The sequence below is a fragment of the Streptococcus sp. ELY_137 genome, assembly GCF_058314515.1.
The window spans coordinates 57672-173014 of the sequence record NZ_JBZFUL010000004.1 but is presented as its reverse complement, the minus strand read 5'-3'; the positions used below and the strand labels follow the sequence as shown (position 1 = coordinate 173014).

Annotated in this window: 103 protein-coding genes, 1 other RNA gene and 3 pseudogenes (2 of these 107 cut by a window edge); 21 read left to right on the top strand and 86 right to left on the bottom strand. The window is 42.2% G+C overall.

Annotated elements, in window-relative coordinates:
• The 15 genes from AC4HAO_RS04870 to AC4HAO_RS04800 all read right to left on the bottom strand — a co-directional run.
• Positions 1 to 54, bottom strand: partial view of a response regulator gene (locus tag AC4HAO_RS04870; RefSeq protein ID WP_491134747.1) — the 5' portion only. The gene continues 618 nt to the left of window position 1, outside the view; the window shows 54 of its 672 coding nt (coding positions 1-54); its start codon is at positions 52 to 54; its stop codon lies off the left edge, out of view.
• Positions 47 to 1366: a sensor histidine kinase gene (locus tag AC4HAO_RS04865; RefSeq protein WP_491092790.1), complete on the bottom strand. Its 1320-nt coding sequence runs from the start codon at positions 1364 to 1366 to the stop codon at positions 47 to 49. Before AC4HAO_RS04865 ends, AC4HAO_RS04870 begins: the two co-directional genes overlap by 8 nt.
• Entirely contained in the window at positions 1366 to 2322 is a 957-nt protein-coding gene (locus tag AC4HAO_RS04860) for a substrate-binding domain-containing protein (protein ID WP_491092789.1), read from the bottom strand. The genes AC4HAO_RS04865 and AC4HAO_RS04860 overlap by 1 nt, the downstream gene beginning before the upstream one ends.
• An 8-nt stretch (positions 2323 to 2330) precedes the next feature.
• On the bottom strand, positions 2331 to 3122 hold the full coding sequence (locus AC4HAO_RS04855) for a Cof-type HAD-IIB family hydrolase (RefSeq protein ID WP_491092788.1): 792 nt from the start codon (positions 3120 to 3122) through the stop codon (positions 2331 to 2333).
• 195 nt (positions 3123 to 3317) lie between these two features.
• Positions 3318 to 3713: a single-stranded DNA-binding protein gene (locus AC4HAO_RS04850; RefSeq protein WP_447452540.1), complete on the bottom strand. Its 396-nt coding sequence runs from the start codon at positions 3711 to 3713 to the stop codon at positions 3318 to 3320.
• An 88-nt stretch (positions 3714 to 3801) separates the two neighbouring features.
• Positions 3802 to 4257, bottom strand: coding sequence for a ribose 5-phosphate isomerase B (gene rpiB / locus AC4HAO_RS04845; RefSeq protein ID WP_491092787.1), 456 nt, complete (start codon positions 4255 to 4257; stop codon positions 3802 to 3804).
• Positions 4254 to 4904: a ribulose-phosphate 3-epimerase gene (locus AC4HAO_RS04840; protein ID WP_491092786.1), complete on the bottom strand. Its 651-nt coding sequence runs from the start codon at positions 4902 to 4904 to the stop codon at positions 4254 to 4256. Before AC4HAO_RS04840 ends, rpiB begins: the two co-directional genes overlap by 4 nt.
• 397 nt (positions 4905 to 5301) lie before the next feature.
• On the bottom strand, positions 5302 to 6042 hold the full coding sequence (locus AC4HAO_RS04835) for a DeoR/GlpR family DNA-binding transcription regulator (protein ID WP_447452471.1): 741 nt from the start codon (positions 6040 to 6042) through the stop codon (positions 5302 to 5304).
• 65 nt (positions 6043 to 6107) lie between these two features.
• Complete coding sequence (locus AC4HAO_RS04830) at positions 6108 to 7478, bottom strand: PTS transporter subunit EIIC (RefSeq protein ID WP_491134746.1); 1371 nt, start codon at positions 7476 to 7478, stop codon at positions 6108 to 6110.
• A 13-nt stretch (positions 7479 to 7491) separates the two neighbouring features.
• Entirely contained in the window at positions 7492 to 8430 is a 939-nt protein-coding gene (locus AC4HAO_RS04825) for a sugar phosphate isomerase/epimerase family protein (RefSeq protein ID WP_491134745.1), read from the bottom strand.
• A gap of 505 nt (positions 8431 to 8935) precedes the next feature.
• Positions 8936 to 10555, bottom strand: a complete 1620-nt coding sequence (locus AC4HAO_RS04820) for a cutinase family protein (RefSeq protein ID WP_491134744.1) — start codon at positions 10553 to 10555, stop codon at positions 8936 to 8938.
• Positions 10552 to 11019, bottom strand: a complete 468-nt coding sequence (locus AC4HAO_RS04815) for a hypothetical protein (RefSeq protein WP_491134743.1) — start codon at positions 11017 to 11019, stop codon at positions 10552 to 10554. Before AC4HAO_RS04815 ends, AC4HAO_RS04820 begins: the two co-directional genes overlap by 4 nt.
• 39 nt (positions 11020 to 11058) lie before the next feature.
• Complete coding sequence (ytpR, locus tag AC4HAO_RS04810; RefSeq protein ID WP_491092783.1) at positions 11059 to 11685, bottom strand: YtpR family tRNA-binding protein; 627 nt, start codon at positions 11683 to 11685, stop codon at positions 11059 to 11061.
• 15 nt (positions 11686 to 11700) lie between these two features.
• Entirely contained in the window at positions 11701 to 12018 is a 318-nt protein-coding gene (locus AC4HAO_RS04805; protein WP_491134742.1) for a thioredoxin family protein, read from the bottom strand.
• Positions 12011 to 12301, bottom strand: a complete 291-nt coding sequence (locus AC4HAO_RS04800) for a DUF4651 domain-containing protein (RefSeq protein WP_491134741.1) — start codon at positions 12299 to 12301, stop codon at positions 12011 to 12013. The genes AC4HAO_RS04805 and AC4HAO_RS04800 overlap by 8 nt, the downstream gene beginning before the upstream one ends.
• A 108-nt stretch (positions 12302 to 12409) precedes the next feature.
• Between AC4HAO_RS04800 and pepA the strand changes: the two genes are divergently transcribed.
• The 3 genes and pseudogenes from pepA to AC4HAO_RS04785 form a co-directional block, all read left to right on the top strand.
• Positions 12410 to 13477 carry a glutamyl aminopeptidase gene (pepA, locus tag AC4HAO_RS04795; protein WP_491134740.1) on the top strand — a complete coding sequence of 356 codons (1068 nt, stop codon included), beginning with the start codon at positions 12410 to 12412 and terminating at the stop codon, positions 13475 to 13477.
• Positions 13478 to 13546: 69 nt separating this feature from the next.
• Positions 13547 to 13792 carry an NAD(P)-binding domain-containing protein gene (locus tag AC4HAO_RS04790; protein WP_491134739.1) on the top strand — a complete coding sequence of 82 codons (246 nt, stop codon included), beginning with the start codon at positions 13547 to 13549 and terminating at the stop codon, positions 13790 to 13792.
• Positions 13777 to 14091, top strand: a pseudogene (locus AC4HAO_RS04785) (pyrroline-5-carboxylate reductase family protein); the annotation flags it as partial. The gene AC4HAO_RS04790 and the pseudogene AC4HAO_RS04785, both read left to right, overlap by 16 nt.
• A gap of 236 nt (positions 14092 to 14327) precedes the next feature.
• On the opposite strand, the pseudogene AC4HAO_RS04780 reads toward AC4HAO_RS04785, so the two are convergent.
• The 7 genes and pseudogenes from AC4HAO_RS04780 to AC4HAO_RS04750 form a co-directional block, all read right to left on the bottom strand.
• Positions 14328 to 14478: pseudogene (locus tag AC4HAO_RS04780) on the bottom strand (CPBP family intramembrane glutamate endopeptidase); the annotation flags it as partial.
• 18 nt (positions 14479 to 14496) lie between these two features.
• On the bottom strand, positions 14497 to 15360 hold the full coding sequence (locus AC4HAO_RS04775; RefSeq protein WP_491092779.1) for a CPBP family intramembrane glutamic endopeptidase: 864 nt from the start codon (positions 15358 to 15360) through the stop codon (positions 14497 to 14499).
• Positions 15361 to 15647: 287 nt separating this feature from the next.
• Positions 15648 to 16508, bottom strand: a complete 861-nt coding sequence (locus AC4HAO_RS04770; protein WP_491092778.1) for a DegV family protein — start codon at positions 16506 to 16508, stop codon at positions 15648 to 15650.
• A gap of 69 nt (positions 16509 to 16577) precedes the next feature.
• Positions 16578 to 17093: an NYN domain-containing protein gene (locus AC4HAO_RS04765; protein ID WP_491134738.1), complete on the bottom strand. Its 516-nt coding sequence runs from the start codon at positions 17091 to 17093 to the stop codon at positions 16578 to 16580.
• 162 nt (positions 17094 to 17255) lie between these two features.
• Positions 17256 to 17993: a 23S rRNA (guanosine(2251)-2'-O)-methyltransferase RlmB gene (gene rlmB / locus AC4HAO_RS04760; RefSeq protein WP_491134737.1), complete on the bottom strand. Its 738-nt coding sequence runs from the start codon at positions 17991 to 17993 to the stop codon at positions 17256 to 17258.
• A complete protein-coding gene (radA, locus tag AC4HAO_RS04755) occupies positions 17994 to 19355 on the bottom strand; it encodes a DNA repair protein RadA (RefSeq protein WP_491134759.1) in 1362 nt (453 codons plus the stop codon).
• 103 nt (positions 19356 to 19458) lie between these two features.
• Positions 19459 to 19905: a dUTP diphosphatase gene (locus AC4HAO_RS04750; protein WP_491092775.1), complete on the bottom strand. Its 447-nt coding sequence runs from the start codon at positions 19903 to 19905 to the stop codon at positions 19459 to 19461.
• Positions 19906 to 20104: 199 nt separating this feature from the next.
• Here AC4HAO_RS04750 and AC4HAO_RS04745 point away from each other — a divergent pair, with 199 nt between their 5' ends.
• From AC4HAO_RS04745 to AC4HAO_RS04735, 3 genes are all read left to right on the top strand, one after another.
• Positions 20105 to 21136 (top strand): NAD(P)H-dependent glycerol-3-phosphate dehydrogenase, encoded by a 1032-nt coding sequence (locus tag AC4HAO_RS04745; RefSeq protein WP_491134736.1) that lies wholly within the window; start codon positions 20105 to 20107, stop codon positions 21134 to 21136.
• A 30-nt stretch (positions 21137 to 21166) separates the two neighbouring features.
• Positions 21167 to 22069 (top strand): UTP--glucose-1-phosphate uridylyltransferase GalU, encoded by a 903-nt coding sequence (galU, locus tag AC4HAO_RS04740; RefSeq protein WP_447452484.1) that lies wholly within the window; start codon positions 21167 to 21169, stop codon positions 22067 to 22069.
• 183 nt (positions 22070 to 22252) lie between these two features.
• Complete coding sequence (locus AC4HAO_RS04735; RefSeq protein ID WP_491092773.1) at positions 22253 to 22672, top strand: hypothetical protein; 420 nt, start codon at positions 22253 to 22255, stop codon at positions 22670 to 22672.
• Positions 22673 to 22875: 203 nt separating this feature from the next.
• On the opposite strand, the gene AC4HAO_RS04730 is transcribed toward AC4HAO_RS04735, so the two are convergent.
• The 17 genes from AC4HAO_RS04730 to AC4HAO_RS04650 all read right to left on the bottom strand — a co-directional run bounded on the left by AC4HAO_RS04730 (position 22876) and on the right by AC4HAO_RS04650 (position 38727).
• The gene (locus AC4HAO_RS04730; RefSeq protein ID WP_491134735.1) at positions 22876 to 23478 is read right to left on the bottom strand and encodes a P-loop nucleotide/nucleoside kinase family protein; all 603 of its coding nucleotides are present in this window, start codon (positions 23476 to 23478) and stop codon (positions 22876 to 22878) included.
• 10 nt (positions 23479 to 23488) lie between these two features.
• On the bottom strand, positions 23489 to 24346 hold the full coding sequence (locus AC4HAO_RS04725; protein WP_491092771.1) for a class II fructose-bisphosphate aldolase: 858 nt from the start codon (positions 24344 to 24346) through the stop codon (positions 23489 to 23491).
• Between the two features lie 2 nt (positions 24347 to 24348).
• Positions 24349 to 24738 (bottom strand): tetratricopeptide repeat protein, encoded by a 390-nt coding sequence (locus tag AC4HAO_RS04720; RefSeq protein ID WP_491134734.1) that lies wholly within the window; start codon positions 24736 to 24738, stop codon positions 24349 to 24351.
• A gap of 48 nt (positions 24739 to 24786) precedes the next feature.
• Positions 24787 to 26070: a PTS sugar transporter subunit IIC gene (locus tag AC4HAO_RS04715; RefSeq protein WP_447452488.1), complete on the bottom strand. Its 1284-nt coding sequence runs from the start codon at positions 26068 to 26070 to the stop codon at positions 24787 to 24789.
• A 27-nt stretch (positions 26071 to 26097) separates the two neighbouring features.
• Positions 26098 to 26406 (bottom strand): PTS sugar transporter subunit IIB, encoded by a 309-nt coding sequence (locus AC4HAO_RS04710; RefSeq protein ID WP_447452489.1) that lies wholly within the window; start codon positions 26404 to 26406, stop codon positions 26098 to 26100.
• 1 nt (position 26407) lies between these two features.
• Positions 26408 to 28489: a BglG family transcription antiterminator gene (locus AC4HAO_RS04705; RefSeq protein ID WP_491134733.1), complete on the bottom strand. Its 2082-nt coding sequence runs from the start codon at positions 28487 to 28489 to the stop codon at positions 26408 to 26410.
• 187 nt (positions 28490 to 28676) lie between these two features.
• The gene (locus tag AC4HAO_RS04700; RefSeq protein WP_491092768.1) at positions 28677 to 29042 is read right to left on the bottom strand and encodes a PTS glucitol/sorbitol transporter subunit IIA; all 366 of its coding nucleotides are present in this window, start codon (positions 29040 to 29042) and stop codon (positions 28677 to 28679) included.
• 77 nt (positions 29043 to 29119) lie between these two features.
• Positions 29120 to 30112: a PTS glucitol/sorbitol transporter subunit IIB gene (srlE, locus tag AC4HAO_RS04695; protein ID WP_491092767.1), complete on the bottom strand. Its 993-nt coding sequence runs from the start codon at positions 30110 to 30112 to the stop codon at positions 29120 to 29122.
• Between the two features lie 16 nt (positions 30113 to 30128).
• On the bottom strand, positions 30129 to 30683 hold the full coding sequence (srlA, locus tag AC4HAO_RS04690; RefSeq protein ID WP_491092766.1) for a PTS glucitol/sorbitol transporter subunit IIC: 555 nt from the start codon (positions 30681 to 30683) through the stop codon (positions 30129 to 30131).
• 14 nt (positions 30684 to 30697) lie between these two features.
• Positions 30698 to 31177, bottom strand: coding sequence for a transcriptional regulator GutM (locus tag AC4HAO_RS04685; protein WP_491092765.1), 480 nt, complete (start codon positions 31175 to 31177; stop codon positions 30698 to 30700).
• Positions 31177 to 33042 carry a BglG family transcription antiterminator gene (locus tag AC4HAO_RS04680; RefSeq protein WP_491134732.1) on the bottom strand — a complete coding sequence of 622 codons (1866 nt, stop codon included), beginning with the start codon at positions 33040 to 33042 and terminating at the stop codon, positions 31177 to 31179. The genes AC4HAO_RS04685 and AC4HAO_RS04680 overlap by 1 nt, the downstream gene beginning before the upstream one ends.
• A 22-nt stretch (positions 33043 to 33064) precedes the next feature.
• Complete coding sequence (locus tag AC4HAO_RS04675) at positions 33065 to 33865, bottom strand: SDR family oxidoreductase (protein ID WP_491134731.1); 801 nt, start codon at positions 33863 to 33865, stop codon at positions 33065 to 33067.
• Positions 33866 to 34337: 472 nt separating this feature from the next.
• Complete coding sequence (locus AC4HAO_RS04670) at positions 34338 to 35687, bottom strand: glucose-6-phosphate isomerase (RefSeq protein ID WP_491134730.1); 1350 nt, start codon at positions 35685 to 35687, stop codon at positions 34338 to 34340.
• Positions 35688 to 35879: 192 nt separating this feature from the next.
• An RNA gene (gene ffs / locus AC4HAO_RS04665) (signal recognition particle sRNA small type) lies at positions 35880 to 35978 on the bottom strand.
• Positions 35979 to 36033: 55 nt separating this feature from the next.
• Complete coding sequence (tadA, locus tag AC4HAO_RS04660; protein ID WP_491134729.1) at positions 36034 to 36546, bottom strand: tRNA adenosine(34) deaminase TadA; 513 nt, start codon at positions 36544 to 36546, stop codon at positions 36034 to 36036.
• Positions 36543 to 37322 (bottom strand): MBL fold metallo-hydrolase, encoded by a 780-nt coding sequence (locus AC4HAO_RS04655; protein WP_491092761.1) that lies wholly within the window; start codon positions 37320 to 37322, stop codon positions 36543 to 36545. Before AC4HAO_RS04655 ends, tadA begins: the two co-directional genes overlap by 4 nt.
• A gap of 379 nt (positions 37323 to 37701) precedes the next feature.
• Positions 37702 to 38727 carry a LacI family DNA-binding transcriptional regulator gene (locus AC4HAO_RS04650; protein ID WP_491092760.1) on the bottom strand — a complete coding sequence of 342 codons (1026 nt, stop codon included), beginning with the start codon at positions 38725 to 38727 and terminating at the stop codon, positions 37702 to 37704.
• 184 nt (positions 38728 to 38911) lie between these two features.
• Here AC4HAO_RS04650 and AC4HAO_RS04645 point away from each other — a divergent pair, with 184 nt between their 5' ends.
• The 5 genes from AC4HAO_RS04645 to AC4HAO_RS04625 all read left to right on the top strand — a co-directional run bounded on the left by AC4HAO_RS04645 (position 38912) and on the right by AC4HAO_RS04625 (position 44680).
• Complete coding sequence (locus AC4HAO_RS04645) at positions 38912 to 39748, top strand: transketolase (RefSeq protein ID WP_491092759.1); 837 nt, start codon at positions 38912 to 38914, stop codon at positions 39746 to 39748.
• Positions 39738 to 40673, top strand: coding sequence for a transketolase family protein (locus AC4HAO_RS04640; RefSeq protein ID WP_491134728.1), 936 nt, complete (start codon positions 39738 to 39740; stop codon positions 40671 to 40673). Before AC4HAO_RS04645 ends, AC4HAO_RS04640 begins: the two co-directional genes overlap by 11 nt.
• 81 nt (positions 40674 to 40754) lie before the next feature.
• Positions 40755 to 42191 carry an L-fucose/L-arabinose isomerase family protein gene (locus tag AC4HAO_RS04635; RefSeq protein WP_491134727.1) on the top strand — a complete coding sequence of 479 codons (1437 nt, stop codon included), beginning with the start codon at positions 40755 to 40757 and terminating at the stop codon, positions 42189 to 42191.
• A 4-nt stretch (positions 42192 to 42195) separates the two neighbouring features.
• Positions 42196 to 43644, top strand: a complete 1449-nt coding sequence (locus AC4HAO_RS04630; protein WP_491134726.1) for an FGGY-family carbohydrate kinase — start codon at positions 42196 to 42198, stop codon at positions 43642 to 43644.
• A 127-nt stretch (positions 43645 to 43771) separates the two neighbouring features.
• The gene (locus AC4HAO_RS04625) at positions 43772 to 44680 is read left to right on the top strand and encodes an alpha/beta hydrolase (RefSeq protein ID WP_491134725.1); all 909 of its coding nucleotides are present in this window, start codon (positions 43772 to 43774) and stop codon (positions 44678 to 44680) included.
• A 19-nt stretch (positions 44681 to 44699) separates the two neighbouring features.
• Here AC4HAO_RS04625 and AC4HAO_RS04620 read toward each other — a convergent pair whose 3' ends face one another.
• Positions 44700 to 45695, bottom strand: a complete 996-nt coding sequence (locus tag AC4HAO_RS04620) for an AraC family transcriptional regulator (RefSeq protein WP_491092753.1) — start codon at positions 45693 to 45695, stop codon at positions 44700 to 44702.
• Positions 45696 to 45835: 140 nt separating this feature from the next.
• Between AC4HAO_RS04620 and AC4HAO_RS04615 the strand changes: the two genes are divergently transcribed.
• The 3 genes from AC4HAO_RS04615 to AC4HAO_RS04605 all read left to right on the top strand — a co-directional run bounded on the left by AC4HAO_RS04615 (position 45836) and on the right by AC4HAO_RS04605 (position 51086).
• Positions 45836 to 47122, top strand: a complete 1287-nt coding sequence (locus AC4HAO_RS04615; RefSeq protein ID WP_491134724.1) for a glycoside hydrolase family 140 protein — start codon at positions 45836 to 45838, stop codon at positions 47120 to 47122.
• A gap of 16 nt (positions 47123 to 47138) precedes the next feature.
• Positions 47139 to 48500, top strand: coding sequence for a PTS transporter subunit EIIC (locus tag AC4HAO_RS04610; RefSeq protein ID WP_491134723.1), 1362 nt, complete (start codon positions 47139 to 47141; stop codon positions 48498 to 48500).
• A 66-nt stretch (positions 48501 to 48566) separates the two neighbouring features.
• A complete protein-coding gene (locus tag AC4HAO_RS04605) occupies positions 48567 to 51086 on the top strand; it encodes a glycosylhydrolase-like jelly roll fold domain-containing protein (RefSeq protein ID WP_491134722.1) in 2520 nt (839 codons plus the stop codon).
• A 323-nt stretch (positions 51087 to 51409) separates the two neighbouring features.
• Here AC4HAO_RS04605 and AC4HAO_RS04600 read toward each other — a convergent pair whose 3' ends face one another.
• The 5 genes from AC4HAO_RS04600 to yajC all read right to left on the bottom strand — a co-directional run bounded on the left by AC4HAO_RS04600 (position 51410) and on the right by yajC (position 56909).
• Positions 51410 to 53272 (bottom strand): proline--tRNA ligase, encoded by a 1863-nt coding sequence (locus AC4HAO_RS04600; RefSeq protein WP_491092746.1) that lies wholly within the window; start codon positions 53270 to 53272, stop codon positions 51410 to 51412.
• 84 nt (positions 53273 to 53356) lie between these two features.
• A complete protein-coding gene (gene rseP / locus AC4HAO_RS04595; RefSeq protein ID WP_491134721.1) occupies positions 53357 to 54622 on the bottom strand; it encodes an RIP metalloprotease RseP in 1266 nt (421 codons plus the stop codon).
• A 243-nt stretch (positions 54623 to 54865) separates the two neighbouring features.
• Positions 54866 to 55660 (bottom strand): phosphatidate cytidylyltransferase, encoded by a 795-nt coding sequence (locus AC4HAO_RS04590; protein ID WP_491134720.1) that lies wholly within the window; start codon positions 55658 to 55660, stop codon positions 54866 to 54868.
• Between the two features lie 11 nt (positions 55661 to 55671).
• Positions 55672 to 56427 (bottom strand): undecaprenyl pyrophosphate synthase, encoded by a 756-nt coding sequence (gene uppS / locus AC4HAO_RS04585; protein WP_491134719.1) that lies wholly within the window; start codon positions 56425 to 56427, stop codon positions 55672 to 55674.
• Positions 56428 to 56546: 119 nt separating this feature from the next.
• On the bottom strand, positions 56547 to 56909 hold the full coding sequence (gene yajC, locus AC4HAO_RS04580; RefSeq protein WP_491092741.1) for a preprotein translocase subunit YajC: 363 nt from the start codon (positions 56907 to 56909) through the stop codon (positions 56547 to 56549).
• Between the two features lie 149 nt (positions 56910 to 57058).
• On the opposite strand from yajC, the gene hslO reads away from it, so the two are divergent.
• From hslO to AC4HAO_RS04565, 3 genes are read left to right on the top strand one after another with little or no spacing between them, the layout of a single operon-like run.
• Positions 57059 to 57931 (top strand): Hsp33 family molecular chaperone HslO, encoded by an 873-nt coding sequence (hslO, locus tag AC4HAO_RS04575; protein WP_491134718.1) that lies wholly within the window; start codon positions 57059 to 57061, stop codon positions 57929 to 57931.
• Positions 57918 to 58898 carry a tRNA dihydrouridine synthase DusB gene (dusB, locus tag AC4HAO_RS04570; protein WP_491092737.1) on the top strand — a complete coding sequence of 327 codons (981 nt, stop codon included), beginning with the start codon at positions 57918 to 57920 and terminating at the stop codon, positions 58896 to 58898. The genes hslO and dusB overlap by 14 nt, the downstream gene beginning before the upstream one ends.
• Positions 58899 to 58935: 37 nt before the next feature.
• A complete protein-coding gene (locus AC4HAO_RS04565) occupies positions 58936 to 59838 on the top strand; it encodes an SLAC1 family transporter (RefSeq protein ID WP_447452507.1) in 903 nt (300 codons plus the stop codon).
• A gap of 57 nt (positions 59839 to 59895) precedes the next feature.
• Here AC4HAO_RS04565 and AC4HAO_RS04560 read toward each other — a convergent pair whose 3' ends face one another.
• The 11 genes from AC4HAO_RS04560 to comGA all read right to left on the bottom strand — a co-directional run bounded on the left by AC4HAO_RS04560 (position 59896) and on the right by comGA (position 69183).
• Entirely contained in the window at positions 59896 to 62340 is a 2445-nt protein-coding gene (locus AC4HAO_RS04560) for an ATP-dependent Clp protease ATP-binding subunit (protein WP_491134717.1), read from the bottom strand.
• Positions 62333 to 62800 carry a CtsR family transcriptional regulator gene (locus AC4HAO_RS04555; protein ID WP_491134716.1) on the bottom strand — a complete coding sequence of 156 codons (468 nt, stop codon included), beginning with the start codon at positions 62798 to 62800 and terminating at the stop codon, positions 62333 to 62335. Before AC4HAO_RS04555 ends, AC4HAO_RS04560 begins: the two co-directional genes overlap by 8 nt.
• 216 nt (positions 62801 to 63016) lie before the next feature.
• Positions 63017 to 64213: an acetate kinase gene (locus tag AC4HAO_RS04550; protein ID WP_491092733.1), complete on the bottom strand. Its 1197-nt coding sequence runs from the start codon at positions 64211 to 64213 to the stop codon at positions 63017 to 63019.
• A gap of 62 nt (positions 64214 to 64275) precedes the next feature.
• A complete protein-coding gene (locus AC4HAO_RS04545) occupies positions 64276 to 65238 on the bottom strand; it encodes a class I SAM-dependent methyltransferase (protein WP_491134715.1) in 963 nt (320 codons plus the stop codon).
• A 227-nt stretch (positions 65239 to 65465) separates the two neighbouring features.
• Positions 65466 to 65900: a competence type IV pilus minor pilin ComGG gene (comGG, locus tag AC4HAO_RS04540; protein WP_447452512.1), complete on the bottom strand. Its 435-nt coding sequence runs from the start codon at positions 65898 to 65900 to the stop codon at positions 65466 to 65468.
• Entirely contained in the window at positions 65878 to 66315 is a 438-nt protein-coding gene (comGF, locus tag AC4HAO_RS04535) for a competence type IV pilus minor pilin ComGF (RefSeq protein ID WP_491092731.1), read from the bottom strand. The genes comGG and comGF overlap by 23 nt, the downstream gene beginning before the upstream one ends.
• Positions 66299 to 66592, bottom strand: a complete 294-nt coding sequence (gene comGE, locus AC4HAO_RS04530; protein WP_491092730.1) for a competence type IV pilus minor pilin ComGE — start codon at positions 66590 to 66592, stop codon at positions 66299 to 66301. Before comGE ends, comGF begins: the two co-directional genes overlap by 17 nt.
• Positions 66564 to 66998 carry a competence type IV pilus minor pilin ComGD gene (gene comGD, locus AC4HAO_RS04525; protein ID WP_491092729.1) on the bottom strand — a complete coding sequence of 145 codons (435 nt, stop codon included), beginning with the start codon at positions 66996 to 66998 and terminating at the stop codon, positions 66564 to 66566. The genes comGE and comGD overlap by 29 nt, the downstream gene beginning before the upstream one ends.
• Positions 66952 to 67278: a competence type IV pilus major pilin ComGC gene (gene comGC / locus AC4HAO_RS04520; protein ID WP_491092728.1), complete on the bottom strand. Its 327-nt coding sequence runs from the start codon at positions 67276 to 67278 to the stop codon at positions 66952 to 66954. The genes comGD and comGC overlap by 47 nt, the downstream gene beginning before the upstream one ends.
• Positions 67275 to 68360, bottom strand: coding sequence for a competence type IV pilus assembly protein ComGB (gene comGB, locus AC4HAO_RS04515; RefSeq protein WP_491092727.1), 1086 nt, complete (start codon positions 68358 to 68360; stop codon positions 67275 to 67277). Before comGB ends, comGC begins: the two co-directional genes overlap by 4 nt.
• Positions 68242 to 69183: a competence type IV pilus ATPase ComGA gene (comGA, locus tag AC4HAO_RS04510; protein WP_491092725.1), complete on the bottom strand. Its 942-nt coding sequence runs from the start codon at positions 69181 to 69183 to the stop codon at positions 68242 to 68244. Before comGA ends, comGB begins: the two co-directional genes overlap by 119 nt.
• A gap of 529 nt (positions 69184 to 69712) precedes the next feature.
• Between comGA and AC4HAO_RS04505 the strand changes: the two genes are divergently transcribed.
• The 3 genes from AC4HAO_RS04505 to AC4HAO_RS04495 all read left to right on the top strand — a co-directional run bounded on the left by AC4HAO_RS04505 (position 69713) and on the right by AC4HAO_RS04495 (position 73131).
• Complete coding sequence (locus tag AC4HAO_RS04505; RefSeq protein WP_491134714.1) at positions 69713 to 70969, top strand: MFS transporter; 1257 nt, start codon at positions 69713 to 69715, stop codon at positions 70967 to 70969.
• Between the two features lie 89 nt (positions 70970 to 71058).
• On the top strand, positions 71059 to 71991 hold the full coding sequence (locus tag AC4HAO_RS04500; protein ID WP_491092722.1) for an alpha/beta fold hydrolase: 933 nt from the start codon (positions 71059 to 71061) through the stop codon (positions 71989 to 71991).
• 93 nt (positions 71992 to 72084) lie between these two features.
• Complete coding sequence (locus AC4HAO_RS04495) at positions 72085 to 73131, top strand: ArsR/SmtB family transcription factor (protein WP_491134713.1); 1047 nt, start codon at positions 72085 to 72087, stop codon at positions 73129 to 73131.
• 154 nt (positions 73132 to 73285) lie between these two features.
• On the opposite strand, the pseudogene tnpA reads toward AC4HAO_RS04495, so the two are convergent.
• The 10 genes and pseudogenes from tnpA to pbp1b all read right to left on the bottom strand — a co-directional run bounded on the left by tnpA (position 73286) and on the right by pbp1b (position 91348).
• Positions 73286 to 73735: pseudogene (gene tnpA / locus AC4HAO_RS04490) on the bottom strand (IS200/IS605 family transposase).
• A 365-nt stretch (positions 73736 to 74100) separates the two neighbouring features.
• Positions 74101 to 74469, bottom strand: coding sequence for a DUF1033 family protein (locus AC4HAO_RS04485; protein ID WP_491092720.1), 369 nt, complete (start codon positions 74467 to 74469; stop codon positions 74101 to 74103).
• A gap of 222 nt (positions 74470 to 74691) precedes the next feature.
• Complete coding sequence (locus tag AC4HAO_RS04480; RefSeq protein ID WP_491134712.1) at positions 74692 to 75603, bottom strand: ABC transporter ATP-binding protein; 912 nt, start codon at positions 75601 to 75603, stop codon at positions 74692 to 74694.
• Entirely contained in the window at positions 75600 to 76649 is a 1050-nt protein-coding gene (locus tag AC4HAO_RS04475) for an ABC transporter ATP-binding protein (protein WP_491134711.1), read from the bottom strand. Before AC4HAO_RS04475 ends, AC4HAO_RS04480 begins: the two co-directional genes overlap by 4 nt.
• 10 nt (positions 76650 to 76659) lie before the next feature.
• The gene (locus AC4HAO_RS04470) at positions 76660 to 77691 is read right to left on the bottom strand and encodes an ABC transporter permease (protein WP_491092716.1); all 1032 of its coding nucleotides are present in this window, start codon (positions 77689 to 77691) and stop codon (positions 76660 to 76662) included.
• Between the two features lie 12 nt (positions 77692 to 77703).
• Positions 77704 to 78618: an ABC transporter permease gene (locus tag AC4HAO_RS04465; protein ID WP_491134710.1), complete on the bottom strand. Its 915-nt coding sequence runs from the start codon at positions 78616 to 78618 to the stop codon at positions 77704 to 77706.
• A 245-nt stretch (positions 78619 to 78863) separates the two neighbouring features.
• A complete protein-coding gene (locus AC4HAO_RS04460; protein ID WP_491134709.1) occupies positions 78864 to 80531 on the bottom strand; it encodes a peptide ABC transporter substrate-binding protein in 1668 nt (555 codons plus the stop codon).
• Between the two features lie 710 nt (positions 80532 to 81241).
• Positions 81242 to 84880, bottom strand: coding sequence for a DNA-directed RNA polymerase subunit beta' (gene rpoC / locus AC4HAO_RS04455; RefSeq protein ID WP_491092711.1), 3639 nt, complete (start codon positions 84878 to 84880; stop codon positions 81242 to 81244).
• A 155-nt stretch (positions 84881 to 85035) separates the two neighbouring features.
• On the bottom strand, positions 85036 to 88629 hold the full coding sequence (gene rpoB / locus AC4HAO_RS04450; RefSeq protein ID WP_491092710.1) for a DNA-directed RNA polymerase subunit beta: 3594 nt from the start codon (positions 88627 to 88629) through the stop codon (positions 85036 to 85038).
• Positions 88630 to 88948: 319 nt separating this feature from the next.
• Entirely contained in the window at positions 88949 to 91348 is a 2400-nt protein-coding gene (pbp1b, locus tag AC4HAO_RS04445) for a penicillin-binding protein PBP1B (RefSeq protein WP_491134708.1), read from the bottom strand.
• 103 nt (positions 91349 to 91451) lie between these two features.
• On the opposite strand from pbp1b, the gene tyrS reads away from it, so the two are divergent.
• On the top strand, positions 91452 to 92708 hold the full coding sequence (gene tyrS, locus AC4HAO_RS04440; RefSeq protein ID WP_491134707.1) for a tyrosine--tRNA ligase: 1257 nt from the start codon (positions 91452 to 91454) through the stop codon (positions 92706 to 92708).
• Positions 92709 to 93202: 494 nt separating this feature from the next.
• Here the strand turns inward: tyrS and AC4HAO_RS04435 are convergent, their stop codons facing one another.
• The 20 genes from AC4HAO_RS04435 to AC4HAO_RS04340 form a co-directional block, all read right to left on the bottom strand.
• Entirely contained in the window at positions 93203 to 94864 is a 1662-nt protein-coding gene (locus AC4HAO_RS04435; RefSeq protein WP_491134706.1) for a CHAP domain-containing protein, read from the bottom strand.
• A 387-nt stretch (positions 94865 to 95251) separates the two neighbouring features.
• Positions 95252 to 95458, bottom strand: a complete 207-nt coding sequence (locus AC4HAO_RS04430; RefSeq protein ID WP_491134705.1) for a ClpB D2-like domain containing protein — start codon at positions 95456 to 95458, stop codon at positions 95252 to 95254.
• Positions 95403 to 95534: a ClpB D2-like domain containing protein gene (locus AC4HAO_RS04425; protein ID WP_491134704.1), complete on the bottom strand. Its 132-nt coding sequence runs from the start codon at positions 95532 to 95534 to the stop codon at positions 95403 to 95405. Before AC4HAO_RS04425 ends, AC4HAO_RS04430 begins: the two co-directional genes overlap by 56 nt.
• Positions 95535 to 95669: 135 nt before the next feature.
• Positions 95670 to 95843: a hypothetical protein gene (locus AC4HAO_RS04420; protein WP_491134703.1), complete on the bottom strand. Its 174-nt coding sequence runs from the start codon at positions 95841 to 95843 to the stop codon at positions 95670 to 95672.
• 11 nt (positions 95844 to 95854) lie between these two features.
• Positions 95855 to 96505, bottom strand: coding sequence for a hypothetical protein (locus AC4HAO_RS04415; protein WP_491134702.1), 651 nt, complete (start codon positions 96503 to 96505; stop codon positions 95855 to 95857).
• A gap of 12 nt (positions 96506 to 96517) precedes the next feature.
• Complete coding sequence (locus AC4HAO_RS04410) at positions 96518 to 96664, bottom strand: hypothetical protein (RefSeq protein ID WP_491134701.1); 147 nt, start codon at positions 96662 to 96664, stop codon at positions 96518 to 96520.
• Positions 96661 to 97497 (bottom strand): hypothetical protein, encoded by an 837-nt coding sequence (locus AC4HAO_RS04405; protein WP_491134700.1) that lies wholly within the window; start codon positions 97495 to 97497, stop codon positions 96661 to 96663. Before AC4HAO_RS04405 ends, AC4HAO_RS04410 begins: the two co-directional genes overlap by 4 nt.
• A gap of 12 nt (positions 97498 to 97509) precedes the next feature.
• On the bottom strand, positions 97510 to 98799 hold the full coding sequence (locus AC4HAO_RS04400) for a hypothetical protein (protein WP_491134699.1): 1290 nt from the start codon (positions 98797 to 98799) through the stop codon (positions 97510 to 97512).
• Positions 98800 to 98834: 35 nt separating this feature from the next.
• A complete protein-coding gene (locus tag AC4HAO_RS04395) occupies positions 98835 to 99137 on the bottom strand; it encodes a peptidase (protein WP_491134698.1) in 303 nt (100 codons plus the stop codon).
• Between the two features lie 14 nt (positions 99138 to 99151).
• Positions 99152 to 99430: a hypothetical protein gene (locus tag AC4HAO_RS04390; RefSeq protein WP_491134697.1), complete on the bottom strand. Its 279-nt coding sequence runs from the start codon at positions 99428 to 99430 to the stop codon at positions 99152 to 99154.
• Between the two features lie 9 nt (positions 99431 to 99439).
• A complete protein-coding gene (locus AC4HAO_RS04385; protein ID WP_491134696.1) occupies positions 99440 to 99826 on the bottom strand; it encodes a hypothetical protein in 387 nt (128 codons plus the stop codon).
• A gap of 10 nt (positions 99827 to 99836) precedes the next feature.
• Entirely contained in the window at positions 99837 to 100139 is a 303-nt protein-coding gene (locus tag AC4HAO_RS04380; RefSeq protein ID WP_491134695.1) for a DUF4176 domain-containing protein, read from the bottom strand.
• A gap of 21 nt (positions 100140 to 100160) precedes the next feature.
• The gene (gene essC, locus AC4HAO_RS04375; RefSeq protein ID WP_491134694.1) at positions 100161 to 104528 is read right to left on the bottom strand and encodes a type VII secretion protein EssC; all 4368 of its coding nucleotides are present in this window, start codon (positions 104526 to 104528) and stop codon (positions 100161 to 100163) included.
• An 88-nt stretch (positions 104529 to 104616) separates the two neighbouring features.
• On the bottom strand, positions 104617 to 105837 hold the full coding sequence (gene essB / locus AC4HAO_RS04370) for a type VII secretion protein EssB (RefSeq protein WP_491134693.1): 1221 nt from the start codon (positions 105835 to 105837) through the stop codon (positions 104617 to 104619).
• 3 nt (positions 105838 to 105840) lie between these two features.
• Complete coding sequence (locus AC4HAO_RS04365; RefSeq protein ID WP_491134692.1) at positions 105841 to 106077, bottom strand: EsaB/YukD family protein; 237 nt, start codon at positions 106075 to 106077, stop codon at positions 105841 to 105843.
• Positions 106064 to 106603 carry a type VII secretion protein EssA gene (locus AC4HAO_RS04360; protein WP_491134691.1) on the bottom strand — a complete coding sequence of 180 codons (540 nt, stop codon included), beginning with the start codon at positions 106601 to 106603 and terminating at the stop codon, positions 106064 to 106066. Before AC4HAO_RS04360 ends, AC4HAO_RS04365 begins: the two co-directional genes overlap by 14 nt.
• 44 nt (positions 106604 to 106647) lie before the next feature.
• The gene (gene esaA, locus AC4HAO_RS04355) at positions 106648 to 109809 is read right to left on the bottom strand and encodes a type VII secretion protein EsaA (RefSeq protein ID WP_491134690.1); all 3162 of its coding nucleotides are present in this window, start codon (positions 109807 to 109809) and stop codon (positions 106648 to 106650) included.
• A gap of 118 nt (positions 109810 to 109927) precedes the next feature.
• Positions 109928 to 110221, bottom strand: a complete 294-nt coding sequence (locus AC4HAO_RS04350) for a WXG100 family type VII secretion target (RefSeq protein ID WP_491134689.1) — start codon at positions 110219 to 110221, stop codon at positions 109928 to 109930.
• 347 nt (positions 110222 to 110568) lie between these two features.
• A complete protein-coding gene (locus AC4HAO_RS04345; RefSeq protein ID WP_491134688.1) occupies positions 110569 to 114138 on the bottom strand; it encodes a right-handed parallel beta-helix repeat-containing protein in 3570 nt (1189 codons plus the stop codon).
• Positions 114139 to 114301: 163 nt separating this feature from the next.
• On the bottom strand, positions 114302 to 115343 hold the end of the coding sequence (locus AC4HAO_RS04340) for a glycoside hydrolase family 66 protein (protein ID WP_491134758.1). The gene runs 2576 nt beyond the window's last position; the window shows 1042 of its 3618 coding nt (coding positions 2577-3618); its start codon lies beyond the right edge, outside the window; the stop codon is at positions 114302 to 114304.

The window sequence follows — 115343 nt, the reverse complement described above, 5'->3', positions numbered from 1 at the left end:
TTGAAGGGAGTCGCGGATCAGCTCCTGATCATCTGCAATCATCACCTTAATCATGAATTTGTCCTTTCATTCTCGGTATAGTAATATGAGTTAAAAAGCCTTGGCTGCCATCATAAGAGATACGGCCGCCAACCATGCTGAGCCGTTCCCGCATCTGCATAAGACCATAGCCCATATTGATATGCTCGCATCCTTGGCCATCATCGTGAATGACGATACGGTAAGAGGTATCATCCTGATAACATCGAATAGTGACTATGCTGGCATGACCGTGGCGCAAAGAATTGGTGACCGACTCCTGAATAGCTCGAAAGATAATGTCCTCGGTTGTGACATCTAAGTCAACATCTCCCCAGTCGTAGACAAAATCAATCTGCAAGGAGGATAAACTTTGGTACTCCAGCAACATATTTTTGAGTGCTTCTTTCAGTGTATGACCTTCCAAAGCCCCCGGTCGAAGTTTATTAAGAGAGCGACGGACATCCTGAATACTATTGCGCACGACTAGAGACATCTTATCGACTTGTTCCTTAGCCTTATCAGGGTTCAAATCAATCAGCACCGAGACAGCGTCCATTCCCGACGAAATTCCTGTCAAAGCATGACCTAAGGTATCATGGATTTCGCGTGAAATCCGCTTGCGTTCACGATCTTCGGTAATTTTTTCCGTTAGATCTGCGTAGGCATTCAGATCCTCATTAATTTTAGCAATTTCCTGCAGTTTTTCCTGCATTTCCTGACGTTCCTTGGCACTAATAACAATGTAAAAAATAAAAGAACCGAAAAAAGCAACAAGATTAAAGGAATAGAGAAGGTTTTTGACTAGCTTAAAACCAAATTGTGTCTGTTCCGAATAAAATTCTAAGTAGGTGTCCAAAGAAGGAATCTTGATAATACTGGATAAGACATCTGGATCAGAGATGAGAAGCATAAGCGAACTCATAAACAGCACTGCTGCCCAGCTGCGCTTGCGCTGCAAAACAGTATAGTCTAAGCTAAAAAAGATATCTAAAAACACTAGCAGAAAAATACCATTATAAGAATATTGGAGAGTCTTGAAAACTGCTAGCATCACTAAAAACTCTAGCAGAATCAATCCAGCTGCTAAATTGAAATTAGCCTGCCCTTGGCGCTCTCTGAAATAGATAACCCCCACTAAGCACAGGTAGAGACCTAGAGAAAGAAAGAAGACGATACTAGGAGGTTGAGGCACTATTTCTAAGTTTTCTAACAAGGATTGGCTCAAATTGTGGGCTACAATGTATTTACTCGTCAAAAGGTAGGTCATACCAATGTTCCAAATTGCAAAAAAATTGAGTACAACAAGACTGTAGCGCGCTAATGTTATGACACGTTGACTCGTCATTATTCCCACCCCGTCAAATTATAATCAGCTATGTTGTCTTTATCCACCAGCTTTACAGGAATGGTAATCCTTTTTTTGACCTCATGTCCCTCTAAAAGCTGATAAACAGCGTCAATACTCTTATCAGCCATCTGGGTTGGAAATTGGGCTACACTGACTAAATGGCTGTCTCCTCTAGCAATCAGAGATTTAACATCGGGAGAGCCATCAACACTGTAGATCATTTTGGACTGAGAAAGTTTGAGGTTCTCCTGAGCAGCCAGTGCACCGATAGCACTGCGATCGTTGATCGCCATGATCGTGTCAATTTGAGGATTCTCCGTTAAGGCCTTGGCAGTCAGAGGCATAGCTAGCTCCGTCTGACCTTGAGCATTGGCATCTCCGACAATATGGTAATCCTTGCGGCCTGATATAGTGTCCTTAAAGCCCTGAAGCCTTTCATCTGCTGAATAGGTCCCCTCATGAGCCAGGAGGTAAATATTAGCCGATGACTGACTGACCATTAAGCGTTTGCCTAGTATGACACCGGCTTGATAGTTATCTGATACCACTGTGGTATCAGCCAAATCATCAGCTAGCTGACTGTCGACTACCACTACTTTAATACCCGAGCGTTTGGCTTGTTTTACAGCCGATAACAGTTGCTTATCATTACCATTAACAGGATTGATGATAAGCGCATCGACATCTTGTTGGACAAATTTTCTCACCTGTTCAGCCTGCTTATCGCTGCTTAATACAGGATTTCTAAGGAGCAGGACATCACCCTTTTCATCGGTTACTTTTTTTATCTGCGAATTGAGATAGCTGTAAAAACTGTTGTTCATGGTCATAAAGGTGACCCCAATCCTTTTTTGCCCCTGAACAGCTGGCTGGTACTGATAGTAGGCATAGGAAATAGCTATAATAATACAGGCTAACAGAAAGTTTCCCATAACAAACTTGCGTTTTTTCAAACCATCACCTACAGTATTTCTTCTCTTAAAACTTTAGCAATACCATCATGGTTATGATCCAATGTCACTCTGCCTATACGTTTTTGCAAAGGCTCAGGAGCATTCCCCATAACAACTCCTTGACCCACTGTCTCTAGCATTTCCAAATCATTATAATTGTCACCAAAGGCCATCGTTTCAGCTTTAGGGACTTGATAGTAGGCACAAAGAGCCGTGATTGCCTGCCCCTTATCAATACCAGCTGCCATAACTTCAATCAAATGGGGCAGAGATTTGGCAATCGATAAGCTGGGATAGGAGTTTTTAAGTTCTTGTAACACAGCATCGGTTTTTTCTGGCGGGCACATGACCAAGACCTTATGAGCTTCCTGAATATGGGTAAGTTCAGAAAGCTGGCTTGCTTGCGATTTAAGCCCGACCACAACTTCTTCGTTTTCGACTAAATCGTGTGCTTGATAAGAGGAGAACCAATCCTGATAAGAATAAATATTCCAAGCTAAGTCCTTAGCTATATTTTCAATCGTTTGAGCAATAGCAATCGCCTCTGCCATAGGAAGAGATTTGGACGCAATAGTCCTACCATCTTCAGTCTGAAGTAAAGCTCCATTGTAAGCGATCAAGGGGCTATTAACCCCAATTGCTGCCATAATAGGGCGAATAGCTTCTGGCATACGGGCCGATACTGGTACAAAATAAAGCCCCTTAGCAACACAAGCTCTGATAGCTTCCTGTGTAGCCGGCGTTACAGCATGATATTGGTTAAGTAACGTTCCATCAATATCACTGAAGATAATTTTCATGAGCTGACCTCCCATTTTGTTTTTTATCCGTTTGCATTCTTAATATCATTCCTATTATAACATTTTCTTGTTTGAGATTCTTCCTTACCAAGGCAAAAAAGGCCTGAAGCAGGAGTTTTACTTCAGACCCTGGAGTTATATGGATGTGAAAGTTGCTTGATACTCTTTGAGTATTAGGATAAGGATACGTCAGACCTAAAAGGGAAGCTCTTCTTCCTCAAGGACAAGATCCGCTAAGTCACTAGCCGTATTATTTTCACGTACGGCACGCTGAGCCCGACTTTCTAGGAGCTGGAAAGACTGGGCTAGAACCTCAGTTACATAGCGAGTTTGACCATCTTTATCGTAACGGCGTGTGCGTATCTCACCATCAAGAGACAGCAAACTGCCCTTGTTGGCGTAGGAAACCAGCGTTTCAGCTAGTTTTCCCCATAAGACGATATTGATAAAATCCGCCTGACGCTCACCGTCTTGCGACTTGAAACGTCGGTTAACAGCCAAAGTCACATGGGTAACTGATTTATCCGAGGATGTTTTAATCATCTCGGGGGCAGCAACTAAGCGGCCGATAAGAATGACTTTATTATACATCATTTCACCTCCTCACCTTATTTATTCGTAAAAGAGATGAAAAAATAATAAAAACCGAAAAAAATTTAAATACTTTTGTAGATTACTCTTAATCTATATTTCCCTGATTTTCAATATCAGAAATCATATCCAACCTCACTTGATGACGTCCTCCTTCATACTCTGCCGTGAGCCATTCATCCACAATCATCTTTGCTACTTCTAATCCGACTACGCGGGAGCCAAAAGCCAAGACGTTTGTATCATTATGCTGGCGGGACAATTTAGCTGAATAAGGCTCGCTGCAAATGACACAGCGAATGCCTTTGATCTTGTTTGCCGAAATACCAATGCCAACACCAGTACCACAAATTAGGATTCCCTTATCGATCTTATTGGAAGCTACGGCTTCAGCCACAGCTTTCCCAGATTCAGGATAATGAAATCGCTCTGTACTGTCTGTCCCATAGTTGACAACTTCATAGCCGTACTTATCCTCAATATAAGCCTTAAGAGCCTGTTTATATCCTACAGCGACATGATCATTTCCAATACCAATTTTCATAACTTGTGTAATTCCTTTACTATCTCTGCGTAAGGTTTTTCCTTGCCAAATAAGGCGCTGGTGCCTAAGATGAACCCGTCGGCTCCAAGGGCACTTAATTCTTCGATAATAGCTGGACTACAAGCACCATCAATCATAATCTTATAATGGTAGTCCGACTTTAAATCAACCAGCCTTTTTATCTTTTTCTTAGTAAAATCAATAAATTTCTGGCCTGCAAATCCTGGATTAACTGTCATAACCAGCAGGTAGTCAACTAATTCTAGCATTTCACCGACTGTTTCAACACTTGTATCGGGATTTAGCGCTAGGCCAGTTAATTTTCCACTATCCTTGATATGGCTGAGTGTTTTCACTACGTAACGTTCACTTTCTGGGTGAATATAGATCAAATCTACACCTGCATCAATAAACCAATCCACTTTATTTCCAGGATTTTCAATCATTAAGTGACAGTCAATTAATTTATCGGTGTATTTTCTAATGGCTTTAATATCATTAATTCCCATGGTTATATTAGGAACAAATTCACCGTCCATAATATCACAGTGGTAGATATCCACATCAGCACGATTCAGATTTTCAACTTCTTTTTGTAAATGGCCAAAATCTGCACACATCATGCTGGGACACAATAATTTCGTCATAGCATCCTCCTCCATAAGACATTTAAGCGGTTAAACGATACGACAAAAATTAAGAAAATCGCTACAGATACAGCACAATCTCTAAAAACTTTATATCCGAAGGCAGTCTGCATTTATAAAACACAGGTTCTTGCACTCAAAGAAGATCCTATCAGACTAGGCAAGGTAATAACTTAAAGAGATCAAGCGATCCAAAAAGAAACCACTTTGGGTTACCGCCTAGGCTTCAAGTATCCCACTAACTAAAGGCAGCCGCTATAGGCAGTCTGCCTTGCTTCTTTACTAGCTCGCCCGCTAAAAATAAACAATGGCGATTTGTCTCCTGAGGTCTCAATTCTAGCATTTGATTTTCCAGAAGAAACAGATACAGAACCTTACTTATTACTAATTAATAACATTAATCAGCTGCTATCATAGAGGTAACCTTTCCAAGACTATCATCCCAGCGATCTGATATGACCGTGACATCCTTTAGATCAAAAGCCTTGACATTGGATAAATTATGAAATTTAGTGCTATCACACAGGAGATAAACTTCATCGGAATGTTCCCGTACTATCTTCTTTTTAGTTGCTTCGACAAGTGTCGGAGTTGTTACCCCAAATTTTTCATCAACACCATTAACCCCTAAAAAAGATTTACCGAAATAGATACTCCTCAGGTTCGTTTCAGTTAATGCACCACTTACTGAGGAGTTTATCGGATTAAATTGGCCTCCTAAGATAATGACTTCCGCTACAACACTGTCAGCAAGTGCGAATAAATCAGTATTGGTCGTGTAGATTGTAATCCTTTTATTTAGAATTTTTCTAAACAATACTGAGCATGTCGAGCCAGAATCGAGATAGATAACGTCGCCATCGTGAATTCGTTTAGCCGCTAGGTTAGCGATTTTATCTTTTTTATCACCATGAAGCGTATTGCGCATTGTGATTGGAATCTCTCCCACAGTTGACATTAATTTAATAGCACCGCCTGATAAATATTCAATTTTATTGTTCTTTTCAAGCTCTTTTAAATCGCGTCGCAGTGTTGAGGAAGAAACGTGTGGAAATACGGATTGAATCTCATCAAATTTGACTAATTCAGTATCCTTTAACAAGCTTAATATTTTTTGTTGTCTTTCGTATGGAATCATCTTATTATCTACCTTTATTTTGGTAATAATGATACCATATTCAGAAAATTATTTCATGCAGTCGTCTAAGCTAGCTGGTCATCTCTACTTGTAAAAACAAAGCCAAGAACGGCACCAACAAGAACAGAAATCCCTAGACCGATAACACCATTAATAACATTGGCATTGCTTTCGATAAATGCCGGGAAGGTTGTTACACTGCCGAACACAAAAGCGTTAGTAACAACTTTAGTCAAACCTAGATAAGCTCCGCCAGCTGCACCTGCAATAATTTGTGCCAAAAACAGTTTTTTGTTTTTTACAAGCATGCCAAATAGGGTAGGCTCAATAATTGCGGATAATGCAATGGTAATGACGCCTGTCATCGCAAAATTTTTAAGGCTTTTATTTCTTGCCTTGAGCCAAACTCCAAAGGCCGTTCCAATAACAGCAAAGTTACAGGCAAAGGTCAGAGGACAGATATAATCATAGCCGTTTTGAGAAATATTATTAATCATAATAGGGTTGACTGCCCAGTGGATACCAAAGCTGACCAAGACGCTCCAGCCACCGCCAACAAGGATACCTGTCAGTACACCACTGCGTTCAATTAACCAATTAACAACATTAGCAATTCCTTCACCACTGTATACGCCAATCGGACCAATAACAATAACGGTTAAGGGCACCATAATAGCTAGAGACACCAAAGGAATCAGAACAAGCTTAAGTGTTTCTGGAATATGCTTGTCTAACCACTTATAGAGGTAAGAGTAAGCCCAAATCGCAAGTATAATAGGAACAACTGTTGAGTTGTAATTCATCAAGACAACTGGAATTCCAAAAAAACTCGTCGTAGCACCATTACCTGTCTTTCCTAGCAAGGATAAAAAGTCAGGATGCAATAAAGCAGCTCCGATTAAGGCTGAAATGTAGGGACTGGCTCCGAAACGCCGTGCAGAAGAAAAGGCGAGTAAAACCGGAAGAAAGTAGAAAACAGCCATAGAGGCAGCAAATAAAATGCTGTAGGTACCGCTTTTATCACTAATCCAGCCCAATTGGACACTTAAAATAAGCAGGCCGCGTAAAATTCCTGATCCAGCTAAAGCCGGCAGTAAGGGTGCAAAAATTCCTGATATAGCAGAAAAAATCTTACTGATAATACTGCCACCTTGACCTGATGATTCTTCCAAAGAATTCTCTGTATTGCCTTTTACGAGTATCTCAAATTCGTCATAAACATGGGGTACTTCTGTACCAATCAATATCTGATACTGCCCAGCTTTATTGACAACATCCACAACACCATCTACAGCTTTAACGGCAGCATCATCTGCCTTGGATGGATCTTTCAAGTTTAGGCGTAACCGTGTAGCACAGTGAGTCATATTAGAGATATTTTCTGGTCCGCCAATATGCTCTAAAATCCCTTTTGCAGTTGCTTTGTAATCCGCCATAGTAATCACCTCCCTAGTCTTTGGTTCCTTTTAAGAACGTTAACATTAATTTATTAGCTGCAATAGCATCGTTTTTATCAATAATATTTTGGATATAATCCATTCCGACTGTGCCAATTAACTGATCCATATAGGTAATCATGGCAACATTTCTTTCTGCCTCTTCTACAGCAGGTTCAATAACTGGGAAAGTGTCAAAATAGACGACTCCCTGATAATCATGCTTTTTCAGGTAGTACAAAAGTTCCAAGGTTTTAAAGGGTGATGCTGTTCCAATCATCAGGCCGTCATCAGCAACACCATAGCCGTCATTCGCATGAATACCATATAGCTGCCCCCGACTGCCAAAAATATCTGCGGCAAAAGCTGGATTTTCATGTTTCATAAGCATATGGCAGTAATCCAGAGTAACACCGATATTCTCACGATTCACTTCGCTTAGCAGCATTCCCGTTATTCCCATGCTGTCGACAAAAGCGTAAGCTCTTTCTTCATAGGGTTTATATTCAATGCTAATTTTCAAATCTGGAGCGTAATCACAAATTTCTTGATAAGCCTTTACTAACTGATTCCAAACCTTGTGATAGTTGATTTGAAAGCTGTAATCGAACCCATCAAACCCCAACCAAATAGTGATAACCTCTCCGCCTATTGCTCGGCAATAATCGGCTGCATCCTTACACAACTGGCGTGCCTTAGCTGCAACAGTAGGATCTGCGTTGCCTAGTTCACCATTAATAAAATCACCTCGAAACCTAAGCGCCAGTCCATTCAAAATAAGGTTATGCTTGTCTAAAAGTTTCTTCATTTCTTCAGACGAAATCCCCTTAGTATGCTCTGGATAATTGAGATCAACATAACCTAGACCAGCAGTTTCAAAGTCTGAAAAAGTTTTTTCCAAATTATAACCATCAATTCTCAGATAGGAATTAATCCTTGTCGCTAATTTCATATCTTTCCTCCTATTTATTAACTTCGCCTATATTTTAGCACTAAAAGAAAGCGATTTCAACATATTTTTTCACATTTTTTTATTTATTATCATATTTTTTTATTTATTGTCGCTAATTGAGTCATATTTTTTCTATTTAATATATCAAAGTAAAAATCTGAAAATACAAAGACCTTTAAGAAGTTCAGAGCTAAGATACTTTTTATTTTGAACATACAAATAGAGAGGACAAACCCTTGTCCTCTCTGAATGTTAAGATATAGCATTACTAAAATTGACATTAAGCCTAAATATAAAAAAGATCTCGAGCTGTTCAAAGTAGCGAATCACTTTACCATGTTATTCTATCTTGTTGTTATAATATGGGACTGTTATCAGTACTAGGATCTTTCTTTTTAGCCTCGTAGTCAAATTCATCCAACTTTTTTTATCATAATCCCAGCAAAGCTTTTCTGCTTTTTTAAAACTCTTCAAGCCCCTTCATGGTAATTCTCCATTCTGATAATTATTTTTGAGATAAATTGTCAAAAATCTCCCCGGCCTGCTGGTTATCAACTGCTTCGATATTTTGTGCCGCATATATGAGATCTGAGCTAAAGGTATCCATCTGACTCTTATAGGCATCAAGGGCTGACTTAGCCGCCTCTTCTGTCCCCTCATCCCAAACATTGGACATCTCTATCTCAGCGGTCAGCTCTTCAATCTCACTGTCGCTGAGGTGCGCCCCTAGGGCTCTTGACGCCGCTATCGCTGCCTCGGAAATGACCTTAACCTCTTCCTTAACGTCGCTGATATGCTTCTTGGCTGCTTCAACTTTATTGTTAATATCTTCCTCAGCCAGCTGGGTCGCCATGTAGAGCAACTCTGTCCGAAGCAGAATTCTCTGCGCTCCTGTCGCATTTTTTATCTTAGCGTGGAAACTGTTGATATTCTCCCTATTCCATTTAATCCCTTCTTTGTGAGCCTCATCAATGATAGCCTGATAGTCCTTCTGAAAATCACTGATGACTTTAGCCGCCTCTGCAGCACTGATTCCTAGTTTGGCAGCCAGACTGGTGTTTGAAATCCCACTCTTTATCATTTCCATAATGACGGAGGCCAGGGAAGGATCGACATCTTGGCCAAGCAGTTTATTCAGCGTCTCTTTCTCCAGTTTGGCTATATCTTGACCGGCTTTGAGCAGTTCTGGGTGATAATGCTTAGAAGCGACTAAGGGATCCCCGTGACTGTCAATTTGAAAGGCTCCAAAGTCATGGGCGGAATTCCCGTCAAAAGTGCCGGTATACTTGCTAGGAACAATCACTTTGACCTTACCGAACTGGTCTTTCCAAGGCTTGTCCCGATTGAGCATGCTCACAATATCAAAGGGATTGACATAATAGGTCACATGTTTGCCCGCTGCCTCAATCTTTTTGTCCGAGACACCGTCCATCTTTTTCAGGCTGTCAGAAACATCAGGCCCGTCAAAGAGGACGACCTTGCCGACATGATCCAGCTCATCATAGCTGAGATTGGCGACGGCTTGGGCTGAGACCATGGTTCCAAGAGAGTGTCCCGTCACATTCATCTTCGCTTTAGGGGCTGCATCCTTTAGCTCGGCAATCTTTTCCTTCATGGCCTTGTTGGCTAACTTAGCTTGGGGGATATACTGCCCTGTCACCGCAAAGCGGGCATCGTTGTTAACCCAGTCATTGAGGGTATCCAGCCCCATCCCATCACTGCCGCGAACCACAAAGTAGGTGTTTTTGGTCGAGCTGTCGATCTTTTCGGTATCTGTGACATAGTAGGCATTGAAGCCTTCCTTTTCATCGGTCAGGAGACCTTTTTGATGACCGTCTTTTGTTGTATGAAGCGTTTCATCGGGCTGGAGGTAGAGCTCCGTTTTACTGGCGTTGGGATCACTCTTATCGGGATAACCGTCACCTGAAGCACCTTGGGTGAGTTGACCATGATTATCTGTTGCATCTTTAGCAAAGTCAAATTTAAGAGATTTTCCTGAATCTAACTGCATTCGTTCTTCAGGAGTTAGTTTCTCATAGGCAAAAGTATCAGGACGTCCAGTGTAAGCAGACTCAGCTAAAGAAGCATAAATGTTATCAAAACTCTCTAAATTCCAGTTACTCAAATTGGTTCCCCTTCTATTCTTAATTGGCTACCTTGGGACATACTATCCATATCAACATTACCGTCTTTATCTATCCAGATGTCTACGCTCCAACTAGAATCTTCAAGGTCATTGATACCGCCGTAGACAGTAATAAAAGGTTCAGCAACGACAACTCCTGATTTATCCCACTGGGTTTCATCCCAATCGATCTGCACGGACTCGACCTTAGAGCTCTGTGATTTCACAAAATCCACGATTTCCTGCTGGTGCTCTTTCAAATAGGCCAGCTGTTTCTCCTTGGTTGTCATTTTTGCTTCTCGCTGCTTTTTCTCAGCTTCTTTGGCTTGTTGCTCTCGCTTGGCTTTGACAAAGGCCTCAAAGCGACTGTTAAAATCATTGGCTACCATCAGGGTTCCTCCTATTCCTATTAAGATGGCTAATGTGACCAAACTTATTAGTGTGATCTTAGTGCTTTTCTTCATAAGAGCCTCCTACCCTAAGATACATCTATCCTGTTTGTATTACCCTTTCCAATGTTTCATCGGATCAAAACGCTCACCGATAGAAGCATTCTCATCCAATTCAATAATTCCACGCTTTTGCGGAGCGTTTGGCAAGGCTAATTCCCGCGGAGCGCACATCATGCCGTAGCTCTCAACACCACGGAGCTTGCCTGAGAAGATAAGGCTACCGCTTGGCATCATGGCGCCTGGAAGGGCTACGATCGTTTTAAGACCGACCGCTGCATTGGGGGCACCCGCTACGATTTGAACAGTTTGGTCAGACGCAATCTGTACTTGGCAGATGTTAAGATGGTCACTGTCCGGATGAGCTTCCATTTCCTTGATTTGCCCTACAACAAAAACTGGGCTAAGAGTCACTTCGAGAGCTGCCGTGAAGCCTTCTTTTTTCAACTCATTGTTTAAGACTTCTACATCAGTAGCTGATGGAAAAACTTGACCATTTGCATCAAGTTGAATGAGGCTAGAAGCTTCAAAAATATTCCAGGCTAGGGTCTTATTAGTTGCCGTCTCAAAGACACGCGCCACCTTTCCCTTGCGCTCAACCTCACGTTTAACATCCTTAGTGTCTTGCAAGATCACCATCAAAACATCGCCGACTTGTTCTTTATTATAGGCATAAATCATATTTCTTCTTTTCCCTCACTTGAAACTGGCTAAAAACTGATTGATTTCCTCTTTGGTTTTTCTGAGTTTATTGACTAGGCGTCCGATTTCCTGACCATTTTCAATGACAATCAAACTAGGAATCCCAAAGATATCCCACTTTTGTGCTAGGGGCATAAAGGCATCGCGGTCTACTTGAACAAAGGTAACATGGGGATTATCGGCTTCTAGCTCATCCAAAAAAGGATAGAGAAACTGGCAGTCTGGACACCAGTCAGCTGTGAATAAGAAGACAAAACGGCCTTTTTCTTCTAAATAAGTGGCTAATTCTTCATAGGTTTCTGGTTTAAGCATCTTCTTGCCCCTCACTATAGCTAATCTCACCGGCTTCATAGGTAAAATCGAGAACTCGGCCATCCTCAAAGACCAGACCACCTGACAAACTAGAACCGTGTGTCTCATAATCCTTGATATAGAGGACTTGAACATCCCCCATCTGACTAAAATAAGCTCTGATCTCAGCTAAAATGCTTGTCTGGTTACGGTCAGCCATCTTTTGTTGCAGACCATAGCTCAGAGCCGCCAAGCCCGCTAGACCTGCCAGACCCGTTGTTAGCAGTAATTTCTTATGTTTCATGCCTTTCATTTTATCATAAATGAAGGCCTTTGGCGACAGGCAGAATCGGACAAGGACAGCTATCCGACCAGCTTTATGCTAAAATAGGACTAAGAAAGTGAGGACGCAATGACAGACTTATTTACAAAAATTCAAGAAGTGACAGCGCTTAAAGGTATCGCGGGGCATGAGTTCCAAGTACGAGATTATCTGCGTCGGGCTATTGAACCTCATGTTGACAGCATTGAAACCGACGGGCTGGGGGGACTCTTTGGAATTAAAGAAAGTACAAGGGCTGAGGCTCCCCGTATCATGGTGGCTGCCCACATGGACGAGGTCGGCTTTATGGTCAGTGACATTAAGGAAGACGGTACCCTGAGGGCTGTTTCCATAGGAGGATGGAATCCACTGGTTCTCTCCTCGCAGCGTTTTACTTTAATCACGCGCTCGGGTCAGAACCTGCCCATTATTTCGGGATCCCTTCCGCCACATTTCTTGCGGGGGCAAAATGGTCAAACTAGCCTGCCAGCGGTTGCTGATATTATCTTTGACGGGGGTTTTAGTGACAAAAGTGAAGCTTACAGCTTTGGCATTACTCCTGGTGACATCATTGTGCCAGACAGTCAAGCGATCCTGACAGCCAATCGGAAAAACATCATCAGCAAGGCTTGGGATAATCGCTATGGAATTCTCATGGTGACTGAGCTCTTAGACAGTCTGAAAGCAAGCCAGCTGGACAATACCCTGATTGCTGGCGCCAATGTTCAAGAGGAAGTTGGCCTGCGCGGAGCCCATGTTTCAACGACCCAGTTTGACCCTGAACTCTTTTTTGCCGTTGATTGCTCACCTGCAGGCGATGTTTATGGTGATCAGGGTAAAATCGGCGATGGTACCTTGATTCGTTTTTATGACCCCGGACATATCATGCTGCGAAACATGCGTGACTTTCTCTTAACGACTGCCGAGGAGGCTGGTATTAAGTACCAGTACTATGCAGCCAAAGGCGGCACTGATGCTGGAGCTGCCCACCTGCAAAATAGCGGAGTGCCTTCAACTACCATTGGTGTTTGTGCCCGCTATATTCACTCCCACCAAACTCTCTACAATATAGACGATTTTTGCCAAGCACAGGCTTTCTTGCAAGCTATTATCAAAAAGTTGGATCGCTCAACAGTTGATCTGATCAAAAACTATTAAAGAAAGGGACTTTGCTAACGCATCTGGTGTTGGTCTACGGGCTGCGATTGGATTTATCGGCCTTGAAAAATGGCAACTGCCACCATCAAAGGCTTAGATAAAACTGACTTTGATATTATAGTAGCCGGACAGAACCCTCAAAAAACAGCCCGTCAAACTGAACAATTGGGCGTCCGAGCCTTGCCAAATCAAACAGTTCTAGTTACGGAGGCTAACTTCATCATCTTAGGAATCAAGCCTCATGGCTTGCCCACCGTTCTTGCACCCTTGGACTTTCATCAACCCATCATGTCATGGCAGCTGGAAGTAACCTAAAGCGTTTGGCCGAGTTAACCGACTCTAGCCTGCCTCTGATTCGGATTATGCCTAATATTAATGCTCAGATTTTGCAAAGTACCACGGCCATCTGCGCTAATCAGGAGGTCGATGAGCAAGTCTGGGACTTAGCTAAAACTATCACCGATAGTTTCGGATCTACATTTGAAATTGCTGAGAAGAATTTTGATACTTTCACAGCTCTGGCTGGGGTCAAGCATGGCTTGCCTAAGGATCAAGCCATGAGTATTGTTACACAAACTGTCCTAGCCAGTGTACAGAATCTTAGTCAGGGACAGCAAATTTAACTAAGACTCGCTTTGTCTATTTTAATTTTCTAGCAAAACTCCTCAGAAATATTGATTTCTGAGGAGTTTTAGTATTTCTATAAAAATCCTACCATCAGGTCAGCATCTGGTAAAGATTGGAATGAATAGGAAAATATCAATGCGATAGAGTCTAGGATTGTGCCGGTTATCAATTACATCTAGCCCGCTCAGTCGGACGTACGCCTTTCACCTTATTTCTTTAAGCCTTATTGACCTAAGGTCATCAAAATCATGATGAAGGAAGCGTAGGCATTCATAAATATGTGGATAGCGATGCTATATTCAACCCGCTTGGATTGCATCGCTACAAAACCAAAGACCAAGCCCTTACCTCCCATAGGTAATCCAACCGCCAATTTTAATTACTAACTTGACCTACCAAGGAAGGCTAATCATTTGGTACATGATTAAAACAGAAATAAAATTATTGAGGATGTGCAGGGCAATACCATACTCTAGCCGTTTATATTTAAAGGCAAAGAAGCCTATAACAGCTCCCATACCAATGTAAGCCAGTGCTGCTCCCCAAGAATCAGGAGTATGCGCCAAACCAAATGCTAGACTACCAAAGAGATAGCCAAGCCAAGGATTGCGAAAGAGCTTTTGCTGAATAAAGCCACGAAAAATTAATTCTTCAATAACTGGTGCTGTGATAGCCACCGCAATAATCATAAAGAAAGCTGGAACGTAGGACAGCATACTTTCCACAGCCTGTTGGTTAGAAGTATTGGTCTTATCTTCCAGCTGCATGATAAAACTAGCCACCTGCTCAATCCCTAGCACTAAAGCATAAGCAAGAATAAGACCAAAAACTAAGATTTTCCAGTTCAACCCTTTCTTCTTAATAAAATCCCACCTATAAAGGAGCCAAACGGCCAGGGCTAGAGCTCCTAACTCCACTAAGACAGCTAGACCAACACCAATTGGGCCAGCCGGTAAAAGATGACTGGGATCGGCTTGTCGACCATGTTTTGCTATTGTTTTAACAACAGCCGCAAAACTAATAACAAATACTCCTGCCTGCTCGGCCAGAAAGAGGCCAAGAGCAAGACCAATCCATTTGAGTTTTTCTAAAAATATTTTCATAGTATCTCCATTTTGCAGTGAGTTTTCGTCTGAGTGAATGGTTTTATGAGCAAGCATGACATAGATTAGGATACGGAAATTGATGAGTATAATGACATCAATTAGAGCAGACAGCCAAATCTTCATTAAGATCAGCAGCAACCCAGCCTTCATGTGAAGATTTCAGTAAAGACCATCATTCCAAACTAATCTAATAGCCTTGCGCAGTTTTTACATTTGCTATAACATTCTTTTCTTCCTTAAAGCTCCGTTAAAATTTTTACTTAAATTTTGTACCATGATAACATAACAAGAGTAATTCTACAAGGTCATGTTCGTAAAAAAAATAAGCTCCTGAGCATTGTAGTTCAAGAACTTGAAGTTTTTTATGATTAAAGTTCACCGTTTACAAATCAGGCTAAGGCATTTCGTCATCGAAAAAGTTTCCTGTACTGATCCGCCTAGCGAGGCTCATGGCCGATCGTAAATATGGCTAAGGTATTCGGGCCAACATGGGCCGAGATGACTGGCCCCAGCGGCATCATAAGTACTTCAGAAATTGATGGACTTTCTAATAACTGTGCTTTAAGGGACTCAGCTCCTGCTTCGTCATTAGCGTAGGCAACAATAGCGGTATTGGTCTCAACATCTTGAAGCGACCGGTTGACCATTTCCTTCATCCCCTTTTTACGGCCACGCAACTTGGCTAGAGGTACTAGCTTCCCTTCAGCGTCCAACCATAGGAGGGGCTTAATATTTACGAGACTGCCAAGAAGCGCAGAACTCTTAGACAGACGGCCGCCGCGCATGAGATGGTAGAGGTCATCGACAAGAAAGTAAGTCCGGAGCCGCGGAATAATATGAGAGACTGCGGCCTTGACCTCCTCAAGGCTAGCCCCTTGGTTACGCATTTGAGCTGCAAGGATAGAAAGATAGCCTTCTCCACCGGCTGCAGCTCTCGTATCAACAATTTCAATACACGCATCTGGATAATCTTCTAAAACTAAATCACGTGCTATCAAGCTACTCTGATAAGTCCCAGAAAAAAGAGATGAGAATGCTAAATAAAGAACTGGCCGCCTCTCTTCAGCGTATTTGCGAAAAGCAGCTTCAAATTGGCCAACATTGACCTGACTAGTCGTCGGCTGACCGCCATTTTGCATAGACTCCAGTAAAACGTCACTGGTTATGCGGTCAGTACCAACGGTTGGGTAGTCCTTGCCGTCTAGGGTAATTGTTAACCCTAGAATGTCAATATCCTGCTGGTTAGCCCAGTCTTCATTTAAATCAGCTGTCGAATCTGTAATAATCTTAAACGTCATTGCCATCTCCCTAAAAGTATAACGTGAATTATTATATCAAAAAAGGGAGGCCTTGCCCACCTGAATGCGTTATAAATCGTCTAGGAGGCCTTGAAGCTGGTCCAACTGCTTTTCGTCAAAGGATCCTAGGCGGGGGGTATACAATTCAATATCTTTGGACAGCTGGTCTAGGTTTGATTTAACAACATTGACTCGCTCTTCTAATTCGCGCGCCGAAACCCGTAGGGCTCCTTGTGAGAAAATTGTCCACTGTTCATTGAGGTCACTGGTCGCGACTTCAACAAGATTAAGTCGTGTATTAAGTTCAGCAGCTGTCCGCTCAATATAGGAATCAGCTGTCTCATCTTCCTGAGTAAAAACAACGGTCAATTGATAATCATCATAGCGTTGTCGGCTGCCTGGAACATATTGGGCATCAAAAACACAGATAATTTCAATAGCTTCAAAACTGGCATAATGGCTAAGTTTACTCAGAAGGATATTTCTAGCGGCATCCAATTGGTTGGTTTTAAAGAGCTGTCGCGTCTCCTGCCAAAAGGCAATCATATTGTAGCCATCAACCATTAAAATTTTTCTTCTGACCATAGCACCTCCTTGTTAAAGTCGGTAAGCGATATTAGCAAAGTAGATAAAATAAACCAAAACAAAATTCCATGATAACTTTACCATCATCCATCAATTGATCTAATCCTTCGACTGACCTCTAATATCTGCTGACAATCTCTTTTGATCATAATTTATTTTTGATCATAATTTATTTCTGAAAACCTCATACATGAGAATGGCTGCAGCCACGCTGGCATTCAGGCTTTGGACATGGCCTGTCATAGGGATGGTAACCATCTCGTCTACCTGCTTCTTAATATTAGCAGAGATACCCCTGCCTTCATTGCCGATAATCAAGACTAGCTTGCCAGCTGTATTCCATCTGTGGGCAGGCGTTCCATCCATGTCGGTGCCAAAAATCCAAAACCCTTGCCCTTTAAGCTGATCAATAGTTTGACTGAGATTAGTCACACGAGCAACCGGAACATGTTCAGCTGCGCCCGTCGAGGTCTTGGCAACAACCGGAGTGACACCAACCGCCCGATGTTTGGGAATGATGATGCCGGTCACATTGGTTGCATCAGCTGTCCGCAGGATAGAGCCAAAATTATGAGGGTCGTTAAGTCCATCCAAGATAAGGATAAGGGGATTGTTCTGCTGATCTGCTTCTTTTAAAATATCAGCTAAGTCAGTATAGGCGAATTCAGACACACGCAGGACAAATCCTTGATGAACCGCCCCGCCTGTCATCTCATTTAAACTTTTCTTGGGCGTCCAAGAGACAGAGACCTTTTTCTCAGCTGCTAGGTCTTTAATTTTATCCACATTTTTGCCACGCAGATCATCTTGAATGTAGAGTTTATTACCAGTGTTAGCCTGCAGGCTTTCCGTTACGGTATGTACACCGTAGACAATATCCTTGTCGTCTAGTTGTTTCATCTATTTAAAAACTTTCTGTAGAACTTCTCCAACAGTTGATACACCGATAACTTCTATCGTTTTAGGAGTTGTGACATCATGGAGTGCATTTTTAGGAACGTAAACTTTGGTGAATCCAAGCTTGGCAGCCTCATTGATGCGCTGCTCAATTCGATTGACACGGCGAATTTCTCCTGTCAGACCGATTTCACCGATGAAGGCATCCTGAGCATTGGTCGGTGCTTCCTTGTAGGAGGAGGCAATGGAGACTGCCACCGCCAGATCAATGGCTGGCTCGTCCAGCTTGACCCCACCAGCTGACTTGAGATAGGCATCTTGATTTTGCAGGAGGAGACCACAGCGCTTCTCCAAAACAGCCATGATTAAACTGACCCTATTGAAATCTAAACCAGTCGTTGTCCGCTTGGCATTGCCAAAAACCGTTGGTGTGACTAAGGCTTGAACCTCAGCTAAAATCGGGCGTGTCCCTTCCATGGTGACGACAATAGCCGAGCCTGTCGCCCCGTCCAAGCGCTCTTCCAAGAAGAGCTGACTAGGGTTGAGGACCTCGACTAGGCCACCCGTCTGCATTTCAAAAATACCAATCTCATTGGTGGAGCCAAAACGGTTTTTCACCGCCCGTAAAATCCGAAAGGTATGGTGGCGCTCCCCTTCAAAATAGAGAACTGTATCGACCATATGTTCCAGCATCCGCGGACCAGCCAGAGTTCCTTCCTTGGTCACATGACCCACGATAAAGGTGGCGATATTATTGCTCTTGGCCAGCTGCATAAGCTCAGCTGTCACCTCCCGCACCTGAGAAACGGAACCTTGAACACTGGTAATTTCAGGACTCATAACCGTCTGGATAGAGTCGATAATCAGAAAATCCGGCTTCAGACGCTCGATTTCAGAGCGAATATGTTGCATATTAGTTTCAGCGTAGATGTAAAATTCATTGTCAATATGGCCTAGGCGCTCACTGCGCAGCTTGATTTGCTCGGCCGATTCTTCCCCAGAAACATAGAGTACCGTTCCCTTATTGGCCAACTGAGTCGAGACCTGCAGCAAGAGAGTTGATTTCCCGATACCGGGATCCCCACCGATAAGAACCAGACTGCCGGGCACCACACCGCCACCAAGAACTCGGTTAAACTCCCCCATACTCGTCTTGATTCTGGCATAATCAATAGAAGAGACATCTTTTAACTTGGTCGGTTTTGTTTTTTCACCTGTTAAACTGACTCTAGCGTTCTTAACTTCTGGGGCCTCAATTTCCTCCACAAAAGAGGACCAGCTGCCACAATTAGGGCAGCGTCCTAAATATTTAGGAGAGTTATAGCCACATTCCTGACAGACGAAACTTGATTTTTTCTTTGCTATGGTAGATCTCCTTTTTCTTGTACCATCTTTATTTTATATCAATTCAGATGGTTATCGCTATCATTTTGAGCACCAGATAAATCTAGTTTATCATGACAAAAGTTCACTGGCCTGTCGAACCGAAGCCCCCTGTTCGTAGACCATCAGCTTGATCACCATCAGCAATCAAGAAAGGGACAAAGACAGCTTGGACAATACGCTCACCGATTTCGAGGGTTACTGGTTGATCACCGATATTTTGCATCTGAGCAAAGATATGCCCTTCATTATTAGGGTTGTTATAGTAGTCGCCATCGATAACACCAACTGAATTGATGAGCACTAAGCCCTTTTTACGCGGATTAGAAGAGCGATCATAAAGATAAAGGACTTCTCTCGGCTGCATATAGGCCTTGACCCCTGTGGGCACTAAAGCAATAGCACCAGCCGGAATTTCTACTGTCTCCGCTACTTTTAAATCATAACCAGCTGCATGGGCTGTCGCTCGCTTGGGCAGTAATTTTTCATCAGTATATTGGCTGATAAGTTCAAAGCCACGAATTTTTGACATGGTTCACCTCGTATAATTGCTAGCACTTATTATACTATATTCGCAATAGAAAATAAAAACCTAGCTACTTCATCGCTTCAAACCTCCTTATATCACGGGCTGACAGCGGTTAAAAGCAAGTTTTCTATTTGCGCTTAACCTCTCTTTTTCCCTTATTTTATGATATAATGAGAGCGATATTATGATATGGAGACCTATTATGACAAAACAAAAAGTCGCTGTTTTAGGGCCGGGGTCATGGGGGACTGCCCTCGCTCAGGTTCTTAATGACAACGGGCATGAGGTCCGCATTTGGGGCAATATCCCAGAACAGATTGATGAAATTAATACCAAACATATGAACACCCTCTACTTCAAAGATATAGTCTTGGATGAAAGAATTAAAGCCTACAAAGACTTAAAAGAGGCTTTAGAGGCTGTTGATGCTATTCTCTTTGTGGTACCGACTAAGGTTACCCGCCTAGTAGCAAAACAAGTCGCTGAACTGCTGGATCACAAGGTGGTTATCATGCATGCTTCCAAGGGACTTGAGCCAGGCACGCACGAACGTTTGTCTACGATTCTGGAAGAGGAAATCCCACCAGAACTGCGCAGTGAAATTGTCGTCGTATCTGGTCCCAGTCATGCGGAAGAAACAATCGTTCGCGATCTGACTCTTATTACGGCAGCCTCAAAAGATCTCAATGCTGCTAGATATGTACAGGAGATTTTCAGCAATCGCTACTTCCGTCTCTATACCAATCAGGATGTGGTCGGGGTTGAAACTGCCGGAGCTTTAAAAAATATTATTGCAGTAGGGGCCGGAGCCCTACACGGTATGGGTTATGGCGACAACGCCAAAGCTGCTGTCATTACACGCGGACTGGCTGAAATCACGCGCTTAGGTGTCAAGATGGGAGCCAATCCACTGACCTACAGCGGCTTATCTGGTGTCGGTGACCTCATCGTCACGGGAACTTCTGTTCATTCACGCAATTGGCGAGCTGGGGACGCTCTTGGGCGCGGTGAAAAATTAGAAGATGTCGAGCGAAATATGGGAATGGTAATTGAAGGGATTTCAACTACTAAGGTTGCCTATGAATTGTCCCAGCAGTTGGGCGTTTATATGCCTATCACTGCAGCTATTTACAAGGCTATCTACGAGGGGGCAAATATTAAGGAATCCATCCTTAACATGATGTCCAATGAACTCCGCTCAGAAAATGAGTGGCAGGAAGACAACATTAAATAGTAAAGAGTATCTAAGAAGGAAACAAAAAAGATGACTAAAGTTAGAAAAGCTGTTATCCCAGCTGCAGGCTTGGGAACTCGTTTTTTGCCAGCTACAAAAGCTCTGGCTAAAGAAATGCTGCCAATTGTCGATAAGCCAACAATTCAATTCATTGTTGAGGAAGCCTTGAAATCTGGAATTGAGGAGATTTTAGTCGTAACCGGTAAAGCTAAACGGTCAATTGAGGATCACTTTGATTCCAATTTTGAGCTAGAATACAATCTGGAACAAAAGGGCAAAACTGATTTGCTTAAATTAGTCAATGATACTACAGCAATCAACCTCCACTTTATCCGTCAGAGCCATCCGCGCGGACTAGGGGATGCTGTGCTTCAAGCCAAGGCTTTTGTCGGTAATGAGCCCTTCGTCGTCATGCTGGGCGATGATCTCATGGATATTACAGACGATAAGGCAGTTCCTCTAACGAAACAGCTTATCGACGATTATCAGGAAACTCATGCCTCCACTATTGCAGTTATGCCAGTTCCCCATGATGAAGTATCTGCCTACGGTGTGATTGCTCCACAAGGACAAGGAGAAGCAGGTCTCTATTCGGTAGAAACCTTTGTCGAAAAACCAGAGCCGGATGAAGCTCCAAGTGATTTAGCTATTATCGGACGCTACTTACTGACACCAGAAATTTTCAGCATTCTAGAAACCCAAGAACCTGGTGCAGGCAATGAGGTTCAGCTGACCGATGCTATCGATACCTTGAATAAAACTCAGCGTGTCTTTGCGCGTGAGTTTAGGGGTAACCGCTATGATGTGGGAGATAAGTTTGGTTTTATGAAGACCTCTATTGATTATGCCTTACAGCATCCACAAGTTAAAGAGGATCTGAAAGATTACATCATTAAACTGGGTAAAGAGTTAGATGGGAAGCAAGCAAAGTGACATCTATAGTGGTCTGGCTCCCTAGGAATAAAACCTAGGGGGCTTTTTATACTCTTTTTAATTGCGTCCTCTAGTAACGTTTCAGTCATGTTTCTGTTAATTTTTTAAAAATCCATTGTTTTATTAAAAAAGAACTTGTATAATAATTTCGTAAACGCTAACATTTTATTGGGAGAGAGCTTTATGAAAAAAATCACTTACATATTAGTAGCTTTATTGGCTATTATCGCCTTTAATGCTTTTAGCAATGATTCAACTTCAACTAGTCACTCGGCAAAGTACTCCACAACCTCAAAAAGTTCTTCTGAAAAGGAAAACTTTTCATCAACTGCTATAGCAGCGCAAGAGCAGCCGTCATCAATCCAAGAGAGTTCCTCCAGTGTGCAGTCAGAACCAGCACAAGAAGACCCTAAAATATTAGATGAAGAACAACCAAACCAAGAGCAAGATAGAATAGTCTATGTGGCTCGCGATGGGACAGCTGATGTCTACTGGTACTCAATGGATAATATGCCTGCCAACACGAACCAAAGTCGAGTTGTTCAAATGGAAGAAAGCGACGCTATTGCAGCAGGAAAACGACATACGATGAAAGAATATTAATTATCTCCAAAAATAGCTCCATCTTAACGAATGGGGCTACTTTTAGTCTCTGATAGCATCCTCTATTTGTTAAAGAGTTGGCATTCCCTACTTCAAAGAAAATCAGAAACAGACAGGAGGCCAAAGTGCAGTAATACTTTGTCCGATAGACTAGTGTCACTGACGTATAGTTTTGGTTTCCAAAGTGAGGCCGTAAATTAAAATTATAGTTTAACAAGGTAGGACAAAAGATCAGTGTAATCAACTTTTGCGAAGTTACTGACATCAAATTCAACTACCTGACCGAGTTCAAAATGATTATAGTCTCTTTTGTTGAGGATATCTCGGAATTCATCTTTTGTAATGTGGTTATCCGCTAATTCGCGCTGAAGTAACTCATCACCATAGTGATAGTGAGTCATGATATGACTTAGGTGTCTGCTGTAGTCTCGATCACGCTGAAAGCGGCGTTCCCACAGAAGGTCAAAATCGGCAACCAGTCTTACAGTAAGGATATTATAACCGTATTTAGCGGCCAAGTCAGCTAGGAGGGGCTTTTGCTTATCAGAAAATGGATAGTCGCTAAGGATTATTTTTTGGCCAACCATCATATAAGCACCGATCGCCTGATAAAAAGACTGCCAAACGATTTGTTCCAACTGTGCCTTCTCTTCTAAGTTATTAAAACCGACACTGTCAGCAATAGTTTCTTTTAATTCATCAGGTGTAATTTTGTATAATTGAGGTTGGATGTCCAAGATCTTCTTGACCAAATAGGTTTTACCTGTAGCAGGGGGACCTGCAATTAATATCAGGAATTTATTCATGACGATTTCCTCAGTTTAAAGGGCTATCAGCATTCATAAATAACAGAAGCTTGTGCTTTACAATTTCCTTGACCTTTTCATTACAAGGAATGATATTATGACGCAGCGATTTATTGACCTCTGTCGCTTCAAAATAATCCTTGGCTGTCTGTGTCCAGTTAACAAGCAATTCTGTACCGACATTAAATTTACGGATCCCATTATTAATGAGCTCAGCGTAATCTTCCTCTTTGACACCCGTACCGCCATGGATAACAAGCGGAACCTCAACAGATTCGTGAATTTTTTGAAGCAGGGGAACTTTTACATTTGTTTTTGATTTGAACTGGCCATGATTGGTCCCGATCCCTACGGCCAAAGCATCTACTCCTGTCTCAGCCACAAATTTTATGGCATCGCTAGGTCTGGTATATTCTTTGTCGTCTTCAGAAACAGAGATACCTTCTTCGGTTCCTCCGATTGTTCCCAATTCTCCTTCTACAGAGACACCCCTGGCATGGGCATAGTCAACAATGGCCTTAGTTTTTGCGATATTCTCTTTAAAGGGAAGATTTGAACCATCAAACATAACACTGGAATAGCCAGCTGCTATCGCATCTTGAATAGCCTTAAAATCTCGTGCATGATCCAGATGTAAGGCCACGTCTACCGGATTATTAGCTGCTAATTGCTTACAAACAGCGACTATGACATCATAGCCGATGTATTTGGCTGTATCTACGCTAGTTTGGATGACAATAGGCAGGCCAGTTTCTTTAGCTGCTCTGATCATTTCAGGTAGCATTTCCAAGTTATGCATATTAAATGCACCTACAGTCATATTTAATTTATCAGCATAGTCTGTCAACTCTTTTAACGTTTTATACATTTTTAATCCTCCTTAGCTGTTAGGGTTACTTTCTTGGCAATATTACGCATTTCGTCCATTTTACCCATATAATATTCAATTAATTCATCATCGTGGGCCATAGCAGCTTCTTTTCGCCTTTGGTTATAGAGCGACATGAGTTTTTTATAGCCTTCCCCTATTGTCAGCTTAATGGATAAGCTTTTTTCCAAGTGAGCAATAGCCTCATCTTTCTTGGAAACTTTATCATAAAGCAGCCCCAGTTTTTCAAAATAGTCAGCATCGTCCAAATGTTGTTCTTGGTCTGCTAATAGCTGATTAATCTCCTTATTAAATTTTTCTAGCTCCTCTTCTGAATACTGAACCTTCGTACTTTCGGTAGTTTTTTGACTTTTTTTAAACAGTTTAAACATCGTATAATCACCTCTTCAACCCAGCTCCTTTAATGTCAGATAGGGGCGTTAAAACATTTTGAAAATCGGACTTAATAGCCAGTAGTACAAGAGAGCTGCTGTAACCGTATCAACATCGGTAGCTGTCGCATTCACAAAACCAAGGGAGCTAAATGCTGTAACTAGCAGGGCAGGCAAAAGAGTGATGAAGAAGCCGTGGGCAATTCCCCCAATGATAGCTCCCCTGCGGCCACCTACAGCATTTCCGAATATACCTGCTGTACCGCCGGCAAAAAAGTTTGTTAGCATTCCGGGAAGAATCATGGCGAGACCAAATATCGGAAGCACAAACATGGCTATGACGGTACCAATCGTTGTTGTGATAAAACCAAGAATAACAGCATTTGGCGAATAGGGGAAGAAAACCGGACAGTCCAAAGCGGGAATAGCGTCTGGCACTAACTTCATCGCAATACCGCGGAAGGCCGGTACTATTTCACCAAGAAGAAGGCGAACACCAGCAAGAAGGACATACACACCGACAACAAACTGAATAGACTGCAGAAATGCGTACATCAGATAATTTTGATTACCTGTGTCAACAGCTCCTGCTCCTGCAAAGGCCGCCGTAATCAGATACAAGGGAACCATAACCACCATGACAGACAGATAAGTATCTTGTAAAAACTCAAAAGATTTAGGCATTTCAATATCTTCGATGGATTTTTTCTGGTCACCACGTTCGCCAAATAGCTTAGCAACTCCTGCTTCAAATAAATAGCCAATGGTACAAAAGTGTCCAAGTGCGATATCATCATTTCCCGTAACCTTGCGGATAATCGGCTGAGCAAGAGCAGGCATAGCAACTGTAAAAATACCACCCACGACTCCGCCTATAAGGATGAGAAGAAAACCACGCAAGCCGGAAAAATAGCCAAAGACCGTTGTCATGGTTGCCATCCAAAGCAGGGCCTGCCCAGTTAAAAAGATATAATTCCATTTAGTAAAACGAGCAATTAAAACATTAACAACAAATATGGCAAGGAAAGTTAAGGCAATCTCTCTACCCAAGCCTAAATCATTCATGGCTTGACCGTTGATCGCTTCGATTGAAGGAACGATCCCATGTGTATGAAATCCGGCCTGAAAAATCTTCCCAAAATAAGTCAAACTGGAAACAATAATATTGGAACCAGCGCTCAATACTTGAAAACCTAGGAGAGTCTTTAAGGTTCCTGAGATAATTTGCCCTACTGATTTTTTCTGCAGAATCAGGCCGAGCATGGCGATTAAGGCGATGGTAATTGAGGCCTGGGTCAAAATATTATTGATGATAAAATTAATAATCCCCATAATTATTTCCTCCATTTAGACGAGTCATTACATAAAATGACGTTCTTTAAGCACAGGCAGTAGTTTTTCTTCTATTTCTTGACTGGACACGATATTTTTTAAAAAGATAATCGCTGTCTTTTCTTTATCAATTGAAAACTGGGCGAATTGCTTTTCAAAATTTTGAGCCGTAATAATAATATCCGGTCCGACTGATGCTGCTGTTGAAATATCTACATGATCCAGTTTAGCGTCAATACCATACTTATTCAGAACATCTTCTGCTGCCATTTGAGCAGCAAAACTGGAACCTAAACCAGCTCCACAAACAAATAAAATATTTAAATTCTTAGCCATCTTATTTTTCCTCCTCACTTCTTTCTTTAAATAAGATTTCCTTAACGGTTTCTAAGTCTGCCGCCCTTGTTAGAGCCTTAAGGTCATCCTCTTTCCTGATTAGATTGACCAGACTCTTCATAACATTCAAATGCGTATAAGAATCCGTAGCAGATAGGCAAAATATGACATGTACCGGATCATTAAACTCGTGGCCAAAAACAACCGGCTTTTCAAATACGGAAAGACTCAAGCCTAATTTTTGAGCCCCATCTTCTGGTCTAGCATGAGCTAAGGCAAGATGGGGGCCGATCACGATATAGGGGCCATACTGCTCAACACTGTCTATCATTGCCTGTATATAGTTATATGTGATGAACTCCTTGCTCAACAGCGGCTTAGCCACTCTTTCAATGGCTTCTTGCCAGGTAAATGTTTCTTTTTCAAATGAAATATTATCATCAGATAATACATCTTGAATCATAGGCTGCACCTCCCTCTTATTAATGTTTAGCTTATTATGATTGAATAACTCTTCGAGACAAGCATAAAGCTCTTTACTTACCTCTCCTAAATGCCTTTCAATTAATCGTAATAAGTTCTGAAACATTTCTGTGTAGTCACTCTTGACAGATATTAATCGTCGGTATTGACTATTATTCTCCAGAAAATTATGAACGAGTAACTTGGTTTCATCATTAAAGATAGAATCGAGTATAATCGTTGGTTTGACTCTATAGTCAAGTTCCACTGTCGAAAAAACTAAATCTACATCAAACCTCTCAACTAAATCGATTTCTCGGCTGCTTAAGACCGCCAATACTTCAACATTGAAGTATTCCTTCAGATTTTCTGCTAGCAGCCGTCCCGTAGCAAGACCGTGATTGCAAATAACGACTGCTCTGTACCAATATTTATTATCCTGATTAAGCTCACTTAAAGCAGTTGAAAAATGTATTGTTAGGAAGGCTATCTCATCATCTGTAATACTTCCGCCAAATTTATATTCTGCATTTTTTAGAAATTCTTCAACGACATGATAGACGAGACCGTAGGTTTGTTTTATTTTTTCCTTCAGAGGATTCGTGAGCTGTAGACCTCCCTTGATACGCTCTACCATACCTACCATATGAGTATATAGAGCCTCTTGAAGCTGAAATTCCTTCTTATTAAAGGGAATCCCTGTCCCGTCTTCAACAAATTGAATAAATTGCAGGGTCAATAACTGCAGGTCCAGCCAGTTGAAGGGGCGGTAGTCATCTTCTCTTTTTAGGGTATTGAGGAGAAAATAAATGTATTTTTTCTCCTCTGCATTAACATCAGGATATAAGCGAGCCGATACCACATTAATATAATTTTGAATGCGGTCTGTTTTTTCTATTTCAGAATCTCTTTGTTTATCGGTATCCGAAATATACTTTCCTTGTTTCATTCGCTCAAGCCATATATAAGCCAGCAGATTAAAATTCGTTCGGTAATGGCTGACTTCCACTTTTGATATAAAGCGACTGTAACTATCATCTAAGTACTGTAACTGAGACTGGTTGATATATTTAAAAACGATATCCTTTTTGTCACTATCGACTTCCAATAAGGCTGAGCTTAGTATCGAAAAAAGCATTGTTCTGATAAACTGCTCTTTAGCTTGAAACTGCAGACCCTTCTTAGGAATGCTCACAACTTTGACATGGTAGTGGGCCAAATTTTTTCGAACCTGCCGGATATCTTCATCAATTGAAGATTTTGAAATCTGGTAGGTCTCCTCCTTCTTGGTCAAAAAGACGGGGCTTGTTCCAAAGCCAATATCTAAAATTAAATCGAGCACTCTTTCCTCTCGCCTTAAATACTTAAATGATGAGCAGCCTTCCTTATTAAATTCTTTTAGCCGTTGGATTTCATCTCTTGTTAAATTTAGCATCACTCCTTTGGATCGGATGGTTTTCACCGAGGGTAACCGGCACTGTATCAACGATTCATCAATTGCGGCAAGGTCGTTGCGAATCGTTCTCTCGCTGACCTCAAATTCATTTGAAAGATACTTTATGGTCAGCGGTATCTGCGAATTTAGCAATCGATTTAAGACGGCACGAGCTCTTTCCTTCATCGTTCTTTCCCCCATCTACTTAGATTATAAAGCGCTTTCATCATATTAAAAAGTAGATCTTTTTTCAAAAAAAATTTGCAAAAACCTCTACACAAAAACCCCCTCCTGCCTTGAATAGATTATTCAAGGCAGGAGGGGGCAGCCGTTTCGTCAATATTAAATTACCTATCTTAAACAGCTGTCCAAACTAATCCCAAAATTGCACTAGCGTTCCTGATGACAACTGAGGCAAACTATCTCCTTCAACGTGAAGCGTTCCTGGCAATGTTTTCTCTTTGGAACCATCAAAGGAGATCGTGATATGGCCTAAATTTTTGAGATTCGTCTCAACTACATCTCCAACTGCAGTAATACGATACTCTTGCGCATCAATTAAAACTTTCCCGTCACTCTTTAGGCTACCAGTAAGATTCTTATTATCAATTGTAAAGCAGAATTCTGCTAAGTCTGCCGGCGCTCCTTGGCCAAATAGAATCAGCATATTGGCATCTTCTACCATGCTTTGGGCTTCTGGACCAACTGCCATCACTCTTGTTTCAAAAATTTTTGACATAGCTTCTCACTTTCTAATCACTTGATTATATATAATAATTTCCTCTATTGATCCACATTTATTCATCACTGCTGCTATCAATAAAGCCCAATACTGGCTACCCAGGCAACGATAACGCGGGGGACGCCGTTAAGAAAGCGTGAATAGAGAACGGAAGGCACGCCGACCTCGACAGTTTCCGCTTCTGCTTCCGCTAAACCTAAACCAACAGGGATAAAGTCACAGCCATTTTGAGTATTGATCGCAAATAGGGCTGGCAGAGCCATCTGGGGAGGAATATTTCCTTTACCGATCTCGGTACCAATCAGAGCACCAACTAGTTGGGAAATGACAGCACCAGGCCCTAAGAGCGGAGATAAGAAAGGCAAAGAACATATAAAGCCGAGAAGGATTAATCCCCAAATATTCCCAGCCAAGGGGCTAAGGACATGGGACAGCCAATTACCAACGCCTGTTCCATTAATGATACCAATAATCAAGGAAACAAAGGCCATGAAGGGAAGGATGGTATTTAGCATCGTTTGAATGGCATCACGCGCAGCCTGATTGAAAATGGCAACGACTCTACCAGCTCCCATACCAATACGGGCAATAAAACTAGATTCAGCGCGCTGTTCCGTAATCTTCTTGCTGGTATCATAACTGGTTCTTTCCTCTTCGACTACTTCCGAAGCTGCTTCTGTCACAGATTCATCTGCTTCAACAGGTGAAATTTGCTCCAACCCAACAGCAGAAACATAAATATCCTCTGTGATATATTGAGCCAGAGGGCCTGACTTTCCTGTTGCAACGATATTGATTGTTTTAATGCCTTTTTTAGGATAGATACCGCAACGAAGAGTCCCGCCGCAGTCAACAATAGCTAAAGCCACTTCTTCATCTGGGATGGACGTTTGAAAGCCGTTAACAGCTTCCATGCCTGTAAGTTCTGCAATTTTATCAACAATTTCAGGCTTTTCACCGCCACCAGTAATATAGAGAAATTTATGCTTTGCATCGGTAGGTGTAATCACCAATGGTCCGCCGAAACCACCATTACCTTTTACGACTTTAATACTTCTATAGGCCATTTTTCTACCTCTTTTTCTACTTATTTGACAATTCAACTTTCTTACTCAAGGTGACTCCTTGCTGCTTAGATACATAGGCTGTTGTAAAGTCAGTCACCCAACCGCCGATGAAATTCATAAGGAGGCCCACTAACAAGTAGCGGATCGCTAGAGGGATTGTACTTAGCCCTAGTGCTTCAATTCCTGAGGCTACCCCCAGCCATACGAATAATTCACTAGGATTAATATGGGGGAATACCCCGTTTGACGTGTGACAGAACTGCATCTGTGCTGCTATGTAACTGGGTTTATAATATTCAGGAACAAAGCGTCCCATACTTATGGCCATCGGATTCCCTAACATAAAAGCAGCAAAGAAGGGGAGGATGAGATAGCGTGTCACTGGGTTCTTAGCAGATAATTCTCCCAGTTTATTCATACGTTCTTCACCAACTAAGGCAATAAGGGCATTCATGGCAATCAACAGCATGAGGACTTTGGGAACGATTCCTGTCAACCATCCGACGAAATTTTCACCGCCTAGTTGGAATAGGTTCATGAAGCCTTCAATTAATTTTGTAACATTATTCATGGTTTTTAACTCCTTTATTTTTTCTTAAACTGTAATTTTAGCCACTGAGGCAATAGCTTCAGCTGTGTCGCCGCATCGACTAGAGGAGGTGCCTTAGGAAGATCTTTATAGGTACCGGCTTCTGTTCTTAAGAAGACTTCGCGAGCATCCTCAATGGCGATACGCAACAGCTTATTTTCTTTACGTACCAGCGGATTATAGTAATCAAAATAATGAATATCTTGTCCCAGATAATCTGGCATATCTTTAAAATATGCGGCTATGGTCACTCCTTGCATTTTTTTAGCATCAAGAACCTTGCCATAACTATCAATAGCAAACATCACAATTGTTCCTGATTTTAATTTCCCCGATCGGCGGCCAATAGCTACACGGCCTTTTTGGCGCAGAGTGCTATATACCTGATTAAAATGTTTGATTTGCTTTAGTCCTAACAGGATCTGCAGGACATAAGCAGACACAATGACTATTCCCAGTAAAAGTATTGAATCCATTAAAATACCCCTTTGCTTTTGGTTAAGGCAATAAAATCTGACTCCGTTTTTACATGTCGTAAAGCCTCCTTGAGACTATCATTATTGGCAATTCTGAAAATATCATCATAGAGTTCTAATAATTCTGTTTCTGTTCGCTTATCCAGTTTTTGCGGGATAGCTACAAGAAAAATAAATTCCAGTTCAGTGGTCTGTGTTGGTAGGGTATCTTGCAGAACTCCTAACATTAAGATTGGCTTGCCTGATAGACGATTGGTGGTATGAGGAAAGGCAATACCATTGCCAAAGATCGTCGTTCCTTGCCTATCACGCTCTAAGACACGTTGACCGAAACCCTCATCAACCAAGTCAACATCTCTCAAGAGGGCTACCATATCAATCAAGCAGTCTCTGTAAGACTTAGCTTGTCTCAAACGCATAAATTTAAGGACAGCCGTCTCTAAATCTTTCTGATGGTAGGTCTTAATCTTTTGCCAAACATCGCGAAGCCAATGGTCGTCAAAAAGATTGGTTAATTGAATAACAGGAGACTTTAAGTTCCCATATTTTAGCGGAACGGTTGTAAAGATAGCAAAGTAATTATCATCGGCTTCTGGTCTAAAATTTTCTTCAGAATATTGAGTAATTTCTACATCATTGCCGAGAACATTCTTTAATTGGCGTGCTATCATTGCAGCTGTTCCCAGACCTGTTGTACAGACTACTGCAACTTTGCGGCTGGATCTTTCTTGTATTTGATTAGGATCACGAAGGACACTTTCAAAATAAAGGGCTAAATAGCTGATTTCTGAGATATCTACTGGGTAGGCAAATATTTCCTTCAGCAGACTAGCAGCAACTTCAGCCATTTTAAAAGCAAGAGGAAACTTATTTTGAATTTCACCGTGAAAAATATCGCTAGCTGGCACATGAAAGATCAAACGATTGAGTAAGAATTTCAGATGGGTATAAATATCAGTAAGCAACTTTTCATCATTAAAATCAACATCCAGAGTTCCTCTAACACGCGCAACCATATCTTGATAGAGAGCTATGATTTGAGCGTTTTCAATTGTACAATACTCCAAGCCCGCTATAGACTGAATATTCAAAGGAAAGCTTAGGAAATCCTGTTCGTACTGTCCGAGAGAGATTTTATAAGTCATTTCAAGGTGATAAACTAGCTCATCCATAATCTGCGAACCTTTCAATTCGTTGATGTAGTAAGGAATTGGTTGAGTTAGGAACTCTCCTCGCCTAAGGCGGGCAATTGTGATCGCGACCACCTTGGTTAGGAGATCTTGGATTTTTCTCGGTAGTTGAAATTTTTGACAGAGTTCCTGTAAGAAAAAGTCAGTCTCATTTTTCAACGTTTCTGAACTGAAATAAGCATAAACATGATGGCTGTAAAACAGCCGTAAGTTTAGCTCATCACCAAAGACTTCTAAGCCTCTGTTTGGACGTCCTGAAATTTCAATTTGGTAGTCTTGGGTCAGCTCTTTAACCTGCTTTAAATCCTTGTTAATGGTTGTGCGGCTGACGCCTATTTCTTCAGCTAAATCATCAATCAAAAGAGGCTTAGTACTCTGTAATAAGCGTTTGATGAGATAAGAAGCCCGCCTGCCGGAGGAGTTGAAATCGCTCTCCATACGTAAACTGCCAGATAAAATATCCTCCAACCTAGCATAATCAGCTACTTCCAAGAATAGACTATCATCTCTTTGTACTACCTGAACATCTGCACCTAGAATATCGTTCAGTTGCTCAATACTGCTTCTTAACGTTTTAGTGCTGATGCCTAGGTTTTTTCGCACCTCTTCAACCGTAACTTGGTGCTGTGAAACCAAGAGATTTAAAATACGGTACCATCGATTAACTAGCGCCACCCTTAAACCTCACTTTTAATTATTATCCGCGAGTTTTTCCTCCAGCCACGTTAATCGTAACGCCTGTAATGTAACTCGAACGCTTGGAAATCAGATAAGCTACAAGATCAGCAACTTCGCTTAAGTGACCGCTGCGACCAAGAGGAGTCGTACTTGTAGAAGCGTAGCCCGCACGAATTTGTTCAACTGTTTTTCCCCTAGTATAGCCCAAGGCCTCTTCATAGGCAAGTGTTCTCAGTCCTGTAGCTTCCATGATACCAGGTGCTACTCCGACAACACGAACGCCGTGTTTCCCAAGTTCCTTAGCCCAAGAACGTGTGTAGCTGTAGACGGCTGCCTTTGTAGCAGCGTAAGCACTCTGTCCTTCAGAGCCCTCGAGACCTGCCTCCGAAGCCATATTTATAATAACACCATCTCCTTTATTGACTAAGAGGCGTCCAACAGCCTGACTGACAAGATAGAGTCCCTTTTGATTAATCATAGTAATCTTTTCAAAAGTTTTATCATCAAGTTCATATTGTCCATGAGGATCTTTGGGATCAACCAAGAGGCGGGGAATATTAATACCAGCGTTATTGACAAGGGCATCTATGGTGCCAAAACGTTCAACAGTCGCTGCCACGGCTGCTTCAACCTGTTCACGTGAGGTCACATCTACTTTTTGAAATAAAAAATTATCGTGCTTTTTATTCTTATCTGCAATATCAAAATTCACAACATTGACACCAAGTTCCAGCAGCTCATCTACAACAGCTTCCCCAATTCCTGATGAAGCCCCCGTAACAATAACTGTCTTACCTATAATATTCAACCAATCTGCCATTTTCTTAACTCCTTTAACTAGGTATAAGAACTGAGACTCTGACTAAGAAATTCGAGACAGCAGTAGCGCTTACTCCTACTTATTTCAGGCTCAACTCCCATCCATTTATTTTTTAACAACTCAATTATAAAACGCTTTCAAGATAGAATTAAGACACACTTTTTCCAGAAATTAAGAAATTTTGTGCACTAATATGATGCTTTTCATCAGATTAGATTTTTTACAGCATAGCGACTAGGTTCGGTTATAGTTACTAAAGCCAACAGCTCAGGCAATTAAAACACTGGTTTTCTAGTTTACCGCCTAACGTGTTGTACTCAACTTAACCATTAACACAGCTATTTCTCATGAAAAATGAGCAGCTGATTGCTATATCTCAATCAAAAAAACCTAGGGTCGGATAGAAACTCCGACCCTAGGGGTGATGAGACATTAATACAGGCTCTCAGTTCTTTTAAAAAGCTTGATGTTCTTATAGGCGCGCATTCAGTTCAGCACTCAGGTCTTCAAAACCTGGTTTACCCAGCAGGGCAAACATATTTTTCTTATAGGCTTCAACACCAGGTTGGTCAAAAGGATTCACACCATTGAGATAACCTGAAATAGCAATAGCAATTTCAAAGAAATAAATCGTATAGCCAAGTGTAAACTCATTTTGTTCAGGGATTGTCAGATAGGTATTTGGAACACCACCGTCTGTATGAGCCAGCAAGACACCATCTGTTGCTTTCTTATTGACAAAATCAACATCTTTACCTTGAAGATAGCCGAGTCCATCAAGGTCTGTCTCTTCATTTGGAATAGTGATATTTTTACGTGGTTTATCAACACGGATAACGGTTTCGAATAGATTGCGATAGCCTTCTTGGATGAATTGACCAAGTGAATGAAGGTCTGTCGAGAAGTTAGCCGATGTCGGGTAAATTCCTTTTTGGTCCTTGCCTTCTGACTCACCAGCTAGCTGCTTCCACCATTCGCTAAAGTATTGCAGGGAAGGTTCGTAATTTGCAAGAACCTCTGTCACATAGCCTTTTCTATAAAGAATATTACGGATAGCTGCGTATTGGTAAGCCTGATTTTCAGCAAGGTTATCTGAAGAATATGCTTTGCGTGCTGCGTTAGCACCTTCCATCAATTGGGTGATATCTGCACCGCTTGCAGCAATGGGAAGCAGACCAACTGGTGTCAAGACGGTGAAACGTCCACCTACGCTATCTGGGACAACAAAAGTTTCCCAACCATTGGCATCGGCTTCAACCTTGACAGCTCCTTTTACTCGGTCGGTCGTAGCGTAGATACGCTTGTTGGCTTCATCTTGACCATATTTTTTAATCAAAAGTTCCTTGAAGACACGAAAGGCAATCGCTGGCTCTGTAGTTGTTCCTGATTTAGAAATAACATTGACCGAAAAATCCTTGTCAGCTACATAGTCCACAAGGTCTGCCAGATAGTTGGAGGAAATAGAGTTACCGGCATAGAGGATTTGTGGATTTTTTCGCTCTTGAGCCGTTTGCAGATTGACAAAAGAATTATTCAAAAAATCAATTGCTGCACGGGCACCAAGGTAAGAACCGCCGATACCGATCACAATGAGGACATCGCTGTCGGATTGGATTTTTTCTGCTGCTTTTTGAATACGGGCAAATTCTTCTCTGTCATAATCTTCAGGCAGGGTGAGCCAGCCAGTCATTTCAGCGCCTGGACCAGTACCATTGCGCAAAGCAGCATCTGCTGCCGTAACCTGCATTTGCAAGTAATCTAATTCATGCGGTTCAATGAACTTATTTAAAACCTTTGAATAATCAAATTGAATATGAGTCATGATTTTACTCCCTTTTAAATCAATATACCTTACTAGTTTACTCTTTTCTACCCCAATTTTCAATCTTTTTCGCTAAAAATCAAGGGCTGGGGCAGGGTGGCAAGGAGATAAAACTCACTAAGCAGAATGTCAATGGCTTGAAAAATCACTTTTCTGCTTCTAACCGTCATACATGCCACCGTCCCCATAGCTTTGTGCAACATAAAAAAGAGCACACATCCTGCATCGCTTAGGGCTGCTGGATTCCTCCCCTGACCCACTTCACGCGAAGATGTTGCTCCAGACGTTATTATATCATAATTTGATATAACTGCAAATGATTTTATCCTTCTCATTGCAGGCATTATTATTTCATTTTTTCATCGCTAGGCTGAAGTTCCTCTTTAATTTTTTTACCGCGTCGCTGACGAAAAAAACTCTGCATAATCTGAGCACAGTCAGCTTCCAAGATTCCAGATTCTACCTGAACACGATGATTGAGGCGCTCATCAGCCAGAATATTGTAAAGACTCCCAGCTGCACCAAATTTTTGATTGGCCGCACCATAGATAACCCGAGGAATACGAGCCAGTCCAATAGCACCGCTGCACATGACGCAAGGTTCAATTGTTACAAAGAGAGTACTCTCCAGCAAGCGCCAGTTCTTTTCTGTTTGATTGGCCTGATTGATTGCCATAATTTCAGCATGCATCACTGCTTGATTGCATTCTTCACGCGCATTGTGACCGCGACCAATGATCCTGCCATCTTTAACAATAACACAGCCGATTGGTATTTCCTCTTTAGCTAGAGATTGCTGAGCCTCCTTTAGCGCTTCTGCCATGAAAAGCTCTTTTTGAGCTTGTGTTAAATCGATCATTGCAGGGCTCCTAAGTCCCAAGTTTTATGCGGATGAGCTAGCTCAACTGGCACAGAAGCTGCATAGTTCTGTGTCTGCTCTTGCAAAACAATCAGATGGCGCGAAGCATCAATACCTTCTGGCGGCAGAGGAGGCACATGAGTCAAGACAAGCTGCCTTACTCCTGCTTCCAGAGCAATTTGTCCTGCTTCCTTAGATGTCAGGTGAGCCATATGATTTTCGTTACCTTCATAAAGGTAAACATCGGCTAAGAAGAGATCAGCGTCCTTAGCAAAAGCAGCTAAAGCATCAAAATAGCCGGTATCACCTGTAAATACAAGAACCTGACCAGTCTCACGCTCTTTTATACGAAAGGCATAACAAGGTACTGGGTGCACTGTCTTAATAAAGGTAATATCAAATGGACCAACCTCCTGAACACCATTGACATCATAGGCTATTCCTTGGGATACACCATTTAGAGATAACTTACTAAACTCATAGCTATCTTCATTATGTCCATAGATCGGTAAAACCTTTGGCTCCCAAAGATGCTTAGGATAGAGCTGAAAATAATGACGGAGCACACCCAGATCTGCGACATGATCGGGATGATAATGGCTGATAAGAACAGCATCTAAATCCAGAGGGCTGATTTCCTTTTCCAATTCGGTTACGGCACGGCTGCCACAATCCATTAGAAGCTGGAAACCATCGTGACCTGTAAGTAGATAGGAGGTCGTTCCACCATCTTGATAGGGGTAAGCTCCCCAACAACCAAGTGTTGTTAATTTCATACAATCACCTTCTTTACATTCGTAGGTCTATTATAACAAATAAAGGTGCTTTCAGCAGTTAGTTCATGTAACTGTTCTCATTAGGGAAGCTTTGCAATAAATGTATTATCATTCTATTACTAGTAATATTATCTATCTGAAAAATATTTGTCCCTCTGTTAAACAAATATCTGTGTTTCAAAAATACTAGTAGTAAATTCTAAAACTACTAAGTACTTTTAGCCTTTCTCATGATAAATCAAGAAATAGTATTTTTAATAAACAAAATGGCAGAAAATTAGATATTGATTATTTGGAATCAGCTCTTCTAACTTCCTCCCTTACACAGTTCAGTCTAGTGGTAAACTCCTCAAGAATCCCTAACTTCCCTTGAGAACTTTTAGAACGATTTTCGCTTGATAAAGCGCGTACTGACAAATGTTTGAAGATGTTTGCTAGGATTATTAATTAAACTAAGAAGTTGCTGCAGGGCTGTCCTTGCTAAAAGATCTTTAGAGACATTAATTGTTGAAAGTTCTGGGGTAACAATACTACTTTCACGAATATTGTCAAAACCAATTATAGAGATGTCTTCTGGAACCCGTATTCCCAATTGAGTTAATGTTTTTATAAGACTAATTGCAATATAATCATTTTCACAAAAAATAGCTGTTGGTGAGTGCTCTTTGTGAAAATCACTATATTGAAAATTGGTATCATTACTAATTTTTATAGGTGAGAACACAAAATAGTTATCGGAAGATATCTTTAGATTCCCTTCAGTGATTGCATCTAAAAAACCTCGTTTACGCTCATCAAAATTATTAATACGAATTTTGGACTCAGCGTAGCCTATGTATCGGTGACCCGCCTTTAAAATTTGCTTACCAGCTTCATATCCTCCTTGATAGTTATTAATACCGATAAAACTAATATCTAATTTAGGATCATAAGTATCAATGACTACTAACGGGATTTTAGACTGAGATAATTGTTCTAAATAATCATGATCAAGGTTAGTTCCTAGGACCATCGCACCATCAGCTTGTTTTGTATCTGCCAAATGATTGATTGTTTGCACTATATTTCGAGTTTTGACGTTGGTAATAACAAAAGAAATATGTTCGTAACTCCTAACTTCTGATAAAAGTGAAGTTATTAATTCATCAAAAAATGGTTGGGCTTGATAATCACTCGTGATGATTGTTTCACTTTGATAAGCTAAAAAATGTATAACTCGTTTAACTTGTTGTTTCTCATTCTTTTTTAACCTTTTTTTCTGTTTTAGAGGAATGTATCCCCCTTCTTTAGCGATATCAAGTACCTTTTGGCGTGTTTTTTCACTAACACCAGATTTACCATTTAAGGCTAGTGATACAGCTCCTTTTGAGAGTCCAGCTAATTTTGCAATATCTTCAATCTTCATAGAGTTCTCCTATCTCTGGTATTCTATCATAAAGAACTAAAAAAATGCATAGTTTAGTTAAAATTTGTGGAAAAATTGATTTTTTAATAAAAAATATTGATTATTTTAGCTAAAAATACTAAACTATTGATAAAAAGACATCGCTTTCAATAAACTGTTTTAGTTTATAAGAATAGGAGGACTTATGAATACGCGTCAATTGGAAAAGAAGGCTTTGGAAATCCGCAAAGATTTTCTCAAGCTCATCTATGATGGCGGAACTGGACATACTGGTTCTGACCTGTCCTGTGCCGACATATTAGTGGCACTTTATTATCAAATCATGAAGATTGATCCAAGAGCTCCCAAAGCAGATGATCGAGACCGTTATATCCAAAGTAAAGGTCACGCGGTTGAAGTGCTTTGGGCAGTTTTGGCAGACAGAGGCTTTTTTCCAAAAGAAGACCTTAAAAGATTCTCCCAATATGGCTCTAAACTGCTAGGCCATCCTAACAATAAGGTGTCTGGTGTCGAAATGAATACCGGCTCTCTGGGACATGGACTGCCTGTTTCTGTCGGCAGCGCTCTGGCGGCTAAGTTAGATGGTAAAGACTACCGTACCTTTGTACTCATGGGAGACGGTGAACAAGCAGAAGGTTCTGTCTGGGAAGGCGCAATGGCAGCAGCTCATTACAAGTTGGATAACCTTGTGGCTGTTTTGGATCGCAACCGGCTGCAGATCACCGGCTCAACCGAAGATGTCATGCATCTGGATTCCTTGCATGATAAATGGAAAGCCTTTGGCTGGCATGTTATTGACGTCGCTGATGGCAATGATATGGTTCAATTGGTTGCGGCTTTAGAGGCTGAACCTGTCAAAAACAAACCAACTATAATTATTGCCAATACCCTAAAAGGGAAAGGGGTTAAAAGAGCAGAAGGTAAGGCTAATTGGCACCATCACGTTTTGACGGATGAAGAGTACCAAGAGGCTATCGCTGATTTAAATAAAGAATTGGAGGCTTACGCAGATGTCAAATAAAATTGCAAACCGCGCTGTCATGTGCGAGGTGTTAATGAAAGCGGCAGAAGAAGATAAAGACCTCTTGGTTTTGACCAGCGATTCACGCGGCTCAGCTTCTCTTGTTAATTTTGCTAATACTTTTCCAAATCAAATCGTGGAAACAGGGATTGCCGAGCAAAATCTTGTCGGTATTTCAGCAGGTCTAGCACTGAACGGCAAACGTCCTTTTGTTGCTTCTCCAGCTTGTTTCCTCAGCATGCGCAGCATTGAACAAATCAAGGTTGATGTGGCTTATTCCAATAAAAATGTCAAGCTGGTTGGTATCAGCGGGGGAGTCAGCTACGGCGCACTTGGGTCTAGTCACCATTCCTTACAGGATATTGCGGTGACACGTGCCATTCCCAACCTAGAGATTATTATTCCAGCTGACCGTCACGAAACCAAGGCTGTTTTTGAATATCTGGTCAAATCAGATAAACCAGCTTATATTCGCTTAGGACGCAATCCTGTTGAGGATAGTTTTACAGAAGACAATGTACATTTTGAAATTGGTAAAGCTTCTGTGATGAGGGAAGGAAAAGATGTCACCATCGCAGCTGTTGGTGAAACAGTCCGTGTGGCTCTTGATACTGCCCAGGCGCTTGAAGAAGAAGGTGTTTCAGCCCGCGTTCTGAATTTTGCCAGCCTCAAGCCTTTTGATGAAGAAGCGGTCAGAAAAGCTGTCGCCCAAACCAAGGGTATTGTTTCAGTTGAAGAACACAGCGTTAATGGCGGGCTGGGTTCTGCTGTGGCAGCAGTTGTGGCACAAGAAGGTGGCTACCTTCATATAATGGGCATTCCAGATGAAACGGTTGTTACAGGAACGACTAAAGAGGTCTTTGACCACTATGGTATCTCAGTTGAAGGGATTTCAAAAGAAGTTAAAAAGCTCTTGGCTAAATAAATAGCAAGAGTCAACTAATCATTAAAAAGGACATTCAGAAAGGAAAGGTTGCCTCATGATAGGCAGTCGCGGTTATTAAATATGGATAAGATTAAACTTGGTTTTGCACCAACACGTCGTAACCTTTTCAGTGCAGATGCAGCTATCGAATATGCTAATTACACACGTGAAAAATTAGATGCTTGGGGTATCGACTACGTTGATATTAAAGATATCAATGCAGATGGCTTGATTTACGATGATGCCAGTGTTGAAGCTGCTGCTGCAAAATTTAAAGCGGAAGCTATTGACGGTCTCTTTATTGCCAATGAAAACTTCGGAACAGAATATGCGGTTGCCCGCTTGGCTAAAAAACTCCATGTGCCTGTTCTTGTTTGGGGACCTAAGGATGAAATCCCTGCTGAAGATGGCTCGCGCCTTCGTGATAGCCAATGCGGTCTCTTTGCCATTGGGAAGGTACTCCGCCGTTTCAAAGTGCCATTTACTTATGTTAAAAACTCTAACCTTGATGATCCAGCTTTTGAGCGTGGGGTCAAAGATTTTGTCAAAGTTTGCAATGTGGTCAAGACCTTTAAGAACACATGTATTTTGCAAGTGGGTCCACGTCCGTTTGACTTCTGGACAGTTATCTGCAATGAAGGCGAATTGCTGGAACGCTTCAATATCTCACTCTCACCAATTCCTTTGCGTGAGTTAGTAGATGAAATCAATCGTGTCAAAGCAGAGGAAGCCGACAAGGTTAAAACTGTTGAAGACTGGTTCCACGCAAACACTGATGTTCAAGTTACTGCAGAAGCCCTTCATATGGTTGCCGCACTCAAGGTGGCACTTGAAGACCTATGCCACAAGTACGGCTGTAATTCAGGGGTTATCCAATGCTGGACTGCCTTGCAGGAAGAAATTGGTATTTTGCCTTACGCCTCACTGTCATTACTTCAAGAAGAAGGTATCCCGTTTGTTTGTGAAACAGATGTGCACGGTGTCATTTCAGAACTCTTGATTGAAGCAGCTTCATTGGGCGAAAAACGTGCCATCTTTGCTGACGTTAACTGCCGCCACCCAGAAAATCCAAATGGAGAATTGCTTCAACACTTGGGTGTCTTTGCTTACCAAACGGCTGAAACAAAACCAATTTTGCCACCAAGCCACTTCGTCTTTGACTATCCGGGCTCTGTTGGCTTCCGTGCTAAGAAGACTGATTATACCTTCTGCCGCTTTGATGGCGATAACGGGGAATATTCACTCCTGATGGGGAATGCAAAAGGGATTGATGGTCCTTACAACCAAGGAACTTACTTCTATGTTGAATTTGATAATCTAAATCGTTTGGAATCTAAATTGGTCTATGGCCCTTATATTCACCACGTTGCTGGTGTTCAAGAAGATGTTGTACCAATTCTCTATGAAGCTTGTAAATATCTTGATGTGAAGGCTGATTTCTACGATCCAATCGAAGATGAGGTCAAAGCCTATCTAGCTGGTGATGACGCCACACATTTCCGCCCAAATCGAGGTTAAGCTTATGGTCTATGTAATTGGAATTGACCAAAGCACTCAAGGGACGAAAGTTTTGCTTTTTGATGAGTCTGGTCAGATTGTTACCAAGAAAAGTCTCTTGCACGAACAAAAAGTCACAGCTGAGGGCTGGGTGTCACATGATCCTATGGAAATCTATGCTAATGTGCTGTCGCTGGTTGACCAAGTCACGGTAAATATCCATCGGCAAGAGCTTGTGGCTCTTGGGATTACCAACCAGCGCGAAACAGCCCTAGCCTGGCATAAAGAAAGTGGTCAGCCGATTGCAGATGCCATTGTTTGGCAATGTGCGCGAGCTAAAGAAATTACAGACCAGATGAATCTTTCTCAGGCTTCTATGGTCAAACGCAAAACAGGTTTACCCCTGTCTCCTTATTTTTCAGCCGCAAAATTTGCTTGGTTACTGCAGCATTATCAAGGGGATTCTGAGCAAATTGCCTGTGGAACCATGGATGCTTGGCTAATCTATAAATTGACAGACGGTAAATCCTTTAAAACGGATGTCTCTAATGCCAGCCGTACACAGTTGATGAATCTGGAAAAGCGGACTTGGGACAGAGAACTCTGTGACCTCTTTGAGGTGCCAGTGGCCAGTCTGCCTCAAATTGAGGCCTCCGATGCTCATTTTGGGGAAACAGACTTTGATGGTTTGCTGCCTCATCCGATTCCGATTCATGCTGTCATGGGAGATTCCCATGCTGCTCTATTTGCCCATAAGGGCTTTGAAGCAGGGGATATCAAGGCAACCTATGGAACAGGATCTTCTATCATGATGAACATTGGTAGGGAGGTATCCATTATGCCTGAAAACTTGGCAGTATCAATTGGTTGGCAGTCTCAAGGCAAATGCCACTATGTTCTTGAAGGAAATATCAACTATTCAGGAGCTGTCATTACCTGGCTTAAAGACAGTCTCAATCTTTTTTCAGAGATGGCAGAACTGGACCGTCTGGTGGCGGCAGCTAATCCATTAGATAAGACTTATTTAGTACCAGCTTTTTCGGGATTAGGAGCCCCTTATTTTAGAGATGATGCTTCAGCTGCCTTTGTTGGGATGACACGTACCAGCGGTCGAGCAGAATTAGTCAAAGCTGGACTGGAGAGTATCGCTTATCAAATCAATGCAGTTCTCAGTGCCATGAAATCAGTGTCTAAACTGGAAATCAAGCGTATCAGTGTTGATGGCGGCCCAACTAAAAATGCTTATCTGATGCAATTTCAAAGTAATCTAGCCAACGCGGATGTAGATATTGCCGCTGTTGAAGAAGCTTCCTGCACCGGTGTTGCTTATCTAGCAGGGATGTCCTGCGGTGCATATTCCGAAGACATTCTCAACCAGCTCAGCAGCCACCGTATTTCACCCGAAGAATCCTTCAGTCAAATTCGTCTAGACAAGCTGGCAGGCTGGGATAAGGCCGTGCAAAATCTTCTTTAAAGTTTTTATATAATACCACCACCTCAACTTAGAATTATTAAAAAGAATAAAAACTTTTTAATAAGAATTTATCATCAAAACAATAAAGTTGCCAAGTATATTGATATAAGGAGTGAGAAATGCAAAAATGAAATATTTTGAGAAAACTTTAGACAATAAGGGGTCTTTGGCCAAGTTTTATTTACAAGAAGCTAGTGAGGAAATTGACCCACACCGCCTATTTCCAACGATTATTATTTGTCCGGGAGGTGCATATTTCTGGACATCTTTTAGAGAAGACGAAGCAGTCGCTTTACGTTTCTTAGCAGAAGGGTTTCATGTAGTAGTGGTACACTACGCTACAGAAGGCTTACAAAATCTAGCTTCAGATAGTTTGGAGGATTTACCAAAATCACCGGTTAGTGCTTTTCCAACACCTGTAGTTGCTTTAGCAAAGGCAGTAAGCATCCTTAAAGAAAATTCAAAAACCTACCAAGTTAATACTGATTATGTCGTAGTCGGTGGATTTTCTGCCGGCGGTAATGTAGCTGCCCAGTTAGGAGTATACTGGAATAAGAAATGGTTGCAACAATTAGTTGGCAAAGATTGTGAGTTAATTCGGCCTACTCATTTAATGCTAGCTTATACAGCTTTTGAGATTAACTCGAGTAGTGAGATTGGCGAATTCGACAAAGTCGCTTATGCAGCAACAGGGCAATTTTATCCAAACCCAGATTTACTAGATAAGCTTAATCCTATAAAAAATATTAGTTCTCAAACGCCACCAAGTTTTGTTTGGCATACGATGGAAGATACTTTAGTTCCAGCCAGCAATGCCCTAGCTTATTGTCAGGAATTATCTAAAGTTGATGTCCCTTATGAGCTACACATTTTCAATAAAGGGAAACATGGTCTTGTCCTAGGTGACTTGCGTACTGGTGTCAAAGCCAGTAACCAGAACGCCCAAGTTTATAAGTGGGTGGATTTATTTTTGGAATGGCTTGCTCCTATCAAGACGACACGTGCAGGTTTTTACAATCCAATTAAAAATAAGTAGGTCCCATTTATCTGGGGCTTTATTTATTTTTCCGATATCGAGCTGGAGTTACTCCATATGTTTTTTTAAACAAGGCATAATAATGATTAAGATTGGAAAATCCAACCTCAAAAGAAATATCTCTAATTGATTCTTTACTATGAAGAAGAAGGGGCAAACTTGCTTCCAGTCGCTTATTCTGTAAAAGTGTTTTAAAAGTTTGACCCGTACTTTCTTTAACAAGAGTACTGAAATAACTACTATTATATCCAAAATGATGGGCACATTTTTCCAAACTTGTCTCCAGATAGTTAGTGTTAATGTATGAAAGAATTTCTAAGGCAAGCTGTTGTCTACGGGAATCGCTAGCTGTTCCGTTACTTTCTACTGAAAAAGAACGAATTAACTCTAACAAGATGAGTTGCAAAATATGGTTTTTATAGTCAGAGTCTAATAATTTTGGCTCATAAACTTCACAAAGTAATTGCTGAAAAAGTAATTTAATATTTTGGGCATTTTTACTTCGAAAAAGGATATATTGATTGTGATTTTGACTATCTGAGATAGCTTGAAAGAGGAAACTTGTCAATGCTGTTTGTTTTTGAAGATGATTAAAGAAATGTTCTTTGAAAAAACGCTGCTCAATATTAATACTAATAATAATATCGTTGTAGCCTGCGCTAGCTACTTCATGTGACGCTTGAGTGTCAATAAGAATAAGGTCCCCCTCATCTAAGATAATTTCCTTGTTATTAACATATTGGATACTTTCACCATGATAAACAAAGTTGAGCTCAATGACATCCGTTATATGGTTTGGAACAGGTGTAAAACGACTTTGTTTACGAATGTAATAATTTTTGCTACTTCCATCCTTAACCATATCTTTCAAGGAAAACTGGAAAACTTTTTTATTTCCAACAAGAATAGCGTTGTCATAACTGTTATAGTAATCATTATCATTCTCTTGATGAAAATAGCGTTGCTCACTCTCAGTAAGTTGAAAAAGTCTATTTTCAAGTTCCCAAAAATCCATAACTACTCCTAAAAAAATGATATTATTCCTGTTAAGAAATGGTATGTCTATTATATCATGAAAGCGTTATAATTGTTAATATAAATAGGATAAAAGTATTAATAATATTATAATAAAATGATATAAATAGGGGATATTTTATGCTATCGGTTGCAAAAGATAGACGACATTTTGTAAATGGTGAGAGCGAAGAATTTTATTTAGCTGATACTTGCTGGTCAGCTTTTACTAATATAGATGAGAATGATTGGGAATACTATTTAGATTATCGTAAATCACAAGGTTTTAATGTCATTCAGGTTAATATGCTACAACAATGGGATGCTAGTCAATCTCGTTTACAAATTAAACCATTTAAAGTTAATCCAGATGGCACCTTTGATTTTCATAACTATAATGAGGATTATTTTAAAAGGGCTTATCGAATGGTTAAAAGTGCTACACAAAAAGGAATAACTATTGCATTAGTTTTACTTTGGGTCAATTATCTTCCTGACACTTGGGCAAGTAAGATGCCCACTAAACAATTAGGGATTTTCCCAAAAGAGATGGTGTTATCCTATGTTGATAAAGTAATGGAACTCTATGATGAATTCCATCCAATCTATGTGATTAGCGGAGATACAGATTTTCCTAATAAAGAGGTAGTTGAAAGCTACTATAATAAAGCTTTAGATAGAGTTAAGCAAAATAATCCTGAGGCTTTAACTACACTGCATATCAGAGGACGAGAAGCAGATTTGCCTTCGGCTTTAAAGAATAATCCTAATTTAGATTTTTATATGTTTCAATCCGGCCATAATAGTGAGTTTCAAGCTATGCCTTATCAATTAGCTGAGACATTCTATAATATGACTCCCAAGCGACCACTGCTAAATTCAGAGCCTTGTTATGAAATGATGGGATATAGTCGTAAAGTATACGGCCGCTTTTCGAGAGAAGATGTTCGAAAAGCGGCATGGCAAAGTGTATTATCTGGTGCTAGCAGTGGAATAACTTATGGTGCTCATGGAATCTGGTCATGGCATGATAGCCAGTTGGAATTTGATTCTACAATTGGGGAAACGTTTGAGGCCCCTTATGATTGGCACGATGCCCTGCATTTCAAGGGAGCATGGGATTATGCTTTCTTACGAAATTTCATAGAAAAGCAACAATTATTTGATATTGTTCCAGCACAGTTTTTGTTAAAAAATCCAACAGAAGAAATCCGAATTTCCCAAAATGATAACTACTTAATTCTTTATATTCCTTCCAATATCACGATCAATTTAATTGGTGATTTTAGAAGTGATGAAATAGATTATCTGGATTTAGAAAGCAATAGGAGAATGAGAACCTCCGCTAGATATGATTCAGACAACAACCAAACTCAGATTCCAATGCATCGCTTTACAAAAGATGCTTTGCTTATTATAAAAAAATAATTTAAGGAGAAAAACTATGACATACGAACAATTAGTCAAGGACATTCTTGTTGCTGTGGGTGGCAAGGAAAATATTGTACGTGCAACACACTGTGCAACAAGACTTCGTTTAGTTTTAAGCGATGAAAAAGCTGTCGATAAAGATAAGGTTGACAATCTAGATCAAGTTGCCGGCTCTGTTTTCTCAGGAGGGCAATATCAGATTATTATTGGGACTAATGTTACTGATGTGCATAAGGAATTCTTAGCAGCGATGGGGACACCGGAAGTAAATGAAGAGGTCTCAGAAGAGAAGGAAACCAACCTCTTTAATCGTTTCTTTAAGAGTTTAGTTGGTATCATGACGCCAACATTTGGCGTTATGGGAGCTGCTGGTATTATGAAAGGTTTGCTGGCACTAGCTCTTGCTTTTGGTTGGTTAAAAGAAACAGATGGCGCTTATCAAATTTGGTACTCTGTTGCCCAAGCATTCTTTTACTATTTACCAATTTGGGTGGGGTATAACGCCAGTAAGACATTTGGTGGTAGTCCTTTTATCGGTGCCATGCTTGCAGCTGGATTAGTGTATCCGGATATTGTAGCCGCTTACAATGATAAGACAACGATGACCTTCTTCGGTATCCCAATTGTCTTGGTTAATTATACCCAGTCACTATTTCCAGCTATGCTGACTTCATGGTTTGCTGCAAAATTAGAAAACTTCTTCAAAAGGATTATGCCTGAAGTTTTAAAACTTATGTTTGTACCTTTCTTTACATTAGCAATTACAGCTCCAATTATATTCTTGGTGATTGGGCCAGTTATGACATGGGTGTCTGATTCTTTGGCATCAATAGTTATGGCAATTTATAGCTTTAGTCCATTGCTCTTTGGTATCATTGGGGGAGCATTCTGGCAAGTCATCGTTGTCTTTGGTTTACACTACGCTTTCATCCCAGTTTTAATTAACAATATTACTAATTTAGGGCAAGATCCCATTAATGCAGTCTTTCAAGTTACTGTCTTTGCCCTAGCTGGTTCTGCCATTGGATATGCACTTAAGACAAAAAATCAAAAACAAAAAACTATGGGATTTTCAGTAGGTTTGACAGGTTTACTTGGTATTACAGAGCCTATTATCTATTCCATTGCATTACCAATTCGTCGACAATTCCTTTACGCTTGGGTTAGCGGTGCTATTGCAGGTCTTATTCAAGCATTTAATAGTGCGCTTATTTATAATTTCGGTAATGGTGGCGTTATGGCAATTCCTCTTTTTATCGCACCAAACGGTAATTTATCTAGCATGTATTCCTTTATCATAGCAGCAATAGTCGCTTTCTTTGGACCAATTGTTCTTAACTTGATTTTTGGTACCGGTGAAACAAAACAAAAATAAATAATCCACTCCTGCTCTAATTTGTACTTAAGAGCAGGAGTTTCCAGTTTTAAAAGGAGTACAATTATGACAGTAAGCAATCATTTATACCCATTTTTTTGGCAACATGGCGAAGAAAAAGACATTTTAGTCGACTACGTTGATAAAATCTATCAGTCAGGGATGCAGGCACTTTGTGTAGAATCGCGTCCTCATCCAGATTTTTTAGGTGAAATGTGGTGGCGAGATTTAAATATTATCTTAAAAGAATGCCAAAAACGAAATATGAAAGTTTGGATTCTGGACGACTCCCATTTCCCAACCGGCTTTGCAAATGGGAGAATTAAAGAAGATTATCCTGAATATTTAAAACAGTATCTGACAATGAGGCGTTTTGATATTGTTGGACCAATGGCAGGCGCTCGGATTGATGCCTCACAACTTAAAGGTCGCCCTTGGGAGAAGGAACAAACTGAGATTATTGATGTTATTGGTGTTTTTATGGCTGAGCGTTGTGCAAGCTATGTTCAAAATGGTGATCCTATAAAAATAGACACGATGGTTGAAATCACAGATTACTTTAGAGGTGATACTATCTATCTTGATATACCCGCCGGACACTGGAGTGTCTTTGTAGTTTTTACAACGCATACTGGAGGAGAAGAAGCAACAAAAGATTATCTCAATCCGCTTGTTGCTGAAGCGACTCAAGTTTTGGTAGAAGAAGTATATGAAAAGCACTTATCGCATGTTGGTTCTTATTTCGGCAATACCATTACAGCTTTCTTTTCAGATGAACCCCGCTTCGGAAATGCCAAAGGAGCAGATTCAGGAATTGGAAAAGCAAATATGGTTCTTCCATGGCGGCCAAAATTTGAAGAAGAATTGCCTTTCGATAAATCTTACCTACCATTACTATGGGTACCTGATATAAATGAAACAGAGCGTGAAATACGTTATGCTTATATGGATCTTATAACAAGAGAATATAATCGTAACTTTGTTAATATATTGGCCAACTGGTGCTCTGAACACGGAATTTATTATTTAGGACATAATATTGAAGATAATGGCGCTCATGCACGACTCGGATATGGTACAGGGCACTTTTTTAGAGGACAAGAAGCTCAGCATTTTTCGGGAATTGATGTTATTGGGGGGCAGATTGTTCCAGGCATGAATTATCATCATGATGCTTTCCAGACAGGAGGGAGTGATGGTCAGTTTTATCATTATGCTTTAGCTAAGCTCGGATCCTCAGCAGCTGATCTATATCCACACAAGCATGGTCGGTCTATGTGTGAAGCATTTGGTGCTTATGGTTGGAATGAGGGTCTAAAAACTATGAAGTGGATCGCTGACCATTTAATTGTTCGAGGGATTAATCACATCGTTCCGCATGCTTTTAGTCCAAAAGAATTTCCTGATTGGGATTGTCCTCCTCATTTTTACGCTCAAGGTAATAATCCACAATATCGCTACATGCCCAACTTTTCTAATTACGTAAATCGATTAATGACACTCTTCAGTAACGGTCAACACAAAGCCCCAGTAGCCCTTTTCTACCCAGCAGAATTTGAATGGGTCGGTAATTACATGCCGATAGAAATACCTGCTCGCGTCTTGACTCAAGCTCAAATTGACTTTGACATTGTTAGTAACGATTTATTGAAATCAGCGCATTTAAAAAATAATAAATTATTGATAAATCAGCACGAGTTTGACGTCTTGGTTGTACCCTATGCGCAATATATCCCTAATGATGTGATGGCTACTTTCAACAAATTCCTTCTTTCGGGCATAAAGATTGTTCTTATTGATAGTCTTCCCCAAAATTACAGCAATTTTGCCATGTCTCCAAATGTTTGCTCACTTGACGAATTGCCGATATCACTAGCAGACAGTGCTGAGATCTATTTAGAAGAACCTTGCTCTGATCTAGTTTATTATCATTATCAAAAGGATGGTAAAGACTTTTGGATGTTTTTCAATGAAAATACCTCAAAAACAGTAGATGTGACAATTCATTTTAAGTTGTATGCAGAGGTGATAGTTGCTTACGATGCTTATGATAATAACTATTTTAGGGTAGAAAATAATCACTTAACCTTGGAACCTTATCAAACAATAGTTTGGATTTTCAACGATGAGCACATAGCTAAGAAAAGTAATTTTAAAGTAGATCAACGAAGTATTATCACAAATAAATGGGAAGTAGAGTTTGCAGATCCTATCAGTTATCCTAATTTTATACCAGTTACTAAATTAACCAAATTAACGCCACTTAATCAGATAAAGGGATATGATAGGAAAAGTGGAACTGTCGCCTATACAACTAGAATAAACTTAGATGATAGCCATAACATAAAAGCAATAGACTTAGGAGGGGCTTACGAAATTGCTGAAGTTTTTGTAAACGGTAAAACAGCAGGAGTTAAAATTGCTCCTCCATATTACTTTGATGTTGCTAGACTTTTGTATAGTGGGGAAAATGAGTTACGTATTGAAGTGACTAATACTTTGGGGACAGAGTTCAGAGGGGGGCTTAATCAATATCTGCTTATAGAACCATGTGGAATAACAACCCCAATAACTTTAATTAAATAGTAATAATCAAATCTATCGTCTCATACTCATAACACATAAGCCATTCTCTTATAAAATAATGATAGCTCATAAAATTTCTCCAGATAAAGTATATTGGTCAAATCTATTTTATTGGAAATTTTGTGAGTTTTATATTGTACTTATACTGTAAATTTTAGACACTCAAAAAGCTCTATAATATCCAGAGTGTGTATTTATCCACTGCAGATGATATTACAGAGCTCAAATATTGTAGGTACAACGTCATCGTGTATACGCATGTTTTTTTCTGTGAGGGAGGACAAAGCCATCGTGAAAGTTCGTCCTGCCCTCTGGAAATCTATCTATTTTGATTCTTTTGCCAAGATATCAAGAGTTTCCAGAAGATTTTCAGCATGGACTTCGATCGTATCTCCGGTTGCTTTTATTTTAACTTCGACTACACCTTCAGCAGCCTTTTTACCGACAGTCACACGGATTGGCAGACCTATGAGATCACTATCTGAGAATTTAGAACCGACGCGCTCATTACGATCATCTGTTAAAACTTCGTAACCTGCCGTGGTCAATTGACGCTCGATTGCCTGAGTCAGATTTTGGGCGTCATCATCTTTAGTATTGACGGTAATGAGATGGACATCAAATGGTGCCAACTCTTTAGGGAAGTTAATTCCCCAAGCAAAGCGATAGGCTCCTTTTGGAGTCTTATTGATAAAAAGACGCGCATGCTGTTCAATCACAGCCGACAGAATACGACTGACTCCTATGCCGTAGCTGCCCATGATTATCGGAACGGAGCGGCCATTCTCATCCAGGATATTAGCCCCCATGCTTTCTGAATAACGTATCCCAAGTTTAAAGATATGTCCAATTTCTATACCTCGGGCAAATTGAAGCTTACCTTGTCCGTCAGGAGAGACCTCCCCTTCTTGAACCTCACGAATATCAACATACTCACTTGGGGTAAAGTCACGCCCAGGGTTAACACCAACCAAGTGATAACCATCTTGGTTAGCGCCAGCGACAGCATTAGCTAGACCTTCCACCTTACGGTCAGCAATAATGGTAACTTCTTCTGGTAGGCCAACAGGTCCTAAAGAGCCAAAGCTAGCACCAAAAAGCTTTTGTGCTTCTTCCTCACTAGCTGCTTCTAAGAAGGCAGCTCTCAGATGATTCTTAAGTTTGACATCATTGACCTGATCGTTGCCGACTAAAAGGGCGACAACCGGTTTCTCATCGGCTATGAAAAGCAAGGTCTTAATCGTTTGCTTCTCCTCCACTTGCAGGAAGGCAGCTACTTCATCAATTGTCTTACAGTTTGGCGTCTCAACCTTACGCATCTCCTCTTGAGCCACTACAGCTGTACTAGGCTTGTACTGGCTGGTAGCCATCTCTAAGTTCGCTGCATAGGCAGACTCGCTCGAGTAAACAATCGTATCCTCACCGGACACTAGCCATTTGTTGAGTTCCTCCTTAATTTCTGCTAGAACATCCTCTGGAATTTCTTCAATAGAGCTGATGGATTTATCCAGAACCAACCAGTGGCTAAGGTCAGTACGGTCTGGTGTTACAGCCATGAATTCCTGACTATCTTTTCCTCCCATAGCACCACCATCACCGATAATTCCTTTGAAATCAAGCCCTGCACGCTTAAATATAGCTTCGTAGGCCTTGCGATAATCTTCATAGGTCCTATCTAAACTATCATAGTCGGCATGAAAGCTATAGCCGTCTTTCATAATAAATTCGCGAGTGCGCAGGAGCCCATTGCGAGGACGTTTTTCATCACGATATTTTGGCTGAATCTGGTAGAGATTCATGGGCAGCTGTTTGTAGGATTTAATAGTATCACGCACAACGGATGTGAAGGTTTCCTCATGGGTCGGTCCCAAGATAAAATCTGCTTGGTCACGGTTTTTCAGCTTATAAAGATCCTCCCCATACGTTTCATAACGGCCTGATTCCCGCCAAAGATCAGCAGTCAGGAGGGCCGGAGCCAGCATTTCTACAGCACCAATCTTATCAAATTCCTGACGCATAATGCCCTTGAATTTTTCTATCACACGATTGGCCAAGGGAAGATAAGAATAGACACCTGATGTTACCTGACGAACATAGCCAGCACGCACCATCAAAGCGTGGCTGATGACTTGAGCATCACTGGGCATTTCACGCAGGGTTGGAATCAGCATTTGAGATTGTTTCATGGTTAATTGTTCGGCCTCAGTAAGTCAGCGGCTGAGGCCTTCCTTTCACATATAATTTTTTTATTTAGATCAAGACGCATTTTCTTAGAAGAAGGCCCGCATAATATCATTCCAGGTTACAGCAATCATAAGTACAAGCATAATTGCCACACCTACTAAGGTGATATAGGTTTCAGTTTCCTGTTTCAAAGGTTTGCGGCGCAAAGCCTCAATGATATTGATAAGAATCTTACCACCATCCAAGGCAGGAATCGGAAAGAGGTTGACAACACCCAAATTCATGGATAACATCCCCATTAGGTAGAAGACAGTGACAAATCCTGACTGAGCGGCCTGACCGACAGCCTGATACATAGCTACTGGGCCACCTAACTTATTGAGGCTAAAATGAAGAACGAGATTACCGAGGGCTTTGATAAGAGCCGTCATAGCTAATAGAGCCTGTTGGAAGCCGCCTGTCAGCTTATCCCAAAACCCTGTTTTCAAAGATTGTTGTACGCCAATCAGATAGCTATCGCCGACCTTTTTGGGTTTAACCTTGATGGTTTTAGTCTGATTATCACGATTCTGAATCTTTAGAGTAATCTTACTATCTTTTTTGAAATGCTTAGTAGAAGCTGTTACAGCCTTTGTTAGATCATCCCAGTTATCAACCTTACGACCAGCAATCTCTAGCACCTTATCACCGCTTTTAATACCAGCCTGCTGGGCAGCGCCGCCATCAGCCACACGGACTGTATTGGTATCGGGGTTGGGTACACCGCCTTGGATAAAAGCCAGCAGAATAAAGACAATTGTCCCTAAAATAAAGTTGTTCATGGGACCTGCAAAATTTGTTATCATTCGCCCCCAGACACTGGCATTTTGATACTGCACATCTAGAGGAGCAATCCGTAATTCCGTGCCGTCTTCTTCGACAATCGTCGCATCGTGATCAACTGAGTAAGTTCGGGACTCATCTAATGTAAGTCCTGTGATTGTCAGTTTATCTTCTAAATCATAACTAGTCACATTCATAGGCAGACTGTTATTATCCAACTGCTTATCTGACAGGTTGATACGGGTAACCTTCCCCCGCTCGTTTAGGCTCAGACTAACTGGTGTGCCAGTCTTAATCTCAGTTGCATCATCCCCCCAGCCAGCCATGCGGACATAGCCGCCTAAAGGAAGCATTCGGACGGTATAGACAGTGCCATCCTCACCCGTGTGGGCAAAAATTTTCGGTCCCATACCAACGGCGAATTCTCGTACTAAAATACCCGATTTCTTAGCAAAATAGAAGTGCCCAAATTCATGAACAACAACGATAATTCCAAAAACTATGATGAAGACAATAATATTTAGCAGCATTTCATACCTCATATTAAAACAAAAAGTGTTTCCCATATTGAGCATACAGAAAACAGGTCTAAAAGACAGCGGCAGATTGATTATTCCACCCTATTAGGGTAAAGCAGACAACCTAGATCAGGACGATTGCCTGTACTCAAAAAGCCCAAAGAGAAGCAAATGTAAGCAAAACAACAAAACCAGAGCTGTATAAAACACAGCAGATTAGAATATAGGATACTCATTTGCTTTTTCAAGGAGGCATTAGAATAATCCAAAGAAGTGCATGATTGGAAAAACAAAAATCATACTATCAAACCGGTCTAAAATACCACCGTGTCCAGGTATTAATTTCCCAGAGTCTTTCACACCAAAGTGACGTTTAATAGCACTTTCGACTAAATCTCCAAACTGAGCAAAGATACTAAACACAACAACCAGAATCATGGTCACAAGGAAAGATCTTGGGCTGTAAATAGACTTGTCAGTCAGCATAAAAATCAAAGAAACAATTAAAGCTGACAGGATTCCGCCCAGACTTCCCTCAATGGTTTTATTTGGAGAAATCTTAGGCATAAGCTTGTTTTGACCGAATTGGCGGCCAATCATATAGGCACCGATGTCCGTTGCCCAAACAATAAAGATGGCAAAGAGTACCTTAGTGACACTGTCAAGACGAGCCGTAATTAAATTTTGAAATCCAAAACCAATGTAGACAGCTGAAGCAATTGGAAAGACAGCATCATCAAATGAATAGGAATCACTATTAAGAACAGTACCCGCTAAAATCATAAAGCTGATAAGGCCAAAGCAGGTCCAACTGGCGTCCAAGGGCAGAAAAAGCAAATAATTCCCAATCGGTACAGTCAGGACGAAAGCTGCCAGCATAGCCAAGACCCCCTCAAAAGAAAAGATTTCTAATCTCTTCATCTTGAAGAGCTCTGACATGGCTATCATGGCTAAAAGTCCGACAAATAGCTGAAAAGGGAGGTTCCCGATAGCCAGAAAGGCTAGAAAAATAGCTCCAGCAATCCCTCCGTAAATCACACGTTCACGCATACTTAACTCCTCTATAGACCGCCGAAACGCCTTTTACGGCGGTTAAATTCTGCAATAGCCAAAACCAGTTGTTCCTCATCAAAGTCAGGCCAAAGCACACTGGGGAAATAAAACTCACTGTAGGCTGCCTGCCAGATTAGAAAATTACTCAGGCGTAATTCACCACTCGTCCGAATAATTAAATCGGGATCCCGGTAGAGAAAGGGCAGACTATTGGTCATCAAGTGACGAGATATCAGGTCTTCATTGATATCATCAAGAGTCAGTTTATTTTCCGACACTTTTTGAGAAATAGCTTTGACAGCCCCAGCGATATCAGCACGTCCCCCATAGTTAAGGGCAAAATTCAAGATTAGGCCTGAGTTATGCTGTGTTTTCTCAACAGCCCTCTGCATAGCATCAAATGTAGCCACTGGGAGCTTGCTCATATCGCCAATAACCTGGATGCGGACATTATTAGCATGAAGCTCCGGAACATAAGTGTCGAAAAATTCAACTGGCAGGTTCATAATGAAATTGACCTCATCATCCGGACGGGACCAGTTTTCTGTTGAAAAGGCATAGACCGTTAAGACCTTGACACCTAAGTCCGAGGCCTTAACAGTCACCTTTTGCAGGGCATCCATGCCAGCCTTGTGCCCCATAACGCGCGGCTGCAGGCGTTTCTTGGCCCAACGGCCATTTCCATCCATGACAATTCCAATATGCTTGGGGATCTTTTCAAGGCTTGCTGCCTCTTCTTTTTTCTTAAATTTAAATATAGCCATACTCCTTAGAATTTTACCATAAATTAAGTAAGTTTGCACCTGTGGCTACTAGGAAAGCAAACAAAAAAGGGATGAACAACATCGTCATCCCTTACTAGGTTACAACTGATTTATAAATCTCAGCCCTCTTCAATGGCCGTCTCTGTCTCATCGGTTGTATCAGCCTGCCTGCTTTCTTCCTGTTCGACTGCGGCTGTATTATCTGTTGCTGCATTTTGTGCTGGTGAGGAAATCACTTTAAAAATGCTGCGTTCAGCAAAAGTCAAATAAACACCATCAGCATCCAGAACTATGCGCTGATTTTCCTCATCTACTTCGTCCACTTCGGCAATTAAGCCGCCGATCGTTTCAACCACAGCACCTTTAACTAGGTTATTTTTCATGTTTTCACGCTCTTGTTTTTGGCGTTTTTGATTACGTGATGAAAAAAGCATCATTCCTGCTAAAATGATTAAGAGAATAATAATTGAACTGTATTGCATATTAGGGTCCTCCAAATGTTTCAGTACTGTTAACTATACCAGATTTTGCAAAGGCAAGCAAGAAAATATGATATGAGTATTATTAAGTAACACTGCAACAAGCTGAGAATACTCTCTGACAACTTCATTTATGCTATAATAGGGGCACTATGGATAAATTAATTAAAACAATAGCCAGTTCAGGCTCATTTCGCGCTTATGTACTGGATAGCACTGAAACAGTACGCACTGCCCAAAAAAAACACCACACCCTATCGTCATCAACAGTCGCTTTGGGGCGTACCTTAATTGCCAATCAGATTTTAGCTGCTAATCAAAAAGGAAGCGCAAAAGTTACCGTCAAGGTCATCGGTAACAGCTCTTTTGGTCATATTATTTCAGTCGCTGATACAGAAGGACAGGTCAAGGGATATATTCAAAATCCAGGTGTTGATATTAAAAAGACTGCAACCGGCGAGGTCTTAGTCGGCCCTTTTATGGGACAGGGACAGTTTATATCTATTATTGATTATGGAACAGGACACCCCTATACATCAGCTACCCCTTTGATATCTGGTGAAATTGGTGAAGATTTCGCCTACTATTTGACCGAAAGTGAACAAACTCCGTCTGCTGTGGGACTCAATGTTCTTTTGGATCAGGATGACAAGGTTGAGGTCGCCGGTGGCTTTATGCTGCAGGTTCTGCCTGATGCGAAGGAAGAAGAGATTGCGCGTTTTGAAAAACGTATTCAAAATATGCCCGCTATTTCCAGCCTTTTAGAAAGAGACAACCCTACTCAGGCTCTGATTGAGGAAATTTATGGCGAAGATGATTATAAAGTTCTTTCCGAAGAGAAGCTAAGCTTCATCTGTGACTGCAGCCGTCAACGTTTTGAGGCGGCTTTGGGAACCCTGCCCAAAGAAGAATTGCAGGCAATGAAAGACGAAGATCAAGGTGCAGAAATCACCTGCCAATTTTGTGGAACCATCTATCAATTTACTCAAACTGACTTGGAGGACATTATCAATGACAAAGCTTAATTCATCATTTATGATTGGAAATGTTGAAATCCCCCACCGTACTGTTTTAGCGCCTATGGCTGGAGTAACTAACTCTGCCTTTCGAACCATCGCTAAAGAGTTCGGGGCTGGCTTGGTTGTCATGGAGATGGTCTCAGACCGGGGTATCCTCTATAATAACGAAAAAACCTTGCACATGCTTCATATTGACGAAGGCGAGCACCCAGTCTCTATCCAACTCTTTGGTAATGATGGTGAGAGCTTGGCTCAGGCGGCAGAATTTATCCAAAAAAATACCAAGGCCGATCTTGTCGACATCAACATGGGATGCCCTGTCAACAAAGTTGTCAAGAATGAGGCTGGAGCTATGTGGTTGAAGGATCCCGATAAGATTTACAAGGTTATCAAGACTGTAAAGTCTGTCCTTGACCTTCCCTTAACTGTCAAAATGCGGACGGGATGGTCGGATAACACTCTGGCGGTCGAAAACGCTCTAGCTGCCGAAGCAGCCGGAGTATCCGCTTTGGCTATGCACGGTCGTACGCGTGAACAAATGTATACTGGCAGCTGTGACTATGACACACTGGCACGTGTCGCTAAGGCCATTAAAACCATTCCTTTCATCGGAAATGGTGATATCAAGACAGTGGAAGACGCCCGTTTTATGCTTGAAGAAATAGGAACTGATGCTGTCATGATTGGCCGAGGGGCCCTAAACAATCCTTACCTTTTTACACAAATCAACCATTTCTTTGAAAGCGGAGAAATCCTAGCAGATTTAACCTTTGCTGAAAAGTTGGACATCGCCTTTGAGCACTTGACACGGTTAGTTACGCTTAAAGGAGAAGATATCGCCGTACGTGAATTCCGTGGTCTGGCACCTTACTACCTCAGGGGAACATCGGGTGCTGCTAAAATCCGCGGAGCTGTTGCTCGCGCCAACAGTTTAGCACAAGTCAAAGAAATCTTTGAAGCCATTCCAAACTGAGTGGCTCCTAATGCTGCCCCCCGCACAAGGAGAATTTATGAAGCAATCACTGCCCCTAGCTTTGACTGGGTTATTACTGGGAATGACCGCTTTAGTTAACTTAATCGGGAAATTTGTCAGCCAGCCAATCGCCCAAATGCTATTAATTCTTACAGTCATTCTATGGTTGATTTTAACAGGTTATCTCATCAGCCATCAAGAGGATTGCCGAAAGCAGTTAGCAGACCTCCTGCCAGCATCAACCTTTCCAACCTACTTTATGGCTATGATGCTGTCCCCCTTAGTTCTACCTTTGCCTAAACTAGCTCTGACGCTGATTTGGACTGCGGGGCTTATCGGGCATCTAAGCTTTCTGCTCCTTTTTACAAAGTTGGCCTTGACTAAACCTAGCTGGAAAACACTTTATCCTGGTTGGTTTGTCATCTATGTAGGACCAGCTGCTGCTTCTATTTCAGCAAGAGTCATTGACCAAACAAACATTGGGTGGGCTATTTTTTACCTGACCTCTCTAGCCTATGTTATCTTAATGCTGCTTCTACTTTATCGCTTAGTCAAGTGGCCGCTGCTCCCTGCGCAGATTCCCAATGCTGCTATTATGGCGGCCCCCAGCTCCCTCTTACTTCTGGCTTTGCTTCAGCTTTCTCCAAGTTACTCTGGTATCATGGTAAGCTGGTTTCTTATTTTGTCGCAGGGATTTTATTGGGGGACGGTAATTTTTCTAGCCAAACAGATCAAAACTTGGTTTGTTCCGACTTTTTCTGCCTTTACCTTTCCTAGCGTCAGCACAGCGACTGCCCTAGTTCTCAGCCTTATGCGTCTTAAATTAAATGATGGTTGGCTGTTGAGGCTGAGCCAGTTTGAAATTTTATTAGCCACAGTTGTTGTTGCCTATGTTGCTATCGGCTACCTTATCTATTTTAATTCTAAAAAGGCATCTTAGGTTTAAAATCTAAGATGCCTTTTTCTTTTCTGTCTGTCGTACTGTGGCCATTCTGATTTAGGCAACAGTAAACTTTAACTTACCATTGTGGCTGCCGATTTTTAGTGTTGCCCCTGTTTCAAGCTCACCTGAGAGCAGCAATTCTGACAATCTATCTTCTACTTGCGTTTGAATGCTGCGACGCAGAGGACGGGCCCCCATTTCAGGATCATAACCATGCTCAGCTAGAATTTTAAGAGCTGCTGGCTGTACCTTGAGAGTCATCCCTTTATCAGCCAAGGCTTGCTCCAAAGGTTGCATCATCAATTTGACAACTTGCCGGATATCTTCAGGTGTTAAGCTATGGAAGACAATTTTTTCATCGATCCGATTGATGAATTCTGGTCGATAGTTTTTCTTGAGTTCTTCCATGATGCGTGACTGCATAGCATCATAATCTTGACTGAGCGCTTTAGCACCAAAACCAACTGTCTTATCATCACGCAAGGCCGTTGCCCCCAAATTACTGGTCATGATGATTATGGTGTTGGAAAAATCAACCTTGCGTCCCCGGCTATCGGTCAAGACCCCATCATCCAAGACCTGCAGCAAAACGTTGAAAATATCTGGATGGGCCTTTTCAACTTCATCAAAAAGGAGGACAGAATAAGGCTTTTGGCGAACCTTTTCTGTTAGTTCTCCACCCTCGTCGTAGCCAACGTAACCTGGAGGGGCGCCATTGAGGCGACTGGCCGCAAATTTCTCCATATATTCAGACATATCAAAGCGAATAAGAGCAGATTCATCATCAAAAAGGAGTTCTGCTAGAGCCTTAGCCAGCTCGGTCTTTCCGACCCCCGTTGGCCCAAGAAACATAAAGGAACCGATCGGACGTCTGCCTGTACGGATACCTGATTGATTGCGACGAATAGCACGTGCTACGGCAGACACAGCGTCGTTTTGACCAATCACTCGCTTATGCAGCTCCTTTTCCAAACTGAGGTAGCGTTTATTGTCCGCCTGAGTCATCTTTTCAACAGGGATACCCGAGAGCTTGCTGAGGGTACGCATAATATCATCATCTGTGATAGGACTTGGTTCAGGCTTGTCAGCAACCTCTGCATCTTGCTCAAGAAGTCTACCGACAGAACGAAAATCACCAGCCAGCAAGGCTTGATCAGCAGGTGTTAGAAACTCAGGTGCTGATTTTTTTACCGTATTTTGGACCCCGGCGCTGGTTTCATCTAAAAGATCAATAGCTGAATCAGGTAGATTCTTGCTAGTTAAGTAACGGTGGGCAGCCTTGACAGCCGTTAAAGCGGCTTGGTCAGAAATTATAACATTATGGTAGTTCTCGTAACTACCTTTCAATCCTAGAATAATCTGGTAAGCCTCATCTACTGTTGGTTCCTCGATTAAAACTTTAGCAAAACGGCGAGAAAGAGCGGCATCCTTTTCGATATGTTTGGAGTACTCCTCTTGGGTTGTTGCTCCAATCATATGCAGACTACCACGTGCTAAGGCCGGTTTCAAGATATTAGCAGCATCTAAGGTACTGTCAATACCACTGCCAGAACCCATAATGGTGTGAACCTCATCAACAAAGAGAATGATATGGCCATCAGCTTCTACTTCAGCAATAATTTGGTTCATGCGCTCCTCGAAATCACCGCGAAAACGGGTCCCAGCTACTACTGACATCATATCCAGTTCCAAGACACGGAAATCAGCCAGCTCATAAGGAACCTCTCCTTCCACAATGCGCTGAGCCAGTCCGTAAGCCAGAGCCGTCTTTCCGACACCAGCATCACCGACTAAAACCGGATTGTTTTTAGTTTTACGGCTGAGAATCTGAAGCATACGGGTCACTTCTTCGTCTCGACCAATAACCTTTTCCAGCTGGCCGCTTTCAGATAAGGCGGTTAAGTCACGAGTGAAATCTGCCAGCTCTCCGGGACTAGCTTGGGGAGCCATCATATTATTAAAATTGCCGCTGCCACTTTTCTTAGGTTTGGTCAGCTCAAAAATAGCCTTGATATCATCTTTGGTAAGACCGGCATAGCGTTCCAGAACCTTACGTAAATCAATTAAGCGGAGCTGGGCATCGCCTTCATCCTGTGTCAAAAAACCAGCCTGTTCTAAAATACGCAGGGCCATATTATCACGCGTCAGCAAGAGAGACATCAAAACGTGCTCGCTGCCAATTTCATCAGCTTTCACGGCTTGAGCAATCTGACCGGCATAGTCTAAAACACGCCTCAAGCCCAGTGAAGCAGTTAGAATATGCTGGGTATTAACAGTTCGCAGGGGCTTACGACGCATGATCAGAGTAGCAGCGTCCTCATATTCATCTAAATCAATCTTATCAGCAAAATCTGCCAAAGTCAGACGGGCGACTGTTTCATCAATATCGGCCATAGCCAACAAAATATGCCATGTTTCCAAATATTGACTCTGAAAACGAGCCGCTTGATCCTGGGCACGCCCAAATATCTCTTGCATTTTCAGGGAATAATCAGTCATAAGGATTTCCTTTTCTATCTAATCGTTGAATAATCTTTTTGAGCATACGAGCACGAATGTGCGGTGCATCGTCACCTAAAACAGCATCTGAAGATGAAGCTAGAATGATGTTGCCTTCACGTTCACTGATTATATCTTGGTCATAGAGCTGCTGAATGAGATCATCAAAAACCTGTCCACTAATACTCTCACCAATAGAATTAGCCAATGCCCCGAGGAGATGGTGCTTATCAGAGAAAGCTACCTTAGCGATACGGATGTAACCGCCCCCACCACGTTTGCTCTCAACAACATAGCCCCTGCTTTCCGTGAAGCGGGTCTTGATTACGTAATTGATTTGGCTGGGTACAACATCAAATGAATCTGCTAAGTGCGAGCGCTTAAGCTCCGCAATTCCCGACTGAGCTAGGATCTTTTTGATGTACTCTTCAATACTATCTGAAGTATTTTTTATAGGCATAGACTACCCTTCCTATCTTTGACTAACTTTGACTATTATACCTCAAAAAGACAATTTTGGAAAGTTAAAAGCATGCAATGATAAGAAATCTCAAGTGATTGGGAAAACAAAAAACGAGTCTGGGACAAAAGGCCAGACTCATTAGTATTATCCTAGATTTACCGGATCGACGCAGTGGTTGGGAGTAAGACTCATTTTTACAATGCAGACGCACTATCAATCAATATTTTTTAAACGCTCAACATCACGTGCAATCATGAGCTCTTCATCAGTCGGAATAACTAGAACTTTGACTTTTGATTTTGGAGATGAGATATCACCAACATAGCCAAAAACATTTTTCTCAGGATCAAGCTCCATACCGAACCAACTCAAACCAGCAATAATATCTTGGCGCATACCGATGGCATTTTCACCCATACCAGCCGTAAAGACTAATGCATCGGCTCCATTGAGAACGGCAAAATATTGTCCGATAAATTTTTTCAATCGATCAATAAAGATATTGTAGGCTAAGACAGTATTTTTATCCTGAGCCTGAATACCAGCTTCAATGTCACGCATATCACTAGAGTTTTCTGATACCCCAGCCAAACCCGACTGCTTATTTAGCATACTGACTACATCAGCAGCATCCTTTAAGTCTGGATCTTGAGCAATCAGATAGGGGATGATAGCCGGATCAATATCACCTGAGCGCGTTCCCATCATAGGACCAGCCAAAGGAGTGAAGCCCATCGAAGTATCAACTGACTCGCCATGGTAATTCGCCGTTATGGATACACCATTACCAATATGGGCTGTTATCAATTTAAGTTCTTTCAAGGGACGCCCCAAAAGCTTAGCCGCCTCCTGAGCAACATACTTGTGACTGGTACCATGGGCGCCATATTTGCGTACCTTGTAATCGCGATAATATTTCTGCGGAATAGGATAGAGGTAGGCATATTTAGGCATAGTTGTATGGAAGGAAGTATCAAAAACAACAACACTAGTAATATCTGGCAGGATTTCCTTAAAAGCACGAATACCAGCCGCTGCTCCAGGATTATGAAGCGGTGCTAAAAGTGCTAATTCCTCTACCTGCTCAATAACCTTTTCATCCACTAGAGCAGATTCTTTAAAGTACTCACCACCAGCAACAACACGATGCCCAACTCCGGTAATTTCAGCAAAATCAGCAATGATTCCATGTTTGGTTAGATCTTCTAGCAAGATACGGACGGCAACCGTGTGATTTGGAATATCAAGCGTTTGTGACTCCGATTTGCCATCGTATTTAACAGTTGAAATAGAATCTTCTAAACCGATGCGCTCAATTAGTCCTTTAGCTAGAACTTTTTCATCAGGCATCTGATAAAGCTGCCATTTAAGGCTCGAACTCCCAGCGTTAATTGCGATTGTTTTTGACATAAGTTACCTCCCATAAAATGTAATCGCTTTCTAAAACAGCAACCTCATTATAACAGATTTTTTTACGGAAGAATATAATCAGCTGACCATTTTTTGAAGTTTTCCATGAATTCCAGCAAATTTTCACGATCTTGTAAATCAGTCAGAGGATAGACAAAAGTCTCAGGGACTTGCGCAGCCTGCTTCTGTAAGACAAAGATAGATTTAGCATTATTAGGACTACCAAAAAGTTGATCTGGCAAGGTGATAACTGAAACAAGATTCGCATAGCCCTTTAGCCACTCCTTAAGCGGATCACTCTGGGGACTTGTCAAAAGATTAACCGGGGCTAAAAAAATAGCAAACCCAGTCTTCTTTAAATACTTCAAAGACTGTTCCATCAAAAGGTGATGAGCATAGGTATGTTCATGTTTAACTGCCACCTGATATCGGCTAGCAATGGCATCATCTGGATAGTAACCAACTGGTAAATCACTGATAATGATGTCGCTCTCCTTTAGGAGTTGCGGACGTACCGCATCCTCTTGAACAAAACCAATATCTGAACCAATAACATCCGCAATACTAGCTGATAAGTCAATCAACAAATCATCAACTTCCAAACCCATATAATCCAGCTGTTTACTGCTATTATTGATAAGAGTATGGGCAAGATTACCTGTTCCACTGCCGATTTCTAATAGGTCAAGCTTATCAGCAGATACTAAATTTTCCAATAAAAAGAGCAGGACAAAGCCGATCGTATCAGGTGTAAACTGATGATTAGCCTGCAGCGGTTCAGTCTGAGCTGCCTTGATAAAGATAAACTGATAGGCTCGACGCCATTCCTCAGCTGATAAATCTAACTGACGCAGTCTAGCGATATTAGCCAGTATAGTTTGGTCTTGACTGTCGCTATCACCACTTAAATAGATAGCATTATGCTCAATCAAAGCGTCATAAATATTAGTTTTCAACTGGTTTTCCAACAGTTGTACATTTTCTAAAATCAGCTCGTAGGCTGCCTCTATTTTCTCAAAATTCATAGTTCTATCATAACAAAATTAAGACAAAATGGAAAACCTAGAAACACGTGGCCGAAGATAAACAGCTGGTCTCCAGCTCTAATGCACAAGAATAGACTCAGCACTTCATACAAATTTTTATCTGGTCCGCCCTTTAATTGTTATCCAAACCACGAAAAGAGAGCCTGAGCTTCTTGAAATTCTAATCGCTAAATTTACAGTGCCAAACAAGATAGAACCTAATTGCTCTACCTCGCTACAGATTGTTTTCCATCTGTACTGCTGCTTGAATGACTGCTATCGCTTGACTTTCCCTTTTCTTCCAAACTCGAAGGTTTACTCTTATCCTCATTACTGGTATTTGAATCATCAGAACTTTTCCGAGGGAAATCATAAGTGTAGCGACCGCCATCAGACAGCTCAACCGTTACTCTAAGAAACTGATCACCTTGCTGGTAAATCGCTTTTCCTTGATTAAAAGAGTACTGGCCTGATGAGTCGGAGGCTTCTTTAGCGATCATTTGAGCCATCAAATAAGCCTGAGCATTACTTTCTAAGGCTTGATTTTGCCTTTGATTAGCGACCAAACGTTCCAGATAAAACTGTAGCAATAGGACAAAAATGGCAGCCATTAGTAAAGCATAGATGAGAACCCCTGCTTCAACCTGTTTCCTTAAATGCATAAACAAAGGTCCTTTCTAAGCCTGATTCAAATAAAACCCTGATTGTCACCGTTTGTCCAGACCGACTGATATGACTGCTTTTTAAACCATAGAGCATCGGCTGAAAACCGCGACCATCGGCATTTGTCTTGCGAAAATCATCAGAGCGGGACTTACCAAAAGCTAAAGATTGCTGGCCCTTGCTCACATAAAGCTTATTGCCGGAAACATCATCTAACTTAGTCGCAGATAATTCCGAACGCAGCTGTTGACAAAACAGCAGCCAATCTTCTTCGTCGTTTTTACTGATATAAGCAACATTGCTGGTCAAAACCTGCGTTAATCCCTGATATACCATAACACTGCCGGCAATAACCAAAAGAGCTACCAAACATTCCAGCAGGGTAAACGCTTTTGATTTAGTTTTTAGCCACATATAAAACCTCCTCATCACCCTCATAGACTCTTATAGCATGCGAATCTTGCTGCACACTGACCCTAACACCATTCAAAGTCATGCTGTCCTCGTCTGTTTGAACGGCCATTTGGGCAACATTAAGCACTTCCTGACGATGAAGGCTAGCAGCAAGTTCCTCACGATTACGATTAATCTCCCCTAACACTAGAGTCACGATGGTAACGAGAACTGCCAAGGCGATAAGACTTTCTAAAAGTATGTAAGCATTAATACTCTGTTTTTTTATAACGACCACTCCCTATATAAAGTTGATAAGTCACCGTCTCTTCACTGCTAGAGAAGCTCAGCTTTTCCAGAGAAGAGTTGCCCCCAGCAGGAGAAAACTCCAAGCTGTAGTTCTGGTTAGGATGAACACTAGCAGGAATTGCTAAACTGGATACTCCATTGGTTACCTTTCCATCAGAAATACTCAATGTCATCTCCCTTTGCTGGGCATTGCTGAGTTTCTGAGTGTCTTGATAGAGATGCTCAAAGGATAGAAAAAACAATTTTTCTTGAACATCCGTAAAGATGTGCTGCACGCCTCCTGTAAAGCTTAGTAGCAAAAAGCTTGTGATAAATAAAACAAGTAAACTTTCTAATAGTGTAAAAGCTTTAATTCGGTACGTTGCGATTTTCCTTATGTTTCTTGTAATAGTCATTATAAGAGTCCGCCTGTTTCTGTGTAATATCCCCTTCAGATACAAGTTTCGAGACGGTCGCATTATCTGCATGATTAAGTTCATACAGCTCCGCCTGACTTTCTACTACTTTGACAATAGCTGCTCCACCGGTATCTTTGACATTATCTTTTTGTTTGGCTAAGTTCGGGACAAACAGCAAAAGCAAAACACTAATAATAAGAAGAACCACTAACATTTCAATAAGAGTAAAGGCCTTAACTTTTTGGGAAACTAAACGTTTCCATAATGTTTTCATCATAATTGAACCTCCATGTTTTGATACATAGGTAGCAACATAGCTGCATAAATCATCACAATAACTAGAGCAACCAGAATAAAGACAAGGGGTTGAATCATTTGAGTTGCTCGGTTTACTCTGCCAAAAAAGGTCTCCCAGGTTTCTTGGGCATAAACTTCTAGCTCACTACCTAATTTAGATTTGACTTGACCGTATTCAATAATCAGACTGAGTTCAGGCAAAAAGAAAGGGTAGTCTAAGACTTTATTATGAAATTCTTGACCCGCCAGTAAGGCTACCTCCATATCGCGTCCAATCTCCTGAAAAAGCTGGGATTTTTGATCTTGCATTAACTGAACAATCTGGCTCATTTCCACCCCTTGACCGATAAGATTGCCCCATTCTCTGGCATAATAAGCCGTTAAATACAGTTGCAAAAACCGCCCTAAAAAGGGAAATCTTACCAACTTTGAATACCAGACAATCTTAATTGAACGCTTTTTCAGCCATAATATCACCAAAATTAGAAGGCTCACTGCCAAAACACTGCCTAGAAAAAACACGGGCAAGTTGTTAATAATGCTTGTTGCTAGGTTTCCTCCTTCTAATTGAGGTAGAAGATAATTACGCAGTCCCAACATAATCAATACCAAGAAGAGCAGCAAAATAACAGGATAAGTCGCAACCTCAATCAACTTTTTTCTAACGGTCATTAGATTGGCTAAATAGTTTTCGATTTTAATCAGACTACCTTGGGTATTGCCATGGATCTCAGCCAAGGAAAGTTGGGTAACCACATCATCTGAGAACCCTAAACCTGCCATCATCACAGCTAAATTTTCCCCAGACAGCATACTAGATCGCATCTGCTGAGTATAAGCGCTCGACAAAAGTTGACTGCGTTCCAGAAAGTCAACAATTTCTGTCAGAGTAAATCCAGACTCCAATAAATTGTTAAAAAGCTGAATGACTTTACGCTGACGGTTAATCTTTAATTTTTTCGGCTGCTGCCTGTTCTTCAGTGATATGTCCTGCTGCAAGAAGCTGGTCAATTTTACTATTCCAGCTTTCAGCCGAGTATGTTTGGAAATTTTCTGTGGCAAAATCAATCACCCCTCCTCCTCTAATCAAGCGCTGATAGGCAATACCTGCCAAGCTGTTATCTAGCTCTTGGGGAGCTACCCCAAGTTCCAAAAGTCTGGCATAAACACCGGGAATACTCTTTGCATGAACAGTCGAAAAAACCGTAATCCCTGTCAGGCTGGCTCGAATAACAGCCTGCGCTGTCTGGCTGTCGCGGATTTCACCGATGATGAGTACATCCGGACGGTGGCGTAAAGATAGCTTAATTAAATTATCATAAGTCATATCAATACTCGGGTTAAGCTGCAACTGAAGCATGTCCTCCTGTTTAATTTCCACCGGATCTTCAATGGTAATAATCTGCTTGTCAGCATATTTCTGAGCAACTAATTCATACATCAGCGTTGTCTTACCTGAACCGACAGGCCCCGAAAAAAGATAGAGCCCTCGACCTATAATTCGCGGTAACAACTCTTTTAGGCCATCGAACCAAAAATGTAGCTGACGACGTTGATCAAAAAGTAGACGAACCACCATACTTTCATGTCCCTGATAATCACCAACCGTCGATAAACGTAGAGCTGCCCTTTCTCCATCTATAAATTCGTAATCGCAAGATCCCAGTTGACTGCGTCGCTTTTCACCAACATTCATACCAGCGACAAATTTAAAATGACTCACTAAACCAGACATCGTTTCTGTTGGGTAAGTATCAATAAAGCGTCTTTCATCACCAACCCTCATGTAAACCTTATAAGTGTCTCCTCTGGGAATAATATAAATATCTTGAGCTTCCCATTCAACAGCCTGCTTAATCAGCTGCCGCCCTAAAATTTGAACCATAGCCCAACCTCCTCTTACCTATCTATTCGTAAAACAAAAAGAAAGTGAAAGAAACACTGATTGGACTAGACAATTGCACAGGGAGTGGGATTGACATGCTCCAGTGGCCTTGGGCAGTCTGGAGTTAGACTGCCAAAATCTGCCTCCTTAAAATCGGAATCGCCATTTCATGACGTTTTACCAATTGAGTCTCACTCTCATTGACTACGACGGAGACCAGCGGCACTATTTTGTGACTTTCTCCAGTTCTTAACGTGATAGTCTATTAAATAGGAATGCTAAGGGGCAATTTCCAAGTCCTCATAAGGATAAGTGACCAATCAGACTGCTGTTCTAAAACTAAATGCCTATAATATACTAGGATTTCTGGTCTATAGGGTTATGGACTTACTGCTGTTCCGATTTGTTATACAAAAATATAACAATTGCTAAATTTTATACTTTACCTTGATTTAATTTTTGATGTTTGTTAAACTTTAAATAAAGTAATTGCCTAATTTTAAAATTAGTCATTTTTAAAGGAGCAGCTATGAAAACGATTCTCTCTAACAAACTATACCTTACTATGCTTGCTAGTGATCTCCTATCCAACTTTGGAGATATCCTGTATTACCTAGCCCTGATGAACTACGTTCTCCTCTTGCCAGATGCCAAGTTTGCCCTCTCCCTCATAGGTCTGTCAGAGATTATTCCTATTTTTTCACAGCTAGTCTTGGGCTATGTAGCTGACCGCACGCCTAATAAGGTCAAAACCATCATTGCTACTCAGGTCTTCCGTGCGCTACTCTATCTGATCGTAGGCTTCAGCATGGCCTTCAGTCCAGCCCTTTGGATTGTGATGGTGGCCATTGTGGTCAACCTCTTTTCTGACTTAGCTGGACAATATGAAAATGGCCTCTATGCGCCAGTCAGCCTGCGCGTAGTATCAAATGAGGACCGCGAAGCAGCGATGGGCTTTAGTCAGGCCTTAAAGACCGCTTGCCAAATGGTCTTTAATGGGGCTGGTGCGGTGTTGATTTCCTTCATGCATCATAGTCAATTGGCCCTTGTTAATGCAGGCACCTTTGCTTTGACAGCGGTCATCATGCTCATGGTCCGTCCAAAACTCAATAAACTTCTTGCAGCTAATCCTATCCAAACGACTCATCAATCCCAAGAACAGGTCAACTTTATCAAAGATTTCAAGGCCTCCATTAAGTTGGTCATCGAGGAGATGTTTAAAATCCCTGAGGTTAAGGTGAATATGATTATCATACCTGCCATCAACGGTATAGCAGGTACCCTATCCTTGCTCTTGGTTTTGATGATGAACGATGATAAAAACTTTGTGATTTTTAATTCAGCAACTACCCTAGCAGCTGTTACTATTGCTCTAGCACTGGGTAGTATTCTAGGCAATATCCTTGTAATGTCAGTCTTTAAAGAGGTCAATTTGATGACTATTACCCGTCTAGCTACCATGCTTTTAGTTCCGTTGTACGTAGGCTTCTTACTTCATAATGCTTATCTTATGCTCTGTACCCTCTTTGCTGAAGGGATAGTATCTGGGGCAGTCAATCCCAAGTTTAATGCCATAATTTTCAACAGCCTGCCAGAGGATAAATTAGCCTTGATAACTAGCGGGATGAGCACCTATTTTATGGCAGGGATCGCCTTTTTCCAACTCTTAATGTCAGGACTTGTCCTAGTTCTCAGTGCTGATCAGATCTCCTGGCTCTTCCTCTTGCTTTCCTTAGGTCTTGTGGCTTATGCCTTAGGGATGAAAACTGGCCGCCTATCTCACTAACTCTTAAAAAAAGAAATTATAGTAGCAATTAGAAAGGACTTGGCAGATGAAACAATCGCACACATTCATTGAAGAATATGTCCAAATCAATGGCAGTAATCATTACCTTCTCCATTACAGATCTGAACCAGAGAATCCGGTCTTTATTTTTATCCTTGGGGGCCTGGGACTCCCAAAAAAGTCCCTTTGCCTATCATGAGGAGCGAAATTATACGATTGTCTACTACGACCAGAGGGGGGCAGGAAGGTCCCACCACAAGGATAGTAAGACCAAGATTAGCTTAGATTTGCTCAAAGCAGATCTAAAGGGGTTAATCGCCTATCTGAAGCGAGTCTACCAGAAGGATAAGATTGGCCTTATCGGACATTCCTTTGGTAGCATCTTAGGTAGCCTTTTTGTCCTAGATCATCCTCAGGATATCTTATGTTATATCGGTTGTGCCCAGTCTATCAATTTTGTAGAAGGAGAAAGGCTAATTCATGCTAAATTGAGGCAAAAGATTGAAAAATCTGGTAATCTTAGGGATAGAAAAAGACTAGAGAAAATCGGAGCTTATCCTAGCCTGCCTCTGGACGAAAAACAGATACTGAGGGTCAGGCAACTCAGCGGGAAATACAGCTCCTATTCAAGGAAAGCAAGTGACAATAGTTTTTTTGCCTTGCTTAAGCTGCTTTTCAAGTCACCTATTATTAAAGGCTTAGGCTTAAAAGACCTTTTGAGTTTTGTGACAGGCCTATTTTCTTCCACGACCAGAGACTTGATACGATCTCTGGAATACTTTGACCTATATCAGCTTGGGAGCACCTACCAGATGCCGATTTATTATGTTCTTGGTAATCAGGATTGGGACGCTACACCTTTTGAGTTAGCGGTGGCCTATTTTGAACAGACCAAGGCGCCTGATAAGAAACTTTACCTCTTGGATGCTGGACATTCGATGATGCATGACAATCCTGAGGGCTACAGACAGGCGATTTGTGAGATTGCCGAGTCTCTGAAAAAGTCCCAAGCCCCATTTTAATACCAGTCGCTTATCCTAGTTTGCGAGAAAACCTAGATGATGGCCGAGTTACTAGGACGTATGGTTGATTAAACTATCAGAAAGAAAGAGACTATGAACTACCAATACCACAAACACCGCAGTCTTATCATGGACCAATTGTATTTCCCTAGTTTATTGGACAGTGACATATTTAACCATTTGGAGGATTTGACAACTGCGCAAAAGGAGCAAGTCAAGGATGTCATGGCTTTGCTGATGCAGTTTCAGCAACTACTGGAACCGTTTGAAGGACGTATCAACCGTTATTTCGTGATGAAAGAAGTAATCCCCTTTTCGGACTACCTTTATCGTCACCTCTTGGAAGAAGGGCAGGACCCTCAGGATATAGCTGAGGCCCTTCTGGCCTTCCAAAACTTATCAGATGAAAGCATTCAGAAGCTCTTTCTGACCTTTCTGGAGGTCAAGGTAGAAGCGAACGCCTTGCCCCAAGATGCCCTTCTTGAGGTCTTGGAAAATAGGGAAATTTCGGATGAGGGGCGTTGGCGCTTGCTCTGGGCCTATCACCATCCTAGGGCTCTAATCGATGGTCTGGTTGCTCTTTACGAGGACATCATCCCCCTCTATCAACCCTTTCAGAAACAGTACGAGGAGGAGCGGGACCGATTTGCCCAAGACCTAGATCTAGAAAAACTCTTTGAGGGATCAGGTGTTATTGATTTTAAAGAGTCTCTTGAAAACCTCCAAAGAGAGACCTGTGAGATCTTTGTCATGTCACCTTGGCACATGTTTATTATCCTTACCTTTGATGAGCAAAAACCTGACAAACCGATATATTCTTACATTTATCCCAGAGTTGGCCTGCTTGTAGAAACTGAGCGGCACCTATCTGATGAGAATATGGCCTTGACCCTTAGAACTCTAGGGGACGAAAATCGCTATCGGGTTCTCCTAGAGTTGCTCAAGGGTGATTTGAAGAGTAAGGAAATTGCTGAGAAATTGGGTATCACCGCAGCTAATGTTTCCTTCCATACGCAAAAACTAATCAATACCCAGTTGCTCCTGATTAAAGCAGATAAAAAGGGAACAACCAAGTATAGACTTAACAAGGCGACGATGAAACTTCTTTTGGAACGCTTGAAGGAAGATTTTGGCCTCTAATTGTGAGAAACCAAATAAACCACCCGTCAAACGGGTGGTTTGAACAAGGGCCATAAGCCCAAAATACCAGCCAGCGCCTAAAGACGCTGGCTTTCACTTTGTTCAAGCCTCATTGCTCTTGACTCGTCACCAGCCTCTTAAAGAGGCATTCGTATTACTTGCCATTATCCCTAAAGGGATCTTCGCATTCTTTCACACTCAAGAATCAAGGGCTATGTCATGGTTTTTTTGTTCCTAAATATACTTCTTTATGGTGGCTTCATTAAGTCCAACTGTACTGACATCCTAGCCCTCTGCCCAAAAATGGCGATTCCCAAATTTATATTTGAGATTGGCGTGTTTGTCAAACATCATCAGAGAACTCTTACCTTTTAAATACCCCATGAAACTTGAAACGCTAATTCTAGGCGGAATACTGACTAACATATGAACATGATCAGGCATTAAATGCCCTTCAATAATCTCAACACCCTTATAGCGACATAATCGGTGAAATATCTCACCTAAACTGTTGCGATATTGATGATTACTTTTCGTCTATACTTGGGAATGAACACAATGTGGTATTACACATCCACTTTGTGTGCGATAAACTATGTGCCATATTTTTCTCTTTTCGCTTTACAATTGGCTCGAACACCTCTATTGTAACGCGTTTGGAGTTTTTTTGGTATAACCGTTGCGCACTCGCATAGCGGGTGGTTCCTCCCCATCCGCTACGCTATAAACACCTTGATATCACGTTTCTGTTTGCAGAGCCAGGATTTCGCTATTCCTTCCTTTCTCCGCTTCCTTACGATAGTTAGGCTTGGGAGTCGCTATGGGGTTCACCGATAGCGGGTGACCACGGAGGACTTACACCTCAGATGTGCGACATGCCCATCATACTCAAAAAGAGAAGACCAATCTGGGCTTCTCTAGATGTTCGTTATAAGTCGCCCACTACAGTTGACAAAGAGCCTATCGTTTCTATAAAGCAATCTTAACTGGACAACTAGGCGGAATAGGGTTATCATTACTGCGATTATATCCTGGGCGATACCAATCCTTGGGGATAGCTTCCCAATCCTTTAACAGAGCCAATGAATAATACTGCTGTAAAAATTCAGCACACTCTTCGCACCAGCGCTGATCCTGACTATTCCAAAAAGCTGTCATAACACTGCTTTTACTATTGAAACTAGGGTAGCGCTCGAAAAGTGCAAACCACTCTTGCTTATAACATTTGAGGGCATCGTAGTAACTGTCAAACTCTTGCACCTCAACAACATCATCTTTCCATCCTTCAAGGAACCACCAAGGCTCCATATCCCCGTACATTTTAATTATCTGATACATAGTCCTTTTCCTAACTTATCAAGTATTATATAGGAAAAATTTAATAATTTAAAAAATTTTGCTTGGAAATATCAAAATAATGTTTTAGAACAACTGCTCACCTCAGCATCTTCCTTCAAAAATTAAGATGTGAAGAAGAGATGAGAGAGGCCAACACTGCTACACAAGGGTTACTTTACCTGAGAGTGGAAAAGAAACGTGTTCTTTTTTTTCTGCCTCAGCCTATTTCTGATAAGCTTCTGCTTCTTCTTTTGTAGCATAAACAAAATGATTAGGCGTGATTTCATACATCTGACGCGGCTGTCCATCTTCTTTCGCACTAGGATTATAAACTTGCGGTACACGCATCCGTTCCTTTTCCGGATCAGGCTCAGGGATGGCTGACAAAAGAGACTGAGTATAAGGGTGGATAGGGTTATTGTAGACCTCATCAGCTGGACCAACCTCCAAAAGCTTGCCCCAGTGCATCACGCCGATACGATCAGAGATATACTTAACCATTGATAGATCGTGGGCAATGAAGAGATAGGTGAGACCGTGATCGTGCTGTAGAGTTTGCATAAGATTAACAACCTGCGCCTGAATGGAAACATCTAAAGCTGATATAGGCTCATCAGCTACAATAAACTTAGGATTAACGGCTATCCCAATCCGCTGACGCTGCCCACCAGAAAATTCATGCGGGTAGCGTGATAAGTGATCTTTACTCAGACCAACTAGTTCAATCAGCTCCTCTACCCTAGTCTGGCGCTCCTCTTTAGTAGTCGTTAGTCTATGTATATCAAGGCCTTCTGCAATAATATCGCGAATGGTCATCCGACTATTCAGACTGGCTTGGGGATCCTGAAAAATCATCTGAGTATCCTTACGAAAATCATGCAGTTCCTTTCCTCTTAGCGTGCTGACGGGCTGCCCCCTAAACGCAATAGTACCGCTGTCAATATCGTAAAGTTTAAGGATAGAGCGACCAATAGTCGTCTTTCCCGAGCCGGATTCTCCTACCAGACCAAAAACTTCGCCTTCATAAATATCAAAGCTGACATCATTGATAGCCTTGACTTGATTGGATTTACCCTTGTTAAAGATAAGAGAAACATTTTTGACTTCTACCAATTTTTTCATTTCTTGAGTCATTTTCGTCTCCCTTCTAAATCCTGCCAGTGTCTCCAACGCTTTTGAATAAATTCAGGCGGCGTAACCGATGGTGCCCTTTCATCCAAAAGCCAACTTGCAGCAAAATGCGTATCGGATACTTGAAACATGGGCGGCTCTACCTCATGATCGATATCAAGGGCGAAAACATTGCGCGAAGCAAAGGCATCCCCCTTGGGAGGATTAAGTAAATCAGGCGGAGTCCCCGGAATCGCTTGCAAACTGCCAGATTCTGTACCGATAGTTGGCATTGAACCCAATAATCCCCAAGTATAAGGGTGCTGCGGATGATAGAAGACCTCATCCACCGTGCCATACTCGACAATTTTACCAGCATACATCACAGCCACCCGATCGGCCATACCAGCTACAACCCCCAAATCATGGGTGATAAAGATGATAGAGCTTTGTGTTTGTTTCTGAATGTCCTTCATCAGATGCAGAATTTGTGCTTGAATGGTGACATCAAGAGCTGTTGTCGGTTCATCAGCAATGAGAATTTCAGGATTAGCAGCTAAGGCAATAGCAATGACTGCCCGCTGACGCATACCTCCAGACCACTGATGTGGATAATCATTGGCATGATCACGCGCATTCGGAATACCGACTTTCTCCATCAAATCGACTGCCTGCTCAAAGGCCTCATCATACTCTAAATCCTCATCATGAATTAGCCTAGGTTCAGCAATTTGCTTCCAAATTTTCATGGTAGGATCAAGGCTGGTCATAGGATCTTGGAAAATCATAGCAATATCATTACCACGGATGCCAACCCAATCTTTTTCACTTAAATCGTTGAGATTGACTCCCTTAAATTGAATGTCCCCACTAATTTCAGCATTTTTGGCAGATAAGCCCATAAGGGTACGAGTCGTTACAGATTTACCAGAACCGGATTCCCCCACAATCGCAAGAGTTTCCCCTTTATAAAGCTCAAAATTAACATCCCGAATAGCCTTAACATCCCCAGCATAGGTATGAAAATGAACATGGAGATTCTTCACGCTTAAAATTTTTTCTTTTGTCATGAGTTTCCCCCTATTCTTCCGTGTTTGACTTAGGGTCAAGGGCATCCCGCAAGCCATCTCCTAAAAGGATAAAAGCAAGGGAGATAAGAACCAAAGCCATAGCTGGAATAACCAACTGATAAGGATAATATTGTAAGTATTCTTGGGCGTCGGTAATCAAAGAACCTAGGGAAGCCGTCGGCGGTTTTACACCCAGATTGATAGCTGATAAGACTGCCTCATACATGATGGCACTTGGTACTGTCATCATAATCTGAACAATAATAATACCAGAAATATTAGGCAAAATATGCTTAAAAGCAATACGCAGACTGCTTTCACCCAAGGTCCGTGACGCTAGAACAAAGTCTCTTTCCTTATAAGACAAAGTCATATTACGAACTTGACGAGCCATAGCTGTCCAACCCACAATAGCGATCGAGATAATAATAGCTGTCACTCCATTCCCCAAGAGCAAGCCTAGCATAGTCACAATAACCAGATTGGGAATCGAAGAAATTACCTCAATAATCCGCTGCATAATCGTATCAGTTCGACCGCCGACAAAACCAGAAATCAAACCATAACTGACACCAATCAAAAGATCAATCAAAGTGGCAACAATAGCAATCAAGAGGGAAATTCTGACCCCCACAATGACCCGTTTAGCAACACTACGTCCCAAATTGTCTGTTCCAAGGATAAACTTCCTACCTCTAGGTACCTTTTGTTCCTTATATACATCTATCTTTTTAGCCACACCAGAATACTTGATAGTGCCGTTCCAAAAGGGTAGCTGCTCACTGATTTTGGGAGGGAGATTGCGGTAAGTTGTCACCTTGTCACTGTTAAAATTATTAGCATCTTCCCGACTGACAAAGACTGTTGAAATCAGAGCCAAGGCCATCATCGCAACCAAAAACCAAAGAGCCACAAAGGCTAATTTATTCTTTTTTAAACGCCGCCAAGCGTCCTGTATAAACGAGAGACTAGGCTTCTGAATTTTTTCCTGCGAGTCTCTACTGCCGACCCCCACCAATTTAAATGTTTTTGTATCTTCCATAAGTCTTCTCCCTTACTGCAAACGCACACGAGGATCGACAATACTGATGATAATATCAGTTACCAGAATAGCTACCATCAGCATCAAAGCGTAAACAATAGTCGTTCCCATAATAACAGGATAGTCCTTAGTCGGAATCGAGCTAACAAACTGCTGACCAATACCAGGAATAGAAAATATCTGCTCAATTAGAGCCGAGCCCGTCAAAATATTGGCTGCCAATGGCCCAATCAAGGTTAAAACCGGAATCATAGAATTGCGATAGGCGTGTTGTCCAGTTACTTCCGATGCTGTTAGTCCCTTGGCACGTGCCAATTGGATGTAATCGGTATTGAGCGTTTCAATCACCTCGCTGCGAAAGAAACGCGTTACCTGCGCAAAGACAGGAGTAGCTAGAGCAAGAGTCGGTAAAATAGACTGACCAAAGCTTCCCCAGCCAACCAAGGGCAATAAATTCCACTTAAACCCCAGATAATCCAGCAAGAGTAGGCCGATAATAAAAGATGGCACCGAAATACCAAGGGTAGATAAGATACTTAGCACACCATCAACCCAGTTGTTTTTATTGCGAGCAGAAACAGCCCCAACAAACAATCCTGCGATGATACCAACTACTAGAGCCTGAACACCCAGCTGGGCTGAAACGGCTAAACGCTGACTAATCAAGGTAGAAACCGACTGATTGACAGAAGCATAACTTGTTCCCAAATCACCATGCAGAATGTTCCACAAGTAAGTGAGGTACTGCTGCCACACTGGTTTATCCAATCCATACTGTTTATTCATCAAGGCAATCATCTCATCGGTCAACTTGGGATTATTATAAGGTGTCCCTGGCAAAATCTGCATCAGAAAAAATGAAAGGGTAACCACCACCCAGAGGGTAATCACTAAAATCACAAGACGTTTTAATAAATATTTCACCATAATTATCGTTTCCTTTACAGCTGGGAGACTGCAAAAAATGAACTTTCCCAATTTTTTAGCCTAGCTTCTAAGAGCCAACACCAAATTATTCTATTTTCAAATGTTAAGGCTGTTTCACTGAAGGCACAGTAACCAACAAGACTCCAAAGGAAAAAGTTGATTGGATAAAAATTCTTTTAGGCGTTAGCCTTCAGAGTCACCGTGAAAGCCAGCACGGTTTTCTGACTCTGCCTTGCCTAGCATGACTACTCCTTATAAGCATAAGTGAAGTCGGTGTAAAGTCCTGTTGCATTGCGCACCAAACCCTTTAATTTAGGGTTTTGGAGAGCCCTGTTTGAGCGGAAGTAAATAGGATTGTAAAGTGCCTCATCGTACAACGCTTTCTCAGCCGCCTTATAGTCATCGGCAATCGCAGATGGATCAAGAGCATCTGTTGTCAGGGCCTTTTGATAAGCAGCATCATAAGTTGGACTGGAGAATTTACCATAGTTATAGGCCGAATCAGTAGTAAACAGGCCATAGAAAGTGGAGCCTTCTGGGTAGTCGCCTCCCCACAGAACTAGAGCCACCTCAAAATTTTGTTTTTTCGTATCGTCAAGACGCTGTTTAAAGGGCACAAATTTTTCTTCAACAGTCAGACCGGGCAAGGCCTTCTCCCAAATTTCCTTGGTATAATCAACCGTAGCTTTAGCAACAGGCTGATCTGAATCAGCTGTTATTGTTAGCGTCAAGGACGTCAGACCTTCTTCAGTCAATCCCTCTTTAAAGAGCTGAGCAGCTCTCTTCGGATCGTAAGTGTAACCCGGTGCAACATAGTCTGTTAAATCCTTACCATTGGATAATTTTTGCATATCGGCTGGCACAAAAGCCCTTGCTGGTGCTGAACCTGTATCAATAGCCGCCTTAACAATGCCAGGACGATTGGTTGCTAAATTGAGGGCCTGGCGGATTTTTGTATTCGTCAAGCTAGGTATTTTTCCTGTTTGATTATAAACCATATAGGTAGTTGTCGCCTCTGGTACCTTAATCACATCTTTACGGTACTTATTAGCATTGTACATGGCAGAGGTTGCAGAAATATTAGCCCAGTCTATATCACCCTGTTTGTACATTTGTACAGCTGTATCAGGTTTCTTGATGGTTTGCACATTAACAACCTGAGTCTTGACATGCCTAGCATCCCAATAATACTTATTTTTAACTAGCTTATAGCTGCCGTTGGTCCCATTCCAATCGATGACTTTATAGGGACCAGAGTACATGGCATATTTAGCATTCGTCCCATACTTATCGCCAGATTTCTTGACAAAGGCTTCCTTTTGAGGAATGAAATTTGAAAAAGACAAAAGATTTTTAAACTGCGGTGCCGGACGAGATAAGGTAAAAATGACCTTATTGCCTTCCGCCCGAACCCCCAAATCAGACACAGGCTTCTTACCGGCAATAATCTCTTCAGCATTTAACAGATGCCCGTCGACAGTCAGGTTAGAATATTCTGACGCTGTTTTAGGATCCACCATTCGCTGCCAAGAATAAACAATATCCTTGGCAGTCAAAACACTGCCATCTGACCACTTGAGATGGTCGCGCAAGGTTGCAGTATAGATCTTTCCATCTTTAGAAACATCAACTTTTTTAGCCAAATCTGGTTTTAGATTACCTTTCTTATCAACCCTCAACAGATTGCTGCCTGAATTTCCAATCGCCATGGCCGAAAACTGGTCTGTGTTCTTGGAAGCATCAAGAGTGATCATCTCAGTCGGTGTATACCAGTTAATGTCGTTCTCAGTATTAGACTTTTGAGTAAAATGGTAATGCACAGCACCAACTCCGACACAAATTAAGCCAGCTAGGACAAACCACTTAGCATTTTTACGAAGTTTTTTTCGAAATTTTCGTTTAATTATTACCATAAGAGTCTTTCTAATTCTATCAAGCAGAAAAATCTGAGTCCTTACCTTATCTTGCCCAAAAATAGAGGAAACTCAATCACAAGAGAGTATTCCAGATACTTTAAAGGGTTATAACGCCAACAATTATAGCAGTTTATTAAGAGAAAGTAAATATTGTGTTTCTGTTTCTTATCAGCTTCAATACTTCAATAGCTTGACGGTATGAAATACCTTTAGTAAAACGATCTGTCCTTTCAAAACTCTTTTGATAGGACTCCCAAAATTTTATCTGATGATAAAGGCCATGCAAGAGTGATAGTTCATCTAATCGCTAGTATCAATTAATAGAAAAAGTAAAAAAGTTGCACTTATTATTGCAATTCATCCCATAGAAAAAGAGTCTGAGATAAAAATTCAGACTCTCTAGCATATTCTAGTTTTACCAGATTGACGCAGTGGTTAGGAGTAGGACTTGCTGGCTATGCCAAGAAGCCCTACTCCTGCACAGTTCATTAGGTGCTTTAGCACCAATGAACCACTCCGCCAAGAGCTTATTCAAAAACAGGAAGATTGGATGAGCTTTTGCCCAGCCTTCTACTGCTTGAGTCCCACTTCTCTGGGTACTGCTTATCATCATTCAGCTGCAAGTTGGTAATAAGCTTTCTGGTGTCATAGGCTTAGTTTTGATTCACTCCCAAAAGCTGAATCAATTAAACTATCGATCCTACTCTTTATTCGACGACAGAAACTTCCGACTCTGTTTGGTCTACCGTATCTTCAATAATTTCGACTTCATTGACCGCCTGAGGCTCAATATTACGATAACGGGCCATCCCTGTACCAGCTGGAATAATCTTACCAATGATAACATTTTCCTTAAGACCAAGAAGATGATCCTTTTTACCACGAATAGCAGCATCGGTGAGCACACGAGTAGTTTCTTGGAAGGAAGCGGCAGACAAGAATGAGTTAGTTTCAAGCGATGCCTTAGTAATTCCCATCAGAACTGGACGGCTGGTTGCAGGAATACCGCCGGAGATGACAATATCTCTATTAGCATCAGTGAAATCTGCAATATCCATCAAAGTTCCTGGCAGCAGATCCGTATCACCTGGATCCATAACCCGCACCTTACGAAGCATTTGGCGAACCATAACCTCGATGTGCTTATCTCCGATTTCTACCCCTTGGCTGCGGTAAACCTTTTGTACCTCAGCCAAAAGATAAGTCTCAACAGAAAGTGTATCACGCACTTCTAGGAGATGTTTGGGTTGGATAGAACCTTCAGTAAGGGCATCCCCGCGGGAAATTTCATCACCAATTTCAACTTTCATACGAGCTGTAAATGGTACTACATATTCGTCCTTACCGGTCTTACCTTCTACATAGACCTTCTTGGTACGGGTAGCAGCATCTTCCTCAATATCAGTGACGCGACCTTTAACTTCAGTGATAACAGCTTCACCTTTAGGATTGCGAGCTTCAAAGATTTCTTGGATACGTGGCAGACCTTGAGTAATATCGGTATTAGATGCAACACCACCGGTGTGGAAGGTACGCATAGTCAGCTGGGTCCCAGGTTCACCGATAGATTGAGCGGCAACCGTACCAACAGCTTCACCGACTTCCACCGCATCGCCTGTTGCTAAGTTGATACCATAGCAATGACGGCAAACTCCGTGGCGTGTGTTACATGTGAAGACTGAACGGATTGTTACTTCTTCAACACCAGCCTGAGTGATCTCTGCAGCCATGTTTTCTGTAATCAAAGTATCCGGCTTAACAATAATGGCACCAGTTTCAGGATGCTTAACTGATTTCTTGGTATAACGGCCAATTAAGCGTTCTTCCAAGGTTTCAGTCACTTCCTTACCATCAGTGATGGCTGTGATCGTCAAGCCACGATCTGTTCCACAGTCATCCTCACGGATAATAACATCTTGAGCCACATCAACCAAACGGCGAGTCAGATAACCTGAGTCAGCTGTTTTAAGAGCTGTATCGGTCATACCCTTACGAGCACCGTGGGTTGAGAAGAACATTTCCAGAACTGAGAGTCCTTCACGGAAATTAGACAAGATAGGCAATTCCATAATCTGTCCATTTGGAGCTGCCATCAACCCACGCATACCAGCCAATTGAGAGAAATTAGAAATGTTACCACGCGCTCCCGAGTCCATCATCATAACGATTGGATTCTTAGGATCCTGATTGGCAATCAAGGCAGCTTCCAATTCTTCCTTAGCTTCACGCCAGGTATTAGTAACAGCTGTATAGCGATCATCATCCGTCATTAAACCGCGACGGAAAGCCTTATTGATCTGTTCAACCTTGCTGTGGGCAGCCGCAATAATTTCCTGCTTATTATTTATAACAGGGATATCAGCAATACCGACCGTCAATCCAGACAGGGTTGAGTGATAGTAACCAAGGTCTTTCAAACGGTCAAGAAAGGCTGAAGTCTCTGTTGTCCGCAAACGTTTAAAAGTCTCAGCGATAATATTACCTAAGTGTTTTTTCTTGAAAGGTTCGTTGAGCTCAAGGGCTTCGATAGCCGGTTTGATATCAGCTCCCAATTCCAAGAAGTATTTATCTGGTGTTCTGTCTGTCAAGTTAGCATTGGTTGGTTCTTGCAGATAAGGAAGCTCTGCTGGCATGATGTCATTAAAGAGAATCTTACCGACAGTAGTGACCATAACCTTGTGTTTTTGATTTTCGGTCCAAGGTTTTTCTGGCATGCTATCCGTTGCAATCCCTACACGCGTATGAAGATGCGCATATCCATTGCGGTAAGCCATGATCGCTTCATCCCTATCCTTAAAGACCATACCTTCGCCTTCACGACCAGCATCTTCCATCGTCAAGTAATAATTACCTAGCACCATATCTTGGGATGGAGTTACGACTGGCTTACCATCTTTAGGGTTCAAGATGTGTTCAGCTGCCAGCATCAAGAGACGTGCTTCAGCCTGTGCTTCCTCTGATAGGGGTACATGGATAGCCATTTGGTCCCCATCAAAGTCGGCATTGTAGGCTTCACAGGCCAACGGGTGAAGGCGCAATGCTTTACCGTCAATAAGCACAGGTTCAAAGGCTTGGATACCAAGGCGGTGAAGAGTAGGTGCCCGGTTAAGAAGAACAGGGTGTTCTTTAATGACTTCTTCCAAAATATCCCAAATGCGCTCATCTCCACGCTCGACCATACGTTTAGCGGCCTTGACATTACCAGCGTACTCACGATTAACGATTTCACGCATAACAAAAGGCTTAAAGAGCTCAATTGCCATTTCACGTGGCACACCACACTGGTACATCTTGAGGGTTGGCCCCACAGCGATAACTGAACGACCAGAGAAATCGACACGCTTACCAAGCAGGTTTTGACGGAAGCGGCCCTGCTTACCTTTAAGCATATGACTGAGAGATTTCAATGGACGGCTACCTGGCCCAGTAATTGGACGTCCTCGGCGGCCATTATCGATAAGAGCATCAACGGCTTCCTGAAGCATCCGTTTTTCATTTTGAACAATGATACCAGGTGCATTCAATTCAAGTAGACGAGCCAAACGATTGTTACGGTTGATAACACGGCGATAAAGATCATTTAAGTCAGAAGCTGCAAAACGGCCGCCATCCAGCTGTACCATCGGCCGTAAATCCGGTGGGATAACCGGCAGAATGTTAAGCACCATCCACTCTGGCTTATTACCAGATTTATAAAAAGCATCCAAGACATCCAAACGGCGGATAGCCTTGATCCGTTTTTGACCAGAAGCTGTCTTTAATTCTTCCTTGAGTTCAGCAATTTCAGCCTCTAAATCTACCTGTTTCAAAAGGTCTTGGACGGCCTCAGCCCCCATTTTAGCGACGAATGAACCGTAACCATATTCTTGCAGTTTTTCGCGATATTCGCGTTCGGTCAAGATAGATTTGGGTTCCAGCGGTGTATCCTTGGGATCGATAACCACATAGGCCGCGAAATAGATGACTTCTTCCAAAGCACGCGGGCTCATGTCAAGGGTTAAACCCATGCGTGATGGAATCCCTTTGAAGTACCAGATGTGTGACACAGGAGCTTTTAACTCAATGTGTCCCATGCGTTCACGACGAACTTTGGCGCGGGTCACCTCAACTCCGCAGCGGTCACAGACAATACCTTTATAACGGATACGCTTGTATTTACCACAGGCACACTCCCAGTCTTTAGTTGGTCCGAAGATAACTTCATCAAAGAGACCTTCACGTTCTGGTTTGAGCGTGCGGTAGTTGATAGTTTCAGGTTTCTTAACCTCACCGTAAGACCAAGAACGGACCTTACTAGGCGAAGCTAAAGTGATTTGCATACTTTTAAAACGATTTACGTCAACCACTAGTATTACCTTTCTATTGCAAGTAATGTCAACAGTCTTTTAGATGCTGACACGATGAGTTTAAGACAACTAGTCCCAAACTCCCAATTATTTTATGCTTTAATGAATAAGCAGTAGCTGAATTAGCCTTTTAATTAACTGCTCTTTGCCCCTGCTCAATCCTGATTAGCTTCCTGCGCCTCAGCAGTCTCTTGGGCCTCTTGAGCTGCACGAGCTGCTTCGGCTGCTTGTCTTTGACGAGCTTTTTCTAAGTCATCAACGTGCATCACATCGTCATCCTCACCTTCATCAAGATCACGAAGTTCAACTTCTTGGTTATCCTCATCCAAGACACGCATATCCAGACCAAGCGATTGTAATTCCTTGACCAAGACACGGAAGGACTCTGGAACTCCTGGTTTTGGAATAGGTTTGCCCTTGGTAATTGCTTCATAGGCTTTCAAACGACCTGTAACATCATCTGACTTGTAAGTCAAGATTTCTTGAAGGACATTTGATGCACCATAAGCTTCAAGGGCCCAAACTTCCATCTCTCCGAAACGTTGTCCACCAAACTGAGCTTTACCTCCAAGTGGCTGCTGCGTAACAAGTGAATAAGGACCAGTAGAACGAGCATGAAGTTTATCATCGACCATATGGTGAAGCTTGATCATGTACATGACACCAACAGAAACGCGGTTGTCAAACGGCTCACCTGTACGGCCGTCATAGAGAACTGTCTTGGCATCACTGGCCATACCAGCTTCTTCCACAGTTTCCCAGAGATCCTCAGAAGATGCTCCGTCAAAGACTGGTGTCGCAATGTGGATCCCCAAGTTGCGAGCTGCCATACCAAGGTGGAGCTCCATGACTTGTCCGATATTCATGCGTGATGGTACCCCGAGCGGGTTCAGCATGATATCAACCGGAGTTCCATCTGGAAGATAGGGCATATCTTCAACAGGAACGATGCGCGAAACGACACCCTTGTTCCCGTGACGGCCAGCCATCTTATCTCCAACCTTAATCTTACGTTTTTGGGCGATGTAAACACGAACCAGCATATTAACACCTGATTGCAGCTCATCACCATTTGCACGTGTAAAGATCTTGACATCACGCACGATGCCATCACCACCGTGCGGCACACGAAGTGATGTATCACGCACTTCGCGTGATTTATCACCAAAGATAGCGTGGAGGAGTCGTTCCTCAGCCGAAAGGTCTTTTTCCCCCTTAGGTGTTACCTTACCAACCAAGATGTCGCCTTCTTTAACCTCGGCACCGATGCGGATAATCCCCATTTCATCGAGATCCTTAAGAGCATCTTCGCCGACGTTCGGAATCTCACGGGTAATCTCTTCAGGGCCTAATTTTGTATCACGTGTTTCTGACTCGAACTCTTCCAAGTGAACAGACGTATAAACATCTTCTTTGACTAGGCGTTCAGACATGATGACGGCATCCTCGAAGTTGTAACCTTCCCATGTCATGTAAGCAACAATAGGATTACGTCCGAGAGCCATTTCTCCTTTTTCCATAGAAGGACCATCTGCAATGAAGTCCCCTTTTTCAACTTGGTCACCAACCTTAACCAAGGTACGTTGGTTATAAGCTGTACCAGAGTTTGAACGACGGAATTTGGTAATATGGTAAACATCAAGTGAACCATCTTCGCGGCGCACTTCAACTTTCTCAGCATCCGAGAAGGTGACGCGGCCGTCATGCTTAGCTACCACAGCAGCACCTGAGTCATGGGCTGCTTGATACTCCATCCCTGTACCAACAAATGGTGCCTTAGGATCAATCAATGGCACAGCCTGACGCTGCATGTTAGCCCCCATAAGGGCACGGTTGGAGTCATCGTTTTCCAAGAATGGAATACATGCTGTCGCAACCGCAACGACCTGTTTAGGCGATACATCGACAAAATCGACAGAGCTTGCAGGGAACTCTTGGTTGTTACCTTGATGACGACCCATAACAATTTCTTGCGCAAAGCTACCATCTTCATTAAGTTTTGAATTGGCCTGAGCAACAGTATATTCATCTTCTTCATCCGCAGTCAGCCAGACAATCTCATTAGTGACCTTACCAGTTGCGCGATCAACCTTACGATAGGGCGTTTGGATGAATCCATACTTGTTCAGATGTCCGTATGAAGACAAGTTATTGATCAAACCAATATTTGGTCCTTCAGGAGTTTCAATCGGACACATACGACCGTAGTGGGTGTAGTGCACGTCACGCACTTCATATCCAGCACGGTCACGGGTTAAACCACCAGGTCCCAAGGCTGACAAACGACGTTTGTGAGACAGCTCTGACAATGGATTGTGTTGATCCATAAATTGAGATAGCTGAGATGATCCAAAGAACTCTTTAACCGCTGCTGTCACAGGACGAATATTGATGATTTGTTGCGGTGTCAGAACGTCGTTATCTTGAACGGACATACGTTCACGCACATTACGTTCCATACGAGTCAAACCAATACGGAACTGGTTAGCCAAAAGTTCACCTACCGCACGAATACGACGATTACCCAAGTGGTCAATATCATCTACCTTACCTAGCCCCTCAGCCAAGTTGAGGAAGTAAGACATTTCCGCCAAAATATCCGCCGGCGTAAGGGCACGGACCTTGTCGTCTGGATTAGCATTCCCAACAATTGTCACAACACGGTCAGCATCAATCGGTGATACGACCTTAAACTTTTGCAAGACAACAGGTTCTGTCACTACCGCATAATCATTTGGTGTGTACATGAAGCTATTCAAGCCCTTATCGATTTGTTCTGAGATTGAATTAATGACATCACGTGTCATTTCAGTACCAGCTTCAACAAGAATTTCACCCGTTTCATTATCTACCAAATTTTCGGCAAGGACTTGATTCAGGAGACGTGTTTTAACACTGAGTTTCTTATTGATCTTGTAACGACCAACAGCTGCCAGATCATAACGACGCGGATCGAAGAAACGGGCCATCAACAGACTACGCGAGCTGTCAGCAGTTTTTGGCTCTCCTGGGCGCAAGCGCTCGTATATTTCTTTGAGAGCTTCATCTGTACGCGCATCTGCTGGATTCTTATGGATATCCTTTTCAATAGTATTGCGAACCAATTCGCTGTCACCAAAAATATCAAGAATTTCATCATCACCTGAAAAACCAAGGGCACGCACTAAAGTCGTAAATGGAATCTTACGCGTACGATCAATACGAGTGTAGGCAATATCTTTCGAATCTGTTTCCAACTCCAACCAAGCGCCGCGGTTGGGGATAACCGTTGAACCATAGCCAACTTTGCCATTCTTATCAACTTTGTCGTTAAAGTAAACTCCCGGAGAACGTACCAATTGCGATACGATAATGCGTTCACCACCATTGATAATAAAGGTACCCATTTCCGTCATAATTGGAAAATCACCAAAGAAAACTTCCTGAGTTTTGATTTCACCGGTTTCCTTATTGATCAAACGAAAAGTCACAAAGATCGGTGCTGAGTAAGACGCATCGTGAATACGCGCTTCTTCAAGCGAATATTTAGGTTCTTTCAGCTCATAACCTACAAATTCCAGTTCCATGGTATCTGTAAAGTTAGAGATTGGAAGTACATCCTCAAATACTTCTTTCAAACCATTGTCCAAAAACTCTTGGAATGAATCCGTTTGGATTTCAATCAAATTGGGTAAATCAAGAACTTCCTTGATTCTAGAAAAACTGCGACGGGTGCGGTGTTTCCCGTACTGAACGTCATGTCCTGCCACGTTTCTATCTCCTTTATAGTAAGATACAAAGACCATTCGTCTGTTGGAGCAAGGTTAGCCTCATCAGCAAACAGAACTTAGGTCGAGGTCGATTAACAGTTTATTTGTCGCGGTACACCTTTTGCACCCGTAATTTTTAGAATTTTTATTTTTTTATTACAAATACAAAAATCCCTGAAATTAGGCACAAAAAGAGCAGCTAAATCTGACTGAAAAAGTTTGATTTAACTGCTGTATCTCTTGATTGGACAATATTTCAACCAAGTAAGACGACAAATAGTTGCTTATATTATAACCTATTTTGTACCATTAAGCAAGTTTATTGCTGCCCTGTTACTGTCTTCCAAGCTGCCTCATCATCACTGTCACTACCACCGACCATGAAGCTGTATGTTGTATCACCAGCGCCATTCTTAGCCCAATTACTAGTAGTTGTTTCACCAGATAAATTGATGCTGTTACCATTATGAGAGACCGTTGCCGGTTTCAAACCTGTTGACTTAAGCACTGTCGATTTAATAACATTGGAAGCCAGTGAGAATTTCTGTCCACCTCCAAAAACAGAAGAATCAGCAGCATCAATAGCATTGACTAAATTCGCCATATATTGTGCATTATTTTCATAGCCCGTATTAGAACTCATTGAGGCGTTATTATCATAACCCGCCCAGCCACCTAAGGTAACCGTTGGGGTAGATAACATGAGCCAAACGTCACTGTAATTATCGGTTGTTCCAGTTTTACCAATCCAGTCAATATTGGAAGCCAGTCCCGCATTTATTGATGTTAAATGGTCTTTAAATTTAGTTGTTTTGCCCGATGCAATTGGTCCCTTAAGCAAATCAGTCATAATACTAGCCGCTTCCTTACCATAAACAGGAATAGGATTCTCGGCATGCTCATAGATCTTTCGACCCTTATTATCAGTAATGGACTGAACCATATAACCTTTTTGATATATACCCTCATTAGCTAAGGTTTGATAAGCATTGGTCTGTTGCAGGACCGTTGTCTCAATACCTCCACCCAATGGCAAGCTTTCAATATCGTAATGATCAATCTGATACCCCATTTTAGTCATATAAGCTTCAACGTCAACACCTTGTTCTTGTAACATGCGATAGGTCCAGTAGGCTGGAATATTCCAAGAAGTATCTAGAGCTTCCTGAAGACTAACAGCCCCAGTCCCCTCATCATTGCCATGCATGATCTTTGTTCCACCCGAAAAAGTCGCTGGATAATTAGACAAGATAGAGGCTGACCCCAGCATCCCCTGATCAAGAGCAATGCCATAAGCAATAATAGGCTTGATACTAGAACCAGGAGAACGCTTTGTGTCTAGCGCATGGTTATTTTGATTAACCTTATAATCGCGGCCACCAACAAAACCGAGAATCCCTCCAGTTTTATTATCCATCAAAACATTACCAACGTCTACTCTGCTGCTGTTGCCAGCATCCAATTGGCCTCCGGAATTTTGTGCGGATTCTTGCATAGCTTTATAGATATTTTCATTGATAGTTGTTGTAACCCTGTATCCTCCTGTCTGTAAAGCTTCTAAAGCCAATTGTTGATAATTGGCCACAGTTTCATCATTCTTCAAGTCAAATTGAGAAACTTCATCCCGCTTAATCAGATAGTCATACATATGCTGTTGAGCTTCCTCCATAACCGCATAGTAGAGATAATCATGACTAACACTACTGGATTCTTCAGAAGCTATGAAATCTTGTTGAATATCGTATTGTCTATGGCGGCGATAATCTCTTTTGCTCAAATAACCTGCTCGATACATATTATAGAGGACCGCTTGCTGACGTTTCAGGCCATAAGCCAAACTTTCCTGATCTTTTAAACGTCCATCTGCAGCATAGGGAGAGTAAGTAATCGGACTTTGGGGCAATCCCGCGATATAAGCTGCCTGTGGAACTGTTAATGCCTTTGACGATACTCCAAAAATCCCCTTAGCAGCCTCTTCTACACCGGCAATATTCTCCCCCTTATTATTACGACCAAAAGGGGATACATTTAAATAAGAGGTTAGGATTGTATCTTTTGTCATATAGCGTTCCAAGGCTAATGAATAAATAATTTCGCGTGCTTTACGTTTAAAAGTAGGGTCATCACCAACTACTTGCTGTTTGACCAACTGCTGAGTTAAGGTAGAACCGCCACTATTAGAACCAACGCCTAACACCGAGGAAACGAGAGCACGAAATACCGCTTTTGGGACAACACCGTGATGAGATTTGAAATTTTCATCCTCAGTTGCAATAACTGCCTGTTTGATATTACTACCGATATCTTCCCCCTTTACAGGGCTGCGCTGCAAGTCTGTATCCACTTCCGCAATATCGTGTCCATTAGCATAGGCCAAAGTGGACACTAGACTAATCGAACGCACCTGCATGACAAGGGTCGCTCGATCAGGAACTTTAACGCTATCAATTTGGCTGGCTAGATAACCTACACCTAATCCAGAAACAAGCATAAAAACAAGCAAAACGACAATGTAAAAGAAATCCGATACCATCTTTAAACTGCTGAGCACAACAGAAACTCTATCTGCCCCTGACAGTTCGAATTCCGAATCAGAATCACTATTTTTCTGCCCTTTGCCCAGCTTATTCTTGGATTTTAAATGTTTTGGAGTCCCTGACGCCGACCTTTTAAAAAAGGCAACTAAATCTTGCCAAAGCTTCTTGAAGAATTCAACCATAATCTACCTCTAAGCCATTATACCAAAATCAAGGTCAACTTGCATGAGCCTCAGAGTTTTTGGTATAATGAGCCTTAGTACTATAAATCACTGGAGAGATACTATGACAATTTTTGATGAATTAAAAGAACGCGGTTTAATTTTTCAGACCACCGACGAAGACAGTTTAAAAGAGGCTCTTGAAGAGGGGACAGTTTCTTATTACACTGGTTACGATCCAACAGCTGACAGCCTGCATTTGGGGCATTTAGTGGCTATTTTAACATCCCGTCGCCTACAACTAGCTGGTCATAAACCGTATGCTTTAGTCGGCGGAGCGACAGGATTGATTGGCGATCCTTCCTTTAAGGACGCTGAACGAAATCTACAAACGAAAGAAACCGTTCAAGGATGGGTTAAAAAGATTCAAAACCAGTTATCTCGTTTTCTTGATTTTGATAATGGCGATAACAAGGCCGTTATGGTCAACAACTATGATTGGTTTGGTTCTATCAGTTTCATCGATTTCCTGCGCGACGTTGGAAAATATTTCACCGTCAATACCATGATGAGTAAGGAATCTGTAAAAAAACGAATCGAAACCGGTATCTCTTACACAGAGTTTGCTTATCAAATCATGCAAGGTTATGATTTCTATGAGCTAAACCAAAAATACAATGTCACTTTGCAAATTGGCGGGTCTGACCAATGGGGGAATATGACTGCCGGTACCGAACTCATTCGTCGTAAAGCTGACAAGACCGCCCATGTCATCACTGTTCCGCTCATTACTGATTCCACTGGTAAAAAATTCGGAAAATCAGAGGGCAATGCTGTTTGGCTAGACGCTGACAAAACATCTCCTTATGAAATGTACCAATTCTGGCTTAATGTCATGGATGACGATGCTGTACGTTTTTTGAAAATTTTCACCTTCCTATCTTTGGATGAAATCGCCGAAATCGAAAAACAATTTGATGCTGCCCGCCATGAACGTTTAGCACAAAAAATCCTTGCACGTGAAGTGGTCACACTTGTTCACGGCCAGGAAGCCTATCAAGAAGCTCTAAAAATTACCGAACAACTTTTTGCAGGTAATATCAAAAATCTATCTGCAATTGAGCTAAAACAAGGGTTGAGCAACGTCCCTAACTATGCTATCCAAAAAAGCGACAGCCTTAATATTGTTGACATTCTTGTAACTGCTCAAATAGTTAACTCTAAACGCCAAGCTCGCGAAGATGTGCAAAATGGCGCTATTTATATTAATGGTGAGCGTATTCAAGACCTCGATTATACTCTATCTGCGGCAGATAAGATTGATAACGAATTAACAGTCATTCGTCGTGGTAAGAAAAAATACTTTGTATTAACTTATTAAGTAAGCTAAGGAAGAGGGGGATAATAAAAATTAGTAGACGAGGTCTTAATTTCCTTGCCTCACCCCTACACAGTTGATTAAGATTTGAGATCGACAAAGTTAACGGCCTATAGTTCCCCCCCTTTAACAGTCAAAAGGAACTGTCAAAAGTTTACGCTAAAAACAAGAAATAAAATTCCTAATCTGCAACCAAGCCATTAGTCTTCGTATATTGAGCTTAGGACACCCTTTATGCGAAGTACAAAAAGCCTCTTATAAGGTAAACTAAGATCTAGACAAAACTTGTTCTCTGTTTGATGTTAAGATAAGTTATTCATCGGCTAACAAAGTGTCTCTTGTATACACGAAAATCCCTTCAGAGCAAAGGGATTTTTTCTTATATTTTTGTTAGGTAAGCACAAGCTAGAAACTAAGGATTTAGGTATGTTTCCTTGTGTGCAAGCACACAGCGCCGTCTTCTTAAAATCCTAGTCGCATTTTACGGCCTTAGTATCTTAGCTTTTATGACCAATGACGTAGGTGAGGGTTGAGGCTTGAGCTGCAGAGAAGGTGCGGTAAGAAACGACTCCTAGACCAAGGGCGTTGGATTCTGAGATAAGAATGGATCCATCAGCTTTAACTTCTTCGACAATAGCGACATGACCATAGCTAGGATCAGCACCGGCCTGTCCTGGTGCAAAGGATACCGCATAGCCAACTTTGGGCGTATGAACCACATCATAGCCGGCTTTATGCTGCCAATCACCGCCATTGCCCATATAAGCATCGTAGCTGTAACCCAGTTCTTTGGCACGGTTATAAACATACCATGTACATTGTCCCCAAGGGTAAGAAGCTGCTATATAGCTGTCTGTACTCATGGGATGCGAAATCTGATAGCCACTAGGGACAGCCATGGCACTAGTACCATTTAAGTGCTTAAGATCCTCTGGGATAGGCGGTGTGCCACCATGCTGGTCAATCCAAGTATCAATATCTTGCATGATTTGCGCCCGGCGCTTGCCCGTTCCCGAGGTATCGGTGAAATAAACGCCCCCATCTGCAATAGGGTTAAGCTGACCCATGGCATTCTTCTTAGCCTTGTCATCCTGAATCTTGAAAGTCCAATTTTTATTTTGAATGATGGTCTCAGCTGTCATTTTGGTAATGGCCTTATCATCAGAAAAGTTAGCCGCATTATCAGGATTGGCATCAAAAGCACCATAGCCAAACATGTTGGAGCCTTGAATAGTAGCGACACCAGCTGTTCCCAGCGAGCTCTCTGCCATGGCAATAGCGATAATCGCGCGCACATCTAGGCCACTGTCATTTTGCCATTGAAGCAAAAGTTTACCATTAATCCGATCGTGATTGTAGGAAACTCCCAGAGAATTCAAATAACCATCTAACTGTTCAGCCGTAATCCCGTAGCGATGGGACAGAAGATTGTGGGTATAGGCAGAGTCGCCTGACCAGTGTTCTACGTAGGCCGTATAACTTGGCGGTGTTGTCGGCGTATTATCAACAGGGCCAAACCAACGATCAGCTTGACTTGTCTGCCTTGTGTTACTAGCTGAGTTTGACGGAAGCTTGAAATCTATTTGAAAAGAATTTAGAATGGCTTGCTTTTTACTTTCAGCTGAATTTTTGTCTAAGTTAGTTCTAGGCTCTTCCTTAGCGGGAATATCGGTTTCCTTAGAACTTGAAGGATGGGCCTTCGCCTCCTCTTCACCGGTTGGTGAAGCAGAACCTTCAGTTTTAGACTGATCATCAGCTGCATTTGAACTAGCTTCGTTCGTCGAACTGCTTGGCGAGCTTTGCGCACTCGAAGAAGCTTGAGACTGACCCTGGTCAGTACCTGTCTCTTGGCTAGAACTAGCCTCAGAACTTGATGAGGACTGTTCCTCCTTAGCATCTAAATCATCAGGAATCCCATTTTTGTTGGCATCCTCTTCGTCATCGGGAACACCGTTGTGATTCTTATCTTCCTCATGATCGGGAATACCGTTATGATCATTGTCTTCTTGGGATTTAGAAGACTCTTGAGTCTGTTGCGAAGGGGCCTCGCTGGATGGTAAAAGGCCATCATTGGTTTGTGCTAGAGCTAAGCTCGGTGCTAGATAAGATCCTGAAAGGGTTACCAGCATAGCCAAGGATAGCCATTTAGGGAGTTTCATAAGTGATTATCACTTTCCTTTCTTTATAGGATACTAAGGGCGTCAAGAAAAAAATAAGAGAATAAAACTGTGTCCTTGAAGACAAGCGAGGTAATCTTTTTCTTGAAGCTTTTAGTAGGAGTGGGCACTCCTGTAATAAAATACTAAGTCTGTAAGAAGAGCTGCGCTTTTAAAAAGCGACTCTTTTCATTGGTATATAAACGATTTTATGCCATTGGGCAGTCTTTTGTCAATTGATTGGACTCAAAGTTACTATATTATTTCTGGTTCTTGGTCCTTTTAAAACGAAGGTCCACCCATATAGAAACTTGGAACACAGGCGAACTGTTTTATATCTGAAAGCTTTGATTAACTACTTTATCTGGCGGCTATCCGTCCGTCCAAAAATTAATATCTGATAATTTTAATTTCTTGATTGTTTTCTGTAATCAGGATATGATCACCTTTTGTAATATCTTGATAAATCAAAAGTTGAGATAGCTTATCCTCAATCAGACGGGTAATCCCTCGTTTGATTGGACGAGCACTGTTGATAGGATCAAAAACATGCCTTTGCAATATAAACTGCAACTTTTTCATCAAAATCAACTTCAATTCCTTGCTGTGCCAGTATAATTTGTTCCTGTTGCAGCAACAGCCGCGTGATCTCTAAAATATTATCACCATCCAAAGGTCTAAAAACAACTGTCTCATCAATACGATTTAAGAACTATGGTCGGAAATAATCTTTAACAGCCGATTGAACGTTATCATGAATATATTGATGGTCTCGAACTGCCAACTCTGTAAAACCAATTCTTTAATCTCATTTTGTCAGTGATTCTTTGTATTTTTTCGACTTTGGACCATACCACTCTTCAATAGAATAACCCGATAATTTACGATAATCTTCTAAATATTTTTTGAGATAATAGCCTTCGATACTTTCACTTACTAATGACAGGGTAAAATAAATCGCTAAAAGGAATAGCAGCGGCATAAAAGCTAATCCTAACATCCTAGTGAAATCATTATCCTTAGTCTGCCCTGGCAAGAACCAGCGAATAATAAGGATAAAAAGAACAACACCCCCCCATATTTTTTAGAAAAGGCAACGAATTTCTCCATAAAATCAGATTGAGCATTAACAAATTTTTCTTGATTATATAATGCTTTTAAAGTGGAACGTTTAAACCAGTTAGCACGTTCTAATAAGAGAACTATTAGAAGAATACCGTATATCAAAGTGGATAGTATCGGTCCCAAAGCTATTGATGATGCTGCAATAAATAATACTGCCGCTTGTAAGCAAAATAAAAATGTCAACAGATAGGCATAGATATTATAGTAATAATAAGATAAAATTCGATTGTTACGAAGCCTAAAAATAGAGTAAAAATAAAGGGTTGTTGGAATAAAGCCTAAAACAAAGAAAAACTTAGCTATATAGGATGGGGTTATGAATAAAAAGGTGACCTTTAAGCCATCTACTATATTTCCTACCAGACAGTCTAAATACATGAAAAAGAGTATCGTGATAAACCCTAAAACTTTCCGTTTAACCCCTTTTTCATTGATATCCTCCATAGATGTCTGAATATACTTATCGGTGACGAGGTTCATGCTCTCCTCCAGAGAGGCGTTAAAAATTGTCTGTTTCATCTGAATCACCTCCTAGCCGAACCAGCCGCCTATCGCTGAGGCCATTTTGGAGAAGCCCTTGCCAGCCGAGGAAATGACATCACCAACCTTGGCAGCCGCTGCCTTACCAGCCTTGGAGACGGCATCAACAGCGCTGTAAAACCAATTCTTTAATCTCATTTTGTCAGTGATTCTTTGTATTTTTTCGACTTTGGACCATACCACTCTTCAATAGAATAACCCGATAATTTACGATAGTCTTCTAAATATTTTTTGAGATAATAGCCAGAAAAACTATCTATTATTAGTGCAAAAGCAAAGTAAAGACCAAATCCTATAACAATTGGAAATCCCAATAATCCAATAGTTCGAGTAATATCATTTTGATAAATATTATCTGTCATAAAAAATCGCAAAACTATGATAATAAGCACAACAAAGCCACCATATCGTTTTGATATCTCTGTAAAGTTTTCTAATACACTCATAAGTTTATTAGAAGCTATTTGTTCACCGTACAAGGTATTCATGAAATCTTTCTTTATAGATAAGTAGCGTTCGATAAAAATAACTAAGTAAAATACTCCATAAATGATCGTCGACCATATATTACCTAATACAATACCAGCCCCAGCAATACTAAGAACAGCTATTTCAAGTGCCAAAAAAAATGTCATCAGAGAAAAACTTTGCATATAGTAATAATAAGATAAAATACTATAATTCTTGACTGAAAATAATTTATAGATGTAGCTAACAAAAGTACCAAAGGCGCATAAAATCAAAAACCAAAAAGATATATTGACATCTAAAAATAGGAAAGTTACTCCCTCTGCTCTTGCATAAACTTTCATAAGTGAGAATAAGTACATGACCAAAAGGATAAACAGACCACCAAACATTTTTTTTGTTATCTTTTTATGCTTAGATTCCTCCATAGATGTCTGAATATACTTATCGGTGACGAGGTTCATACTCTCCTCCAGAGAGGCGTTAAAAATTGTCTGCTTCATCTGAATCACCTCCTAGCCGAACCAGCCGCCTACCGCGGAGGCCATTTTTGAGAAGCCCTTGCCAGCCGAGGAAACGACATCACCAACCTTGGCAGCCGCTGCCTTACCGGCTTTGGAGACGGCGTCAACAGCGTCGTAAGCGGCTTCTTTAGCCTTACTCTTCAAATCTGGAGCAAAGAATTGGACGACTTGAATACCCGCTCCAATAAATCCACCTACAACGGCTCCAACTGGCCCTCCGACGCTGGCACCTATGAGCGCACCGCTGACCGGACCGACATTGGCTACTGTATCAATGACACCGCTGGCGACAGATTTACCGACATTGTGATAAGTCTCAGAACTCATATCATTATAGGCTCCAAAGCTGCGGATTCCTGTTTCAACAGCTATAGCTGTCCAAGGATTGGCCGCTACTTTACCTAAGGCCGACTCACCGAATTTCTTGGCCACATTGCCGATAGCAGTTGCTGCCTTGGAATTAACCAGCGAGGAGACGACACCAGCCATTTTGCCAGATGCTATGCTGGTAGCCCAGTTCCCAAGTTTTCCTCCACCATTAAGCAGATTGTAACCTTTGTCTGCGATGGTAATCATACCATTGAGCACTTTTTCTTGAGTGGCTGGTTTAAGTTTTTCAACCCAAGAATAGAAGGCAGAACTGTTAGAAATGGAGTCAATCAGAGCCGTTGGCAGCCCCTTAGCTTTTTCCAAATAGCTCATTGTTCCCAAGAAGAATTTTGAAGCACTTTCGCTTTTAGAGATTGTTTCAATGAACTTTTCATTGCTGTAAAGCGTCTCCAAAGCTTTAGCAGGATTTTTCCCGGCAAGCTGTAACATGCGCTGAACCCAGTCATTATCCCCTACGGCTGAGCCATATTTGTTAATCATCTCAATGAGTTGATTTTTTTCTTTGACCGTTTCTACATCTGAAGTAATCGTTTCTAACACACTGGAAACATCTGAGGAGGCCTGCCCCTGAGATATATTGCTGAAGGTTGTACTGTAGTTATTATCTAAGGTTACTACAGGATTTATAGGATTATTGTCCCCTTCACTAGACATATCATTCAGTTTTGTTTCATAATCCTCAATCGTTTCAATCTCTGTTTTAGCACTTGTATAAGCTTCAATCGCTTCAACCGATGCGGCATCTCGGCTGTCCAAGCTACCAGTATTATTGGCCACTAAATCCAAAAAATTATTCTGAACAGCATCCTTAAGTTCTGTCACCTTTGATTTAAAATCACTTGATTTTGAGTAATAAGCATCAACAGGTATTTTAAAAGAACCTACACTCATATTTCATTTCTCCTTCCTTGTCAGTTTTTACTTAACTAACCGTCTCCTTCAATGCTGGATGCTGCTTTTCCATCAGCCTCCTTAATGAGTTCTTCTATCTTGCTGGCATTATCTGTAACCGTTTGCCAATTATTTTGTTCAGTGTTCAATTTTGAAACCAGATCATCAATGGCTGCTACCAAACTTGTAGCGGCCTTCCCTTCTAGGTTATCCGACACACTGCTTTTAACTTTACCAAGTTCTGTTACTAAGTCATCAAAACTATCCTTTATTCTCCCCAAATCTGATTTAAAAGCGTTATGCTTCCCGGGTTCATAACTAACCTTTCCGTCTGCCATATAGTAACCTCCTTCTATTCAAAAGAAACACTGCTTTCTGCGTCCGATATCTCTGACACAAAAGAATCAAGTTTCTGAGATAAGGTGAGGCATTCTGCTACCAATACCTCCTGCGTTCCCAAAACAGAATTTGTCTGTGAAATCAAGGCTTCATACGATTTGCCTTCTAAAACACCCGGAAACTCACTAAACCCTGCCACAGCTGACACTGCTGCTGATTTGTAACTCTCAATTGCAATATTTAATGTCGTCAATGAATCCGTTACGCTGTTTTCTACTTTAATAGTTGTCATACTATTCTCCTATAAATTTTCCTTCAAGGCTGCCTTCACACTATCATCTATTCCCAGATTATCAATTGCAGTAATTTTAGCGTCTCTATTTTTAGCAGCATCTTCAGAATCATACGTTGCAGTCAAAATATAAGAATTCGATTCATATTCTGAATCAAATTGAGCCTGAATGCCGGAAATAATAGAATCAATTGAGGTTAAAAAGGTTGCTTTTCGACCGGCAATAGTTTTACAGTCTTTTTGAACTTTTTCAATGTAATCATCAAATTTACCTTTTGCATCTCCTGTCCACCCCTCCACATCAGAAGAGATGCTGCTGACATTATCTGTTGTTTCTCCAGCAGAAACTGTAGTTTTAAATTGTTTAAGCGCTGCTATCCTCTCTTTATAATTCATAAAAATTCTCCTATTTAATCATCTTTTTAGGAACTCTTAATGTCTCTTCCCATTCTTGATAAAGCTCTAAAAAGCGATCTTCCTCTTCACCCTTTAAACCTTCAAAAACTACCTTATCAATATTTTCTTCATTAAAGAAAAAGCTTTGTTCAGGGTCAATTCCTGTCGGATAGACGCACCCCATATAATCCGTATAGACTTGTCGTCCTTCCTCTTGATCATTATAAATAACCCCTCTGCCGACAATCATTAACTTTTCTGTTCCTTCTTCAAGATACACAACTGAACCAAGTGGTAATAAACTTTTAGTCATAATATAATTCCTTCTTTCTTCTTATTTTGTAATTTTTGTTTTCACAGCTGATTCGTTTTGATAAAGATAAACTTCATCCTGTTCAAGCTTTTGTTCCCGACTTGTTTTATTATGTCGAATAAAAGCTTGATCATAGAGTCTCTGTGCTACAATTGCAGATTCGACATTATCTCTAATATGCTTAATGATCATATCATTTTTTAATAACGTAGACTTTTGGGAGGCTATAATGAAATGCAAACCATAACGAGGTCCCTCGTTATACAATTTAGTAAAATCCTTCAGTGAGCAATCCGTCATCTCAATAAAATTAAGAATATCTGGAATAACAATCAGAGTATGGACTGTTTTGCGCTTCTCTTTCCTATCCTGAATTTCTTTCAACATCTTAGGGATAAACTTATCAATTACATCTGCTCCTACATAAATATTAATTTCTTTCAGATAGTCTTGATATTCTTCTGCTCCATCAACTAGTACAATATGTGTATTAGTTGCTAATGCAAATGAACTGAAAAACAGATGATGAAGCACCCTATCAACTGCAACAATATTCTCACCAAATACTAATAAATGCCTGAAATTTTTCAACTGAATACCTACATGCTCGACATTTAAAAAGTCAAGTCCGATAGGGATATAATCTTGTTTAATAGCTTTTTGTACACTCTCCTTATCTTTGAATTTCTGGAATGTAAGAGTATCAGGTACAATTGGTATACTCTTTGGCCTATTTCCTAACCAATTTTGATTCATCTCCTCAGCTAATGCTCTTAAATTTTGGATAATTTCAAAATCACTCAGACCAAAAACTGGCAAACCAACTTGGAAGATCTCTGGCTGATTATAATAAATCATACCACGTCCAGGAAGATTTTCCAGAGACAATTGTGAACGGCCACCAATAAATGTGCGAGTTTCTGAATCTTCCGTTAATTTCAAACTGATACGTCTTTTGAGGGTTGCTAATAAAGATGGCTTTAAAGAACCTTGACGTACGGCTGTAATCACTAAATGAATACCAAGACTAATACCATCACGAGACAGAGATAAAAAAAGTGTTTCTAAAGCCATCGCGGAAGCTGTCTCCTTAATCCCATCATAAGAGTCAATCATAATGAAGAGATGAGGGATTTTATAGCCCGTTACTTCTTCATACATTAGGGTATTTGAAACCTGATGATGACTAAATAATTGCTTGCGTTGCTCAATTGTATCTTTCAACAATTTTATAAATTTATCAATTTTTTCAGTATCGTCAATAGTAATATAATCTGCCACATGCGGTAAGTCCTGCAAAGGAAACAGACCATTAGTTCCAAAATCAACCAAGTAAAACTGAACCACTTCAGGAGTGTGCTGTTGAGCCAAATCCATCGTTACGGTCTGAAGAAATGTTGATTTCCCCATGGTAGGTGAAGCAATCAAAACAATATTACCATCTTCCATGAAATCATGCTCTAAGACTTCTTGCTTTTGATGACTGGGAAGATCGATAAAGCCCAATATAGCTTTAATAGTATGAAGTTCTTGGGACCAAAGCTTTCTATAGTTTTCCTGCCGTAAATCAGGCAAATACACTCTTTCTTGCAACGGCGGCAGCCAAGGCTGAGCCAGCTGAGCAATCTTCTTTTCCTTGGTCACCTTCTGGATATGCTTAACCACGATATCCAGCTCCGTTGGGACTTCACGGATATCAGTTGCTTCATCGAGCCCCGAGAGATCCTGATTGAGCGCCTCGTACTGCCCTAGGTCATTGATAGCGAAAATCGTATGGTCTTCTATGCCCTGATCTTCCTTATCGGGCTGGTAATCCGCCCCTGACCAGGCACTTTGGAAGAGCTCATAGACTTCATTATTCCCGACCTGCAGATAGGCTCGGCCCGCTTGATTAATCGTAGCTGCGTCCGGTGTGTGCAGCATCTCCTGTGAGTCGGCCTTGTCCGCCACTTTAAGGGCAATCCGAAAGTTGGAGTTGGACCAGATCTGGTCATTGACCACTCCAGAGGGTTTCTGCGTCGCTAGAATCAAGTTGACACCCAAGGAACGCCCGATCCGAGCCGTTGATACCAGCTGGGTGATAAAGTCTGGCTGCTCGTTCTTGAGTTCCGCAAACTCATCACTGATGATGATCAGATGGGGCAGGGGTTCGGAGACTTCTCCTTGCTTATACTTTTTCTGATAGGCGTGGATGTGATTGACTCCCGCATCAGCAAAGAGGCGCTGACGGCGCTTGTTTTCCGCTTCAATAGAGGCCATAGCCCGTTTGGACTGGTTGCCGTCCAAGTTGGTAATGGTTCCCAAGACGTGGGGCAGGTCTTTAAAGAGATTAGCCATTCCCCCACCCTTATAGTCAATCAAGAGAAAGGCTACATCGTGTGGGTGGAAATTGACTGCCAGCGATAGGATATAAGACTGAATCAGCTCTGACTTCCCAGAACCGGTCGTCCCGGCAATCAGGCCGTGCGGCCCATGCGCCCGCTCATGCAAGTCTAGCTTAACATAATCGTCGCTTCCTCGCAAACCCAGAGAAACCGCCATAGACTGATGGGGGGAATGCGACTGCCAACGTTCAAAAATTCCTAATTCCTCCACCCTATCAACTTGGTACATCTCAAGGAAAGTAACAGCATCTGGAATGGCCGACTTAAGGGTCTTGAGATGGTTGAGAGGCGCCAGCCGGCGGCTTATTCGTTCCTTATCATAACCTTCTGGGAAATGATCCAGAGCGAACTCATGATTTTTGAGTTCGCCTTCTTCCATGACAAGTTCACCAGTAGCTTGGTCTTTCAGGTGGATGACCGTCTTGACATTCTCAGATAGGGAGCGCATGACATCCTGTACAAAAATAAGACTGCAACCTAAGGCGGTTGGATCTCCGGCGAAGAACTCCATAATAACATGGTCCGTGATCAGAGTCTCATCCGTCACCAGCACCACGTAGTGGGGCAGGTGGATCAACTCTTGCTTGGATCCAGCTTCTTTCTGTTTAAGTTGACGCTGTCTTAAGGTCTCCATCAAACGGTTGAGGATTTGATCACGGGTGCGCTCATTGTAGATAAAGCCACGAACGTTAACGTCCTGCAGGGTCGCATGGGGCAGCCAGCGCAGCCACTGCCACTGATCTTTTTCAGCCTCAGGTATGATGGTGATGAACTGAACATCATGATAAGAGTGAAAGACAGCCAGCTGGTGAACAAGGAGTTGGAGCTGCTCCAATACAAGTGAGCGCTCACCGACGTAACCGACTGGACCGTTCTTGAGATTGGCCAGCACTGGCATATCATCTAGCTTTTTATGAGACTCATAGAGGGCAAAGCCTTCCATTTCCAGAGGATCTTTAACACCTGAGCGCTCCTGTTGGGAGTACTCTAATCGGTAGCTGGTCGGCACTTCCCCTAGCCCTAAGCGGTAATAGAGAAAATCAAAGTCTTGGGGGGTCTTTTCGTAAATACGGTGAGAATACTCTTGAGCTAATTGGTTGAGTTGAACCAGAGCAGGATAGTGATAAAACTGGCCGAAACGCTGTTCCTGTGCCAACTTCGTCAATTGGATAGACTTATCAGCGAGGTAGGCATGATAGGCCGAAATCCGATCGGCCAAACTCTGCTTATATTCCCGCTTGTTACGAAAATAGTTCTGAACAGAGAAAATAGCGGTCACGATACTCATGGCTACTGACATGAGGATATATAATCCTCTAGGCTGAAAGACTGAAATCAGGATGACCACGCCAATCATGACTAGAGGCGGAACCAACATTCTGAGCAGTTCATTACGAGGTTTATTGGGCACTTGTGGCGGTGCATTGACCGTCATCCTATCTTCATTGGAGCGGTAGACCAAACGCGGTGAGCGGTGGTAGTCTGGATAGTCTTCATAGTAATGGTAAGCTGAAACAGCTACCTCAAGTAAAGTTACATTTTTAACAGCACCTGATACCCAGATTTCCTTGGGAAAGATCTTAAGCAGGCTGTTGCCAAAGGCCAATTCTGCTCCGAAAGGAAGCTTTTGATTTTGGGAGGTAAGATGGTTATTGAGGTAGATGGGCGATCCGAGATTCTGAAGCTGCCAGCTGCCATCCTTAACCTTGGTTAGCAGCAGGCTAATGTCCTGACTTCCCGACAGGAGATCGCTCCCAGCTAGGGTTCCGACAACGACACGGGACAGGCCATCGATGCTGTAACGACGCTGATTATCAGGCTTGGGATAAACAACAAAATCTCCTATCCGAACGGCGGTGCCGAGGGGAGCTTCCTTTTCCTTAGTTTGATAGATCAAACTATCATCAGTCTGCGAGATGCTGAGATGATCATTGAGACGCAGAGCGCCTTTTTTAGGGACCGTCAAGACCTGACGGTAGGTATCACGAAGTACAATGATATCCATGGTCTTTTTAGCTTTCCTTTTCTTTTCATAGGATAGAAGGGGACAAACCTTTAGCCCGCCTTCCCTTACTAGTTACTTTTGCTTAAATCTACTTCTCTGACGCAGAGCCAGAGCTAGCTGACGTGGTAGCGGTACCATCATCATCCTTTCCAGATAGGGCATCTTTACGGTCTTCCCAGTACTGGTCGTATTCAGACTGCAGGCGAGAGAGCTTTTCATCGCGTTTCTTACCAGACAGATGGCTGTCCTTACGGGTTGCCGTAATCTGCTCAGCTAGGGCATAGAGGATTAAATCCACATCATCCAAACGTTTAGCCGTATCGACAGCATCACCGTGGTCGCCGCGGCCGATTTGAATCCAGTAATCCAGATAGAGCTCATCTGATTTGAGGGTAATATTATTCATGACGACCTCACGCTGGTCAGCATTGAAGTCCAGCCCTTGGATGTAGGCATAGGCCAGTTCGTATTTCTGTGTGTAAGGAATCTTGTCCAGCTTGACCCGCTCCATATCATCAATTAAGCCGGTATAGTCTTCCTTGAGAAAAGACTTATCGGCTTGCAGCATCTTAGCCTGAAAAGGGCTTTGGAAAAAGACCAGATAGACTAGAGGGATACTGAGCAGGACGGCGAGAGCTGCCAGCCATATCGTTGTGTACTTATAAACAGCGAAGCGACGCTTAGAAACCAAGCTTTGTGTTTTGGCTTCTTCAGCAACCTTCTCCTGATAAAGGGTGTGCAGATAAGCTTCTAAATCTGCTAAGGTCTGAGCAGCGCGGACAGGCTCCAAAAAGGCTGGCAGTTTGAGTACTTCCAAGCTGCCATCGTAAAGGCTGGAGAACTCTTCTCTGGTAAAGAGGCTGACGATAAGAGCCTTAGCCTGCCTCAAAAAATCTTCGGGTGTGAAACTTACCGGCACCATAACTCCCAGAAGACTACGATAAGCTAATTTTAAGGTTAAATCTTTAGTAATAAAAAGATTAGCAGGATGGAGAATCAAGCCGAAAGGATAGCTGGTTACCTGACTAAGCTCAAGAATATTGAGCGAAAAACGCAGCTGCTCTGACATGGGTAATGTTTGGATCTCTCCAAAGGTGCGGCCTAAGGTTGGTACCGCATAAGTCAGGGTCACCACTTCCTTATCAACCTGATAAGTTTGCGGCAGCAGCTGGGGAGCTGGGGGCGCTAAAAGATCCAGCTGTTCTGGGTCAGCCAGATTAATCATAGAGCGCTTGAGCGTCAACTGCCAAGTGCTCTGTTCTTTAATAAGTGTAAATTCTTGTCCTAAAAAATGAAATAGCTCTTCCATGCTTTAAAGCTCCTCTAAACGCAGATAATCTCCAGTGGTAATCGGATAATCAGACAGATAAGCGGCTTTCGATAAAACTAAACCTTTATTGACCACCAAAAGCTGAGGGGAGGTGATCATTTTGGGCAATTGGTAAATCTGTCTTAATTCTTCATATAGTTGTTTAACCGTTAGGCGACGAGGGATTCTGAGGTCCACTTGTTGCTTGCCTAAATCAATCGTCACGTTAATCGCCTGCATGTGTTTGTTCCTCTTCCTGTCTAGTACGGCGGGCCACTGACCAGCTTATGGTTCCTGCCGCTCCTAGGGTCACTAACATGACCCCACTATACAATAGGACCGCTGTCATGTTCCAGCGGTCTTCATCTTGTCCGGCCTTAATATCCAGCGTATGAGTAACACTGGCCTGAAAGAGCGGTGTCTGACTCTGCTTGCGGCTGGTTCTCACAGTCTTTGTTGTTCGAAAGAGCTGGCGCTGCTGACCAGAGAGGGCTGCCTTGCCGTCTTTGCGCTCATCCAGCTTCTGTGTTTCCTCTGGGTTGAAGAGCTTCCTGACCTGCTTGGACTGCTGCCCTAGGGTCTCATTTTGATCCTGCGCCACTCGGTTGGTCTGAAACTGCAAACGGTTATCTCTTACTGTTATTCCTGAAACTCTCAGTGAAAAGAGGAAACAGCCCAGGATAAGAGCCACTGCTAAATATCTTTTGAAGCGGCGCTGCTTTAATACCGTTTGAACTAACGACCGCATTTTTACCAAAGCAAGCATCACAATCTCCTTATGTCTTTACGTTCTTAATTTCTATTTTTCTGTTAGGCTTTCTCTGACACCTCTTGAGGGTGCCCCTCCCATGGGAAGCGTACCAGCATATTCAAGGTAATGACTACCACAACGGCTAAAAGCAGGAAGACAATCAATTTGCCATCAGCCGTGATATGGTCAACATAGGCCGCCAAGGTCTTCTCCATCAGCGATAGGAAGTTCCAGCGTTTGAGCTGACGCATCCAGCCAGTCAAACCAACGCTGGCACCAAGCGCATTGGAGAAGTATACAAAGCTGACTAAGTTGTAGAGCACTAAGCCCATTCCCAGTGAGCGCAGGTGCTTGAGGACAAAATACTGACCGTGCAGCAGCACCAAGCTAAAGAGCACAAAGATTAGAATCCAAGAAGGCACCAAATCCCGGTCTAGAGCCATAGATCTAGCTGAGACAATCCCCAGAGCCATCCCTTCAATTAGAGCTAGGGCGCTCAAGGTACCGACATTGAGCGGATCTGTATCCGCAAAGAGCCCTTTGGCAAACTGATTCTTCACACGTCCAATAAGATCCTGCGTGGCAAAGAGATAAGCACTAAATAAACTAATAACAGCCAGCAGTAAGATCCAAGTAAAAGGCTTCGCAGTCGTCACACGCGATTTGTAGGAGCTTGAGCGCGAGACAACCGGGCTGGATAGAAATTCCAAGAGGGCTTCATTAGGAACCCCATTATCGTAAGCATTATCTAAGACATCCTTAAAAGATTTGACAAAATCATTAGTCTCGGATAACTCTTGATTAAACTTCGTCATCAAGACCTTGGCATCCGCAGACAGCTTTTTGCCGTCATCTTGAGCTTTTTGCGCTGCCTTATTGAAGGAATCAAAAGTCTTGGAGACAGAGGAAGCTGCCTTGGCATTGGACTGGGCAGAAGACTTGAGGGCTTGGGATTGCGAGATTAGTTTAGCCAGTTTTTTCGATAAATCGGATGACTTATCTGAACGCTCCTTGGCTGCCTTCTCATCAACCTTACCGGCACCGCCTTTTTGAAGCTCCTTTAGGAGGCCTGCGGTTTCACTAATATCTGCCTCTACCTGATCATTGGTGGAGATGATTGTTCCTAACTTGTCCTTTAGAGTCTGGCGACTTTCTTTCAGGGTCTTCAATGCTTGATCAACTTCTACATCAGACGAGTACGTATTGAGGGCATTTGAAATCGCAGGTGTTAGCAAATTGACTAAGAGGTCTTCAGCACTCTGATTTAGAAAATCGTCAGCCCCTGACTGGTCAGCACCGTTGGGGTAGTAGGCCTTGAGCAGACTACCTGTATGATTATAAGCTGCTACTACGGCCTGAGCGGCTTGGGCGTAAGCTTCAACCTTTTGAGCATAGTCCTTAGCATCAATAGTCTTGCCTTCTGTTTGACTCACAGAAACACCGCCTAATTTGATACTCACTACCCCGCTGCCTTGGGCTTCGCTATCAGCCTTGATATTGTAGTGGAAGGTGTTATTCTGGCTGAGATCAACCGTGATTGGGGTGTCTGGACTAACAGGATCAGTCGAAGCACCATCCTTGGTTACATACCAAGACTCAATAGTCACCTTATCCTTATCCCAGCTCAAGCTAGCCTGGGTCTCGGTCTTGACCTCTGTTGAGGCCTTAACATCTTCGGTATCGTAGTCACGGACTGCCTGAGCAGCATTCGCCAGATTAGATTTGAGGCCAGCCCCATCTCCTGCACTGTAACCATAGTTAGACGCTGATGCGGCATCAGTATATTGGGTAATCTGACTGCTGTAATTAGTATCTGTGACCCCGTTCAGATCACCAGCCACACCGGCCACCTTATCGGCTGGCAGAGCGCTCACCGACTGAGAAAGCAAGTCCTTGAGACTAGTTAATCGGGCTTGGTAGGTCTCTAAACTCTGATTTAAGCTAGAATCTTTTGCTAAAAGATCCTTAACTGTCACCTGATCAAGAGCTTTCCCATAGTATTTTTCTAGTTCTTCCCTGACCACATCTTCAACGGGTTTGGTCTGACCGCTATTATCATTTCTTTCCTTGACCGATTTTAATTGCGTTTCTAGTTTATCCAGTTGAGTGGAAGCTTGTTCTAAAGATTCTTGATAAGTCTGTGTTTCTTTATCAGCACTGTCACCAGCTTCCCCTTGGCTATCATCGATAGTTCGACGCTCATCTCCTTCTGGCTGATTCTTTTCATCATCGTTATTGTTAGCCTGATCAGGGTTGTCTTGTGCTTCCGGTGCAGCGCCCTCTGCTCCTTCAGGCGGTACTGTCCCAAGGAGACTGGAGACACTAGCCTGATCCCCTTCTAATTTTTCCAAGGCCTTAGTCATGGCAGACAGCTGGTCGGATAATGCTTTGGAATCCATCTGCATTGTACCTTGAGTGTAGTCCTTAGCTGATATCTCTCCTTGGCTGTAATCAGCGATCAAACTTGCCAAAGTCGGCATCATATCTGAGGTATCAACCCCATCTTGTTCCGCCTTTTGAGCCGCTTCTGACAAAGCTTTTGAAAGACTCAGAGAAGACTGCAGGCTGCTGTTAGAGAGACCCGTCAGACTCGGAAAGACGTTTTCAAAATTAATAACCGGCTGATAGAGGGTTGCTTGGTAGGTACCGACTGTCTTGTGCTGCAGTTCAGAAACCGCTTGGGCGTTTTGCTGGGCCGTGTAAAGATTGCCCAGAACAGAAGCCATATACATGTTGACCAGCCTGCTGTTGAGGTCAGAAACAATTTTATCACCAGCTTGCTTAGCCTTGGCTTCTACCTGCTGGCTTCCCTTGGCATTGATTTTATAGGTTACGGTTGCTTTATCAACTAAAACATTGTTAATATCCAGAACCTTGGACGAGAAATTACTAGGGATATAAACTGCTAATTGGTAGCGGCCTGATTTCAAGCCTGATTCTGCTGTTGAGCGTGTCGTTACTGTCCAATTTTGGCTGTCATCTCGCTCCAGCGTTTTGATATAATCATCACCTAGGTGATAGGTTTCCTTTTTATCCGTTACATCTCTGTCTTCATTAATAACAGCGATATTTAGGCGATTAGCTTCAGCTACCGCCTTTTCTCTATGAACCCGCTGCAGCCAGATATTCAATCCTAAAATTCCAAAAAATAAGGCAACAATAAGGACTATATTTCCAACAAGCTTCAGAGCTTTTGGCACTCTTTTTTTCACGACAGTCATTCCTTCTAATTTTTTATTTATTATGTGAGCCAGCAGCAGTTAAGATTATTGAAAACTGCTGGCTTACATAATAAAAGCAGGGAGGGACTGGCCCTTCCTGCTCCCTTTAAACCCTCTATTAGCGTCCAATTTGCGAAGCAATGCTACTATCAGTTTCTTCAATAGTAGTAGCAACACTATTCAACTGCGTGTTGATAGATTCCAGCAATTCCGCAAACTGGCTAACTTTAGGGGACAATTCGTTGAATTGCGTTTCAAAGGCATCAAAAGCAGTACCATCCCAGTTTTCTGAGATAACAGCTTGTTCATTGGTCAGAGATGTCAAAACATCTTGGACACTTTGTGAACCTTGTGTATACTTCTGAGCTGATGTGCGCAACTCATCCGGCGTCAATTTAATTTGTCCAGCCATAAATAAACCCTTCCTTTCTAATTATACTTGTGTATAGTATCCTAATTTTTAAAAAATTTTTCAACAATATTTCAGTTACATAATTATTACATTTTTGTTTCAATTGTTTAGCAAAAACTTACTTACTCCTAACAGTTTCTATAATAACACAATTTTAGTCTCTTTCAAGATTTTTGCGCTGATTATAAGAATCATGGAGAAAAATCAGACTGTCCTAGCGATTCGTGCGTGTATCACACGGCTTTTCAAAACAAGAAACAAAGCTAACCATCCTATCTGGTTAGCCTTGTTAGAACCCTTAGGCATAATGTAATATCAAAATTTTGTTACTTTATTACAACATTGCTTTAGATTTGCGATTCCTGTTTAGCAAGAAAGGCTAAACCAGTAATAACAGCAAATCCAAGAACAAAGAAGACACTGATAGCCTTAGTATTATCACCGGTTTGCGGTAACTCATTTGGCTGCCCGTCAGCATTAGAAGGGGTGTCTTTATCACTGCTTTCCGCCGTTGAAGGTGAACTGCTCATATTGGGGGTTTGCGGTGATGTTGGCTGCCCTGCTTCGACTGGTGTCACTGAGCTTTGAGAAGGCTTATTTGAATCTTCTGGGTCAGCAGCACCAGCATTAACTGCCGGATCTCGTCCTTGCACAGGATCAGATAGGGGACTGTTGTCACCTGCAGGGGCTTGGACAGGGGCATCCGAATTTGCTGGAGCAGTAGGCTGGGCTGGAGTCACTACATCCGATGCTGGTGGATTTGCAACTTCTGTCTGACTATCAGGGGTGACTGCATTGATATTTGGTGCAGGGACTGATTCACCTTGTGAAGGATCTTCTGCTTGACTACCAGCTTGAGGTTGATCTGTTCCTGGTACCTCAAAAGAGTCTGAGCCTTCTTGGTCAGGCAGAACCTGTGCTTGACCGTTGCCGTTAGCTTGGTCGGTCGGTTCTGCAGATTGTTCTGGGGTTACTGAGTCTCTTGTCGGATCAAGTGCTTGATCGGCTCCAGCAGGGGTATTGGTCTGACCAGACGGCTGGGACTGCTCATTTGGTGTCGGAGTCTCTGCTTGCGGCGTTTTTTCAGATTCTGGAGTTACCTCAGGATCTACTGGCGCTGTTCCTTCTGAATTTTCCGGTTGTCCTGATGGTTCAGATGGCTGCTCGGGGGCTCCTGATTCAGGTTGCATTTCTGGGGCAGGATCGCTTGGAGCCGCTTCATCAGCTTGTCCACCAGCGTTTGGTTGATCAGCCCCCGGCGCAGATGGAACCTCACCTTGGTTCCCATTTGAGGGAGCTGATGGGTCAATCGACTGCGCGGGATTAGCAGGGGTGTCTGTTTGATCGTTTGGTTCAGATGGCTGCGCCGGTGTTTCTGGCTCCGGCTGTTCCTCCGTATCTGGGGTTGATCTACTTGAGTCATCCAGCTGCTCGGGATTGAGTTGAGCATTCGGCTGGGCGGGCTCACTTGGAGCTGCTTGCTCAGCTTGCGGAGTTCCTTCTATTTCTGGCACTGCAGGGGTAGACTCATCGATCTGGGGGGTTGGAATGGCAGGTGCAGGAGCTGTGCCGCTCTCTTCGCTACTATTTTCAGAACCTGATGGCTGATCCAGTGTCGGAGCGTCTGGCTGTGCCAGTATTTCCTTTTCTGGAGCTTGTTCCGAAGGGACAGCGAGATCTGGTTGCGGTGTTACCTCAGGATTTACTGGCACTGTTCCTTCTGAATTTTCCGGTTGTTCTGATGGTTCAGATGGCTGCTCAGGAACTCCTGATTCAGGTTGCACTTCTGGGGCAGGATCGACTGGAGCTGGTACCTCTGGCGTTGGTGTTGCTCCTGTTTCTGATGAATCCGGTGTTGTTCCTTCATCATTTTCTGGTTGCGATGGTTGGCTTGGAGCCGCTTCATCAGCTTGTCCACCAGCGTCTGGTTGTTCAGACCCCGGTGCAGATGGAACCTCACCTTGGTTCCCATTTGAAGGAGCTGATGGGTCAATCGACTGCTCGGGATTAGCAGGGGTGTCTGCTTGATCGTTTGGTTCAGATGGCTGCGCCGGTGTTTCTGGCTCCGGCTGTTCCTCTGGAGTTGGATTACTTGGCATTGGTACTACTGAGTGATCTGGCTGCGGTAATTCAGTATTAGCTACTGTATTGTTTGCAAAGCGGACATCTTCTCCGCTGCCTGCCTCAGTCAGTTGGAAGTTAGCTTTAAAGGCTTCTGAGAATGAATTTAAGATTTTGTTATCTGCAACAGAAATATTCTTAATGCTACCGTTTTGAGCTTCAAGATCAATAGCACCGCGTGAAATGCCATACAAATCACTTGTCGTACCTGTATTTAAAAGGTAGTTATCGTGGATATTAATCCCTGTATCATTGCTGTCAAAATTATGGCCAGGAAAAACGGTGTTTAGGCGTACACCTGCTCCTGCAAAGTTATCTTTAATAATATTGTTGGCAACTTCATGGCCCTTACCGCCGAAGATTCCAACACCTCCGGCACGCCATCCCAATTCAATAGTATTGTTGAGAAACTTGTTGTTTTCAGTAGCAGGAGCATCCGTACCGCTGTGATTGCTGGACCAGGTAGCCAAGCTGTCATCACCATTACCACGGATACTTGAGTTAATAACAGATGAATTTCTTGTACCTTGTGCGAAATTCACACCGTCAGCGAGGTTATTGCGGATACGAGCGTTTTTAACTACTAAACCATCAGTATATTTAAAACCGCCTGATGTATCGTAGTCGCCGATCCACAAGCCACATTCAAAGTGTTCTAACCAGACATCATGGATAGAAGAATCCGAACCAAGGGAGCCGGCAATGGCTTTGTACTGGGCTTGTTCATTGTAACGTGATGTTAAATTTGAATCCATATAAAGATCGCTCAATTCAACCTTGTTCACGTTATGGTTAAAGTCGAAGCCACCACCAGAGGGTTGATCGCTGGTGAAATGGAGTTTGGTGTGCCACATACCGGCACCGGAAATCTTGATGTTTGAAGCATCAACACCAATTTTTCTAGCCAAGTCAAATTGGCCTTCTGGGATATAAACATCCCTTCCAGTTGACTTCGCTTCATTAAGGGCATCGATGAGGGCTTGGCTGTCGTCAAGGCCGTCATTAGCTACGGCACCTTTGGAGGTGATATTAATGGCGTTGGAACCCTGAGCAATTGGATCGCCTACTTGTTCCAACTCGATAAAATCAATACCATAAGCAACATTATCGGCCCTATTTTTCACAAGAGATAGCGTATCCCCTGCATTAATCTGTACACCATTTAAAAGGGTGTGCACTTCATCAAAGCGGAAACGTGCTCGTGAATTGGCTGAGGGCGAATCACTAGGAATATCGCCATCCATATACTGCCAAGCTGATTTAGACGATAGATCAAGATTGGCAACACTGTTACCGTTGACTTGGACATCTAGCTGACCAGATGCTCCATCAGGAATAGTGTAGCGTACATTAATAGCATTAGCTGGATTTTGTACTTGGAACGACACTGATGAGCCCTGCTCTGGAAGTTCTACATACTTTTGATAGGAAGCTTCAACAGCAGTTGAGTCTGTGTCTGTTGAATACTCTTCCTTGGCGCCATTGGCTAGACTAGCATTTTCTGCTTCGTAAGTCGTATAGGGAACTTGTGCTCCATAGCCTGAGCTATCTGCTACATTGCTAACAGTGTTAGCCGTAGCAGATGCTTGCGGCTGTACATTTTCTGTTTGAGGGCTCGCTGGCTCACTAACAACTTGGCCAGCTGTCGCCCGAGCATCTGGCTGAGAGACAGTTACATCTGAGACTGGTGCTGAACTCTCAGCAACTTCATCAGCACTGGTTGTCGTTGCCTGCCAAGCCATACCAATTACTGCTAAGCCCATAAGGACAGCAGCTGTTCGTTTGTAGATAGGCATAAACCCTCCTTTCCTTTTGTCCAAGAAACAATTCTTCATTGGACTGTTTTCTAAAAGTTATATTATTTCTGGATTGTCTTGCGCTCAAAGATCTGAAACTTTCCCATGACTAGGAGAGGACAAGCAAGAGAGTAATGACTCGATAAGCTTATCCTCTAAAGAATTAGTTTCTTTTGCGTTTCATGAGTAGGCCGGTCACACCAAGAGTAACCACACCGACAGCTAGGATGAGAGCCAAGGTCCTATCGCCAGTTGTTGGCAGCTGTTTCGATGATGCTGCACTTTCTTGAGTTCCAGGGTCGGCAGTCTTAGCCCTACCAGTCGAAGAAGACTTCATCTCCGGATTTTTGGGGGAAGCTGGTTGTCCAAGTTCTCCAAGAGCTGCAGGCCCCTTGGGAAGCATTGGTGTATTGGGGCTGTTCTTTATGTCATCGGACTGACTAGGTCTTTCTGACGGATCTACGAAAGCCCTATCACTGTTTCTATCTGACCCACTGGCTGGATCAGCAGGAGCAATCATCTTATCTGCTGCTGAGTCAGGTGCTATTACTGCCTGATTAGCTGGTTGAAGTGGAGGTCTATCTGGCTGTACTTCTGCACTATTATTAGCAGGAGTTACAAGCTGTTCAGCCTTTGCTTCTGGCTCAGACTGATTAGTTAGCTGGGCTGGATCTCCTGTAGCAGATTGCTCAGTTACATTTTGAACTGGATCTGTTGACTCCCTAACGTCCTGCGGAGCTCGTTCTGATTCTGGCTGCTCTGGTACAAGCCCGGTCTCCTCTGAATTTTCTGGCTGTTCTGATGGTTCAGATTCAGAAGGGGGCACCGGAGTTCCTGATTCAGGCTGGGCTTCAGGGGCGACAGGGGCCGACTCAGTCGGATCCACTGGCTGCTCTGAAGCTGCAGAAGCATCAGGTTGCGCTAGTTCACCTAGAACTGGCTGCTCAGCTTGCGGAGTATTTTCTGATTCTGAAGCCGCAGGGACAGCCTCATCTGTTTGTGCTTCCTCTGATTCATTTGGAATCGTAGGGTTAAGCATTGAGCCATTTTCATCTCTATTTTCAGGTGCTGAAGGCTGTGTTGAAGCATCTGGCCCAACTGGAGTTCCTGATTCTGGAGTAGGGGCCGATTCAGTCGGATCTACTGGCTGCTCTGAAGCTGCAGGAAGCTCAGGCTGAGATGGTTCATTTAGCACTGGGATTTCT

What these genes read in the sequence shown, in the direction of transcription:
- AC4HAO_RS04865 (WP_491092790.1), bottom strand. Translation starts at nt 1,366, where the DNA reads ATGACGAGTCAACGTGTCATAACATTAGCGCGCTACAGTCTTGTTGTA.
- AC4HAO_RS04855 (WP_491092788.1), bottom strand. Translation starts at nt 3,122, where the DNA reads ATGAAAATTATCTTCAGTGATATTGATGGAACGTTACTTAACCAATAT.
- AC4HAO_RS04850 (WP_447452540.1), bottom strand. Translation starts at nt 3,713, where the DNA reads ATGTATAATAAAGTCATTCTTATCGGCCGCTTAGTTGCTGCCCCCGAG.
- rpiB (WP_491092787.1), bottom strand. Translation starts at nt 4,257, where the DNA reads ATGAAAATTGGTATTGGAAATGATCATGTCGCTGTAGGATATAAACAG.
- AC4HAO_RS04840 (WP_491092786.1), bottom strand. Translation starts at nt 4,904, where the DNA reads ATGACGAAATTATTGTGTCCCAGCATGATGTGTGCAGATTTTGGCCAT.
- AC4HAO_RS04835 (WP_447452471.1), bottom strand. Translation starts at nt 6,042, where the DNA reads ATGATTCCATACGAAAGACAACAAAAAATATTAAGCTTGTTAAAGGAT.
- AC4HAO_RS04830 (WP_491134746.1), bottom strand. Translation starts at nt 7,478, where the DNA reads ATGGCGGATTACAAAGCAACTGCAAAAGGGATTTTAGAGCATATTGGC.
- AC4HAO_RS04825 (WP_491134745.1), bottom strand. Translation starts at nt 8,430, where the DNA reads ATGAAATTAGCGACAAGGATTAATTCCTATCTGAGAATTGATGGTTAT.
- AC4HAO_RS04815 (WP_491134743.1), bottom strand. Translation starts at nt 11,019, where the DNA reads ATGAAGAAAAGCACTAAGATCACACTAATAAGTTTGGTCACATTAGCC.
- ytpR (WP_491092783.1), bottom strand. Translation starts at nt 11,685, where the DNA reads ATGATTTATGCCTATAATAAAGAACAAGTCGGCGATGTTTTGATGGTG.
- AC4HAO_RS04805 (WP_491134742.1), bottom strand. Translation starts at nt 12,018, where the DNA reads ATGCTTAAACCAGAAACCTATGAAGAATTAGCCACTTATTTAGAAGAA.
- AC4HAO_RS04800 (WP_491134741.1), bottom strand. Translation starts at nt 12,301, where the DNA reads ATGAAACATAAGAAATTACTGCTAACAACGGGTCTGGCAGGTCTAGCG.
- pepA (WP_491134740.1), top strand. Translation starts at nt 12,410, where the DNA reads ATGACAGACTTATTTACAAAAATTCAAGAAGTGACAGCGCTTAAAGGT.
- AC4HAO_RS04790 (WP_491134739.1), top strand. Translation starts at nt 13,547, where the DNA reads ATGGCAACTGCCACCATCAAAGGCTTAGATAAAACTGACTTTGATATT.
- AC4HAO_RS04775 (WP_491092779.1), bottom strand. Translation starts at nt 15,360, where the DNA reads ATGAAGGCTGGGTTGCTGCTGATCTTAATGAAGATTTGGCTGTCTGCT.
- AC4HAO_RS04770 (WP_491092778.1), bottom strand. Translation starts at nt 16,508, where the DNA reads ATGACGTTTAAGATTATTACAGATTCGACAGCTGATTTAAATGAAGAC.
- AC4HAO_RS04765 (WP_491134738.1), bottom strand. Translation starts at nt 17,093, where the DNA reads ATGGTCAGAAGAAAAATTTTAATGGTTGATGGCTACAATATGATTGCC.
- rlmB (WP_491134737.1), bottom strand. Translation starts at nt 17,993, where the DNA reads ATGAAACAACTAGACGACAAGGATATTGTCTACGGTGTACATACCGTA.
- AC4HAO_RS04750 (WP_491092775.1), bottom strand. Translation starts at nt 19,905, where the DNA reads ATGTCAAAAATTCGTGGCTTTGAACTTATCAGCCAATATACTGATGAA.
- AC4HAO_RS04745 (WP_491134736.1), top strand. Translation starts at nt 20,105, where the DNA reads ATGACAAAACAAAAAGTCGCTGTTTTAGGGCCGGGGTCATGGGGGACT.
- galU (WP_447452484.1), top strand. Translation starts at nt 21,167, where the DNA reads ATGACTAAAGTTAGAAAAGCTGTTATCCCAGCTGCAGGCTTGGGAACT.
- AC4HAO_RS04735 (WP_491092773.1), top strand. Translation starts at nt 22,253, where the DNA reads ATGAAAAAAATCACTTACATATTAGTAGCTTTATTGGCTATTATCGCC.
- AC4HAO_RS04730 (WP_491134735.1), bottom strand. Translation starts at nt 23,478, where the DNA reads ATGAATAAATTCCTGATATTAATTGCAGGTCCCCCTGCTACAGGTAAA.
- AC4HAO_RS04725 (WP_491092771.1), bottom strand. Translation starts at nt 24,346, where the DNA reads ATGTATAAAACGTTAAAAGAGTTGACAGACTATGCTGATAAATTAAAT.
- AC4HAO_RS04720 (WP_491134734.1), bottom strand. Translation starts at nt 24,738, where the DNA reads ATGTTTAAACTGTTTAAAAAAAGTCAAAAAACTACCGAAAGTACGAAG.
- AC4HAO_RS04715 (WP_447452488.1), bottom strand. Translation starts at nt 26,070, where the DNA reads ATGGGGATTATTAATTTTATCATCAATAATATTTTGACCCAGGCCTCA.
- AC4HAO_RS04710 (WP_447452489.1), bottom strand. Translation starts at nt 26,406, where the DNA reads ATGGCTAAGAATTTAAATATTTTATTTGTTTGTGGAGCTGGTTTAGGT.
- AC4HAO_RS04705 (WP_491134733.1), bottom strand. Translation starts at nt 28,489, where the DNA reads ATGAAGGAAAGAGCTCGTGCCGTCTTAAATCGATTGCTAAATTCGCAG.
- AC4HAO_RS04700 (WP_491092768.1), bottom strand. Translation starts at nt 29,042, where the DNA reads ATGTCAAAAATTTTTGAAACAAGAGTGATGGCAGTTGGTCCAGAAGCC.
- srlE (WP_491092767.1), bottom strand. Translation starts at nt 30,112, where the DNA reads ATGGCCTATAGAAGTATTAAAGTCGTAAAAGGTAATGGTGGTTTCGGC.
- srlA (WP_491092766.1), bottom strand. Translation starts at nt 30,683, where the DNA reads ATGAATAATGTTACAAAATTAATTGAAGGCTTCATGAACCTATTCCAA.
- AC4HAO_RS04685 (WP_491092765.1), bottom strand. Translation starts at nt 31,177, where the DNA reads ATGGATTCAATACTTTTACTGGGAATAGTCATTGTGTCTGCTTATGTC.
- AC4HAO_RS04675 (WP_491134731.1), bottom strand. Translation starts at nt 33,865, where the DNA reads ATGGCAGATTGGTTGAATATTATAGGTAAGACAGTTATTGTTACGGGG.
- AC4HAO_RS04670 (WP_491134730.1), bottom strand. Translation starts at nt 35,687, where the DNA reads ATGACTCATATTCAATTTGATTATTCAAAGGTTTTAAATAAGTTCATT.
- tadA (WP_491134729.1), bottom strand. Translation starts at nt 36,546, where the DNA reads ATGATCGATTTAACACAAGCTCAAAAAGAGCTTTTCATGGCAGAAGCG.
- AC4HAO_RS04655 (WP_491092761.1), bottom strand. Translation starts at nt 37,322, where the DNA reads ATGAAATTAACAACACTTGGTTGTTGGGGAGCTTACCCCTATCAAGAT.
- AC4HAO_RS04650 (WP_491092760.1), bottom strand. Translation starts at nt 38,727, where the DNA reads ATGAAGATTGAAGATATTGCAAAATTAGCTGGACTCTCAAAAGGAGCT.
- AC4HAO_RS04645 (WP_491092759.1), top strand. Translation starts at nt 38,912, where the DNA reads ATGAATACGCGTCAATTGGAAAAGAAGGCTTTGGAAATCCGCAAAGAT.
- AC4HAO_RS04640 (WP_491134728.1), top strand. Translation starts at nt 39,738, where the DNA reads ATGTCAAATAAAATTGCAAACCGCGCTGTCATGTGCGAGGTGTTAATG.
- AC4HAO_RS04635 (WP_491134727.1), top strand. Translation starts at nt 40,755, where the DNA reads ATGGATAAGATTAAACTTGGTTTTGCACCAACACGTCGTAACCTTTTC.
- AC4HAO_RS04630 (WP_491134726.1), top strand. Translation starts at nt 42,196, where the DNA reads ATGGTCTATGTAATTGGAATTGACCAAAGCACTCAAGGGACGAAAGTT.
- AC4HAO_RS04625 (WP_491134725.1), top strand. Translation starts at nt 43,772, where the DNA reads ATGAAATATTTTGAGAAAACTTTAGACAATAAGGGGTCTTTGGCCAAG.
- AC4HAO_RS04620 (WP_491092753.1), bottom strand. Translation starts at nt 45,695, where the DNA reads ATGGATTTTTGGGAACTTGAAAATAGACTTTTTCAACTTACTGAGAGT.
- AC4HAO_RS04615 (WP_491134724.1), top strand. Translation starts at nt 45,836, where the DNA reads ATGCTATCGGTTGCAAAAGATAGACGACATTTTGTAAATGGTGAGAGC.
- AC4HAO_RS04610 (WP_491134723.1), top strand. Translation starts at nt 47,139, where the DNA reads ATGACATACGAACAATTAGTCAAGGACATTCTTGTTGCTGTGGGTGGC.
- AC4HAO_RS04605 (WP_491134722.1), top strand. Translation starts at nt 48,567, where the DNA reads ATGACAGTAAGCAATCATTTATACCCATTTTTTTGGCAACATGGCGAA.
- AC4HAO_RS04600 (WP_491092746.1), bottom strand. Translation starts at nt 53,272, where the DNA reads ATGAAACAATCTCAAATGCTGATTCCAACCCTGCGTGAAATGCCCAGT.
- rseP (WP_491134721.1), bottom strand. Translation starts at nt 54,622, where the DNA reads ATGCTGCTAAATATTATTGTCTTCATCATAGTTTTTGGAATTATCGTT.
- AC4HAO_RS04590 (WP_491134720.1), bottom strand. Translation starts at nt 55,660, where the DNA reads ATGCGTGAACGTGTGATTTACGGAGGGATTGCTGGAGCTATTTTTCTA.
- uppS (WP_491134719.1), bottom strand. Translation starts at nt 56,427, where the DNA reads ATGGCTATATTTAAATTTAAGAAAAAAGAAGAGGCAGCAAGCCTTGAA.
- yajC (WP_491092741.1), bottom strand. Translation starts at nt 56,909, where the DNA reads ATGCAATACAGTTCAATTATTATTCTCTTAATCATTTTAGCAGGAATG.
- hslO (WP_491134718.1), top strand. Translation starts at nt 57,059, where the DNA reads ATGGATAAATTAATTAAAACAATAGCCAGTTCAGGCTCATTTCGCGCT.
- dusB (WP_491092737.1), top strand. Translation starts at nt 57,918, where the DNA reads ATGACAAAGCTTAATTCATCATTTATGATTGGAAATGTTGAAATCCCC.
- AC4HAO_RS04565 (WP_447452507.1), top strand. Translation starts at nt 58,936, where the DNA reads ATGAAGCAATCACTGCCCCTAGCTTTGACTGGGTTATTACTGGGAATG.
- AC4HAO_RS04560 (WP_491134717.1), bottom strand. Translation starts at nt 62,340, where the DNA reads ATGACTGATTATTCCCTGAAAATGCAAGAGATATTTGGGCGTGCCCAG.
- AC4HAO_RS04555 (WP_491134716.1), bottom strand. Translation starts at nt 62,800, where the DNA reads ATGCCTATAAAAAATACTTCAGATAGTATTGAAGAGTACATCAAAAAG.
- AC4HAO_RS04550 (WP_491092733.1), bottom strand. Translation starts at nt 64,213, where the DNA reads ATGTCAAAAACAATCGCAATTAACGCTGGGAGTTCGAGCCTTAAATGG.
- AC4HAO_RS04545 (WP_491134715.1), bottom strand. Translation starts at nt 65,238, where the DNA reads ATGAATTTTGAGAAAATAGAGGCAGCCTACGAGCTGATTTTAGAAAAT.
- comGG (WP_447452512.1), bottom strand. Translation starts at nt 65,900, where the DNA reads ATGCATTTAAGGAAACAGGTTGAAGCAGGGGTTCTCATCTATGCTTTA.
- comGF (WP_491092731.1), bottom strand. Translation starts at nt 66,315, where the DNA reads ATGTGGCTAAAAACTAAATCAAAAGCGTTTACCCTGCTGGAATGTTTG.
- comGD (WP_491092729.1), bottom strand. Translation starts at nt 66,998, where the DNA reads ATGACTATTACAAGAAACATAAGGAAAATCGCAACGTACCGAATTAAA.
- comGC (WP_491092728.1), bottom strand. Translation starts at nt 67,278, where the DNA reads ATGATGAAAACATTATGGAAACGTTTAGTTTCCCAAAAAGTTAAGGCC.
- comGA (WP_491092725.1), bottom strand. Translation starts at nt 69,183, where the DNA reads ATGGTTCAAATTTTAGGGCGGCAGCTGATTAAGCAGGCTGTTGAATGG.
- AC4HAO_RS04505 (WP_491134714.1), top strand. Translation starts at nt 69,713, where the DNA reads ATGAAAACGATTCTCTCTAACAAACTATACCTTACTATGCTTGCTAGT.
- AC4HAO_RS04500 (WP_491092722.1), top strand. Translation starts at nt 71,059, where the DNA reads ATGGCAGTAATCATTACCTTCTCCATTACAGATCTGAACCAGAGAATC.
- AC4HAO_RS04495 (WP_491134713.1), top strand. Translation starts at nt 72,085, where the DNA reads ATGAACTACCAATACCACAAACACCGCAGTCTTATCATGGACCAATTG.
- AC4HAO_RS04485 (WP_491092720.1), bottom strand. Translation starts at nt 74,469, where the DNA reads ATGTATCAGATAATTAAAATGTACGGGGATATGGAGCCTTGGTGGTTC.
- AC4HAO_RS04480 (WP_491134712.1), bottom strand. Translation starts at nt 75,603, where the DNA reads ATGACTCAAGAAATGAAAAAATTGGTAGAAGTCAAAAATGTTTCTCTT.
- AC4HAO_RS04475 (WP_491134711.1), bottom strand. Translation starts at nt 76,649, where the DNA reads ATGACAAAAGAAAAAATTTTAAGCGTGAAGAATCTCCATGTTCATTTT.
- AC4HAO_RS04470 (WP_491092716.1), bottom strand. Translation starts at nt 77,691, where the DNA reads ATGGAAGATACAAAAACATTTAAATTGGTGGGGGTCGGCAGTAGAGAC.
- AC4HAO_RS04465 (WP_491134710.1), bottom strand. Translation starts at nt 78,618, where the DNA reads ATGGTGAAATATTTATTAAAACGTCTTGTGATTTTAGTGATTACCCTC.
- AC4HAO_RS04460 (WP_491134709.1), bottom strand. Translation starts at nt 80,531, where the DNA reads ATGGTAATAATTAAACGAAAATTTCGAAAAAAACTTCGTAAAAATGCT.
- pbp1b (WP_491134708.1), bottom strand. Translation starts at nt 91,348, where the DNA reads ATGGTTGAATTCTTCAAGAAGCTTTGGCAAGATTTAGTTGCCTTTTTT.
- tyrS (WP_491134707.1), top strand. Translation starts at nt 91,452, where the DNA reads ATGACAATTTTTGATGAATTAAAAGAACGCGGTTTAATTTTTCAGACC.
- AC4HAO_RS04435 (WP_491134706.1), bottom strand. Translation starts at nt 94,864, where the DNA reads ATGAAACTCCCTAAATGGCTATCCTTGGCTATGCTGGTAACCCTTTCA.
- AC4HAO_RS04420 (WP_491134703.1), bottom strand. Translation starts at nt 95,843, where the DNA reads ATGCCGCTGCTATTCCTTTTAGCGATTTATTTTACCCTGTCATTAGTA.
- AC4HAO_RS04415 (WP_491134702.1), bottom strand. Translation starts at nt 96,505, where the DNA reads ATGAAACAGACAATTTTTAACGCCTCTCTGGAGGAGAGCATGAACCTC.
- AC4HAO_RS04410 (WP_491134701.1), bottom strand. Translation starts at nt 96,664, where the DNA reads ATGAGATTAAAGAATTGGTTTTACAGCGCTGTTGATGCCGTCTCCAAG.
- AC4HAO_RS04405 (WP_491134700.1), bottom strand. Translation starts at nt 97,497, where the DNA reads ATGAAGCAGACAATTTTTAACGCCTCTCTGGAGGAGAGTATGAACCTC.
- AC4HAO_RS04400 (WP_491134699.1), bottom strand. Translation starts at nt 98,799, where the DNA reads ATGAGTGTAGGTTCTTTTAAAATACCTGTTGATGCTTATTACTCAAAA.
- AC4HAO_RS04395 (WP_491134698.1), bottom strand. Translation starts at nt 99,137, where the DNA reads ATGGCAGACGGAAAGGTTAGTTATGAACCCGGGAAGCATAACGCTTTT.
- AC4HAO_RS04390 (WP_491134697.1), bottom strand. Translation starts at nt 99,430, where the DNA reads ATGACAACTATTAAAGTAGAAAACAGCGTAACGGATTCATTGACGACA.
- AC4HAO_RS04385 (WP_491134696.1), bottom strand. Translation starts at nt 99,826, where the DNA reads ATGAATTATAAAGAGAGGATAGCAGCGCTTAAACAATTTAAAACTACA.
- AC4HAO_RS04380 (WP_491134695.1), bottom strand. Translation starts at nt 100,139, where the DNA reads ATGACTAAAAGTTTATTACCACTTGGTTCAGTTGTGTATCTTGAAGAA.
- essC (WP_491134694.1), bottom strand. Translation starts at nt 104,528, where the DNA reads ATGGATATCATTGTACTTCGTGATACCTACCGTCAGGTCTTGACGGTC.
- essB (WP_491134693.1), bottom strand. Translation starts at nt 105,837, where the DNA reads ATGGAAGAGCTATTTCATTTTTTAGGACAAGAATTTACACTTATTAAA.
- AC4HAO_RS04365 (WP_491134692.1), bottom strand. Translation starts at nt 106,077, where the DNA reads ATGCAGGCGATTAACGTGACGATTGATTTAGGCAAGCAACAAGTGGAC.
- AC4HAO_RS04360 (WP_491134691.1), bottom strand. Translation starts at nt 106,603, where the DNA reads ATGCTTGCTTTGGTAAAAATGCGGTCGTTAGTTCAAACGGTATTAAAG.
- esaA (WP_491134690.1), bottom strand. Translation starts at nt 109,809, where the DNA reads ATGACTGTCGTGAAAAAAAGAGTGCCAAAAGCTCTGAAGCTTGTTGGA.
- AC4HAO_RS04350 (WP_491134689.1), bottom strand. Translation starts at nt 110,221, where the DNA reads ATGGCTGGACAAATTAAATTGACGCCGGATGAGTTGCGCACATCAGCT.
- AC4HAO_RS04345 (WP_491134688.1), bottom strand. Translation starts at nt 114,138, where the DNA reads ATGCCTATCTACAAACGAACAGCTGCTGTCCTTATGGGCTTAGCAGTA.